General features: G+C 39.1%; 96 protein-coding genes, 5 pseudogenes and 2 CRISPR repeat arrays (1 of these 103 cut by a window edge). Of the genes and pseudogenes, 95 read left to right on the forward strand and 6 right to left on the reverse strand.

The features are described from left to right. The 6 genes from BHF69_RS03835 to BHF69_RS03860 form a co-directional block, all read left to right on the forward strand. A protein-coding gene (locus BHF69_RS03835) for a YfhO family protein (RefSeq protein ID WP_075669741.1) crosses the window boundary here: on the forward strand, positions 1-755 show its 3' end. 1,780 nt of this gene lie to the left of the window's left edge; 755 of the gene's 2,535 nt are visible here — the last part of the coding sequence; the start codon falls outside the window, past its left edge; its stop codon occupies positions 753-755. Positions 756-970: 215 nt separating this feature from the next. Further along, positions 971-2,032 (forward strand): branched-chain amino acid aminotransferase, encoded by a 1,062-nt coding sequence (locus tag BHF69_RS03840; RefSeq protein WP_278276971.1) that lies wholly within the window; start codon positions 971-973, stop codon positions 2,030-2,032. A 143-nt stretch (positions 2,033-2,175) separates the two neighbouring features. Then, positions 2,176-2,841 carry a YkgJ family cysteine cluster protein gene (locus BHF69_RS03845; protein WP_075669743.1) on the forward strand — a complete coding sequence of 222 codons (666 nt, stop codon included), beginning with the start codon at positions 2,176-2,178 and terminating at the stop codon, positions 2,839-2,841. 12 nt (positions 2,842-2,853) lie between these two features. Further along, entirely contained in the window at positions 2,854-3,357 is a 504-nt protein-coding gene (locus tag BHF69_RS03850) for an LURP-one-related/scramblase family protein (RefSeq protein WP_075669744.1), read from the forward strand. 15 nt (positions 3,358-3,372) lie between these two features. Beyond that, positions 3,373-4,773: an NAD(P)/FAD-dependent oxidoreductase gene (locus BHF69_RS03855; protein WP_075669745.1), complete on the forward strand. Its 1,401-nt coding sequence runs from the start codon at positions 3,373-3,375 to the stop codon at positions 4,771-4,773. Between the two features lie 125 nt (positions 4,774-4,898). Further along, positions 4,899-5,393: a CarD family transcriptional regulator gene (locus tag BHF69_RS03860; protein ID WP_075669746.1), complete on the forward strand. Its 495-nt coding sequence runs from the start codon at positions 4,899-4,901 to the stop codon at positions 5,391-5,393. A 146-nt stretch (positions 5,394-5,539) separates the two neighbouring features. On the opposite strand, the gene sstT is transcribed toward BHF69_RS03860, so the two are convergent. Further along, positions 5,540-6,775, reverse strand: coding sequence for a serine/threonine transporter SstT (gene sstT / locus BHF69_RS03865; protein ID WP_075669747.1), 1,236 nt, complete (start codon positions 6,773-6,775; stop codon positions 5,540-5,542). Positions 6,776-6,908: 133 nt separating this feature from the next. Beyond that, entirely contained in the window at positions 6,909-7,556 is a 648-nt protein-coding gene (locus BHF69_RS03870; protein ID WP_075669748.1) for an orotate phosphoribosyltransferase, read from the reverse strand. 311 nt (positions 7,557-7,867) lie between these two features. Here BHF69_RS03870 and spo0A (BHF69_RS03875) point away from each other — a divergent pair, with 311 nt between their 5' ends. From spo0A (BHF69_RS03875) to glgA, 3 genes are all read left to right on the forward strand, one after another. Next, positions 7,868-8,668 (forward strand): sporulation transcription factor Spo0A, encoded by an 801-nt coding sequence (spo0A, locus tag BHF69_RS03875; RefSeq protein ID WP_075669749.1) that lies wholly within the window; start codon positions 7,868-7,870, stop codon positions 8,666-8,668. A gap of 75 nt (positions 8,669-8,743) precedes the next feature. After that, complete coding sequence (spo0A, locus tag BHF69_RS03880) at positions 8,744-9,544, forward strand: sporulation transcription factor Spo0A (protein ID WP_075669750.1); 801 nt, start codon at positions 8,744-8,746, stop codon at positions 9,542-9,544. Positions 9,545-9,608: 64 nt separating this feature from the next. Then, positions 9,609-11,048 carry a glycogen synthase GlgA gene (glgA, locus tag BHF69_RS03885; RefSeq protein WP_075669751.1) on the forward strand — a complete coding sequence of 480 codons (1,440 nt, stop codon included), beginning with the start codon at positions 9,609-9,611 and terminating at the stop codon, positions 11,046-11,048. An 80-nt stretch (positions 11,049-11,128) separates the two neighbouring features. On the opposite strand, the gene BHF69_RS03890 is transcribed toward glgA, so the two are convergent. After that, the gene (locus tag BHF69_RS03890) at positions 11,129-12,871 is read right to left on the reverse strand and encodes an Rqc2 family fibronectin-binding protein (protein ID WP_075669752.1); all 1,743 of its coding nucleotides are present in this window, start codon (positions 12,869-12,871) and stop codon (positions 11,129-11,131) included. 224 nt (positions 12,872-13,095) lie between these two features. Between BHF69_RS03890 and hisZ the strand changes: the two genes are divergently transcribed. The 58 genes and pseudogenes from hisZ to BHF69_RS04170 all read left to right on the forward strand — a co-directional run bounded on the left by hisZ (position 13,096) and on the right by BHF69_RS04170 (position 67,514). After that, positions 13,096-14,358, forward strand: coding sequence for an ATP phosphoribosyltransferase regulatory subunit (gene hisZ, locus BHF69_RS03895; RefSeq protein WP_075669753.1), 1,263 nt, complete (start codon positions 13,096-13,098; stop codon positions 14,356-14,358). 19 nt (positions 14,359-14,377) lie between these two features. After that, the gene (gene hisG / locus BHF69_RS03900) at positions 14,378-15,031 is read left to right on the forward strand and encodes an ATP phosphoribosyltransferase (RefSeq protein WP_075669754.1); all 654 of its coding nucleotides are present in this window, start codon (positions 14,378-14,380) and stop codon (positions 15,029-15,031) included. Between the two features lie 3 nt (positions 15,032-15,034). Beyond that, a complete protein-coding gene (gene hisD / locus BHF69_RS03905) occupies positions 15,035-16,327 on the forward strand; it encodes a histidinol dehydrogenase (RefSeq protein WP_075669755.1) in 1,293 nt (430 codons plus the stop codon). A 22-nt stretch (positions 16,328-16,349) separates the two neighbouring features. After that, on the forward strand, positions 16,350-16,937 hold the full coding sequence (hisB, locus tag BHF69_RS03910; RefSeq protein ID WP_075669756.1) for an imidazoleglycerol-phosphate dehydratase HisB: 588 nt from the start codon (positions 16,350-16,352) through the stop codon (positions 16,935-16,937). 33 nt (positions 16,938-16,970) lie between these two features. Further along, a pseudogene (gene hisI / locus BHF69_RS03915) lies at positions 16,971-17,288 on the forward strand (phosphoribosyl-AMP cyclohydrolase); the annotation flags it as partial. A 132-nt stretch (positions 17,289-17,420) separates the two neighbouring features. After that, the gene (locus BHF69_RS14540; protein ID WP_278276966.1) at positions 17,421-17,543 is read left to right on the forward strand and encodes a hypothetical protein; all 123 of its coding nucleotides are present in this window, start codon (positions 17,421-17,423) and stop codon (positions 17,541-17,543) included. A 90-nt stretch (positions 17,544-17,633) separates the two neighbouring features. Next, positions 17,634-20,270, forward strand: coding sequence for an alanine--tRNA ligase (gene alaS / locus BHF69_RS03920; protein ID WP_075669758.1), 2,637 nt, complete (start codon positions 17,634-17,636; stop codon positions 20,268-20,270). A 165-nt stretch (positions 20,271-20,435) separates the two neighbouring features. Beyond that, entirely contained in the window at positions 20,436-20,612 is a 177-nt protein-coding gene (gene rpsU / locus BHF69_RS03925) for a 30S ribosomal protein S21 (protein WP_075669759.1), read from the forward strand. Between the two features lie 156 nt (positions 20,613-20,768). Beyond that, on the forward strand, positions 20,769-21,005 hold the full coding sequence (locus BHF69_RS03930; RefSeq protein WP_075669760.1) for a YabP/YqfC family sporulation protein: 237 nt from the start codon (positions 20,769-20,771) through the stop codon (positions 21,003-21,005). Between the two features lie 18 nt (positions 21,006-21,023). Beyond that, the gene (locus BHF69_RS03935; RefSeq protein ID WP_075669761.1) at positions 21,024-22,265 is read left to right on the forward strand and encodes a sporulation protein YqfD; all 1,242 of its coding nucleotides are present in this window, start codon (positions 21,024-21,026) and stop codon (positions 22,263-22,265) included. 87 nt (positions 22,266-22,352) lie between these two features. Continuing rightward, positions 22,353-22,898, forward strand: a complete 546-nt coding sequence (locus BHF69_RS03940) for a flavodoxin domain-containing protein (RefSeq protein WP_083651012.1) — start codon at positions 22,353-22,355, stop codon at positions 22,896-22,898. 80 nt (positions 22,899-22,978) lie between these two features. Then, the gene (locus tag BHF69_RS03945; protein WP_075669763.1) at positions 22,979-23,959 is read left to right on the forward strand and encodes a PhoH family protein; all 981 of its coding nucleotides are present in this window, start codon (positions 22,979-22,981) and stop codon (positions 23,957-23,959) included. After that, entirely contained in the window at positions 23,956-24,456 is a 501-nt protein-coding gene (ybeY, locus tag BHF69_RS03950) for an rRNA maturation RNase YbeY (protein ID WP_075669764.1), read from the forward strand. The genes BHF69_RS03945 and ybeY overlap by 4 nt, the downstream gene beginning before the upstream one ends. A 7-nt stretch (positions 24,457-24,463) precedes the next feature. Next, positions 24,464-26,113, forward strand: a complete 1,650-nt coding sequence (locus tag BHF69_RS03955; protein WP_075669765.1) for a putative polysaccharide biosynthesis protein — start codon at positions 24,464-24,466, stop codon at positions 26,111-26,113. A gap of 72 nt (positions 26,114-26,185) precedes the next feature. Continuing rightward, a complete protein-coding gene (locus BHF69_RS03960) occupies positions 26,186-26,533 on the forward strand; it encodes a hypothetical protein (RefSeq protein ID WP_075669766.1) in 348 nt (115 codons plus the stop codon). A gap of 47 nt (positions 26,534-26,580) precedes the next feature. Further along, positions 26,581-27,792 carry an NAD(P)/FAD-dependent oxidoreductase gene (locus BHF69_RS03965; protein ID WP_075669767.1) on the forward strand — a complete coding sequence of 404 codons (1,212 nt, stop codon included), beginning with the start codon at positions 26,581-26,583 and terminating at the stop codon, positions 27,790-27,792. Continuing rightward, entirely contained in the window at positions 27,789-29,372 is a 1,584-nt protein-coding gene (locus BHF69_RS03970) for an NAD(P)/FAD-dependent oxidoreductase (protein WP_075669768.1), read from the forward strand. The genes BHF69_RS03965 and BHF69_RS03970 overlap by 4 nt, the downstream gene beginning before the upstream one ends. 34 nt (positions 29,373-29,406) lie before the next feature. Continuing rightward, positions 29,407-30,267, forward strand: a complete 861-nt coding sequence (gene proB, locus BHF69_RS03975) for a glutamate 5-kinase (RefSeq protein ID WP_075669769.1) — start codon at positions 29,407-29,409, stop codon at positions 30,265-30,267. 42 nt (positions 30,268-30,309) lie between these two features. Then, positions 30,310-30,546, forward strand: a complete 237-nt coding sequence (locus BHF69_RS03980) for a DUF896 domain-containing protein (RefSeq protein WP_075669770.1) — start codon at positions 30,310-30,312, stop codon at positions 30,544-30,546. Next, positions 30,540-31,781: a glutamate-5-semialdehyde dehydrogenase gene (locus tag BHF69_RS03985; RefSeq protein ID WP_075669771.1), complete on the forward strand. Its 1,242-nt coding sequence runs from the start codon at positions 30,540-30,542 to the stop codon at positions 31,779-31,781. Before BHF69_RS03980 ends, BHF69_RS03985 begins: the two co-directional genes overlap by 7 nt. Before the next feature lie 520 nt (positions 31,782-32,301). Beyond that, positions 32,302-33,582 (forward strand): group II intron reverse transcriptase/maturase, encoded by a 1,281-nt coding sequence (gene ltrA, locus BHF69_RS03990; protein WP_158022527.1) that lies wholly within the window; start codon positions 32,302-32,304, stop codon positions 33,580-33,582. A 347-nt stretch (positions 33,583-33,929) separates the two neighbouring features. Further along, positions 33,930-35,249 (forward strand): electron transport complex subunit RsxC, encoded by a 1,320-nt coding sequence (gene rsxC / locus BHF69_RS03995; protein ID WP_075669772.1) that lies wholly within the window; start codon positions 33,930-33,932, stop codon positions 35,247-35,249. Positions 35,250-35,261: 12 nt separating this feature from the next. Further along, positions 35,262-36,194, forward strand: a complete 933-nt coding sequence (locus BHF69_RS04000) for an RnfABCDGE type electron transport complex subunit D (protein WP_075669773.1) — start codon at positions 35,262-35,264, stop codon at positions 36,192-36,194. Beyond that, positions 36,194-36,802 (forward strand): RnfABCDGE type electron transport complex subunit G, encoded by a 609-nt coding sequence (locus BHF69_RS04005; RefSeq protein WP_075669774.1) that lies wholly within the window; start codon positions 36,194-36,196, stop codon positions 36,800-36,802. Before BHF69_RS04000 ends, BHF69_RS04005 begins: the two co-directional genes overlap by 1 nt. A gap of 1 nt (position 36,803) precedes the next feature. Beyond that, positions 36,804-37,499, forward strand: a complete 696-nt coding sequence (gene rsxE / locus BHF69_RS04010; RefSeq protein ID WP_075669775.1) for an electron transport complex subunit RsxE — start codon at positions 36,804-36,806, stop codon at positions 37,497-37,499. A gap of 12 nt (positions 37,500-37,511) precedes the next feature. Then, positions 37,512-38,087 carry an electron transport complex subunit RsxA gene (gene rsxA, locus BHF69_RS04015; RefSeq protein WP_075669776.1) on the forward strand — a complete coding sequence of 192 codons (576 nt, stop codon included), beginning with the start codon at positions 37,512-37,514 and terminating at the stop codon, positions 38,085-38,087. Positions 38,088-38,105: 18 nt separating this feature from the next. Next, on the forward strand, positions 38,106-38,897 hold the full coding sequence (locus BHF69_RS04020) for an RnfABCDGE type electron transport complex subunit B (protein ID WP_075669777.1): 792 nt from the start codon (positions 38,106-38,108) through the stop codon (positions 38,895-38,897). A gap of 173 nt (positions 38,898-39,070) precedes the next feature. Then, complete coding sequence (locus tag BHF69_RS04025) at positions 39,071-39,310, forward strand: YlmC/YmxH family sporulation protein (RefSeq protein ID WP_075669778.1); 240 nt, start codon at positions 39,071-39,073, stop codon at positions 39,308-39,310. Positions 39,311-39,391: 81 nt separating this feature from the next. Beyond that, entirely contained in the window at positions 39,392-39,844 is a 453-nt protein-coding gene (gene nrdR / locus BHF69_RS04030) for a transcriptional regulator NrdR (RefSeq protein WP_075669779.1), read from the forward strand. Positions 39,845-39,910: 66 nt separating this feature from the next. Then, complete coding sequence (locus BHF69_RS04035; RefSeq protein ID WP_075669780.1) at positions 39,911-41,419, forward strand: YifB family Mg chelatase-like AAA ATPase; 1,509 nt, start codon at positions 39,911-39,913, stop codon at positions 41,417-41,419. Continuing rightward, the gene (gene dprA, locus BHF69_RS04040; protein WP_075669781.1) at positions 41,416-42,501 is read left to right on the forward strand and encodes a DNA-processing protein DprA; all 1,086 of its coding nucleotides are present in this window, start codon (positions 41,416-41,418) and stop codon (positions 42,499-42,501) included. The genes BHF69_RS04035 and dprA overlap by 4 nt, the downstream gene beginning before the upstream one ends. A 21-nt stretch (positions 42,502-42,522) precedes the next feature. Then, complete coding sequence (topA, locus tag BHF69_RS04045) at positions 42,523-44,598, forward strand: type I DNA topoisomerase (protein ID WP_075669782.1); 2,076 nt, start codon at positions 42,523-42,525, stop codon at positions 44,596-44,598. Between the two features lie 86 nt (positions 44,599-44,684). Beyond that, complete coding sequence (gene codY / locus BHF69_RS04050) at positions 44,685-45,458, forward strand: GTP-sensing pleiotropic transcriptional regulator CodY (protein WP_075669783.1); 774 nt, start codon at positions 44,685-44,687, stop codon at positions 45,456-45,458. A gap of 216 nt (positions 45,459-45,674) precedes the next feature. Continuing rightward, positions 45,675-46,406 (forward strand): 30S ribosomal protein S2, encoded by a 732-nt coding sequence (gene rpsB, locus BHF69_RS04055; protein ID WP_075669784.1) that lies wholly within the window; start codon positions 45,675-45,677, stop codon positions 46,404-46,406. A 23-nt stretch (positions 46,407-46,429) separates the two neighbouring features. Then, positions 46,430-47,365 carry a translation elongation factor Ts gene (tsf, locus tag BHF69_RS04060; RefSeq protein ID WP_075669785.1) on the forward strand — a complete coding sequence of 312 codons (936 nt, stop codon included), beginning with the start codon at positions 46,430-46,432 and terminating at the stop codon, positions 47,363-47,365. An 807-nt stretch (positions 47,366-48,172) separates the two neighbouring features. Continuing rightward, positions 48,173-49,477 (forward strand): group II intron reverse transcriptase/maturase, encoded by a 1,305-nt coding sequence (ltrA, locus tag BHF69_RS04065; protein WP_075669786.1) that lies wholly within the window; start codon positions 48,173-48,175, stop codon positions 49,475-49,477. A 524-nt stretch (positions 49,478-50,001) separates the two neighbouring features. Further along, complete coding sequence (locus BHF69_RS14545) at positions 50,002-50,124, forward strand: hypothetical protein (RefSeq protein ID WP_278276968.1); 123 nt, start codon at positions 50,002-50,004, stop codon at positions 50,122-50,124. A 146-nt stretch (positions 50,125-50,270) separates the two neighbouring features. Next, entirely contained in the window at positions 50,271-50,504 is a 234-nt protein-coding gene (locus BHF69_RS04070) for a hypothetical protein (RefSeq protein WP_075669787.1), read from the forward strand. Positions 50,505-51,032: 528 nt separating this feature from the next. After that, a complete protein-coding gene (gene ltrA, locus BHF69_RS04075) occupies positions 51,033-52,313 on the forward strand; it encodes a group II intron reverse transcriptase/maturase (RefSeq protein ID WP_158022527.1) in 1,281 nt (426 codons plus the stop codon). A 249-nt stretch (positions 52,314-52,562) separates the two neighbouring features. Next, positions 52,563-53,483: a helix-turn-helix transcriptional regulator gene (locus tag BHF69_RS04080; RefSeq protein ID WP_075669788.1), complete on the forward strand. Its 921-nt coding sequence runs from the start codon at positions 52,563-52,565 to the stop codon at positions 53,481-53,483. Beyond that, positions 53,476-53,604 carry a hypothetical protein gene (locus BHF69_RS14550; protein WP_278276969.1) on the forward strand — a complete coding sequence of 43 codons (129 nt, stop codon included), beginning with the start codon at positions 53,476-53,478 and terminating at the stop codon, positions 53,602-53,604. Before BHF69_RS04080 ends, BHF69_RS14550 begins: the two co-directional genes overlap by 8 nt. A gap of 89 nt (positions 53,605-53,693) precedes the next feature. Beyond that, positions 53,694-53,933: pseudogene (locus BHF69_RS04085) on the forward strand (GyrI-like domain-containing protein); the annotation flags it as partial. Next, positions 53,932-54,294, forward strand: a complete 363-nt coding sequence (locus BHF69_RS04090) for a ClbS/DfsB family four-helix bundle protein (RefSeq protein WP_075669790.1) — start codon at positions 53,932-53,934, stop codon at positions 54,292-54,294. The pseudogene BHF69_RS04085 and the gene BHF69_RS04090, both read left to right, overlap by 2 nt. Positions 54,295-54,873: 579 nt before the next feature. After that, positions 54,874-55,497, forward strand: coding sequence for a TetR/AcrR family transcriptional regulator (locus BHF69_RS04100; RefSeq protein ID WP_075669792.1), 624 nt, complete (start codon positions 54,874-54,876; stop codon positions 55,495-55,497). A gap of 15 nt (positions 55,498-55,512) precedes the next feature. Beyond that, a complete protein-coding gene (locus BHF69_RS04105; RefSeq protein ID WP_075669793.1) occupies positions 55,513-55,722 on the forward strand; it encodes an alpha/beta fold hydrolase in 210 nt (69 codons plus the stop codon). 380 nt (positions 55,723-56,102) lie between these two features. Next, positions 56,103-56,981 (forward strand): DUF6920 family protein, encoded by an 879-nt coding sequence (locus tag BHF69_RS04110; protein WP_202816991.1) that lies wholly within the window; start codon positions 56,103-56,105, stop codon positions 56,979-56,981. Positions 56,982-57,162: 181 nt separating this feature from the next. Then, positions 57,163-57,585: a helix-turn-helix domain-containing protein gene (locus BHF69_RS04115; RefSeq protein WP_075669795.1), complete on the forward strand. Its 423-nt coding sequence runs from the start codon at positions 57,163-57,165 to the stop codon at positions 57,583-57,585. Positions 57,586-57,782: 197 nt separating this feature from the next. Further along, positions 57,783-57,962 carry a hypothetical protein gene (locus BHF69_RS13915; protein WP_143249474.1) on the forward strand — a complete coding sequence of 60 codons (180 nt, stop codon included), beginning with the start codon at positions 57,783-57,785 and terminating at the stop codon, positions 57,960-57,962. Between the two features lie 35 nt (positions 57,963-57,997). Further along, entirely contained in the window at positions 57,998-58,576 is a 579-nt protein-coding gene (locus tag BHF69_RS04120; protein WP_075669796.1) for a TetR/AcrR family transcriptional regulator, read from the forward strand. 88 nt (positions 58,577-58,664) lie between these two features. Continuing rightward, positions 58,665-59,480: an MBL fold metallo-hydrolase gene (locus tag BHF69_RS04125; protein WP_075669797.1), complete on the forward strand. Its 816-nt coding sequence runs from the start codon at positions 58,665-58,667 to the stop codon at positions 59,478-59,480. A gap of 144 nt (positions 59,481-59,624) precedes the next feature. Then, positions 59,625-60,296 carry a helix-turn-helix domain-containing protein gene (locus BHF69_RS04130; RefSeq protein ID WP_075669798.1) on the forward strand — a complete coding sequence of 224 codons (672 nt, stop codon included), beginning with the start codon at positions 59,625-59,627 and terminating at the stop codon, positions 60,294-60,296. Positions 60,297-60,323: 27 nt separating this feature from the next. Next, a complete protein-coding gene (locus BHF69_RS04135; RefSeq protein ID WP_242946111.1) occupies positions 60,324-61,121 on the forward strand; it encodes a class I SAM-dependent methyltransferase in 798 nt (265 codons plus the stop codon). A 528-nt stretch (positions 61,122-61,649) separates the two neighbouring features. Further along, on the forward strand, positions 61,650-62,981 hold the full coding sequence (locus BHF69_RS04145) for a uracil-xanthine permease family protein (RefSeq protein ID WP_075669854.1): 1,332 nt from the start codon (positions 61,650-61,652) through the stop codon (positions 62,979-62,981). A gap of 13 nt (positions 62,982-62,994) precedes the next feature. After that, entirely contained in the window at positions 62,995-63,990 is a 996-nt protein-coding gene (locus BHF69_RS04150; protein WP_242946105.1) for a D-isomer specific 2-hydroxyacid dehydrogenase family protein, read from the forward strand. A gap of 247 nt (positions 63,991-64,237) precedes the next feature. Then, on the forward strand, positions 64,238-64,846 hold the full coding sequence (locus BHF69_RS04155; protein WP_075669801.1) for an anthranilate synthase component II: 609 nt from the start codon (positions 64,238-64,240) through the stop codon (positions 64,844-64,846). A gap of 14 nt (positions 64,847-64,860) precedes the next feature. Further along, a pseudogene (gene pabB / locus BHF69_RS14800) lies at positions 64,861-66,124 on the forward strand (aminodeoxychorismate synthase component I). Positions 66,125-66,139: 15 nt separating this feature from the next. Continuing rightward, on the forward strand, positions 66,140-66,907 hold the full coding sequence (locus BHF69_RS04165) for an aminotransferase class IV (protein ID WP_075669802.1): 768 nt from the start codon (positions 66,140-66,142) through the stop codon (positions 66,905-66,907). Continuing rightward, positions 66,900-67,514 carry a GNAT family N-acetyltransferase gene (locus BHF69_RS04170; protein WP_075669803.1) on the forward strand — a complete coding sequence of 205 codons (615 nt, stop codon included), beginning with the start codon at positions 66,900-66,902 and terminating at the stop codon, positions 67,512-67,514. The genes BHF69_RS04165 and BHF69_RS04170 overlap by 8 nt, the downstream gene beginning before the upstream one ends. Here the strand turns inward: BHF69_RS04170 and BHF69_RS04175 are convergent. Then, positions 67,495-67,863 (reverse strand): DUF4846 domain-containing protein, encoded by a 369-nt coding sequence (locus tag BHF69_RS04175; protein ID WP_075669804.1) that lies wholly within the window; start codon positions 67,861-67,863, stop codon positions 67,495-67,497. The two genes, BHF69_RS04170 and BHF69_RS04175, sit on opposite strands and share 20 nt — an antisense overlap. 556 nt (positions 67,864-68,419) lie before the next feature. On the opposite strand from BHF69_RS04175, the gene BHF69_RS04180 reads away from it, so the two are divergent. The 24 genes from BHF69_RS04180 to BHF69_RS04295 all read left to right on the forward strand — a co-directional run bounded on the left by BHF69_RS04180 (position 68,420) and on the right by BHF69_RS04295 (position 92,966). Then, positions 68,420-68,821: a hypothetical protein gene (locus BHF69_RS04180; protein WP_075669805.1), complete on the forward strand. Its 402-nt coding sequence runs from the start codon at positions 68,420-68,422 to the stop codon at positions 68,819-68,821. A 32-nt stretch (positions 68,822-68,853) separates the two neighbouring features. Next, positions 68,854-69,048 (forward strand): hypothetical protein, encoded by a 195-nt coding sequence (locus BHF69_RS04185; protein ID WP_075669806.1) that lies wholly within the window; start codon positions 68,854-68,856, stop codon positions 69,046-69,048. A 15-nt stretch (positions 69,049-69,063) separates the two neighbouring features. Further along, positions 69,064-69,645 carry an SOS response-associated peptidase gene (locus BHF69_RS04190; protein WP_075669807.1) on the forward strand — a complete coding sequence of 194 codons (582 nt, stop codon included), beginning with the start codon at positions 69,064-69,066 and terminating at the stop codon, positions 69,643-69,645. Positions 69,646-69,864: 219 nt separating this feature from the next. Continuing rightward, positions 69,865-70,332: direct repeats of the CRISPR family, unit length 36 nt; unit sequence GTTAAGAAATAAGATTCCCCGTAAGGGGACGGAAAC. Positions 70,333-70,499: 167 nt separating this feature from the next. Then, positions 70,500-71,828, forward strand: coding sequence for a type III-A CRISPR-associated CARF protein Csm6 (gene csm6, locus BHF69_RS04195; RefSeq protein WP_075669808.1), 1,329 nt, complete (start codon positions 70,500-70,502; stop codon positions 71,826-71,828). A 1-nt stretch (position 71,829) separates the two neighbouring features. Next, the gene (gene cas6, locus BHF69_RS04200) at positions 71,830-72,585 is read left to right on the forward strand and encodes a CRISPR-associated endoribonuclease Cas6 (protein WP_075669809.1); all 756 of its coding nucleotides are present in this window, start codon (positions 71,830-71,832) and stop codon (positions 72,583-72,585) included. Further along, entirely contained in the window at positions 72,575-74,932 is a 2,358-nt protein-coding gene (cas10, locus tag BHF69_RS04205) for a type III-A CRISPR-associated protein Cas10/Csm1 (RefSeq protein ID WP_075669810.1), read from the forward strand. The genes cas6 and cas10 overlap by 11 nt, the downstream gene beginning before the upstream one ends. Continuing rightward, positions 74,925-75,356 (forward strand): type III-A CRISPR-associated protein Csm2, encoded by a 432-nt coding sequence (gene csm2 / locus BHF69_RS04210; RefSeq protein WP_075669811.1) that lies wholly within the window; start codon positions 74,925-74,927, stop codon positions 75,354-75,356. The genes cas10 and csm2 overlap by 8 nt, the downstream gene beginning before the upstream one ends. Before the next feature lie 9 nt (positions 75,357-75,365). After that, positions 75,366-76,028 carry a type III-A CRISPR-associated RAMP protein Csm3 gene (gene csm3 / locus BHF69_RS04215; protein WP_075669812.1) on the forward strand — a complete coding sequence of 221 codons (663 nt, stop codon included), beginning with the start codon at positions 75,366-75,368 and terminating at the stop codon, positions 76,026-76,028. A gap of 1 nt (position 76,029) precedes the next feature. Next, a complete protein-coding gene (gene csm4, locus BHF69_RS04220) occupies positions 76,030-76,962 on the forward strand; it encodes a type III-A CRISPR-associated RAMP protein Csm4 (protein ID WP_075669813.1) in 933 nt (310 codons plus the stop codon). Continuing rightward, positions 76,955-78,067, forward strand: a complete 1,113-nt coding sequence (csm5, locus tag BHF69_RS04225) for a type III-A CRISPR-associated RAMP protein Csm5 (protein WP_075669814.1) — start codon at positions 76,955-76,957, stop codon at positions 78,065-78,067. The genes csm4 and csm5 overlap by 8 nt, the downstream gene beginning before the upstream one ends. A 129-nt stretch (positions 78,068-78,196) precedes the next feature. Further along, positions 78,197-78,957: direct repeats of the CRISPR family, unit length 37 nt; unit sequence GTTTATTAGATTAGATCCCCGAAAGGGGACGGAAACT. Positions 78,958-78,988: 31 nt separating this feature from the next. Then, a complete protein-coding gene (cas1, locus tag BHF69_RS04230; RefSeq protein WP_075669815.1) occupies positions 78,989-79,993 on the forward strand; it encodes a CRISPR-associated endonuclease Cas1 in 1,005 nt (334 codons plus the stop codon). 4 nt (positions 79,994-79,997) lie between these two features. Then, positions 79,998-80,324 carry a CRISPR-associated endonuclease Cas2 gene (gene cas2 / locus BHF69_RS04235; protein ID WP_242946106.1) on the forward strand — a complete coding sequence of 109 codons (327 nt, stop codon included), beginning with the start codon at positions 79,998-80,000 and terminating at the stop codon, positions 80,322-80,324. Between the two features lie 115 nt (positions 80,325-80,439). Next, complete coding sequence (locus BHF69_RS04240; protein WP_075669816.1) at positions 80,440-81,006, forward strand: flavodoxin family protein; 567 nt, start codon at positions 80,440-80,442, stop codon at positions 81,004-81,006. A 307-nt stretch (positions 81,007-81,313) separates the two neighbouring features. Continuing rightward, positions 81,314-83,908 (forward strand): PRD domain-containing protein, encoded by a 2,595-nt coding sequence (locus BHF69_RS04245; RefSeq protein ID WP_075669817.1) that lies wholly within the window; start codon positions 81,314-81,316, stop codon positions 83,906-83,908. A 12-nt stretch (positions 83,909-83,920) separates the two neighbouring features. Continuing rightward, a complete protein-coding gene (locus BHF69_RS04250) occupies positions 83,921-84,229 on the forward strand; it encodes a PTS lactose/cellobiose transporter subunit IIA (RefSeq protein WP_075669818.1) in 309 nt (102 codons plus the stop codon). Between the two features lie 21 nt (positions 84,230-84,250). Next, positions 84,251-85,900, forward strand: a complete 1,650-nt coding sequence (locus tag BHF69_RS04255; protein WP_075669819.1) for a PTS lactose transporter subunit IIBC — start codon at positions 84,251-84,253, stop codon at positions 85,898-85,900. After that, the gene (gene lacG / locus BHF69_RS04260; RefSeq protein WP_075669820.1) at positions 85,900-87,300 is read left to right on the forward strand and encodes a 6-phospho-beta-galactosidase; all 1,401 of its coding nucleotides are present in this window, start codon (positions 85,900-85,902) and stop codon (positions 87,298-87,300) included. Before BHF69_RS04255 ends, lacG begins: the two co-directional genes overlap by 1 nt. A 2-nt stretch (positions 87,301-87,302) precedes the next feature. Continuing rightward, positions 87,303-87,962, forward strand: coding sequence for an HAD family hydrolase (locus tag BHF69_RS04265; protein WP_075669821.1), 660 nt, complete (start codon positions 87,303-87,305; stop codon positions 87,960-87,962). Between the two features lie 126 nt (positions 87,963-88,088). After that, positions 88,089-88,898: a uridine phosphorylase gene (gene udp, locus BHF69_RS04270; RefSeq protein ID WP_075669822.1), complete on the forward strand. Its 810-nt coding sequence runs from the start codon at positions 88,089-88,091 to the stop codon at positions 88,896-88,898. Beyond that, on the forward strand, positions 88,883-89,314 hold the full coding sequence (locus BHF69_RS04275) for a cytidine deaminase (RefSeq protein ID WP_075669823.1): 432 nt from the start codon (positions 88,883-88,885) through the stop codon (positions 89,312-89,314). The genes udp and BHF69_RS04275 overlap by 16 nt, the downstream gene beginning before the upstream one ends. Before the next feature lie 5 nt (positions 89,315-89,319). Then, on the forward strand, positions 89,320-90,510 hold the full coding sequence (locus BHF69_RS04280) for a phosphopentomutase (protein ID WP_075669824.1): 1,191 nt from the start codon (positions 89,320-89,322) through the stop codon (positions 90,508-90,510). A 194-nt stretch (positions 90,511-90,704) separates the two neighbouring features. Further along, positions 90,705-91,499: an enoyl-CoA hydratase/isomerase family protein gene (locus tag BHF69_RS04285; RefSeq protein WP_075669857.1), complete on the forward strand. Its 795-nt coding sequence runs from the start codon at positions 90,705-90,707 to the stop codon at positions 91,497-91,499. An 82-nt stretch (positions 91,500-91,581) separates the two neighbouring features. Then, complete coding sequence (locus BHF69_RS04290; protein ID WP_075669825.1) at positions 91,582-92,304, forward strand: 3-oxoacid CoA-transferase subunit A; 723 nt, start codon at positions 91,582-91,584, stop codon at positions 92,302-92,304. A 2-nt stretch (positions 92,305-92,306) separates the two neighbouring features. Further along, the gene (locus BHF69_RS04295; protein WP_075669826.1) at positions 92,307-92,966 is read left to right on the forward strand and encodes a CoA transferase subunit B; all 660 of its coding nucleotides are present in this window, start codon (positions 92,307-92,309) and stop codon (positions 92,964-92,966) included. Positions 92,967-93,080: 114 nt separating this feature from the next. Here BHF69_RS04295 and trpB read toward each other — a convergent pair whose 3' ends face one another. Together trpB and BHF69_RS04305 are read right to left on the reverse strand one after the other, a co-directional pair. Next, a complete protein-coding gene (gene trpB / locus BHF69_RS04300) occupies positions 93,081-94,295 on the reverse strand; it encodes a tryptophan synthase subunit beta (RefSeq protein WP_075669827.1) in 1,215 nt (404 codons plus the stop codon). 70 nt (positions 94,296-94,365) lie between these two features. Beyond that, positions 94,366-95,559, reverse strand: coding sequence for an ATP-grasp domain-containing protein (locus tag BHF69_RS04305; protein ID WP_075669828.1), 1,194 nt, complete (start codon positions 95,557-95,559; stop codon positions 94,366-94,368). A 131-nt stretch (positions 95,560-95,690) separates the two neighbouring features. On the opposite strand from BHF69_RS04305, the pseudogene BHF69_RS14805 reads away from it, so the two are divergent. From BHF69_RS14805 to BHF69_RS14705, 4 genes and pseudogenes are all read left to right on the forward strand, one after another. Further along, a pseudogene (locus tag BHF69_RS14805) lies at positions 95,691-95,777 on the forward strand (transposase); the annotation flags it as partial. Positions 95,778-95,834: 57 nt separating this feature from the next. Continuing rightward, positions 95,835-96,239: a transposase gene (locus BHF69_RS13750; protein ID WP_442855840.1), complete on the forward strand. Its 405-nt coding sequence runs from the start codon at positions 95,835-95,837 to the stop codon at positions 96,237-96,239. 220 nt (positions 96,240-96,459) lie between these two features. After that, positions 96,460-96,866: pseudogene (locus BHF69_RS14810) on the forward strand (IS607 family transposase). Continuing rightward, the coding region (locus BHF69_RS14705; protein WP_158022551.1) for a helix-turn-helix domain-containing protein at positions 96,841-96,992 on the forward strand (152 nt) is incomplete at its 3' end. The pseudogene BHF69_RS14810 and the gene BHF69_RS14705, both read left to right, overlap by 26 nt.

Consider the following 96,992-nt stretch of genomic DNA (forward strand, 5'->3'; position numbering starts at 1 on the left):
AAAATTATGCGATGGCTTCGGATGGAAGAAGAGATGGGCATGTGGTGAGAGAAGAACTTTCCCGAAAGGTAATAGAGGTGAAGGATCAAAGCGCCTTTGAGGGAAAGCTGGAAGGAACAAAAAAGATTCAGATTCCAAAGACAGATGAAGATGCTATTCTTTTCGTCAGATTTCATGTAAAGAATCATACAAGGGGACAGGATATGTCTATTCGAATCGGGGATTCTCAAAATAAACTGTCAGCTTCTCATTACATCTATTATAACGAAAATGAAACGTTTACTTATGCAGTTCCGATAGAAGAGGGACAGAAAGAAGAGTTGGTGACATTTTCAAAAGGACATTATGAGGTTACAGATATAGAAATGTATCTGGCTCCATTACAGGCGAAGAAAAAGGAAAATCAGTATACTTTTATCCAGGATACGAAAGAGAAAAGAACCAGCCATGTGCTGGATGGTAAGATCGTTATGGGGGAAAATGGGTATCTGATTACTTCGATCCCTTATGATGAGCAGTTCCAGATTGTAGTAGATGGGAAAGAGACGAAACTGGAAAAGGAAAATCAGGGATTTGTAGGCTGCAGGCTCTCAAAGGGAAGCCATCATGTTTGGGTAATCTACAAAGCATCTGGAAAAAAGGCTGGATGTCTGTTGTCTGCATTAGGTTTGCTCATACTGCTGTGCTGCAAAATCCGATCTTGCTTTGGCAAATCTGGGAAATGCAATCCAAGGAATAGGAAAAAATCTTTCTGAGACAGCATATAGAAAAAGCAGGTGGATGAATAACTGCATAAAATGACAGTGAGTGACGTAAAAAATGAAAAATCTTCATTTATAACTTGCAAAATACTACTTGCATCTTGCACTATGCTTTATCTGGTGGTAAACTAAGTCCATGTGAAAGATATGTACATAATATAAAATGTACTGGTGGAGACAGATGAGTAGTGCTATAAAAGCCGAAAAGGATCTGTCAATATACCAAAGGAAAGGAAGAATTAAAGATGAGTAAAAACATCGATTGGTCAAATCTGGGATTTGGCTATATGGAAACTGAAAAAAGATTTGTATCAAATTTCAAAAATGGTGCCTGGGATGAAGGTACTTTAACAGGAGATTCTACCGTTACGATCAGCGAATGTGCAGGTGTATTACAGTATGCACAGACTGTCTTTGAAGGTTTGAAGGCTTATACAACAGAAGATGGAAAAGTCGTATGCTTCCGCCCTGATTTGAATGCTTCTCGTCTGGCTGATTCTTGTCGCAGATTAGAGATGCCGGTATACCCTGAAGATAAATTTATTGAAGCTGTTGTGAAAACTGTAGAAGCGAATATCGATTATGTACCACCATATGGTTCTGGTGCTACTTTATATATCCGTCCATATATGTTCGGAAGCAATCCAGTTATCGGTGTAAAACCAGCAGATGAATATCAGTTTAGAGTATTTGTTACACCAGTAGGTCCTTATTTTAAAGGTGGTGTAAAACCAATCACGATTCGTGTTTGTGATTTTGACCGTGCCGCACCTCATGGAACAGGACATATCAAAGCCGGATTAAACTATGCTATGAGCTTACATGCAATCGTAGATGCTCATAATCAGGGCTATGATGAGAATATGTACTTAGATGCAGCTACTAGAACAAAGGTAGAAGAAACTGGTGGAGCAAACTTCATCTTCATTACAAAAGATGGTAAGTTGGTAACACCAAAGTCCGACAGTATCTTGCCTTCTATTACTCGTCGTTCTTTAATGGTAGTAGCTGAAAAATATCTTGGAATGGAAGTAGAACATAGAGAAGTATACTTTGATGAAGTAAAAGATTTTGCAGAATGTGGTCTTTGTGGTACTGCAGCAGTTATCTCTCCGGTTGGAAAGATTGTAGACCATGGTAAAGAAATTTGCTTCCCTAGCGGAATGGAAGAGATGGGACCAACTATTAAGAAATTACGCGATACCTTAACAGGAATCCAGATGGGACATATCGAAGCTCCAGAAGGCTGGATTAAGGTAATCAGAGAATAATCGAATAAAAAGACAGAAATAAGATATCTATTTCATATTACTTTTATTGATATGGAATAGATATTTTTTTGTTTTCTAATATAACATTACTCTGGGATTTGTGATAAAATTTGTATGGAGAAAGAAAAGAAAGGAATGGATGTATGAAACGAAATGTAAGCCTTGAAGAGATTTCAGACGGCAGATTATATAGAAGCAATGATATGGTGAAGGCGGATTGTCATGACTGTAAGGGTTGTTCGAAGTGTTGCCGGGGAATGGGAAGCTCTATTGTTCTGGATCCATATGATATTTATCGACTAAATGGAGGACTGAAGCTGTCATTTCAGCAGCTTCTGGAGGAGTATCTAGAGCTGAATGTAGTAGATCATCTGACACTGCCAAACATTCGAATGGTAAAGGAGACAGGCCACTGTGGTTTTTTAAATCAGGAAGGAAGATGTAGTATTCATTCATGGCGGCCGGGCATTTGTCGGCTGTTCCCACTGGGACGATATTATGAAGGGAAGGATTTCCGATATTTTCTTCAGGTTCATGAATGTCCTCATGAACCAAAATCAAAGGTAAAGATCAAAAAATGGATCGACACTCCAAGATTAAAGGAATACGAAACATTTATAAGAGAATGGCATTCTTTTCTAAAAAGCATGGAAGAGTATATCCTGTCGATTTCTGATGAAGAAGAAATTCGGAATACCAGTCTATATGTACTCATGAGTTTTTATATGAAGCCATATGATACAAATGCGGATTTCTATCCTCAGTTTTATTTCAGGCTGAATCAGGCGAAGCAGTTATTGGAAGGGTAAAAGGTGAACGGTATGAGATTATATATTAAGCAAAAAGTCATTACCTGGCGAGATAAATTTTCCATTTATGATGAGAAGAAAAAGGAAGTATATAAGGTTAAGGGAGAGTGGATCTCTCTTGGCAATAAGCTTCACATTTACGATAAAAATGGTAAAGAAGTGGGATTGATCAGGGAAAAACTTTTGAAAATATTAGAAAAATATGAAATAGAACTGGAAAATGGGGAAAACTATGAGTTAAAAGAGAAAATTACGCTGATTTCTTCCAAATATAAATTAGAACCAGTAGATTGGGTCATAGATGGCGGGATTTTGGAGCATAATTATAGTATCAAGGATGGAAGAAAGACGATTGCTGATATTCATGAAAAATGGGTTTCCTGGGGTGATACGTATTGTATTGATATAAAAGAAAAAGTGGATCCAGTACTCATTGTGGCAATTGTGATAGCGGTGGATTGTATCGAAGCTGAAAGAAAAAAGAAGAAAGAAGAGGAAGGAAAAGATTCCAAATAAAAGGAGGATAACAGTATGAATTATGATGTGATCATTATAGGTGCTGGTCCGGCAGGAATTTTTACTGCATTGGAACTGATAAAAAAACAGTCTGGAAAGAAGATTTTAATGATCGAGAAGGGAAAGCCGGTAGACCGAAGACATTGTCCAAAAGCGGAAGTGGGATATTGTGTTCAGTGTAAGCCAAACTGTGCCATTACCACAGGCTTTTCCGGAGCAGGTGCATTTTCAGATGGTAAGCTCAGTTTATCTAGAGAAGTCGGCGGAGATTTTCCCTCTCTAGTAGGAGAAGATTTTGCGCAGGAACTGATTGATTATACGGATAAAATTTATCTGGAATTTGGAGCCGATACGAAAGTAGAAGGAATCTATGAAGGTGATGAGATCAAGCTGATTCGAAAGCGTGCGATCAAAGCAGGTTTAAAGCTTGTGGATTGTCCGATTCGTCATCTTGGAACGGAGAAAGCACAGCAATTGTATCTGAATATTCAGGATTATTTGCTGGATCATGGCGTAGAGATATTGTTTGAATCAGAATGTGAGAATATTCTTTTGGAAAATGGAAGATGCTGTGGCGTTTACGTCAAAGAAAGATCAACACAAAGGACGATTACAGGTGAGCATATAGTGATCGCAACTGGAAGAAGAGGCGCAGATTGGTTGGAGAAAGTATGTGCGGAGAATGGGATTGCTCATCAGCCCGGAACGGTAGATATTGGAGTCAGGGTAGAATGTCGCAATGAGATTATGGAATTGATCAATAAGGTTCTTTATGAAGGGAAGCTGATTGGATATCCAAAACCATGGAAGAATAAGGTTCGTACATTTTGCCAGAATCCGGGGGGTTTTGTGGCTCAGGAGAACTATGACAATTATCTGGCAGTGGTGAATGGACATAGCTATAAGGATTTAAAGAGCAGCAATACCAATCTGGCCATCTTAGTCAGCCATAATTTTACCGAACCGTTTAATCAGCCGATCGCTTATGCACAAAAAGTTGGGGAACTGACGAATATGCTGGGAGCGGGTCATATCTTGGTGCAGAGATATGGTGATATTCTGGATGGAAAGCGGACATGGGCGAAGGAATTATCCCAATCGAATATCCAGCCCACCTTAAAAGATGCAGTAGCCGGTGATATTACGGCAGCAATGCCGTATCGGGCCATGACAAATATCATCGAATTTATTAAAATGCTGGATGAGGTGGTTCCTGGATTTGCCAGTGATGAGACCTTATTATATAGCCCCGAATTAAAGTTTTATTCGAACAAGGTGAAAATGGACCAGAATTTAAATACCAATATCAAAGGACTTCATTGTCTGGGAGATTCTTCCGGGTGGACCAGAGGGCTTATGATGGCATCTGCCATGGGAGTTCTCATGGGGCGCAAATTACTGGAGGAAGAAAAGTAAAGGATTTTCTTGGCAGTAATTCACAAAGAAGAACCGGTGTATGATTAGTAAAAGTGCTGAAATTAAAAAAGTTTTTGTTTTCCCTCCTTTTTCAGTGATAAAATAGTAGAAAAGGAGGGAAAGCTTTGTATAAGATCAATGAATATGTCATTTATGGTATGCAGGGTGCCTGTAGGATTCAGGACATAACGGAAGTAGACTTTGGAGAAAAAGGAAAGCTTTATTACAAATTAGTGCCGGAAAATGACAAAGGAAGTGAAATTTACGTCAGTGTTGAAAATGGTGAGAAAAAGATGCGTAAGCCGCTTTCAAAGGATGAAGCTGTACAGATGATAAGTGAAATTCCAAAGGTAAAGGGAAGATGGATTTCTGACGACCGGGAGAGGGAAAGAACCTATAAAGAAGCCATTTTCAATGGAAATTATGGGGAGATGATGGAGCTGCTGGCTGGATTGTTTGAGAAGAGAAAGGCCCGGATCAAGCAGGGGAAAAGGCAGACAGAACTGGATGATCGAATCTTTCGCAATACAAAGAGAGTATTTTTAGGAGAATTAGCCATCGCATTGGATACAGATGCAGAGCAGTTGGAAAAAGAAATCGGAAGGGCAGTAGCCGGCTGATCGAGTTTTTTGATCCGAAATTTTTTATGTAATAAAAAGAAATCCAGAAGATCTGCATGGATATGGGAGAACCAATATTCATGCAGGTTTTCTGGGTTTTGTTATGCCAGCGGAGCTTTTGGATCATCTTATTCCACAGATTTCAATTAATTCTTTGGAACTAATACGATATCTTCGCCGGCTTTTCTTCTCTGATATAATTCTGCAGTCGCTGTCATAACAACGTCAGAAGATGAGTTTAATGCAGTTTCAACGGAATCTTGGATAACCCCGATGATAAAACCTACACCTACGGTCTGCATTGCAATGTCGTTAGGAATTCCAAATAAAGAACATGCCAGTGGAATCAACAATAAGGAACCGCCGGCAACACCGGAAGCACCGCAGGCAGAAACAGTTGCAAGCACACTTAGGATCACTGCTGTAGGAAAATCCACAGAAATGCCCAGTGTATGTGCAGTTGCTAATGTCATAACCGTAATGGTGATCGCAGCTCCATCCATATTGATCGTTGCGCCCAATGGAATGGATACAGAATAATTATCTTTATTCAATCCCAAACGTTCACATAAAGCCATATTCATAGGAATATTAGCAGCAGAGCTTCTGGTAAAGAATGCGGTAATTCCACTTTCTTTTAAACATTTGAATACCAGAGGGTATGGGTTCTTGCGTAAGCAGAAGAAGGATACCACAGGGTTGGTAACAAATACAGTAAATAACATACAGCCAACCAGCAATGCCAGCAGTTTTCCGTATGTAGTAAAAATAGCAAGACCATTGGTAGAGACAGTATTAAATACTAAGCCCATGATTCCGAATGGTGCACAGGAGATAATCCAATGAACGGCCTGTGTTACAGCATTAGAAACATCCTGCAGGAATTTTTTACTGTTTTCGGAGGCATGTTTCATGGCAGCTCCAAAGATAATGGCCCATGTTAGAATACCGATATAATTCGCTTCACCAAGAGAACTGATTGGATTGGATACGATATTCATTAAAAGGTTTTTTAATACTTCGCCAATTCCACTCGGTGGTGTGACTTCTGTAGCAGCCTGGGTAAGAACCAGAGTCTGTGGGAACAGAAAGCTTCCAATAACAGCAACACAAGCACCGATCAATGTGGTTGTCATATAAAGAACAACGATGGTTTTCATGTTTTTAGCGGCATTTCCTTTTGAATTTGCAAGAGAGCTCATAACTAATACAAATACCAAAATAGGTGCAACAGCACGAAGTGCACCTACGAACATATCTCCGAACAGTGCAATGGCAGTTGCTTTTGGACAGGTAATTCCCAAAATGGCACCAATCACTAATCCGATGACGATTCTAGTAATCAGCCCTAAGCTGTTCCATTTCAATAATAATTTTTTCATCTCTTTTCCTTCCTTTGTAATAAAATAGAATATCGTTTTATTATAAATCCTGAAAGGATTGTCGTCAATTAGAATCAGCAAAAAATTCATAGGTTTCTTTAAACTTTAAATGATCAGGTATGGCATCATTTTCTTAATTCGTAGGAAGCTTGGAATAGCCATATCCATTAACCAGTGCTTCCACTGGTATATTTTTCTGACAATATGGGCAGTCGTGACGAGAATATGTATGATAATCAGGAATGTCCGATTTTGTAAATATGGAATAGATCGGCAACCCCTGATAATGGTCAATGGTACTGAAGATGGATGAGATCCCCTGCAGATGTCCTCCATAAAAGCTGATACATTCCATACTCTGCTTAATGGTGATACCGGTTGTAACAGAAGACATAAGAAGAATCACGTTTTTCTCTTTCAGCATGGGTTCCAGATTCTTTCGGAAAAAGAGCTGACCGAATTGATCTACTTCTGGTGTGATAATATAGATCGTATGATGCAGGTTGCGAGTATAGAATCCACTATCTGTTAATCTTTCAGCAAGAAAAGCCCCCAGTACTTCCGTGCCATCCAAACATACAATGGTATCAATGACGATATCGTGGTTATAATCGTGAACCAGACAGGCCGCGGCTGTCTTAGCTTCACTTTGACGAACCTTGATTGTGGTAATATCCATATAATAATTTATATGGGAGTTACGAGTGGCAAAATGTCCAGGAATCACCTTGAGTGTCAAATTGCATTTTTTGGATCGGATCGGAATTTTTCTTTCCTCCATATAGATACCTCCTCTTTAATCAAGCTACCCTAAATGTTTCTATATACTATTATATAGTATGTAAAAAAATGAATCAATTTATATATTTTGTAAAAGTAAAGAAATTTAGCATTTTCAGAAAAAGGAAAAGATGAATTCAAAGTTTTTCAACAAAGTTTGAATAGAAGGTGTAGGAAGAAGAAGTATAATATCAAATTAGTGGTAATAATGGAGAAATATGGAGGAAGTTGCGAACGATACCATCTGTTTGGGGAAATAAGAAAATTGTATAATTAGCAAGTAATCAGAATAAAACAAAAGGAGGACATAGAATGAGCAAGATTCATGTAGGAATTGCTGATGATAATACAAGGATGATAGAAATCATGGACCAGCTGTTTGAAAAAGATCAGGATATTCAAATTGTAGGTCATGCGACAGATGGAGTGGCGGCTGTGGAAATGATCAAAAATCAGAAGCCGGATGTGGTTATTCTGGATATTATTATGCCGAAGCTGGATGGGCTTGGGGTCATGGAACGGATTAACAATGATAAGGATATTACAAAACCACCGGCATTTATTATTTTGACTGCCATGGGACAGGAAAATGTAACGGAAGAGGCATTTGAGCTGGGTGCTTCCTACTATATTTTAAAACCGTTTGACAGTTATTCTGTGATAAGAAAAGTAAAGCAGGCAAAAGAGAAAAAAGAAAAGGGTGGAAGAAATTATATTTCTGCGAAAGAAAAGGAGGAGGTTACCCTGCATGATCTGGAGGTGATCATAACCAATATGATTCATGAAATTGGTGTGCCTGCTCATATTAAAGGATATCAGTATCTTAGAGACTCTATTCTGATGGCAGTGGAGGATATGGATATCTTAAATTCTATTACAAAACAGCTTTATCCATCCATAGCACAAAAATATCATACTACACCAAGCCGTGTGGAGAGAGCGATTCGCCATGCCATAGAAGTTGCATGGGGAAGAGGAAAGATGGATACGATCAATGAGCTGTTTGGGTATACCGTTCATGCAGAGAAAGGAAAACCGACAAATTCAGAATTTGTTGCATTAATTGCAGACAAAATTCGATTGGAATATGGAAGCCATATAAAGAACTGTTAGAAAAGGTTGTTTGACACGAAAATATGGCTGGTGTTAACTTATTAAAATGGATAGTCTTGAAAGGGAGGACGAAAGATGAATAAGGAACTCAAGGTGATTATTGCAGATAGCAATGCGAGAGATTTAGATGGATTGGCTAATATGCTTTCAAAGGAGATGGATGTCATTGGACTTGCAGATGATGGGAAGTCTGCATATGAAATGATTATTGAGAATAAACCGGATATAGTGGTTTTAGATGTGATTCTGCCAGTCATCGATGGGTTTGGGGTAATTGAAAAAGTAATACAGAAAAGTGAACAGATGCCACAGTTTATTGTAACTTCTTCTATTGGAACACAGAGTTTGATTGAATGTGCCAATAATCTGGGTGTTGCTTATTATATGATGAAGCCGTACGATTATGGAATTGTATGTGAACGAATCAAACAGATTGTAGGGCCAAAAGACAGCAATATCTATCATAATCGGATTCGGATGGTGGATGATACACAGACATACACCAGGGAGTATAGTGAATATGATATGAAACAGGATGTAACCAATATTATTCATGAACTGGGCATTCCAGCACACATTAAGGGGTATCAATACATAAGAGAAGGGATTATCATGGCAATACAGGATGTAAATATGATGAATTATATTACCAAATTATTATATCCGACAATTGCAAAAAAATATAAAACTACTTCAAGCAGCGTAGAACGGGCAATTCGTCATGCGATTGAGGTGGCATGGAGCAGAGGGAGAATTGAAATACTGGAAGAAATGTTTGGGTATTCTGTACAGGGTGACCGCGGAAAACCAACAAATTCAGAATTTATAGCATTGATCGCAGATAAGCTGCGTTTACAGTATCGAATGCATGCATAAACAATTTGTTTTATCATGCGTACAATGATATAATAGAGATACATATGACGTAGGAGGAAAAGGTATGAAGAAAATATTATTTGTAGCATCAGAAAGTGTTCCTTTTATTAAGACAGGAGGATTGGCAGATGTAGTCGGAACATTACCGAAGAGTTTTAATAAAGCTGAATATGACGTAAGAGTCGTTCTGCCTAACTATATGTGTATTGATGCAAAGTATCGAGATGCTATGAAGGATGTAGCCAGCTTTCAGATGGATCTGTCATGGAGATATCAGTATGTTGGCGTAAAGGAATTGGAAGTGGATGGTGTTATCTTCTACTTTATTGACAATCTCTTCTATTTTACAGGAGATAAGCCATACGGTGATATGCAGATGGATATTGAAAAGTTCTGCTATTTTTCAAAAGCAGCTCTTGCAATTTTACCAGTGATCGGATTTCAACCGGATATTATCCACTGCCATGACTGGCAGGCAGGTCTGGTTCCAGTATTCTTAAAGACTTTGTTCGCTGGACAGGATTTTTATAAGGATATGAAGACGATCATGACCATTCATAATTTACGATTTCAGGGCATGACAGGAATGGACCGACTTATGGATATGACAGGACTTCATTCTGATTTGTTCACAGAGGACAAGATGGGCTCTTTAGGATGTGGTAATATGCTGAAAGGCGGAATTACTTATGCGGATAAGGTGACTACTGTAAGTGAGACATACGCACAGGAGATCCAGACAGATTATTTTGGGGAGAAGCTGGATGCGTTGCTTCGATACCGTAAGGAAGATCTGGTCGGAATTGTCAATGGTATTGACTATGATGCTTATAATCCGGCTACAGATCAACAGATTGCCTGCAGCTATGATCCTAATACATTTTTGGATGGCAAGAAGAAGAATAAAGTGGCACTTCAGCAGGAAACTGGTTTGCCAGAGAATCCGGATAAATTTGTGATCGGAATTATTTCCAGATTAACAGACCAAAAAGGCCTGGATCTGATTGATCGGGTAATGGACGAAATCTGCCACGAGGATATTCAATTTGTTATTTTAGGTACTGGGGAATATCGTTATGAAGAGATGTTCCGTTATTATCAGCAGAAGTATCCTGGCAAAGTATCTGCGAATATCTTTTATTCCGATAAATTATCTAAGATGATGTATGCCGGATGCGATGCGATTTTAATGCCGTCACTTTTTGAACCATGTGGGCTTTGCCAGCTGATGGCACTTCGATATGGAACAGTTCCGATTGTAAGAGAGACAGGAGGACTGAAGGATACGGTGGAAGCATACGATGAGGTGAGAAAACGAGGCAATGGATTTAGTTTTGCTAATTACAATGCACATGAGATGCTTTTTACCATTCAGTATGCGATCCGCACATACAATCAGCATAGAGAGGATTGGAATGGGATTGTAAAACGGGGAATGTTAAAGGATTATTCCTGGATGCATTCTGCAAAGACCTACGAAAAATTGTACGATATTATGCTATAACTTAGCGGGAAGTATCTTCCAAAAAAAGACCAGACTATGGATGCTCTTTTTACAAAGTGATTCATAGCCTGGTTTCTTTATTATTCCGCTTTTTTTATGCCCGTAATGTCTGGATCGATCATGAGAGAATAATTTGTGTGATAGATGACAAACCCAGGTTTTCCACCAGGGGTCTTCCGTAAGTGTTTTTTCTGAATATAATCAATTTCTACTTTCGGGTTGTCCTTTCCTTTCGAATAGTAAGCAGCAAGACGGCCTGCTTCCTCGAAGGTCTGATCTGGAAGTTCTTCGCCATTTGGCACCTTTACGATGACATGGGAGCCGGCCATTTGTTTTGCATGAAACCACCAGTCATTTCCGGAAGCGAATTTGAAGCTTAAATATTCATTTTGATAGTTATTCTTTCCCACATACATATCATACCCATCGCTGGATACGTAATGGAGTGGCTTAGATTTGGATTTTTTCGATTTTTGGTTTCCGCGTTTCCGCTTGATATAGCCGTATTCGGTCAATTCTTCTTTCAGTTCTACCAGATCCTCTTCTTCTAAAGCAATGTCTAAGGCATTGCTGATGGATTCTAGGTGCTCTACTTCCTGTCTGGTTTCCAGTGTGAGTTTGGAAAGAGCTTCATAAGTCCTCTTTAGCTTGTTGTACTTTGCAAAATACTTTTTAGCATTTTCCAGAGGTGTTTTTGCAGGATCAAGAGGAATGGTAATATCTTCGCTAGTATAATAGTTAAAACAGGTCAGACTTTTCGCATCTGGCTCTGCATCATACCCGTAAGTATTTAGAAGTTCACCATAAATACGATAGTTTTCTCTTTTTTCGGTGTCCTTTAGCTGCTTCATCTGTAGATCGTATTTTTTGCTGGAGCGTTCCAGGGCGGTTCCTACGATTTTACGAAGATCGGCAGATTTTTGCTTGATCCTGGTGACTTTTTCCTTCATGGAATAATAGTTCTGTAACACTTCAGAAATGGAAGAAAAATCTTTTCTCTCACAATCCGGAAAAGAGGTCAGTGCAATGGAAGAAAATTCTACAGGTGCATTTTTATGAAATACAATGTTGGGATGATAAAGTCCCTGATGAATCTGTTCATTGAATTTGACAAATTCACCGTAGAGTTTTGCGGCCTGTTCCTCTGTTAAGGATGAGGTGGAATCACCGCCATCTAACCCCGCCCGAAAGCAAAGCTCATTGGCGATCAGTGGGCTGATTCCAGTCACAGAGGTGTAGATTCCCTTGCAAATAGTAGAAGGTTTCTTGCAAATCGTATTTAAAAAATAATCCAGATTCATTTCCTGCGGTGGAATCTTACCCTGAGAAGGAGGATATTCATAATGTCTTCCAGGAAGAACCTCTCTTACGGAGCTGATCTGAGCAGAAATATGCTTGATGCTGTCGATGATCATGCCGTTCTCATTGGTAAATATAATATTGCTATGCTTCCCCATGATTTCTACAATCAGCTGCTTACGGCATAAATCTCCCAATTCATTTAGATGTTCGATCGTAAATATTAAAATACGTTCAAAGCCAGGCTGATGAATCTTGACAATTCGGCCATTGTTGATATGTTTTCTAAGAAGCATACAAAAGTTTGGAGCCTGTACAGGGTTATTCTTCGCTTCTGTAGTCAGATAGACCAGCGGAAGGCTGGCACTGGCAGACAGAAGCAGACGATAGGTAGAACGATTGTTTTTTATGATAAAAGTAAGTTCGTCATTTTCTGGCTGGTAGATTTTATAAATGCGGCCGCCAATCAGATGGTGGCAACAATCGTGGACCAGATTCGAAATGACTAATCCGTCTAATGCCATAGGGCACCTCCTTATCTACTTAAAATACAGTTGTTAGTATATCATTAACTGATTTGAAATGATAGTTTTATTTGTGTTTTACCCATTCTTATGATAAACTAATTTGATAGAGATTGACAAGAGTTTGTCTTATTGCTAAGATAGTGTTGGTTTATTATTATAATAAATTAGCACTTTAATTTGCTAAAGTGATAGATTTTATTTAAGTAGTAGAGGAGCGGAATATGAACAAAAAACTTTTACATACCCCAGAAGGTGTTCGCGATGTATATGATGGCGAATATAGTAAAAAGGTGAAAATTGAAGAGAAATTGACAGAAGTATTAAATTTATACGGATACAAAGGAATTCAGACACCGATGTTTGAATTTTTTGACATTTTTAATCAAGAAAAAGGTACAGTCTCTTCAAAGGAAATGTATAAATTTTTTGATAGAGAAGGTAATACTCTGGTGCTTCGTCCGGATATGACACCATCCATTGCACGATGTGTTGCAAAATATTACGATACCGATGAATTGCCAATTCGTCTTGGATATAAAGGTAATACTTTTATTAACAATTCCAGCTATCAGGGAAAATTAAAAGAAACGACTCAACTGGGGGCAGAATTGGTCAATGATAACAGCTCCAGTGGAGATGCGGAAATCATTGCCATGGCGATTCATTCTTTTCTGGCAGTTGGAATTACAGATTTTACTGTAGATATCGGTCAGGTAGAATTTTATCAGGGGATTGTTAATGAATTCCGTATTAAAGGAGAGGAAGAGGAGCGTCTCCGCGAACTGATCCGTAATAAGAATTACTTTGGTCTGGAAGAGTTTGTTGCTGCTGCAGATATTTCTGAGGAGGGAAAAGAAGTTATCTTAAAATTCTCCGAGTTATATGGGGGATATGAGATTTTAGAAATCGCAAAAAATCTGACCTTTAACAGTACCGCTCGTCATGCAATAGAGCATTTGGAAAGCGTATATCGAATCCTTTCTGTCTATGGATATGATAAATACGTAAGCTTTGATTTAGGAATGTTGAATAAATATAACTATTATACCGGTATTATTTTCAAGGGCTATACATATGGTACTGGAGATGCGGTTATGAAGGGCGGACGTTACGATAATCTTCTGGGACAATATGGTAAGAAGGCGCCATCTGTCGGATTTGCGATCAATGTAGATGAATTACAGCTTGCGTTGACAAGTCAGAAGATCGATATAAAAGATGGCAGAAAGAAGAAAATGATCGTATATCATGGAGCAGGCTATAAACCAGCCATTGAGCTTGCGGTTCAGCTTCGCAAGCACGGAATTATCTGTGAAGTTATGAGATTGTTCCAGGGAAAACCAATTGAAGAATATATTGAAGTTGCAAGAAAAGAAGGCATGGAACATATTTGCTATTTTGAAGATAAAGGATTGGTTTGGATGATCATAACCGAGACAGGAAAGTTTGAACGTATTGCAGGCATGGATGATTTGATAAAGTAATGAAGGGATTAAGAGGATTATGAGATATTTGACATTTGCATTAGCAAAGGGCCGACTGGCCCAAAAGGCAATGGCAATGCTGGAGGAGATTGGCATTACCTGCGAAGAGATGAAGGATGAGAAGACGAGAAAGCTGATTTTTGTAAATGAAGAATTAAAGTTAAAATTCTTCCTTTCCAAAGCCTCTGATGTTCCAACTTATGTAGAGTATGGAGCAGCAGACATTGGGATTGTCGGAAAAGATACGATTTTAGAAGAAGGAAGAAATCTGTTCGAGGTACTGGACCTTGGGTTTGGAAAATGCAGAATGTGTGTCTGTGGACCGGAATCTGCAAGAAAATATTTAGAGCATAACGAACTGATTCGTGTGGCCTCTAAGTATCCAAACATTGCAAAAGATTATTTTTATAATAAAAAGCTTCAGACGGTGGAGATCATTAAACTGAATGGATCAGTGGAATTGGCTCCAATTGTAGGTCTAAGTGAAGTGATCGTGGACATTGTTGAGACAGGAACCACATTAAAAGAGAATGGATTACAGATTTTGGAAGAAGTCTGTCCATTATCTGCCCGCATGGTTGTGAATCAGGTAAGTCTTAAGATGGAGCAGGAACGTATCCAGGCAATCATTAGCGGATTAAAAGAACTGAAAAAGCAAAAAGAAGGGAAGTAAAACATGAAAATCCAAAAGATTGATAAAGAATCCATCAATACGATTTTAACGGATTTATTAAAAAGAAGTCCGAATAACTATGGACAGTATGCAGCAATCGTTGCAGACGTTGTCAATGATGTAAAGGAACATGGGGATCAGGCAGTTCTTTCATATACGAAGAAATTTGATGGATGTGATCTCCTTCCAGAACAGATGATGGTTACGGAAGCAGAGATAAAAGAAGCTTATGAAATGGTAGATGATGATTTGGTAGAAATCATCCGTAAAGCATTGGTAAATATTCGTGAATATCATGAAAAGCAGAAGCAATACAGCTGGTTTGATTCTAAGCCAAATGGAACTATGCTGGGGCAGAAGATTACTGCCTTAGAATCCTGTGGCGTATATGTACCGGGAGGAAAAGCGGCATATCCTTCTTCTGTACTGATGAATATTGTACCAGCCAAGGTAGCAGGTGTAGAAAAGATTGTTATGGTAACACCTCCAGGTAAGGATGGTAAGGTGAATCCGAACACCTTAGTGGCAGCTCACGAAGCAGGGGCTGATGTGGTTTATAAGGTGGGTGGATCTCAGGCAATCGCAGCTTTGGCTTATGGTACAGAAACCATTCCAAAGGTAGATAAAATTGTCGGACCAGGAAATATCTATGTGGCATTGGCGAAGAAGCAGGTATATGGGAATGTCAGCATTGATTCTATTGCAGGGCCAAGTGAAATTCTTGTTTTAGCCGATGAAACTGCGAATCCACGCTTTGTAGCAGCAGATTTGCTGTCACAGGCAGAACATGATGAGTTGGCAAGTGCAATTTTGGTAACGACCAGTGAAGCATTGGCAGAAAAAGTAGCCGGGGAAATCGAAGGCTTTTTAAAAGAGCTTTCCAGAAGTGAGATCATCTCTAAATCCCTGGAAAACTTCGGTCATATCTTAGTGGCAGAGGACATGGATCAGGCAATCGAGACCGCCAATGCAGTAGCATCTGAACATTTGGAAATCGTTACTGCCAACCCATTTGATGTCATGACGAAGATTAAGAATGCAGGAGCTATCTTTATTGGAGAATATAGTTCTGAACCACTGGGAGATTATTTTGCAGGACCAAACCATGTACTTCCAACCAATGGAACAGCAAAATTCTTTTCTCCATTGAGTGTGGATGATTTTATTAAGAAATCAAGCATTATTTATTACTCCAAAGAAGCATTAGAGCCGATCCATAAGGATATTATTTCATTTGCCGAAGCGGAAAGACTGACGGCTCATGCAAACTCCATTAAAGTCAGATTTGAGGATTAATTCGAGAAAGGAAATACGACTAATGAACAGAACTGCGTCCATAACACGTGTAACCAGTGAAACAAATATTGAGATGACATTGAACATTGATGGTTCCGGTAAAGCAGAGGTTGATACTGGAATTGGATTTTTTGATCATATGTTAAACAGCTTTGCCAAGCATGGATTCTTTGATCTGACATGCAAAGTGGAAGGGGATCTTCATGTAGACTGCCATCATACCATTGAGGATACGGGTATCGTATTAGGAGAATGCATTAAACAGGCAATTGGCGATAAAAAAGGAATGGCTCGTTATGGTTCCTGCATATTGCCGATGGATGAGGCGTTGATTCTATGTTCTCTGGACCTGTCAGGAAGACCATATTTTGTAACAGATCTGGAATTTCAGGCAGAGCGCGTCGGTGGCTATGATACGGAGATGGTGAAAGAATTCTTTTATGCGATTTCCTACGGCGCAGGAATGAATCTGCATATTCGCAAGCTTTCCGGAAGTAATGCGCATCATATTATCGAAGGTGCTTATAAATCATTTGCAAAGGCATTGGATCAGGCAACCAAGATGGAACCAAGAATTAAGGATGTTTTATCTACAAAAGGGTCATTATAAAGAACAGGAGGAAGCATCATGAATATTTTAAAAAGTGAGATGAAGTTTGAGGACTTTAAGTTAAATAGCGATGGTATGATTCCGGTAGTGACCCAGGATTATGAGAACAATGAAGTGTTAATGGTTGCTTATATGAATAAGGAATCTTATGAAAAGACATTAGAAACAGGAAAGATGACCTATTGGAGCAGAAGCCGCAATGAACTTTGGACGAAGGGAGATACTTCCGGACATGTACAATATGTAAAATCATTGAGGATTGACTGCGACAATGACACGATTCTTGCAAAAGTAGAGCAGATCGGGGCGGCCTGTCATACAGGAAATCGTTCTTGTTTCTATCGTGAACTGGCAGCTCCTGCAGATAAGGAATAAGAATCCATTGATAAAATAATTGGCATACAGAAAATATTGTGCTATAATTTAACGCAAAGCAGATTGCTCAGGGAAGGAATACGGAACGGAGCAGAACGGAGGTAAGCGATGCAAGCGTATTTTTCAGAATTAGTAAGTTATTTAATTAAATATGCAGTGATGATTGCTGCAGCTTATTCAGGTGTAAAGATTGGAATTCATCTGAGAAAGAAGAAAAACGAGGAGGCATAATAGCTGCCCGGTTTAAGAAAGCAAAAGCGAAAAAAGCCATCGGCGATGGCTTTTTTCGTTATGTTATAGAATCACAAGGAGGACATACAAGTGAAAAACTATGGAGTAAATGAATTAAGAAAGATGTTCCTTGAGTTCTTTGAAAGCAAGGGACATTTGGCAATGAAAAGCTTTTCATTAGTTCCAAGAAATGATAACAGTTTATTATTGATCAACTCAGGAATGGCACCATTAAAGCCATATTTTACAGGACAGGAGATTCCACCAAGAACAAGAGTGACAACCTGTCAGAAGTGTATTCGTACTGGGGATATTGAAAATGTTGGTAAGACTGCCCGTCACGGTACTTTTTTCGAAATGTTAGGTAACTTTTCTTTCGGAGATTATTTCAAGAGAGAAGCCATTCATTGGTCATGGGAATTCTTAACAGAAGTAGTCGGATTGGACCCAGACCGTCTTTATCCATCTGTATATGAAGATGACCAGGAAGCATTTGACATTTGGGAAAAAGAAATGGGTATTGCCCCAGACCGCATTTTCCGTTTTGGAAAAGAAGATAACTTTTGGGAACATGGTGCAGGTCCATGTGGTCCATGTTCTGAAATCTATTATGACCGTGGAGAAAAGTATGGCTGTGGAGAACCTGGCTGTACGGTAGGCTGTGAATGCGACCGTTATATGGAAGTGTGGAATAACGTATTTACCCAGTTTGAGAATGACGGAAAAGGCAATTATGAAGAATTGGTACAGAAGAACATCGATACCGGTATGGGTCTGGAACGTCTGGCAGTAGTCGTTCAGGACGTGGATTCTATCTTTGATGTGGATACCATTCAGGCATTGAGAGATAAAGTATGTGAATTTGCAAACGTTACGTATAAAGAAGAGGAAGATAAGGATGTGTCTATCCGTCTGATCACAGACCACATTCGTTCTGCAACTTTTATGATTTCTGATGGAATCATGCCTTCTAACGAAGGACGCGGCTATGTACTTCGTCGTCTGATTCGTCGTGCTGCCCGTCACGGAAGATTATTGGGTGTTGAAGGAAAATTCCTTGCAAGATTAAGTGAGACTGTTATCGAAACTTCCAAGGATGGTTATCCGGAATTAGAAGAAAAGAAAGCGTTTATTACAAAGGTTTTGAGCCAGGAAGAAGATAAATTTAATAAGACCATTGACCAGGGTCTTTCTATTTTAAATGATCTGGAAAAAGATCTGGAAGCAAAAGGTGAGAAGATTTTATCAGGTGCAGATGCATTTAAGTTATACGATACCTATGGATTCCCTCTGGATTTGACAAAAGAAATCCTGGAAGAAAAAGGATTTTCCATTGACGAAGATGGTTTTACAGCATGCATGAAGGAACAGAGAGAGAAAGCGCGGAAAGCTCGTAAGACGACCAACTATATGGGAGCAGAAGCAACCGTATATGAAGAGATCGATCCTTCCATCACCTCTCATTTCTGTGGATATGAAAGACTGGAAGCAAAGGGTACCATTCTTGCACTGACAACAGAAACAGAAGTGGTAGATGCTATTGTAGCAGGCGATAAAGCAACAATTATTACCGATGTTACACCATTTTATGCAACCAGTGGTGGACAGGCAGCGGATAGTGGACGCATCACTTTGGATGATGGTGTATTCCGTGTTGAAGACACTCAGAAGCTGGTAGGTGGTAAGATCGGACACATTGGTGTTGTAGAAAGCGGTATGTTCAAAGTGGATGATATGGTTACTTTGACCATTGATGCGGGACAGAGAGCGCTGACTGCGAAAAATCACAGTGCGACTCATCTGTTACAGAAAGCGTTGCGTACAGTTCTGGGAACTCATGTAGAACAGGCTGGTTCCAGCAACAATCAGGACAGACTTCGTTTTGACTTTAGTCATTTCTCCGCAATGACAAAGGATGAGATCGAACAGGTAGAAGCGATCGTAAATCAGAAGATTGCAGAAAATCTTCCAGTTGTAACAGAAGTAATGTCTATGGAAGAGGCAAAGAAGACAGGTGCTATGGCATTATTTGGAGAAAAATATGGAGATGAAGTGCGCGTAGTTAAGATGGGCGATTTCTCTGTAGAATTATGTGGTGGTACTCATGTAGCAAATACAGGAGTGATTTCTGCATTTAAGATTTTATCTGAAACAGGAGTTGCTGCCGGAGTACGAAGAATTGAAGCGATTACTTCCGATGCGGTATTCCGTTATTATGATTCATTGGAAGAAGAACTTCAGAAAGCAGCCCAGGTTGTAAAAGCCAAACCGGGCAACCTGATTGAAAGACTGGAACATCTCATGACTGAGATGAAAGCACTTCAGAGTGAAAACGAATCCTTAAAGAGTAAGTTAGCAAAGGATGCACTTGGAGATGTTATGAATCAGGTAACAGAAGTGAAAGGTGTGAAGCTTCTGCCAGCCAGTGTAAAAGATGTGGACATGAACGGACTTCGTGATCTGGGAGATCAGTTAAAAGAAAAATTAGGTGAAGGTGTGGTTGTTTTAGCATCTGAGATGGGCGGTAAGGTAAGCTTGATCGCTATGGCAACTCCAGAAGCAATGAAGGCAGGCGCACATGCTGGTAACCTGATTAAGGGCATTGCCAAGTTGGTTGGCGGTGGCGGCGGTGGACGTCCAAATATGGCACAGGCCGGCGGAAAGAATCCAGCAGGCATTGAAGCTGCACTGGAAGAGGCTGTTAAAGTATTAGAGGGACAGCTATAAGAATTTGATTGGAAAAGGCAAGGTGAAAATTAATCAAATAGTTGCCAAAAAAGTCTTGACGAATTCAAAAATCATGGTATAATTCTAATAGTGCAAAAAAAATATACCCAAAAGTTGTATTATGCGTGCACAATACACAACTGGAGGGAGGTTAGGTGTGAGTCTATGTCAAGTATAATCGTTAAAGAAAACGAAACTTTAGATAGCGCTTTACGCAGATTCAAAAGAAACTGTGCCAAAGCAGGTATTCAGCAGGAGATTCGTAAAAGAGAACATTACGAAAAACCAAGCGTAAAACGTAAAAAGAAATCTGAAGCAGCACGTAAAAGAAAATTTAAATAATCTCATGAAGGCAGATATTCGAAAGAGTATCTGCCTTTGTTTTGGAATAGGAAATTTCTATTTCTATTCCAGAACGATACCTTTTTCATAATAAAAATGGAATATCCTGTATGTCACCGAATAAAATGTGATAAAGGGAAGAGTAGGTAAGCCGTTATGCTGCTGTTATCTGGAGATATATTATATGGGGATGTGTTGATTCGGTCTGTTGGAAATCATGAACTTTTTGTGGAAAATTTCCGTGGAATCATCAATTATGAGAATACCAAGCTGGTGCTGCAGGGAAAATGTCAGATTGTCATTATTACCGGTGAATGCCTGACCATTCTTTCTTATGTAGAACATATGATAAGACTGAAGGGAATCATCCATGTCATTGAATTTCGATCATAGAATATAGGAAGTGAGTGCTTGCAAGCTATAAAAAATATCATTGGTGGCTATGTGAAAGTAAAGATTGTTTCCAATTGTCCGGAACGTTTTATCAATCTGTGCGCCAAACAGGACATAGAGGTCTGGGATCTGACTCGGGAAAACTGTGATTATATGTGTTATATGACGAGAAAGGGCTTTCAAAGCTCAAAGCAGCTTCAGGAAAAAACAAATACAAAAATGGAAGTATTGATAAAGGCAGGGCTTCCATTTTTTTTATGTAAATATCGAAAAAGAAAGCTCTTTTTAATCGGGATTTTGCTGTGTATGCTGATGCTGTTTGGCTTGTCCCAGTTTGTATGGGAGATCAATGTATATGGCAATACTTCATATACGAAAGAGGATATTATAAAATACATAGAGAGAGAATCTATAAAGCTGGGGACATTAAAATTTACTGTCAACTGTGCAAAGCTGGAGGAGCAACTGCGGCAAAAATACGAAGAAATCGCCTGGGTATCCTGTTCTATAGAGGGCTGCCGTCTTTCCGTTCATATCAAAGAGACACTGGATAAAGATACAAAAAATACATCTTCTGTTCCCTGTGACATCGTAGCATTAAAAAGCGGGACCATTACGTCCATGATCACACAGAATGGAACCCCTCTCTGCAAAAAAGGCGATAAAGTGAAGAAAGGACAGACCTTAATTACGGGCAATATTTATATTTATAGCGACAGCAATGAAGTATTGGAGACACATCAGATCATCGCAGATGGGGAAATCTGGGCCAAAACGAAGGTGGATTACCAATGTGTATTCAACAGAAGCTATTATACAAAGGAATATCAAAAAAAGAAAAGCTATACGTATGCATTGATCTGCTGTGGAAACCATATTTCTCTGATGCCTAAAATCAAGCAGAAGGAGGGGATGGATCAGTTGACAGAGCAATATCCATTAAAGCTTGGAAAGACCTTTTATCTGCCGTTGTGCATTGAGCGTACGACCACCAGAAGATTTTCTCCTGTTCGAAAAGAATATGGAAAACGGGAAGCATACGAAAAAGCGGAGGAGAAGATCGCAAAAGAGATAAAAAAGTTAAAGAAAAAAGGGATCAAGGTGTTAGATCAAAAAATTACGATCAAAGTTACAGACAGTCAATGCAGGGCGGAAGGCTATCTGATTCTGGAAGAACCCATTGGAAAGATTCGTGCCATCCGTCCACTGACGAAAAAACAGGAGGAGAAGATAAAACCTACCGAAGCTGTATTATGGTAGAGAGGGCATTTCCTGGGAGTTTTGGTGGAGAGAATGGGGCTTTTATGATAAAATAGTTACGATAAGAGAAAGGCGATAAGGAGAAGAATGATGAAAAGAACATTGGTGATCTATAAATCAAAATATGGGGCTACACAGGCATATGCCCGGATGATTTCCGAAGCATTGGGTTGTGATCGCATCATGGTGGATCAGATGAAGCTATTCTCTCAGTTTGGGGAATATGAGAACATTGTTTTGTGTCTGCCTATTTATAATGGATTGCTTGCAGGCATAAATACTGTGAAGGCACGATATTACCGGATTTCAGAGAAGAACATCACTCTGTTTATGGTAGGGCTTACGGATCTCGCATCCGAAGCAGAAATCGACCGGACTGTGATAGCCAGTCTCACAGAAGGGATGCAGCATAAATTTCGTATCTTTTATGCAAAGGGAAGAATGACTTATCGAAGCCTGATGCCACTAGATAAAATGGCTTGGAATAAGTGGATCAAGTATTTGAGAAAGAAGCCGGAGCAGAAGCTTAATGAAACAGAGATGGAGATGTTAAATCATAGTCGGGATAAGCTGGATTATATTGATGAAGCTTCTATTCAGAGCCTGATAAAATACATTCGCTCCCTGAGTTGATTAATAAAACAAATAATGGTATACTAAATCGTTAATAGCGCAATAAATTTGTAACTTTGAAAATAAAAAGGGTGAATAGAATGAACTTGATGGAACTTGACTTGAATCTTCCTTCTTCCCATGCGGGTAATATTTTTGGACAATTCGATGTATTTATGAAAAAGATTGAAAAGACGCTTCGAATTTCCATTGTATTGCGTGGAGATGAAGTAAAATTAATTGGAAAAGAACGTGATGTCAAAAAGGCGCAGGATGTAATCTACAGTCTTTTAGAGCTGTCGAAAAGGGGCAATCCGATCACGGAGCAGAATGTTAATTATGCATTGGCACTATCCATGGAAGAAAAAGCACATGACATTGTAGCTTTGGATAAAGATGTGATCTGTCATACGATTCAGGGGAAGGCGGTAAAGCCGAAGACCTTAGGGCAGAAGAGATATGTGGATGAGATCAATCGGAAGATGATCGTATTTGGTGTAGGTCCAGCAGGAACAGGGAAGACCTATCTGGCTATGGCTGCTGCCATTACAGCATTTAAGAACAATGAGGTCAATAGAATCATTATGACTCGTCCGGCGATTGAAGCAGGAGAGAAACTGGGATTTCTTCCGGGAGATCTGCAAAGTAAAGTAGACCCATATCTTCGACCATTGTACGATGCATTATATGAGATTATGGGAGCAGATACGTTTCTTAAAAACATGGAGAAAGGGCTGATCGAAGTAGCACCTCTTGCTTATATGAGAGGACGTACACTGGATAATGCATTTATTGTTCTGGATGAGGCACAGAATACAACGCCAGCTCAGATGAAGATGTTTTTAACAAGAATTGGTTTTGGCTCTAAGGCCATCATCACTGGAGACCTGACACAGAAGGATTTGCCATTTGAAAGTAAGTCCGGGCTTGAAGAGGCGTTGAAGGTACTTGGAAAAATCGATGATATCGGTATCTGTGAGCTAACCAATAAGGATGTAGTCCGTCATCCATTAGTGCAAAAGATAGTAACTGCTTATGATGAATACGAAAGCAGACGTAAGAAAAACAGGAGAAAGCAATGAGTATCATAATTGAGAATGAATATACAGGTGAGATACTGGAAGGATACGAAGGAATCATTCACGAGATCGTAGAAGCTGCACTGGATTATGAACAGTGTCCATATGAATGTCAGGTAAATGTTACGCTGGTGGATAATGGAACGATTCATCAGGTAAATAAAGAATTTCGTCAGATTGACCGTCCGACAGATGTGTTGTCTTTTCCGGCAATCGAATACCCACGTCCGGGAGAGTTTGACTGGTTGGAGGACGAAGGAATCGAATATTTTGATCCGGAAAGCGGTGAGCTTTTGCTTGGAGATATTATGGTTTCCATGGACAAGGTTGCTGCACAGTCGGAGGAATATGGTCATAGCAGACGCCGGGAATTTGCGTTCCTGATTGCTCACAGTATGCTCCATTTGATGGGATATGATCATATGGATGATGAAGAACGTAAAGTTATGGAAAGAAAACAGGAAGAAATCTTGCAAATGAAGAACTATACGAGAGATTGAGGTAGCTATGAGTAGGAAAAAAAAGAAAAATTCAGTATTGGTACAGGGAGCTATTTTGGCAGCGGCTTCGATCCTATGCCGTGTGATCGGACTGTTATATCGTAGTCCACTGCGTGAAATTATCGGAGATGAGGGAAATGGCTATTATTCCGTTGCCTATAATATTTATACCATTATTCTTCTGATTGCATCCTTTAGCATTCCATTGGCTGTTTCCAAAGCAATTTCCGCCAGACTGGCAAAAGGAGAATACCGAAATGCACAGAGGATTTTTTATGGTGCATTGATTTATGCAGTAGTTGTTGGGCTGGCAGGTTTTGCCGTTTGCTTTTTTGGAGCTCCATACCTGGTTACTCCAGGAGCAGTACCGGCACTTAGAGTATTGGCTCCTACCATCTTCTTTTCCGGAATCTTAGGAGTGCTGAGAGGTTATTTCCAGGGACATAGTACGATGGTTCCTACCTCCATATCACAGATCATTGAACAGATTTTAAATGCGGTAGTCAGTGTATTAGCTGCATTCCTGATGGTGCGTACTTTTACCAACGTGTCTACGGAGGCTCTGAAGTTAGAGAGAGCATCTTTGGGGGCACAGGGAAGTGCGTTGGGTACCGGAGCCGGAGTGCTGATCGGGTTGCTGTTTTGTGTGGTGATCTATGTGATGTATCGACCAAGGATGAAGCGACAACTTCGCCGAGATAAGACAGAATTTATAGAATCTTATAGCAGCATCTTTAAGATTTTGATTTTTACGATTACACCGGTCATTTTCAGTACCGCTATTTATAATTGCAGCCCGAGCATTAACCAGAGTATTTTCTATTGGATCCTGGGCAATAAGGGTATGAGTGAATTAGATATTACGGTTATGTATGGCATCTTTGCCACACAGTTTAATGTATTGGTCAATGTGCCGATTTCCATGGCTTCGGCCTTATCCAGTGCCATTGTGCCGGATATTTCTGGTAATTATGCACTGGGGAATCAGGAAGCGCTGAAGGAATCCATCGAAAGTGCTACAAAGCTGAATATGATGGTGATGATTCCTTGTGCAGTAGGACTGGCTGTATTATCTGATCCGATCATTCACCTGTTGTTCCCAACAGCTACCGGACTTGGTGGAGACCTGCTCCGGGCAGGAGCTATTACCGTTGCGTTCTCTGGATTGTCTACGTTAAGTAATGGGATTCTACAGGGACTTGGGAAAATGCGTCTTCCAGTAAAACATGCGTTTATTGCTGTCGTACTGCAGGCAGTGGCATTGGTTCCGATGCTTTTCTTTACACAGTTGAATGCTTATGCTCTGGTCATATCATTGATCATATTCTCTTTGACTATGTGCGTTTTAAATGCAAAAGCAATTCAAAAATATGCAGGATACAAACAGGAATATAAGAAGACATTTGTGAAGCCGTTTGTAGCATCTGCTTTTATGGGAATTATAGCATGGGCAGTATATCAGCTTGCATTTTTGTTCACACAGCATGCAGGAGGATATTTTGGCAATGCCATTGCGGTATGTATCGCTATGGCGGCGGCAGTTGTCGTATACCTGGTTGGCATTGTAAAGACCAATGCTGTTAGTGAAGAGGAAATGCGCAGCATGCCAAAAGGACATCTTCTCATAAAACTATGTAAGAGAATGAGACTTTTATAGTAGAAAAAATCAAGAACAGTTGTATAAAAACTCCTTTTTTTGGAATACTCAATAAAAAAGGAGTTTTTGATTATGAAAAGTATTTATAAATTTTTCATGGTTTATGGTGTAGTTGTTACGGGGCTGTGTATCTATCTCGTAGTCTTAAGTTTCGGTGGACTGACGCAGACGAATATGAATGATGCGGTAGAAGCCAAGACAACCCAGGCGACAAACAGTACGGATACAGAAGAAGAGGAAATCTTTCAGCTGGGAATCCGGGATGGACATGTGGTGATTTTAAAAGGAGACGATGTTTTTGAGGTCACCAGCATTGCTGAAGATGAAATGAGCGAGGAACTGCGAACAGAGGTAGAAGGAGGGACCTTCTTTCATTCAGAGGAAGAAGTGTATTCATTTTTAGAATCCTACACTAGCTAAAATAGGAGAAAGAAATAAATTTTCAAAGAAGATAAAGGAGATATAATATGATATATGATCTGCTGATTATCGGCGGAGGTGCAGCAGGAATGATGGCGGCTATTACGGCAGCAGAAACAGGAAAGAAGGTCATAATCATCGAGAAGATGAATCGGCTGGGCAAGAAGATTCTGGCAACAGGGAATGGAAGGTGCAATTTCACCAATTCCTATTTGGATGAGGATTGTTATCGAAGCAGCAAAAAAAGCTTTCCCTTTACTGCGGTAGAGCAATTTGGAAGCCAGGATGCCATTGCATTTTTTGAGCAATTGGGTATTGCGGTAGTGGACAGAGATGGATACTATTACCCAAGATCCAATCAGGCTTCCACTGTTGCAGATGGTCTGATCTATAAGATCAAGAGCCTCCATATTCCGGTGGTACTGGAATGTAAGATCAACCGGATTGAGAAGAAAAAAGGATATTTTACGATTGCTTCTCGAAAAAAAGAATTTACAGGGAGAAATCTTCTGATCGCAGCTGGAGGAAAGGCACAGGAAAAGCTGGGAAGTGATGGATCAGGCTTTCTTTTGGCCAAAAGCTGCAGACACACGCTGATCGAACCTTTTCCGGCATTAACAGCCCTAATCATAAAAAAGCATCCACTGAAGGAAGCGTCCGGCGTAAGATGTCGGTGTAAAGTCACAGCGGTGATCAATGGACAGAGCAGTAAGGCAGAAGAGGGAGAACTTCAGATTACCAGCTATGGGGTGTCGGGAGTTCTGATCTTTCAGCTGAGCCGATTTATCATTGATGGAATTCGAAAAGGAAAAAGGTCTGCCATCTGTATTGATTTTCTTCCTGAACAGAAAGAGAAAAGTCAGTTCTTTACGACGATGAAGGAATGTGCCTCTTATAAAACAGCTCAGCAATGGCTGGAGGGGTACTTTCCAACAAAGCTGGCAGATGCTTTGTTGGCTTATGCAGGAGTGGATTCAAATAAAAATGTTGGGAATCTTTCAAAAAAAGAGAGGGAACAGATCTGGAGGCAGATAAAGGAATGCCGTATGTCCATTGATGGATGGAAAGATTTTGATTTTGCACAGGTAACCGCGGGAGGAGTGTCCGTGGCAGAAGTTTCTCCGTATACGATGGAGTCGGAATTGATTCCAGGTTTGTATTTTGCAGGGGAGATTCTGGACGTGGATGGAACCTGTGGTGGATATAATCTTCAATGGGCATGGACCTCCGGATATTTAGCAGGAAGGAGCATACAATGATTCAGATTTCACAGATTAAGCTTCCGGTCAGTCATACAAAAAAGGATTTAGATAATAAAATCAAAAAGCTGCTTGGTTTAAAGGAAGTGCCGGAGTATCGGATCAAAAAGCAATCCATTGATGCCCGGAAAAAGCCAGATATTAAATACATATATACCGTTGAGCTTTCAATGACTCAGGAACAGAAGCTGATCAAAAGATGCAGACAGGCATCAATGATACAGGAAAAGGCATATAAATTGCCTGCATGCGGAGAACAGAAGCTTTCTTCTCGGCCTCTGATCGTGGGGATGGGACCAGCAGGACTTTTTTGTGGATATCTGCTGGCGAAGGCAGGTTATCGCCCTGTGATCATAGAACGTGGAGAAGCGGTGGAGAACAGGGTAAAGACCATTGAGGAATTCTGGCAGACGGGCAAATTAGACCCTGCATCCAACGTTCAGTTTGGAGAAGGAGGTGCAGGCACATTTTCCGATGGAAAGTTAAATACTCTGGTAAAGGATAAGATGCAAAGAAATCAGTTTGTATTGGAAACTTTTGTACATTTTGGTGCCCCAGAAGAAATTTTATATACGGCAAAGCCGCACATTGGCACGGATTTGCTTCGTCAGGTAATCAAAAATATGCGAGAAGAGATTCTCTCTTTGGGCGGAGAGGTACGTTTTGAAACTATGCTGACAGATATTAAGATCAGTAAAGGAAGCATTTGCAGTGTGGAACTAAATAAATCAGGGTGGATGGAAGCCGGGCCGGTAGTGTTGGCAGTTGGTCATAGTGCCAGAGACACGTTTCAGATGCTGTATGAGAAGAAGATTCCTATGAGCAGTAAGTCTTTTGCCATAGGAGTCCGTGTGGAGCATCCAAGAGAAATGATCAATGCATCACAATATGGAGAGGGGTATCCGAAAGAGCATCTTCCTACAGCTTCCTATAAGCTGACAGCAAAGGCAGAGAATGGGAGAAACGTCTATTCTTTTTGTATGTGTCCGGGAGGATATGTGGTCAATGCTTCTTCCGAAGCAGAAAGACTGGTGGTAAACGGTATGAGCAATCATGACCGCATGGCTGACACATCCAACAGTGCTATTATTGTCAATGTTACACCGGAGGATTATGGATCCGCGCATCCGTTGGCAGGAGTGGAATTTCAGCGTAAATGGGAAGCAAAGGCCTACGAAGAAGGAAAAGGAAGAATTCCGGTCCAGCTGCTTTGTGACCTGGAGAAAAACCAGATTTCCAAAGGCTTTGGAAGCTTTTTCCCATCCATGAAAGGGAAAAATTGCTTTGGAAATTTAAATAATTGTTTACCAGACTATGTAGTTAGTGCTATAATACATGGTATGCATCAGTTTGATCATAAGATTCATGGCTTTGCAAGGCCGGATACCATCATCAGCGGGGTGGAGACACGTACTTCTTCTCCTGTTCGTATTCAGAGGAATGAGCAGTTTGAAAGTGAGATCAGAAACCTGTTTCCATGTGGTGAAGGAGCCGGATATGCAGGTGGCATTACCTCTGCAGCCATGGATGGAATGAAAGTAGCAGAAGAGATCATCAGGCGATATGAGCCTATGGATTAGCTGATGTGATTACGATAAGTATGAGGAAGCAATAGTGGAAAACTTTAGAGAAAGAATCAAGGATAAAAAGAGAATTGTAGTGAAGATCGGTTCTTCATCGATTATCCATGAAGAAACAGGTCATTTGAATTTTGAAAGAATGGAACATCTGGTCCGTATTTTGACCGATATTCATAATAGCGGCAAGGATGTGGTCTTGGTAAGCTCCGGTGCAGTAGGTGTCGGCATGAAGGCATTGGGTCTTACAAGAAAGCCAAGAAGCCTTACTATGAAGCAGGCATGTGCCGCTGTAGGACAGGGGCGTCTGATCGCTGTTTATCAGAAGCTGTTCTCTGAATACAATCAAGGCACTGCACAGATTCTTCTGACGAAGAACACCATGCTGGATGAGATTCGCCGATTAAATGCGAAGAATACTTTTGAGAATTTGTTTGACCTTAATATTATTCCCATTGTGAATGAGAATGATACGGTTTCTACAGAAGAATTGGAATTTGGCGATAATGATACCTTATCTGCAGTGATTGCAGCGATTGTAAGAGCGGATTTACTCGTATTATTATCTGATATTGATGGCCTTTATACCGATGATCCGGCGAAGCATGCGGATGCAGAGCTGATCCCGGTCATTGAGGTGATTGATGACAAGATTGAAAGTATGGGGAAAGGGTCCAACTCAGCTGTTGGAACTGGCGGTATGGTCACAAAGATTGCGGCAGCTAATATCGTAACGGACGCAGGAGCTGATATGATCATTACCAATGCCGGCGATCTGAACAACCTTTCCAGAATTATGCACGGGGAAGAAGTAGGAACCTTATTCCTGGCACATAAACGTACCAATTTCAGGTTGTTAGAATATTTGGAAGAAAAGCCATATTTTACGCGCAGATAAGATCCGTGAAGAAACTGGATTCAGAATAGAAAGGGGATCGTAATGGACGAAAAGAAAATCGCAAGAATTAATGAATTATATCATAAATCCAAAAAAGAAGGTTTGACGGAGGCAGAAAAGAAGGAGCAGCAGATGCTTCGTAAGGAATATATTATGGCTATTCGTGCATCTGTTAAGAATACCTTAGATCATGCAAGTATTGAAGAAGAGGATGGCAGCATTGTTCCTTTGAAGGAAAAGCGCCGTCGTAATCAGAAGGGATATGTAGTAGAATGTTAGTCCAATTAGGAAAGAATGCAAGAAAAGCTGCAGCACGTCTGGGAACAGCAGGGATTGAAGAGAAGAATCATGCATTGCTTGCAGTTGCTGACGCACTGGAACAGCAAAAGGAATACCTATTAGAAGAAAATCAGAAGGATATTAAGAATGCAAAAGAAAGTGGTATGACAGAAGCCTTGATTGATCGTCTGGCGTTGACAGAAGCCAGGATTGAAGGCATGTCAGAAGGAATCAGACAGGTGGCTGCGTTAGAAGATCCCATTGGTGAAGTGATGAATATGAAGAAGCGGCCCAATGGATTGTTGATCGGACAGAAGAGAGTTCCACTTGGTGTGATTGGAATTATCTATGAATCCCGTCCTAATGTAACAGCAGATGCATTTTCGTTATGTTTTAAAACAGGAAATGCAGTGATCTTACGAGGGGGCAGTGATGCTATTTATTCCAATACAGCGATTACTTCCGTAATTCGTTCTACATTGGAGGACTGTGGTATGACAGCAGATGCTATTCAGCTTGTCACAGATACCAGCAGAGAGACGGCCACAAAGCTCATGCAGCTGAACGATTATATTGATGTCCTGATTCCAAGAGGTGGTGCTGGATTGATTCAGGCAGTTGTAAAGAATGCAACTGTCCCAGTGATTGAGACAGGAACAGGTAATTGTCATGTATATGTAGATGAATTTGCAGATTTGGATATGGCAGTATCTATCATCGTGAATGCTAAAACCCAAAGATTGGGTACCTGTAATACGTGTGAATCACTGGTCATTCACAGTAAGATTGCCGACCAGGCTGTGCCACGTATTGCATCTGCATTAAAGGAAAAGGATATTGAGATTCGTGGAGATGAAAGAAGCCGTGCTTTGGATGGAGATATTGTGGAAGCAACAGAAGAAGACTGGGGAACCGAGTATCTGGACCGTATCATTTCCATGAGGATTGTGGATAGTATCGAAGAAGCAATTCTTCATATTAATACATATAACACAAAGCATTCAGAGGCGATCGTAACTGCAGATTATGCCAATGCACAAAAGTTTTTGAATGAGATTGATGCAGCAGCAGTGTATGTCAATGCATCTACCAGATTTACCGATGGATTTGAGTTTGGTTTTGGTGCTGAGATTGGCATCAGTACACAAAAGATTCATGCAAGAGGGCCAATGGGACTACTTGCACTGACGACAACAAAGTACATTATCTATGGTAATGGACAGATCAGAGGTTAGCGATGGGGCTAAAGGAACAGGATTCCTTTAGCCCTTTTGTTTGCGCGCCATGGGCGCGCTCTAACGGGTGAAAGTCCCGAACACGCCTAGGCAACGAGGAAGTGTATAGCCGAACAGCAAGGGTGTCCATCGTGAGGTGGAATCTGAAGGAAGCTGTAAGCAAACTCTTGGTCCGACGGACAGAAATCACATATAAGGCTCGGAAATACGGATAAGTCTGCAAAAGGAGATGAAGTCCAAAAGTTGCTGGAAGTACGAGTAAATGTGGCGGATAGATGAGAGGAAAGAGCGTGCACCTTAAGCGTGGAGGTCTCACAGAGGTATCATCAGCCTAGTAACAACGAACTGTGAGAAATCAGCCGAGCCCATAGTAGTGAAGAAGTCTCTGTAATGGGGATGGAGTGAAGGGGCGAACAATCAATCAGTTTGAGTATGTCTCGTATTGCAGAAATGACAACATCTGCCGTAACCAATCGGGTAAAAGATGGTCAAATCAAGCGAGACGGAAAGGAAAGAACGCATGGACACAAGTAATCTAATGGAGCAGATATTATCTAGTGATAATCTCAACAGAGCATATCTGCAAGTCGTACGAAACAAAGGTGCAGAGGGAGTGGACGGAATGAAGTACACAGAACTCAAGGAACATCTTGCAAAGAACGGCGAAATCATCAAGGAACAGTTGAGGACAAGAAAATACAAACCTCAACCAGTACGAAGAGTGGAGATACCAAAGCCTGATGGTGGTGTCAGAAACCTAGGAGTACCAACGGTAACAGACAGATTTGTACAACAAGCCATTGCACAGGTACTAACACCAATCTATGAGGAACAATTCCATGACCACAGTTATGGATTCAGACCGAATAGGTGTGCACAACAAGCAATCCTAACAGCACTTGATATGATGAATGATGGTAATGATTGGATTGTAGACATTGACTTGGAAAAGTTCTTTGACACAGTAAATCATGACAAGCTGATGACCTTAATTGGAAGAACAATCAAGGATGGAGATGTCATCTCCATTGTGAGAAAGTATCTTGTCAGTGGAATTATGATTGATGATGAGTATGAAGACTCTGTAATAGGAACACCGCAAGGAGGAAATCTTTCTCCGCTATTAGCGAATATCATGCTCAATGAACTTGACAAAGAAATGGAAAAGCGAGGGCTCAATTTCGCGAGATATGCGGATGACTGTATCATTATGGTTGGGAGTGAAATGTCTGCAAATCGAGTAATGAGAAATATCTCTCGATTCATTGAGGAGAAACTAGGGCTTAAGGTCAACATGACAAAGAGTAAAGTGGATAAACCGCAAGGACTCAAATACCTTGGATTTGGATTCTATTTTGATTCAAGAGCACACCAATACAAGGCGAAGCCACATGCAAAATCAGTTGAGAAATTCAAGAAGAGGATGAAGGAACTCACCTGTCGTAGCTGGGGTGTAAGCAACAGCTACAAAGTGGAGAAACTCAATCAACTTATCAGAGGATGGGTTAACTACTTCAAGATAGGGAGTATGAAACATCTGTGCAGAGAAATGGATAAACATATCCGATTCAGACTTCGTATGTGTATATGGAAACAATGGAAAACACCACAAAACAGGGCAAAGAATTTAATGAAACTAGGCGTGCCCCAATGGGCAGCAAAGCGAACATCCTACGCTAAAGGGTTCGCAAGAGTATGTCGAGGTTCAGATGTATGCCAAGCTATAAGCAATAAGAGACTAACCTCATTCGGATTAGTCTCAATGTTAGATTACTACACCGAAAGGTGTGTTACTTGTTAAGTTGATTGAACCGCCGTGTACCGAACGGTACGCACGGTGGTGTGAGAGGTCGGAATTTCTCAATCAAGAGAAATTCCTCCTACTCGATTATAGGAATGATTCACTGTATAAGTGTGGGTCGTTTCATCGCAGGAAATTTTATGTATGGATATAAATACATAAAATTCGATTATTTTCAAAGAGATATTTCAATTACTGATAAAAAATCAAGGTATATTAGATGAAAAAATGGTAGATATGCACAAAATATTATCTAATCTTGATTTTGTATGCAAAAGTAATTAAAATATAAATATTGGTGTGAGAAATCAAAATGTATGATAATTCAGAAAGGAAGGTTATTACCAATGGCATTGTTTACATTCAAAGGTGGTATTCATCCATATGATGGGAAAGAATTATCCAAAGATAAGCCTATCAAAGAATACTTACCGAAAGGCGATTGCGTATATCCTGTGAGCCAGCATATCGGTGCTCCAGCAACGCCAATTGTAAAAAAAGGTGACCGTGTATTAGTAGGTCAGAAAATCGCAGAAGCAGGCGGATTTGTTTCTGCAAATATTTTCAGTTCTATTTCCGGAACTGTAAAAACAATTGAGCCTCGCTTAACTCCAGCAGGAGCAAAAGTAAACTCAATCGTAGTTGAAAATGACGGATTATTTGAATCAGTGGAGTTTAAAGCAGAAAAACCTTACGAAGAAATGTCCAGAGAGGAAGTAATCGGTGCAATCAAAGAGGCTGGTGTGATTGGTCTGGGTGGAGCGGGTTTCCCTACTCACGTAAAATTATCACCAAAAAATGCAGATGATATCGAATACATTATCATTAATGCAGCAGAATGTGAACCATATATTACTGCTGACTATAGATGTATGATGGAAATCCCTGAAAAGATGATTTCCGGATTGAAGGTAATTCTTGCATTATTCCCAAAAGCAAAAGGAATTATCGGAGTAGAAGATAATAAACCGGATGCGATCAAAAAGCTAGAAGGACTGACAGCTACTGAAGAACAGATTCAGGTTGCTCCATTAAAGACAAAGTACCCACAGGGTGCAGAACGTTCTTTGATCTTTGCAACAACTGGAAGAGAGATCAACTCCAGCATGCTGCCAGCAGATGCAGGCTGTATCGTGGACAACGTTGCAACTGCAATTGCAATCCATGAAGCTGTATATGAAGGAAAACCATTATTTGAAAGAGTCGTAACAGTTTCTGGAGATGCCATCAGTGAACCAGGCAACTTCTTAGTACGTTCTGGTACCAATGTTCAGGAATTAGTAGAAGCAGCTGGTGGATTTAAAACTCAGCCTGAAAAAGTAATTTCTGGTGGTCCTATGATGGGTATGGCGATGTACAGTTTAGATGTTCCAGCTGTAAAAGCGTTTTCTTCTTTACTGACATTTACAAAAGATGAAGTTTCCAAGAACGAACCAAGCAATTGTATTCGCTGTGGTCGTTGCGTCAGCGTGTGTCCGGCAAAATTAATGCCAACTATGTTAGCAGATTATGCAGATCATCACGCAATCGACCTGTTTGAAAAATATGATGGAGCAGAATGTGTGGAATGTGGTTCATGTTCCTTCATCTGTCCTGCAAAACGTCCTTTAACCCAATCAATGAAAGCCGGAAGAAGACAGGTTCTGGCTAACAGAAGAAAGAAATAGTGAGGTGTCAAAATGAACGAACAGTTATACAAAGTGTCAGCTAACCCTCATGTAAGGGATAAAGCGACGACACACAGTATTATGCTTGATGTGATCATTGCATTACTTCCAGCAACACTTTTCGGTTTTTATAACTTCGGATTACCCGCAGTTATTACAACTGTAATTTCAATTGCAACATGTGTAATTGCAGAATATTTGTGGCAGCGTTTCATGGGCAAGAAAATCACCGTTCGTGATATGAGTGCTGCTTTAACAGGATTATTATTAGCATTAAACCTGCCACCAGAAGTACCATTCTGGCTTCCGATCCTGGGTGGTTTATTTGCGATCATCGTAGTAAAACAGGTATTTGGTGGTCTGGGTCAGAATTTTATGAACCCTGCACTGGGTGCACGTTGTTTCTTATTACTGTCCTTCACAGGAAGAATGACAGCATTTACATATGATGCAGTAACAACTGCAACACCACTTGCTAATTTAAAAGCAGGTCAGGCAGTAAACATCATGGATATGTTCATCGGTAAAACAGCCGGAACCATCGGTGAAACATCTGCCATTGCATTATTGATCGGTGGAGCTTATCTTGTATTTAAGAAAGTGATCAGCCCAAGAATCCCTGTTGTATATGTAGCAACACTTGCAATCTTTGTTCTCTTATTCGGTGGACATGGATTTGATGTAAACTTCCTTGCTGCACATATCTTTGGTGGCGGATTATTACTTGGTGCGATCTTCATGGCTACTGACTATGTTACATCTCCAATTACTCCAAATGGCCAGATTATCTTTGGTATCATTCTTGGTGTTTTAACAGGAGTATTCCGTATCTTCGGACCTTCTGCAGAAGGTGTATCCTACGCAATTATTATCAGTAACCTTCTGGTACCATTAATCGAAAAGGCTACCCTTCCAAAGGCATTTGGTAAAGGAGGTAAGAAATAATGAATAAGAGTTTAGTAAGCGATTGTATTAAATTATTTATTATCACAATTGTTGCAGGTCTGGCTTTGGGATTTGTATACAATGTAACAAAAGAACCAATTGCAAAGCAGGAAGAGCTTGCAAAGCAGGAAGCTTATCAGGCAGTTTTTGCAGATGCAGCATCCTTTGCAGACGTAGATTATGAAGATTCTGATATTCAGGCTGTTTGCGATAAAAATGGTCTGACTGGTATTACCATGAATGAGATCATGGCAGCAAAAGACGCTTCTGGAAATCAGATTGGCTATGTATTTAACGTAACAACCTCTGAGGGTTATGGCGGAGATATCCAATTGGCAGTCGGCGTACAGACAGATGGAACATTAAATGGCTATGATACTTTATCCATTGGTGAAACAGCTGGTTTAGGTATGAATGCCACAACCGATGCTTTTAAAAACCAGTATAAAGGAATCAAGGCGAAGCAGTTAACAGTCGTAAAAGACGGAACTGGTTCCCAGAGCGATGAAAAAATCGATGCGATCAGTGGTGCTACCATTACAAGTAGAGCAGTGACAAGTGCTGTGAATGCTTGTTTAGCATACACAGCAGAAGAAGGAGGTAAATAGGATGAAAACAAATCCAGTTGAAAGACTTGTCAATGGTATTATTAAAGAAAATCCTACCTTCGTACTGATGCTTGGTATGTGTCCAACACTTGCCGTTACAACATCAGCAATCAACGGGGCAGGTATGGGTCTTACAACAACCGCAGTATTAATGTTCTCTAATATGATTATTTCATTACTTAGAAACTTTATTCCTGACCGTGTAAGAATTCCAGGATATATTGTAGTTATCGCTTCTTTGGTAACTGTCGTACAGTTCGTATTAGAAGCATATTTGCCAGCATTAAATGATAGCCTTGGATTATACATTCCATTAATCGTAGTAAACTGTATCATCTTAGGTAGGGCAGAATCCTTCGCATCAAAGAACGGTCCAGTAAACTCTTTCTTTGATGGTGTTGGTATGGGTCTTGGATTTACCATCGCTTTAACAATCTTAGGTGGTTTCCGTGAATTACTTGGCGCAGGTACTATTTTTGGTGCTACAGTTATGCCAAGCTCTTATGAACCAATTACAATCTTTATTTTAGCACCAGGAGCATTCTTCGTATTAGCATGCTTAGTTGCAATTCAAAATAAAGTAAAATCCCGTAAGCCGGAAAGTAAAGTTGCAGGTTCCTGTGAAGGTGACTGTGCTGCTTGTGGAAACGGGGCATGTGGCGGTAAATTCTTTGATACGACCGTTGACGATAAATAGGAGGGATAAGAAATGCAAAATTTACTTTTGATCGTTATTGGCTCTGCCTTAGTAAATAACGTAGTATTAAGCCAGTTCTTAGGTTTATGTCCTTTCCTTGGTGTATCTAAGAAGGTAGAAACTGCTGGCGGTATGGGTGCTGCCGTAATCTTTGTTATTACCATCGCATCCTTTGTAACAAGTTTGATTTATAAATTTATTTTAGTACCATTAGATTTATCTTATTTACAGACAATCGTATTCATTTTAGTAATTGCTGCATTGGTTCAGTTTGTAGAAATGTTCTTAAAGAAATCAATGCCTGCATTATACGAATCTCTGGGTGTTTATCTTCCTCTGATCACAACAAACTGTGCTGTATTAGGGGTAGCATTGAATAACGTTCAGTATGAATACGGAATCTTAGAAAGTGTGATCAACGGATTCGGTGTTGCTGTTGGATTTACGATCTCTATTGTAATCTTAGCAGGCATCCGTGAAAAAATGGAATACAATGATATTGCACCTTCATTCAAAGGTATGCCAATTGTTTTAGTTACTGCAGGTTTAATGGCAATTGCATTCTTTGGATTCTCAGGCGTGATTTAATTAGGAGGGAGCATAGAAATGAATATTACAGCAATTATTTTAGCCGGTGTCGTTGTCGGCGCAACTGGTATTGTTATTGCAGTTCTTCTTGGAATCGCTTCTGAAAAATTCAAAGTGCCAGTGGATGAAAAAGCAGTAGCAATCAGAGAAGCCCTTCCTGGTAACAACTGTGGTGGTTGTGGATATGCAGGATGTGACGGACTTGCAGCAGCAATTGCAGCTGGAGAGGCTCCAGTGAATGGATGTCCAGTTGGTGGTGCAGCAGCTGCAGATAAAATCAGTGAGATCATGGGCGTTGATGCCGGTGATTCTGTAAAAATGGTCGCTTTTGTCAAATGTTCTGGAACATGTGAAAAAGCGAAGGACAAATACGTTTATACTGGAATTGAGGATTGTGTAGAAGCAGTATCTGTTCCAGGTGGCGGAGCAAAAGCATGTACTTATGGATGTACTGGTTTTGGAAGCTGTGTAAAACAGTGTGATTTTGATGCAATCCATGTTGTCAACGGAATTGCAGTGGTAGATAAGGAGAAATGCGTTGCCTGTGGTAAGTGTGCAGCAATCTGTCCAAAGGGACTGATCGAAATGGTTCCATACAGTGCACAGCATTTGGTTCAGTGTAATTCTCATGACAAAGGGAAAGATGTAAAGGCTGTTTGTCAGTCTGGTTGTATCGGATGTCAGCTTTGTAAAAAGCAGTGTGAATTTGAAGCAGTTACAGTAGATAATTTCTTAGCACATATCGATGGTACAAAATGTACAAACTGCGGTAAATGTGCAGAAAAATGTCCAGTAAAAGTAATTTCATAATTTATGGATGATGAACTGTCAGTGGCGTAAGCTACTGGCAGTTTTTACGTTAAATAACAAAATAACACTTAATTATTTCCGTTGGTAATCGGATCACAGAGCTTAAAATCTCTCCGGTGGGAGTCACATGTGGTCATTTTTACATAGAATAATAAAAAAAGCAGAGGTTTCCTATGAAGTATACAGAATTTCGGGAAAAGGAAGTTATTGACTGTAAGGATGGAAAGAGACTGGGCTATGTGGTAGATCTGGAGTTTGATCCATGTGATGGAAGAATTCTGGAGATTTTCGTTCCAGCATATCGTAAATGCTTTGACTGCTTTAAAAAGCCCAGAATGCATCGCATTCCATTCAAGGATATTGTAAAGATCGGACCAGATATTATTTTAGTAAAAATTTGTGAGAAAAAGTAGAAGAATGCATAGAATGTGAGATTTACATATGGTATAATAGGGACACTTGATGAAATTGTGATCATAAACGGAGGTTTATTTATGAAGTGTCCATATTGCGGTGAAGAAAATTTGAAAGTCATTGATTCCAGACCGGTGGAGGATACCAATTCTATTCGAAGACGTAGACAGTGTGCATCCTGTGGAAAACGATTTACAACATATGAAAAAGTGGAAGCAGAGGCAATTACAGTAATTAAGAAGGATAAGACCCGCCAATTGTATGACCGCTCCAAGATTGAATCCGGTATTATTCAGTCCTGTCATAAGCTTCCGGTCTCTATGTCACAGATTGAGCGTGCTGTAGATGAGATCGAAGGCAAGATCTATTCACTTGGCATGAGGGAGATTGACAGCTCTACTATTGGTGAGATCGTTATGGATAAATTAAAAGAGCTGGATGAAGTAGCATATGTGCGCTTTGCGTGCATTTATCGCGAATTCAAGGATGTGAATACATTTATGAATGAACTTCAGAAATTATTGAAAAAATAATTGTAAATAAATTCCATTTATTATATACTGATAATAGGATGCTGTTTTGGAGAGGAAAGGAGCATTATGTATTATCAGGTTACAAGTGGCACTGTTCTTGGCGTAGAAGGAATTCTTGTGCGCGTAGAAGCGGATGCCAGCAATGGCATGCCTTATTTTACGATGGTGGGCTATTTATCCTCCGAAGTAAAAGAAGCGAAAGAACGGGTGATATCCGCTTTACGAGCGGTATCCTTCACCCTTCCGCCAAAGCGGATTACGATCAATCTATCACCTGCTGATCTGCGAAAGGCAGGTTCTTCTTTTGATTTTCCCATTGCGTTGGCAATTTTAGGAAGCTTTCAGGTCTTTCATGGAGATGAGTTAAAGAATGCTTTCCTGGCTGGAGAATTGAGCCTGGAGGGGCGTATTCGACCGGTCAAAGGTCTGCTTCCTATGATATTGGAGGCTAAAAGAAGAGGCATGAAGCGATGCTATGTGCCAAGGGAGAATGAAAAAGAGCTGGTTGGTGTTCAGGGAATTGATATTTATTTAGTTTCTACATTGGCAGAGATGCTGAATTATCTAAGTGGCAGGTGTTCCCTGCCAAAAGTCGTTACAAAAACATTCTATGAGGACAGACGTCCCAATTATCCAGATTTTTCAGAAGTAAAAGGACAATATCAGATAAAAAGAGCGTTGGAGATTGCCGCCGCAGGCAGGCATAATGTTCTGATGATCGGACCGGCCGGCTGTGGAAAATCCATGCTTGCCAGGTGTCTGCTTGGGGTGATTCCACCGCTGGATCAGGATGAACTACAGGAAGTTTATGCTATATACAGTGCCAGAGGAATAGCCTATGATAATGGAAATTATCCACCGGTGAGAAATCCGCATCATACCGTATCACCGTCTGCCTTTTTGGGAGGAGGTGTTCATTTGCATGCTGGGGAAATTACATTGGCACATCGGGGAATTCTTCTATTGGACGAATTGGCCGAATTCAAAAGAAGCTGTCTGGAGGGCCTGCGGGAGCCGATGGAAAACCAGAACATTGCCATTAGCCGATCCGGTCGGCAGTTTTTATTTCCTTCGGATATTATGGTGGTAGCAACAGCAAATCCCTGTCCATGCGGCCATTATCCAGATCGTAGCAGATGTACCTGTACTCCGTTAGAACGAAAAAGATATTTGCGAAAGCTCAGTCGTCCATTGATGGAACGATTTGATATGATTTTATGGGCATCTAACGTAGATTTTTCGGATTTTGAGAGAAAATCTGAGCATTCAGATGTGATTGCCAGTCGTATTTTATATGGAAGAAAAAGACAGAAAGAGCGTTATTGCCAGGAAAAATTCCATTATAACAGTCGGATTCCAACAGAACGAATGGAAGAAATCTGTCAAATGGATGAAGAGACAAAACAGTTTGTCAGCCGGATTTTTCATGAGAAAGAATTATCCATGAGAGAATTCCATCATATGCTGAAAGTAGCACTGACCATTGCAGATTTAGAAGGAACGGATGAAATCGGAATTGGTCATATCGCAGAAGCAGCAAACTATTATGTTCGGCGGGAGGAGGAAGAAGGATGACGGAAGAAGAACGGTTATATATGCACTGGTTTTGCTTTCTGGCAAAAATGCCTTATCGAAAGAAACGGGAGTTGCTCTGGATGCATTTTTCTCCTAAAAGAATGTTTCACATGGAGAAAAAAGAATGCTTAAAATATTTTCGTGAAAGTGAACTGGAGCCTTTTTGGAACAGTCGAAATCTGGACAGAGCCAAATGGGAGATGGAATGGCTGAAGAAACATCATGGATGGACGGTATTTTGGAATGAGGAACACTATCCATCTAAGCTTAAGGAGATTCCTGACTATCCCCTGGGCCTGTATGGCAAGGGCAGGCTTCCCAGGGAGGAGACACTAAGCATTGCTATGGTGGGAGCCAGAGATGCCACTCCGTATGGCATTCAGGCGGCAGAATACTTTGCACGGGAACTGGCATCCATAGATATTCAGATTATCAGCGGATTGGCCAGAGGCATTGACGGGCACAGCCATAAAGCGGCATTAACTACAGGGTATACGCTAGGGGTTTTGGGCTGTGGTCTGGATACTCAGTATCCAAGAAGCAATGGATACCTTTATGATCAGATGGAGGAAAAGGGCGGAATACTGACCGAATATCCGATTGGGACCAAGCCTTTATCGATTCATTTTCCTTCCAGAAATCGTATTATCAGTGGATTATCGGATGGAATTTTTGTGATCGAAGCGCGAAAAAGAAGTGGGTCTCTGATTACCGTGGATCTGGCACTGGATCAAGGGAGGGAGATTTTTGCACTTTCAGGACGTTATTATGACACTTTAAGTAGTGGGTGCATGGATTTGATTCAAAAGGGAGCAAAGCTGGTCTACACACCGGAGGATATACTGGAGGAATTTGGTATTTTACGTAAAAATCTTGTGAAAAATATATCAAATAAAAAAATTTCTCTTGCGAAGAAAGAAAAATTAGTGTATGATTGTCTACGTTTAGAACCTAGACATATTGATGAAATTGTGAACGAATGTCAGATGCCGGTGTCTGAAGTACTTTCTATTCTTACCGTATTGGAAATGAAGCACTGCATCAGACAGACGGACAAGAATTGCTATAGAATGAATGATTAAGTAAGGGAGTGTAGTCTGAACATGCCAAAATACCTAGTGATTGTGGAATCTCCTGCGAAGGCGAAGACGATTCAGAAGTTTTTAGGCAAGAATTATAATGTGATTGCTTCAAATGGCCACGTAAGAGATTTACCGAAGAGTACGCTTGGAATCGATATAGAAAATGATTTTGAGCCTAAATATATAACCATCCGAGGAAAGGGAGAGATTCTGGCAGCTTTGAGAAAAGAAGTAAAGAAAGCGGATAAAGTCTATCTCGCAACTGACCCGGACCGGGAAGGAGAAGCGATTTCGTGGCATTTATACCATGCACTTAAGCTGGAAAATAAAAAATGCAGCCGTATCACATTTAACGAAATTACAAAAAATGCAGTAAAAGCTTCTATTAAACAGGCTCGCGATATCGATATGAATCTGGTAGATGCTCAACAGGCAAGAAGGGTATTGGATCGTTTGGTGGGCTATGAGATCAGTCCTCTTCTGTGGGCTAAGATTAAGAGGGGCTTAAGTGCCGGACGTGTACAGTCTGTGGCACTAAGACTGATTTGTGACAGAGAAGAGGAGATCAACGCATTTATTCCACAGGAATATTGGACGTTGAGTGCGAATTTAAAGGTGGAAGGCAGCAAAAAGCCTTTGATTGCGAAGTTTTCCGGAGACAAAGATGGGAAGATTGAGATTTCATCCAAGGAACAGTTAGATGAGATTACGAAAAAGATCGATGGCGCTTCTTTTGTCATTACAGATATTAAAAAGGGCGAACGGACCAAAAAGCCTCCACTTCCATTTACCACCAGTACCATGCAACAGGATGCAGGACGTAAGTTAAATTTTGCGACTCAAAAGACGATGCGGATTGCTCAGCAGCTATACGAAGGTGTGGAGATTAAAGGAAGAGGCTCTATTGGTCTGATTACTTACCTGCGTACGGATTCTGTTCGTATCTCAGAAGAGGCAGATCAGGCAGCGAGAACTTACATTGGAGAAACTTATGGCGAAGAATACGTAAGTGCAGCGCCAAAGGAAAAAGAAGATAAAAAGCGTATCCAGGATGCCCATGAGGCCATCCGACCAACGGATATGTCATTGACGCCGGTCAAAGTAAAGGAACAGCTCTCAAGAGATCAGTTCCGACTGTATCAGCTGATCTGGAATCGCTTTTTAGCCAGCAGAATGAATCCTGCCAAATATGAGACAACATCGGTAAAGATCGATGTGAATGGATATCGTTTTCATGTATCTGCTTCTAAGCAGAGCTTTGATGGATTTTTAGCGGTTTATAATATCGACAATGAAAAGAGCGAGAATAATACACTGTTAAAGTCTATTGATCAGGATACAAAGCTGGAACTTTTGGATTTTGCCAAAGATCAGCATTTTACACAGCCACCAGCACATTATACCGAGGCACTGTTAGTAAAAACTCTGGAGGAACTGGGAATTGGGCGTCCAAGTACCTACGCACCGACCATTGCCACGATCATTTCTAGACGTTATGTGACAAAAGAGAAGAAGAATTTGTATGTGACAGAGTTGGGAGAAGCGGTAAATAATATGATGAAGCAGGCCTTTCCTGCTATTGTGGATGTGAACTTTACGGCTAATCTGGAGATGCTTCTGGATAAGGTAGAAGATGGTGGTATTGCATGGAAGACAGTTGTCCGCAATTTCTATCCGGATTTTGAAGAGGCACTAAAGGCGGCTCAGGAAGAACTGGAGAAAGTGGAGATCGCAGATGAGGTTACCGATGTGGTATGCGAAGAATGTGGGAGAAATATGGTCATCAAGTATGGACCATATGGAAAGTTCTTAGCATGTCCAGGATTTCCAGATTGCAGAAATACAAAGCCTCATTATGAAAAAATCGGCGTTCCATGTCCACTTTGTGGCAAGGAGGTTGTTCTTAAGAAAACGAAAAAAGGCCGTAAGTTTTATGGTTGTGAGGACAATCCGGATTGTGAATTTATGTCATGGGCAAAGCCATCCAAGGAAGTATGTCCAAAATGTGGAAAATACATGGTGGAAAAAGGCAAGAAGCTGATGTGCTCTGATAGTGCCTGTGGTTATGTATGCGATAAGCCAAAAGAAGAAAATTAATTGAATTTTCTGAAAAATTGTGTTAGTATAGGGAAAGAGATGTTAAGTTAATTGAATTTTCTAAATTTCCGCAGGGGGTCTCGAAAGTGAGCGTACAACTATTAGACAAGACAAGAAAAATAAATAAGTTGCTCCATAACAACAATTCACAAAAGGTAGTGTTCAATGATATATGTGAAGTGCTTGGAGATATATTAGATTCCAACGTGTTGGTCATCAGTAAGAAGGGAAAGGTTCTTGGGGTATATAACCGCAAGGGAGTTCCGGTCATTGGAGAACTGATCTACAATGAGGTAGGAAAGTATATCGATTCTATGCTGAATGAACGTCTGCTAGGCGTGTTATCTACAAAGGAAAATGTCAATCTGGCAACACTTGGGTTTGAAGAGGATGACATTAATGGATGTAAGGCATTGATTACACCAATTGATATTGCCGGAGAGCGACTGGGAAGTCTGTTCATGTATCGCCACGACTGTGAGTATGATATTGATGACATTATTCTTGGTGAATATGGAACTACCGTGGTTGGGCTGGAGATGATGCGTTCCGTAAATGAAGAGAACGCCGAAGAATCCCGCAAGGTGGCAATTGTAAAATCCGCCATCAGTACGTTATCCTTTTCAGAGCTTGAAGCCATTACGCATATCTTCGATGAGTTGAATGGCACGGAAGGAATTCTAGTGGCGAGCAAGATTGCAGATCGTGTGGGAATTACCCGTTCGGTCATTGTCAATGCTCTTCGAAAGTTTGAAAGTGCCGGGGTCATTGAATCCAGATCCTCTGGTATGAAAGGAACCTATATTAAAGTATTAAATGATGTAGTATTTTCAGAAATTAAAAAATTAAAAGATAAATAATAAGAAATCTCCAGTCTGATCATAGCACTCAGGTTGGAGTTTTTTCTTACATAAAAATAGATTCAGAATATTTGCAAAAAGCCCCTTGCATAGTGCAGGGTGGATATGATATACTATCCGAGGTAAAAAATAAACACGCTATCTGTAATCTGACCGGTGCCAAAAGGTGGTCAGAGGTTTCGGATAGGGGAAGATTAACAAAATGGAGGAAAAACAATGAGCGTTATTTCAATGAAACAGTTATTAGAAGCAGGTGTACACTTTGGTCACCAGACAAGAAGATGGAACCCTAAAATGGCTCCTTACATCTACACAGAACGTAATGGTATCTACATCATCGACTTACAGAAATCTGTAGGAATGGTTGACGATGCTTACAATGCAGTAAAAGATTGTGTAGCGAACGGAGGAAAGATTCTTTTCGTTGGTACAAAGAAACAGGCACAGGATTCTATTAAAGCAGAAGCAGAACGCTGTGGTATGTTCTACGTAAACCAGAGATGGTTAGGTGGAATGTTAACAAACTTCAAAACAATCCAGAGCAGAATCGCACAGTTAAAGAGAATCGAAGCTATGCAGGAAGATGGAACTTTTGATGTTTTACCTAAGAAAGAAGTCATTGAATTAAAGAAACAGATGGAAAAACTGGAAAAGAACTTAGGCGGAATTAAAGATATGAAAGAAATTCCTGATATGATCTTCGTAGTTGATCCAAGAAAAGAAAGAATCTGTATTCAGGAAGCACATGCATTAGGAATCCCACTTGTTGGTATTGCTGATACAAACTGTGATCCAGAAGAATTAGATTACGTAATCCCAGGTAACGATGATGCCATCAGAGCTGTAAAATTAATCGTTTCTAAAATGGCAGATGCTGTAATCGAAGCAAACCAGGGTGCAGATGCAGAAGCTGAAGCGGAAGAAGTAGTAGCAGAAGACGCTGAATAATTATTGATACGGAGGATAACATCATGGCTATCACAGCAAAAATGGTAAAAGAATTAAGAGATATGACTGGTGCAGGAATGATGGACTGCAAGAAAGCTCTTACAAATACAGATGGTGATATGGATGCAGCTGTTGAATACTTAAGAGAAAATGGCTTAGCAAAAGCAGCAAAAAAAGCTGGACGTATCGCAGCTGAAGGTATTGTAAAAACTGTTGTTTCTGAAGATGAAACAAAAGCAGCGCTTGTTGAAGTTAACTCTGAAACAGACTTCGTTGCTAAAAATGCTGATTTCCAGGCATATGTAGCAGAAGTTGCTGATCAGGCTTTAACAACAACAGCAGCTGATATCGATGCATTCTTAGCAGAATCTTCTCAGGCTGAAGAAGGAAAAACTGTAAAAGAAGCTTTAGACGGAAAAATCGCTATCATCGGAGAAAACCTTAAAATCAGAAGATTTGAACAGGTTGAAAACAAAGAAGGTTTCGTAGCTTCTTACACTCATATGGGTGGAAAAATCGGTGTATTAGTTAGCGTAACAACAGATGTTGTAAACGATGCTGTTAAAGAAATGGCTAAGAACATCGCTATGCAGGTTGCAGCTTTAAATCCTAAATACACAGACCGCAGCGAAGTAAGTGCAGAATACATCGCACATGAAGAAGAAGTTCTTTTAGCTCAGATTGAAAACGATCCTAAAGAATCTCAGAAACCTGAAAAAGTAAAACAGGGTATGGTAAAAGGACGTATCAACAAAGAATTAAAAGAAATCTGCTTAATGGATCAGGTTTACGTAAAAGCAGAAGACGGAAAACAGATCGTTTCTAAATACGTAGCAGAAGTTGCAAAAGCAAACAGTGCTAAGATTGCTGTAAAAGGATTTGTTCGTTTCGAAACTGGTGAAGGTATCGAAAAGAAACAGGAAGATTTTGCAGCAGAAGTTGCAGCTCAGATGAAATAAATCAGTAATTGTTCTGATTTATAAAAAGACTAATAAATCATTGATAAATGGCTTAAAATAAGGATTTTTACATTGTTTGCAGTATAACATATTATACTCAAGCATAAATTGAATTATCTTCTGATAAGTTTACGCAATTTAGCAGTCATTAATCAAATTTATAGTGTTCAAAACTTATGTATATTAAAAATTAAAATTAATACTCATTGAAATAAAAGGTAGGTAATAGTGTTATCTGCCTTTTATTTTTTTGTGTGCGCCCGGCGAGCGCACGTTCTAACGAGTGAAAGTCGTGTGTTCTGCAAGCTGTTATCAGCTTGCCAGTGAAAGTCTGGTCAAGGTAATCGCCAGTGAGCCTTGTAGCGAACCTCCAATGCTTTTGGGTGACCGATTGTGTTGAAGCGAGGTATGCCTGTGAGAAACAGGTGCAAAATAGCAGTCCGTAACATAAAGTGAATCCTGTAGCATCGTTACGTTAGCCCTGTAAGGGGACAAGAGGGAGTCGAGTCACTGACTTTCTGACGAAGACCATGGAAGATGTGAAGATACTGGAGTACAGCATTGAAGAACCCTTCGGTGTAGAGGGGCGGAATGTTATGAAAGTTGATAACGGAACAGAAGAGATTTCATATCATCATATAACCACAAGTATGTAACTGAGGATATAAGCACGCATGCGAAATTTCTTGGGAAGTGGTATGAGAAGTCGGAAGAGCCCATAGTATCTATGAACTATTGGTAAGAAAAACAATAGGAGAAAAGGGGCTCTGCTTTAATCATGATTAACGGGAAGGTAAGGGATAGTGCATGCCAAATATTGGACAACAACACTCAATTGAAAAACCACGACAACTTCAACGTAATCTATACCTGGCAGCCAAAAAGGATAAGCAACGCAGATTTCATGCGTTGTATGACCGTATCTTTCGCCTGGATATTTTGTGGCGGGCATGGAAAGAAGTGCGAGAAAACAAGGGGAGTGCTGGGATCGACGGCATTACCTTCGAAATGATTGAGGAATACGGAGTAGAAGAATACTTGTTGGATATTCAAGAGGATTTGCAGAATAAGAAATACAGACCTAAGCCGGTAAAGAGAGTATACATTCCAAAACCGGATGGGAAGCAAAGACCATTGGGAATACCGACTATTAGAGACAGGATTGTGCAACAAGCCTGTAAGATAGTGATAGAACCTGTCTTTGAAGCAAACTTTCTAGATAGTTCTTATGGATTTCGCCCTAAAAGAGATGCAAAACAGGCTACAGAAAAAGTGAAAAAAGAATTGTATAAAAACTGGTATGTAGTAGATGCAGACATACAGGGATACTTTGACAACATCAATCATGAAATACTACTGGGATTATTAAATCGTCGAATCAGTGATAGAAGGGTCATTAAGTTATGCAGACAGTGGTTACAAGCAGGAGTCATTGAAAATGGAAAATATTATCCAACGGAAAAAGGTTCACCGCAAGGAGGAGTTATTAGTCCGCTACTAGCGAATATTTATCTCCATGTATTAGATTCTTACTGGGAAAACCACAAGGAATTGGGTGCTATAGTCGGATATGCAGATGATGCAGTGATTGTATGCAGAACAAGAAAGGATGCAGAGATAGCATTTGAACATCTGAAAAGAATAATGGAAAGACTGAAACTGACATTGAATCCGCAGAAAACAAAGATTGTAGATATGAATAAGGAGAGCTTTGACTTTCTTGGATTCCGTTATCAGAAGTTTGGTAAAACTAAATGTGGACGGAAGTTACCTTACATGATGCCAAGTAAAAAGGCGATGAAAAAAGTAAAGGATGCAATCAGAGTTATCACTTGCAGAAAATCAGCCTATGAGGGTCTGGAGCAAAAAGTGGAGAAATTAAATCCGCTCATAAGAGGATGGAGAAACTACTTTCAGCATGGAAACTCAACAAAACGGTTTAAACAGCTTGATGAATACGTGTGGATGAAGCTATGGAGACGGGTGTATTACAGGCGAAAACAGAAGAAATACAGAGGGCATGTGCTGTATGGATTTCGGAAGTGGTATGCTAACAGTGGAATAGAGTACTTTTATTATCCAAATAAGAAAAGATATGAGACAGTCTTTTGAATGCTGTAGGAAGAAGATTATCGGAAAGCCGTGTGAGGGAGAACCTCATGCACGGTTTGAGGTGGCAGGCGATGGAAACGGAAATTACCGCGCCATCGCTTGACCCTACCCGAATCCGCCCGGCAGTGGGAAGGATATAGCCGAACAGCAAGGACGTCACCGTGAGGTGGGGTCTGAAGGAGGCTGCAGGCAAACCGCTGACCCGACGAACAGAAATCTCATTAGGCTATGAAACGCGGATGAGGTCGCTCAACAGACAAAAGTCCAATAACTGCACGGAGCGTGAATAGTAGATGAGGCGTGGTATAAGCGGGAAAGAACGTGTGAGTACCCGGGGAGGTTTTACGGACAGGAGCAATACGATATAACATTCGAGTTCCTGGTCGAAAAAGGTTTATCGTGAGAAGTCTATGTTAACCGTGTTCCGGAACATAAAGCAAATTGGTATTTACCAATGGCGTTGAGATTGAATCTGGTAGCAATTTGTCTGAATAGAGTTGAGCGTAGGAGAAAGAAGGGAAAACATGGGTAAATATGATTCTTTGTGGAAATATATCGCAGAGCAGGATAATGATAGGATAAAACTCTCATTTAGTGAAATCGAGCAGATTTCAGGTGTGGAGCTTAACCATTCCTTTTTGAACTGAGAGCCTTAATCTCAATCGTGTTCTTTGATATGTAGAAAAGGAACAACAGGTTGTTACTCTTACAGCTGCTATAATGCATATTGTCTACGATATGGTTGCCCAGAATGTAAAGACTCCATTTATCAGTATTCCTGAGAGAGACGCAGATGATGCTTGAACCTTTGGATGAGACTACCAGAGATACATTACAGACAGCATTTAATGCCTTGATTCAGACGCCATCCTGGCATTTCGTGTTAAGCCCTGTGGATTTAGATGGAGTTGCGGTGTTGACAGCTAAAAATGGATTTTCTTTAATTGATGTTGAGGTATTTGTTGGGATAATAGCAATTTGCATTATACTAATAGCAAGGAACGTTTGGAAAAAGGAAACAAAATAAAAATTTTAGGATCAGACCAGAACTTGCAATAGGTTCTGGTCTTATTGTTTGCGCGCCATGGGCGCGCTCTAACGGGTGAAAGTCCCGAACACGCCTAGGCAACGAGGAAGTGTATAGCCGAACAGCAAGGGTGTCCATCGTGAGGTGGAATCTGAAGGAAGCTGTAAGCAAACTCTTGGTCCGACGGACAGAAATCACATATAAGGCTCGGAAATACGGATAAGTCTGCAAAAGGAGATGAAGTCCAAAAGTTGCTGGAAGTACGAGTAAATGTGGCGGATAGATGAGAGGAAAGAGCGTGCACCTTAAGCGTGGAGGTCTCACAGAGGTATCATCAGCCTAGTAACAACGAACTGTGAGAAATCAGCCGAGCCCATAGTAGTGAAGAAGTCTCTGTAATGGGGATGGAGTGAAGGGGCGAACAATCAATCAGTTTGAGTATGTCTCGTATTGCAGAAATGACAACATCTGCCGTAACCAATCGGGTAAAAGATGGTCAAATCAAGCGAGACGGAAAGGAAAGAACGCATGGACACAAGTAATCTAATGGAGCAGATATTATCTAGTGATAATCTCAACAGAGCATATCTGCAAGTCGTACGAAACAAAGGTGCAGAGGGAGTGGACGGAATGAAGTACACAGAACTCAAGGAACATCTTGCAAAGAACGGCGAAATCATCAAGGAACAGTTGAGGACAAGAAAATACAAACCTCAACCAGTACGAAGAGTGGAGATACCAAAGCCTGATGGTGGTGTCAGAAACCTAGGAGTACCAACGGTAACAGACAGATTTGTACAACAAGCCATTGCACAGGTACTAACACCAATCTATGAGGAACAATTCCATGACCACAGTTATGGATTCAGACCGAATAGGTGTGCACAACAAGCAATCCTAACAGCACTTGATATGATGAATGATGGTAATGATTGGATTGTAGACATTGACTTGGAAAAGTTCTTTGACACAGTAAATCATGACAAGCTGATGACCTTAATTGGAAGAACAATCAAGGATGGAGATGTCATCTCCATTGTGAGAAAGTATCTTGTCAGTGGAATTATGATTGATGATGAGTATGAAGACTCTGTAATAGGAACACCGCAAGGAGGAAATCTTTCTCCGCTATTAGCGAATATCATGCTCAATGAACTTGACAAAGAAATGGAAAAGCGAGGGCTCAATTTCGCGAGATATGCGGATGACTGTATCATTATGGTTGGGAGTGAAATGTCTGCAAATCGAGTAATGAGAAATATCTCTCGATTCATTGAGGAGAAACTAGGGCTTAAGGTCAACATGACAAAGAGTAAAGTGGATAAACCGCAAGGACTCAAATACCTTGGATTTGGATTCTATTTTGATTCAAGAGCACACCAATACAAGGCGAAGCCACATGCAAAATCAGTTGAGAAATTCAAGAAGAGGATGAAGGAACTCACCTGTCGTAGCTGGGGTGTAAGCAACAGCTACAAAGTGGAGAAACTCAATCAACTTATCAGAGGATGGGTTAACTACTTCAAGATAGGGAGTATGAAACATCTGTGCAGAGAAATGGATAAACATATCCGATTCAGACTTCGTATGTGTATATGGAAACAATGGAAAACACCACAAAACAGGGCAAAGAATTTAATGAAACTAGGCGTGCCCCAATGGGCAGCAAAGCGAACATCCTACGCTAAAGGGTTCGCAAGAGTATGTCGAGGTTCAGATGTATGCCAAGCTATAAGCAATAAGAGACTAACCTCATTCGGATTAGTCTCAATGTTAGATTACTACACCGAAAGGTGTGTTACTTGTTAAGTTGATTGAACCGCCGTGTACCGAACGGTACGCACGGTGGTGTGAGAGGTCGGAATTTCTCAATCAAGAGAAATTCCTCCTACTCGATTGAAGTTGTATAATAAACATGACATATAGTTGTCGTATTTACTTTGCTATCATAATCATAGCAGTGGCGGTGCCCGAAATCAAAGATTTCGACCGCTGTTGCATGGGATTTGTGACCCAAATCAAAGATTTGGACAAATCTCCAAAGGAGTTTGACAGACCATGAAAATAGACAGATTGATCGGAATCCTTTCCGTACTGCTTCAAAAGGAGAAAACTACTGCACCGGAACTGGCAGAAAGATTTGAGGTTTCCAGAAGAACGATCAACAGAGATATTGAAAATCTTTGCAAGGCAGGGATTCCAATTCAGACATCTCAGGGGGCAGGGGGAGGTATCTCTATCATGGAGGGTTTCTCTATGGATCGCACCCTTTTGACATCGAAAGACATGAAGATGATTCTGGCGGGACTGCGCAGTCTTGACAGTGTGAGCGGGAGCCATTATTACGGACAGCTCATGGAAAAAATAAAGCCGGGTTCATCGGATATTGTTACGGGAAGCGATGCCATTCTTATCGACCTTTCTTCCTGGAATAAGGATGCAATCGCTCCAAAGGTTTCTTTCATTCAGGATGCAATAGAGGCGAGAACAATTCTTGACTTTGATTATTATGCACCGTCCGGAGATACCCACAGGGAAATAGAACCGTATTACCTGATTTTCAAATGGTCAAGCTGGTATGTGTATGGATTTTGTCTGATGAGGCAGGATTTTCGCATGTTTAAGCTGAATCGTATGAGTGAAATCAGATGCATGGAACGGCATTTTGAAATGCGTAATGTACCGGCACCAGACCTGTCAATTGACAGGCTTTATCCTCCTGAGATAAAGGTAAAGGCTATTGTGGAACCCAAGATGAAGTGGCGTTTGATTGAAGAATTTGGGCCGGAGTGTTTTACGGTAAGGGATGATGGTCGACTGTTGTTTTCCGGCTTCTATTCAGATGAAGACAGTTTGCTTGTCTGGCTTCTCACTTTTGGAGATCAAATGAAGCTGCTGGAGCCGGATTTGCTCAAAGAAAAACTCCTGAATATTGCAAATAATATTAAGAAGATTTATGGAGATGATTTGCATGAGTAAGAAAAAAGTATTGTATGTTTTACTGGATGTATCACCTGATTTGGATGTGAAAGAGGCACAGGAACTGGATTTTGATACGCGGCAATGCATGGAAACGGACAAAGTCAGAAGCACTGGATGATTTTGTGAGGAAATCTCACATTGGTTGGCGGGGTGGAACCATTCGTCAAAGACTATGTTTGCCCGGACGGATGTGTGTGCTTTCGTATGAAGGCAATAGGCGTGCTGTATGCAATAGCATATACGCTGAAGATGAGCTATAAGACAGATTACAAAATCCAGGAATTCATTACAAAAGAAAATTTTACATGGGCAGTTCAGACCGCAGAAAAGAAGAAGGGACTGAATTGCTCCGGTGCGGAGTTCATGACCATCGAAGAAGGACTCTGTGTTCAGATTATGCATATCGGACCATTCGATGATGAACCTGAAACCGTAAAAAAGATGGATGCATCTGAATGAATGGCATCTGCTTCTTCTTGAATGGATCAAAAATCGCGAAAACGAGGACAACAAACCATTTCTTATGGAAGGATATAACTGGAAAACCTATGGAGATATGAATATGGTTTTCTGGAAACGCTGTCAGAATGTTTCCGAAGAGGAAGCACTGGAACGTTTCAAAGCTTCCCATGCAAGGGTCATGGAAGCACTGGATACTTTTACACAGGAAGAACTGTTTACCAACACCTATTATCCCTGGGTGGGAGGAAGCTGTATCGGAAGTTATTTCATCAGTACCACCAGCTCGCATTATGACTGGGCCTTGAAGAAGATGAGAGCCCATAAAAAGATTGTAGTTGGAAAGTAAGAAAGACAAACTTGTGCAAGAATTGTCGAGAAGACGGATTGCTGAACGGACAGTTGAAACCAGCTTATAATGTCCAGATCGCTGTGGAGAATTATTTCATCATCCATAGTTATGTGAGCAATGACCGTACCGATTACAATACACTGATCCCTGTTATGGAAAAGACAAAACAGCAGAACAGGCAAAGTATATGGCTCAGTATTCAAAGCTGATTACACCACAGGTATACAGATCTTTGTTTGTCAATACTTTGGATTTATCAAAATTACCTTCTTATGTGTCGGTCAGTGTCCCCATGTACGCTATTTGTGGGAGCAAAGAAGTGAAGGATATGAAACTCTCTTTGAAGTTACTGTCTGAAAATCCACATTGCAAATCGGTGATACTTCAAAAGGCAAATCACGATTTTCCGATGAGGAACGCTGAAGAACTAAACAAAATATTGGCTGAAATATGCATAAAAACTGTTTAACTGTTTGCTGGATTATTAGCTCAAAGATAAGCTGTTTGGATATTGACTACTATTATGGGAATAGATATACTGGTATTAGTGACCATATGGTCACCAATGGAGGAAATATGCCTACAAGATTGTTTTTTGAATTAAGCACTGATAAAAAAGCACAGATTGTTGATGCGGGAATATCTGAGTTTTCTGAGTATGGGTATGAAAACAGTTCTACTAATCGAATTGTAAAAAAATCTGGAATTAGTAAAGGTAGTCTATTCAAATACTTTCCAACCAAAGAAGATTTATACTTTTTCTTACTTGATACAGTTACAACTGAACTTACTGAATCCTTAGAAAAAGATGCTGCAGCTCTTTCAACAAAATTGTTTCAAAGAGTTATTGAGTATTCTATCTTAGAATTTTCGTGGTATATCAAGAATCCTGAAAAATCAAGATTGGTAATAGGAGCTTTTGCAAAAAGAGATACTGAGATTTATCGAAAGACCATAGAAAGGTACGGCATAATGGAGTCAGATATATATTACAAATTGCTTGAAGAGGTTGATTTGAGCAACTTCCGCTGTGATAGACAGAAAGCGGTTGACATATTGAAATGGTTCCTAAAAGGTTTTAATGAGGATTTCTTGCAACACATTCAAAATAGTAATAGCTCATTTGAATCTTTGCAACGTGAATATGTGCAAAGTTTAACAGAACATATGGAAATATTGGAGAACGGGCTTTGGAAGTAGGAGGCAACTGAAATTATGCTTTGGAATGCAAAAAATGGCAGTGTCCGCATTGGTGATACGGATATGTACTATGTATCTTTTGGAAAGGGAACAGATAATCTAATTATGCTTCCTGGGTTGGGGGACGGATTGACAACAGTTAAGGGAATGATTGCACAATATCTAGCGATTGATTATCCTGACTTAGTTGAGAAACTTGTGTTGGCAGTAACTTTGTCGAAATAAAATGAACTGATACAGAATGTTGTTGGCAATTGGATTTTAATGGCAGAGCATAACGATTATAAAAACCTGATGACTTTAGCAGATTTATCATACAGGCAAAGTCTTGTATATATCATAATGCTTATCCAAGTAAGATATCCATTGATCTATTAATTTCAAGGTGATATTTCCTTTTGTTGGAATTTTGGTATATACATTTCTCCGTGATATGGCAGTAACAAGTTACTATACATAGAAGTATTTTTGTTTTGCAATTATGGGCTGTTCAAGACAGAATATCAAAAGGTTGGCGTTAGCTCTTGGAAAGAAAGGATTTGTCCGTTTGTTGTTAGGAGTGAATAATTCAGTCCTTATAGAATTAACTGACAAAGTCGATCAATATGATAAAGAAAGCGAGAAAAAGAAAAATGTTTATTGTAATAGGTACTTTGCTTGTTATAGTTGGTGCATTAATGATATGGTTGAACATTTCTTATTCACCTGTTAAAAAACAATTTCAAAATGATATAACTGCTCTTTTGAGCGAAAATCGATTATCAGTCGATAATGATATGTTTACAGATAAGGACTTTTCTCATTTACCGACAGTCGTTCAAAAATATATAGAGAATTGCGGTTATATTGGAACACCGAAAATGTCTTATCTGAAAATGGAATATCACAATGTTGATTTTTCGCAGGGTAAAAATGGTCCTACTTTGACAATTGATTATATACAGTACAACTTTATAAGTAAGCCTTGCAGAATGGCACTCATTGACAGCAGTATGTTTGGTATTCCATTCGAGGGCTACGACTACTATCAAAACGGTACGGGCGGCATGAAAGGCGTGATTGCAAAAGTTATTACATTGTTTGACCAAACAGGAGCAGATATGGATAAGGCTTGTTTGGCCACTTTTCTTGCAGAAAGCTTATTCGCTCCCACCATTCTATTGCAGGATTATATTTCATTTGAAGAAATAAGTGATTTTGAAGTGAGAGCAACAATAACTTATGGAGGACAAACGACAAGTGGTATCTTTACCTTCAATGAACAGTATGAAATGATTTCTTTTACCACAAACGACAGAGCTGCTACAGGAACGGACGGGAGTATGGAATATATACCGTGGTCTGCAATTTGCAGTGATTATCAGCTTTATGAAAATGGTATTAAGCACCCTACAAAGTTTAAAGCTGTTTGGAATTATCCCGATGCGGATTTTGTTTACTTTGACGGTATTATCAGTGATGTGGCTTATGGGTATGCTGAATAGAATACAGACCTATAAGGAAATAGTTGCTTTTTGATTGGATTGTTGCTGCACATTTTCTTTCATTGCGCATCATTTCGTATTTGCTACGCTAAGTAGCATAAATGTAATCGGCTGTTTCTTGTGAAATTCCTGCAAAATTGCTATGATAAGCCTGAAAATAAAAAACAAGGGGGACTCAAAAATGAGTTTAGGAGAAAAAATCAGAGAAGAACGAAAGAAAGCAGGTCTTTCGCAGGAGCAGCTTGCTGAAAAGTTAAATGTGTCCAGACAGGCAATTACCAAATGGGAAACTGACAGAGGCATTCCAGATGTTGCCAATCTGATTGCAATCAGTGATGAATTTGGGTTGAGCTTGGACGAGCTGATTAAGGGGGATATTGCTGTAAAAAAGAAAATTATTGCCGATAGCTCTGCTAAGAAGTGGCACATATTGGTTATCGTATACTTAGTGGCTATCGTGGCATATGTTACATATTTCGCAATTTGCCATAAAATTTTAATGATTGGTTTTTTGATTGCAACACTGTTTATGCTGTTCTTTGAACTGAGAATTTTTATTAAAGAGAAAATATATCGTCAGGGCAAAGAAACAGCGACAATATAAGCAAAATTGGAAACTAGAAATTTACCGAATGTGCATATGAAGTGAAATAATAAATAGTACAAAAACAGTATTTAAATATGAAACCATTAGGCATACTGGAAGAAATAAAGGACAGTATAGAAAATGTGTTTGGAAAAGCTTATGAATTTTCTGATATTGTAACGGATGAAGATTTTTAGTTCGTGTTTTTAAGGAGTTTGGGTCGATATAGGCGTTGTATCTCTGATTTTACGCAGGAAAACATATGTCAGACGTATTATGAAGGAGTGAGAAAAAAGCATTTATCATTTATGGTACCAATTATGGAACAACAGAAAAATATGCGAAAGAACTGGAAAGAAGAACAGGGATGCCGGCAGTTTCCTATGAGCATGTAACAATACCTGCAATTTGTAAATCGGAGTAAAAGTATATGTATGATGAAACTCAATTAAAAATTATAGATGCTACAATGACACTTATTATTGAGAAGGGCTATTCCGGAGCAACCACAAAAAATATTGCAAAATTAGCGGGGGTCAACGAAAGCACCATCTTCAGGCGGTTTGACGGAAAAAAAGAAATAGTGATAGCTGCTATGGAGTTACCAAAGTGGAATCCTGGATTATCAGAGAGTGATTTTACCTATCATGGAGATTTAGAAGAGGATTTAACTTCCTTTTCCCGGATTTATATGAGCAAGGTGACACCACAGATGGTAAAGATATCCATTGGTCTCAGGTCAGCGGAGCTTGAAGGGGCAGCACTACCTGGAATTATGAAAGTACCGATGGTTTTCAAAAAAGTATTGATGAATTACTTTACGCAAATGATTGCTAATGGAAACATGCGTGATTGTAATGTTGAGAGCATTTCTTTACAGTTTATCGCCATGAATTTTGGGTATATCTTTCTGGATGCTTCCTTTGGTGACAAATTGGTTGGTGTTTCAAAAGAGGAATATATCAGAAACAGTATCAGGGTTTTTGTATCAGGTATCCGTGAAAAATAGAGTTTGATTTTAACGTGCTGAAGGAAAGTAAGCACGTTTAAAAATAGTTTAAATGCAAGTGAATACTTGCGTAAAGGAGGAGCAGAAGATGAGGGTAAAGCAGATAAAAATTGACTTTCATGTTACACCAGAAATCAAACGATTCGTGTATGTCTATCTTATTGAAACCAAGGAAGGGTGTGTATTGATCGACTCCGGCGTTGCAGAAAGTGAGGAAATCATCGAAACAGCAGTGATAGAAAATGGTCATCAGCCTTCTGAAATCAAAGCTGTCTTTTTGACACATGCTCATCCAGATCATATAGGTACTGCAAATTATTTTCGAGAAAAATATGGAGCAAAGATATATGCAAGCATTGGGGAACGGGCATGGATTGAGAACATTGATCTACAGTTTGCAATGCGTCCGATACCGAATTTTTATAACCTTGCAGGACAATCCACGATTGTAGATCAGGTTGTGAAAGATGGGGATAAAATATATCTGTCAGATGACACATATATAGAGGTAATCGGAACCCCGGGACATTCTGCCGACGAGGTGTCTTATCGCATAGGAGATGTGGTTTTTATAGGGGATACTGTACCGGTCAGGGGAGATATTCCTATTTTTATTGACTTGGATGCAACTAGATATTCCTTAGCAGTTCTGGAAAAGCTGTCCGGCATTGAAAAATTCTATCCGGCATGGGATCAAACATATTCCCTGGAAATGATGAAAGAAAAATTAGCGAATGCGACAGAGATTGTGAATGAGCTGGAAAAAATCGTTTGTGATGTAGATTGTGGAATGAATCTGGCAGTAGTAGTTGATCAAGTTTGCGAAAGATTGCATATGCCTGTATGGAAGACCAATCCATTGTTTTCCAGAACCATAGCATGTTGCAGGAGAAAGGAAGAATAGATATGTGTTGTTATTTATACCATCTAATTATGCTTTAAGCGTCAGTATCTAGGGGTGGCGCTAATTTGTATATAGCCAACTCTACTTTCCGTAGGTACAAAATGAATGAACTTAAGGTTATTATTATCTTGGAGGTGGAGAAAAATGAACCAATATGTTACAGGTGCAGTTATTAAAGAGCTGCGCGAAAAAAATGAAATGACTCAATTACAATTAGCAGATAAGCTTGGAGTGAGTGACAAGACCATTTCAAAGTGGGAGACTGCCAAAGGATATCCGGATATCACATTGCTTGAGCCTATAGCAGAAGCTTTTTCCATATCAGTTACAGAATTGATTTCCGGAAATACGGTCTATAATTCAAATGTATCTGCAAATGTACTAAAATCCAAATTCTATATTTGTCCAATCTGCGGAAACGTGATTCACAGTATGGGAGAAGCTGTCATTCATTGTCACGGTGTTCTTATGACAGTAGCGGAGCCGGAAGAAACCGACGAGAATCATAAGATATTTATTGAGCGAACAGAGGATGAGTATTATGTTCGCATAGAGCATAATATGACAAAAAATCATTATATATCTTTTATGGCTGCTGAATCTTCTGACAGAATACAGATGGTAAAGCTTTATCCGGAGGGAAATGCAGAGACAAGATTTAAGATAAGTGGAGTAAAAAGAATTTTATTCTACTGTAACCGGGACGGGTTGTTTTATATAGATCCTGTGAAAGGAATCGATGATAAAGAAAGTGGCTATGATGATGCCCGGGAGAGAAGAGAATTAGAGATAACTGCCAAAATTCTATTTGGATAGTCATGGAGGAAATCAGCTATGGATAATATGACTGCTAAGGTAAGCTGCTTTGCCAGAGCTTATCATTATAACAATAGCCAAGTGCACATTTTTAAAGATAGTTTTGCAGAGCTTCTTTTGGGAGACGAATATGAACAAATCGCACAAAATATGATAAATGGAATTCGTTTTTTCCTTCCCGGTTTTGCTGGAACCAAGGAAGAAGGATTAAGACTGATCGTAGATAAACAACTTTCACCTTCCGTACTTGGAAGAAGTGCTTTTTGTGAAAAAATGTTGGAAAAGGAGAAAGGTCTTGGATGTAAACAATATATAATATTTGCATCCGGTTATGACACATATTCATTGAGAAATCAGGATAAAGCCTTTTCTGTTTTTGTTCCTTGTAATTTGGAAGAGATAACCTGGAAAGAAAAATTGCTTCAAGCAGGCTATATATCAACACAGAAATCATTCGGGAGCCTTTTAGGAATAAGCTATTATCTCAGTAAGGAAGAATTTAAATCACTTCTTCAAACGGTAAGTGAATTAATGGTGGATGGTTCTGTAATCTGCTTTGATTATCCATCTGAGGATGAAAGCAGGGAAACAAAGACAAATAAGATGCTGGCTATGGGAGCCGGCGAACAGATGAAAGCAATGTACTCTGATTTAGAATTAGAAGAGTTATTGTCGAGTTGCGGATTTGAAATAGCTATACATTTGAATCATGATGAAATGACGAGACAATATTTTTCCGATTACAATAATTACAATAGTGAATATTCAATGAAAGCACCAATTGGTATTGGTTATGTTTTAGCAGAAAGGAAAACAGATAGGTAAACATGGATTATTACAAAATGATTTTCAAACGCGAGAAACGATTTCGAATGAAGAATTAAGCGAGTTAAAAGCCTTTACAGATAGTGTAGTTCCATTGGATGACGAAATCCGGTTTAAAATTAAAATAGTTCCGGAGACAGAGACAACATGTAATCGTGGAGCTGAGTACTGTATTGAATTCTATAGTGAAGAAAAGGGAAATTACCTTAGAAATTTATGCCGGTTGACAAGATTCGGTACTATAATAAAATTGATATTGGTATTTTTTTGTTTCTGTTAGAAACCTGTCTTGAACACAAAGGGGATTCATATAAGGGGATTCAGTTCTATGAAGATGCATCTGATGAAGTGGAAAGAGTTGTTGTCGCAAAGTATGAGATTTCGCAACAACTGAATGGTAATAGAAGGAATTCGGTAAATTTGTCTCTATTTATTTCTAATTGTCTTTTTCTTGACATAAAATCTTCTTTTTTATACTATATAAAAGAGACGTAATTGCATGAAGATAAAAAGGAAAGGTTTAAATGTATGAATGAAAAAAACAGTAGTGTAAACAATATTTATCGATTAGAGGGACGAGTGCCAATTGTCAAGGCAATTCCATTCGGACTGCAGCATATTTTGGCCATGTTTGTAGCCAATCTGACGCCAATTACCATTATTGCAGCAGCAGGAGGGCTTTCTCAGGGCGAGATTGCAGTGCTGCTGCAAAATGCTATGTTCATGGCAGGAATCGCCACATTGATCCAGCTATATCCAGCGTGGAAGGTTGGTTCAGGTCTTCCTATTGTCATGGGAGTCAGTTTTACCTTTGTAACCGTATTAAGTGCTGTGGCAGCTAATTATGGCTACCCAACGGTTATCGGTGCAGTGTTGGCAGGAGGAATTTTTGAAGGAACCTTAGGGCTTCTTGCAAAATATTGGAGAAGAATCATTGCTCCTATTGTAGCGGCTTCTGTCGTAACAGCCATTGGGCTTTCTTTGTTCTCCGTAGGGGCCAGATCCTTTGGTGGAGGTTATGCAGAAGATTTTGGCTCCGCACAAAATTTACTTTTAGGAGCCATTACATTGGTTGTCTGTCTGGCATGGAATTGTTTTGCAAAAGGATATTTAAAGCAACTTTCTGTATTGGTCGGGCTGATCGTAGGCTATATTGCAGCCATCTTTATGGGAAAAGTAGATTTATCCGTTATTTTTGCAAATGGATTTGTTTCCCTGCCAAAGATTTTACCATATGCACCAGAATTTAATCTGAATGCGATTATTTCTGTTTGTATCATTTATCTTGTATCATCAGCGGAAACCATTGGAGATACAACTGCAATGGTATCTACAGGATTAAATAGGGATATTACCGATAAGGAAATATCTGGATCTCTTGGATGTGATGGATATGCATCTGCCATCTCTTCTTTATTAGGATGCCCTCCAGTAACCTCTTTCTCACAGAATGTTGGTCTGATCGCCATGACAAAAGTTGTCAATCGATTTACCATTATGACAGGTGCGGTATGTATGATCATTGCAGGATTATTGCCACCAGTTGGTAACTTTTTCGCCTCCTTGCCGGAAGCTGTATTAGGAGGATGTACGATCATGATGTTCGGTACTATCTTTACCTCTGGAATACAGATGTTATCCAAAGCCGGATTTACACAGAGAAATATTACTATTGCAGCACTTTCTTTGTCTATTGGAGTTGGATTTACGCAGGCAAGTGAGATTGATCTTTGGAAAATTTTCCCTGAGATGGTGCAGTCCGTATTCGCAGCAAATGTAGTAGCTGTGGTATTTGTGGCAGCGATTATCCTGAATCTGGTTTTACCGAAGAACATGGAAGTGGAGAAAATCCAGAAGTAAAAGAGAATAACAAATGGAGATGACAAAATTGAGAATTGCAGTATTTAATATGAGACCCGATGAAGAGGAATTTTTCTCCATCTATGGGGAACAATATCATACGGAGCTTTCTGTTACGAATGAGCCACCTACGCTTTGCAATCTTTCAGTCACAGAGGGCTGCCAGGCAGTCAGTGTTATCACAACACCCATTGGACGGGAGCTCCTGGATGCCTGGAAGGCACAGGGGATTCAGACCATTTCTACAAGAACCGTTGGATATGATCACATTGATTTAGCATATGCAAAGGAGATTGGAATAACCGTTTCCAACGTTAGCTACACGCCTCATACAGTTGCAGAATATACGGTTATGGCAATGCTGATGACCATTCGCAAAATGAAGACCATTCTATTAAGATACCAGGTACAAGATTATTCTCTTTCTCAGGTCCGCGGAAGAGAGCTTGGGAATATGACAGTTGGTGTGGTAGGAACCGGGAAGATCGGAGAGATGGTTATTCGAAATTTAAGTGGGTTTGGATGTAGGATTTTCGCATTTGATCCCTATGAGAAGGAATCTGTGAAGGCATTTGCCCAATATACGAATCTGGATACTATTTGGAAAGAATGTGATATGATCACATTTCATACCCCGGCGTTGGAAAGCACATATCACATGGTAAGAGAAGAAACGCTCAATCAGATGAAGCAGGGAGTGATTTTGATCAATATGGCAAGAGGTGCGATCATGGATACGGATGCACTGATCAAAGCATTAGAAAGCGGGAAAGTAGCAGCGGCGGCATTGGATGTCATTGAAAATGAGGGCAAGATTTACTATAAGGACTATAAATACGCAGTGACGGGGAATCATGATATGGCATTGCTAAGCACTATGCCGAATGTCTTGATGACGCCTCATACAGCATTTTTTACAGATGAAGCAGTTAGCGATATGATTCAGTATTCCATTGAAAGCTGTGTTGCCGAATTAAAAAATGAGGAAAATCCACGGAGGATTTTGTAATAGATTTCCATTGTTCCAGATTTAAAGATGGTATTGACGCATTCTGACTTTCGTGATAGGATAAGAAAAATTAGAAATAGATGATCGAGAACACAGATTACGGACCAAGAAGGGATAACGACTGTGCATGTTTGATGCACTTTCGTTATCCCTTTTTATCATATCGGAAACACAGTCTCCTATATGATAAAAACCCTCAGGGGGATGCACACTTGTCCGCTTTGTTCTAGGGGTAGGAGGACATGCTATGTATGTTATGATTGATAATTTTGATTCTTTTGTATATAACCTAAAAGCTTATGTTAAGGAACTTGGAAGGGAAATACTGGTAAAAAGGTGTGATGAAATTACCATTGAGGAGATAAAGAAGCTTCAGCCACAAGGAATTATCCTTTCACCGGGGCCCAAAAGACCATGGGATGCCAGCCTGTGCATGGAGGTAGTACAACAGTTCCAGGGGAAGATTCCGATCTTAGGAGTCTGTCTTGGGCACCAGGTTCTGGGACATTGCTGCGGAGCAGTGGTAGAGAAGGGAGTTCGACCTATGCACGGAAAAGTGACAGAAATCTGGAATAATGGAAAAAGTCTGTTTCAGGGACTTCCCGATCACTTTAAGGTAACGAGATATCATTCTCTGGTGATAAAGGAGGAGACCATTCCCGCTGAATATGAGATTGATGCAAGAGCAGAGGATGGAGCTGTTATGGGGATATCTCACAGAACACTGCCGATATACGGAGTGCAATTTCATCCAGAGGCAGTGCAGACAGAATATGGTCATGAAATTCTTGAGAACTTTTGCAGGATTGCGGAGCATAAGGCAAGAAAGAATAGGATAAGAACTATGATAGGATGAAAGGAAGCTTAAACATGTATCAGAAACAACGTATCATCAAAGAATTAAAACCATATATTCCTGCAGCAGAGATCTTTCCCATCTATATGGAAGAAGCAGATGCTATCTTTCTGGATTCCTCTCTTGTGAATGACCTTGGCAGATATTCTATCATTGGCAGATGTCCCTATCTTAAGCTTGTAAAGGATGGGAAGTCGTTCACTATTAATGGCATAGAGGAAAAAGAAAAATCCTTTGAAGATTATGTGAGGGAGTATTTGACAATGCATGTGGATAAAAATGATAGTCATCTTCCCATTGTATCCGGAGCGATGGGCTATTTTTCCTATGATTATGGAAGAGAAATGCAGGGTGTAGCGACGGAAGAAGAAACATCAATTAGCAGAACTGGGATATGGAGAGGAAAGGAATGACCAGAAAGATAAGAAGAGAACAAAAGGGGGAGGAGATATCCGCAAAGAAATCCGTATTCACTCTAATTTTAAAAAGGAAGAGTATAAGCAGGCTGTCGATGATATGATTCGTTATATTGTGGAGGGAGACATTTATATTGCCAATATGACCCAGCAGCTCATGATTGAAAGTGAGAAGGAGCCACGTAAGGTTTTTTATGATCTTCGGAAACAGAACTCCTCTCCCTTTGGTGCTTATGTGGATTATGGCGATTATCAGATTATCTGTGCCTCCCCGGAACGTTTTCTGAAGATGAAGCATCATCATGTAAATACCCGTCCTATCAAGGGAACCAGAAAGCGAGGAGAAACTTTGGAGGAAGACCAGTATATGCGGGAGGAACTAATAAATTCAGAGAAGGATAAAAGTGAACTTCTGATGATCGTAGATTTGGAACGAAATGATCTAAATAAGGTATGTGAGCCCGGAAGTGTAAAGGTGACAGAGCTTTTTACGGTGGAGGAGTATGCGACGGTCTTTCACCTTGTTTCAGATATTGAAGGGACTCTTACGAAGGGGAAAAATGTGATGGATCTTCTTAAAGCAGCATTTCCTGGAGGTTCCATTACAGGAGCACCGAAATATAGAGCCATGGAGATCATTGATGAACTGGAGCATGGAAAAAGAAATATTTATACAGGATCTATGGGATATCTGACGTTGGATGGGGACTGTGATTTTAATATTATGATCCGGACATTGCTTCATCAAAATGGCAAATATTATCTTGGAGTGGGAGGAGGGATTACTGCAGAATCAGATCTGGAACTTGAATATGAAGAGACCTTACAAAAGGCCAGAGCGATGATAGAGGCATTGCGATAGAAGAAGGAGATAGGTATGGAAATAAAATTAGATGAGTGTTTTCAGTTTGGCCTGGGAGCATTTGAAACCATTGCAGTGGAAAAGGGGCAGCCGGTTTTTTTAGAAAAGCACCTGGAAAGGCTAGAACGGACACTACGATTTCTAGGACTTCGATCAGGTTCAGAACGGGAAAATAATAGAGAAATGGTTATGGAATATCTAAAAGAACAAAGGGAAAGATATTCCGATGGACTTTCCCACTGTGCTCTTAAAATGATGATTTCTGGAGAAAATATTCTTTTTAAGATGAGACCAAATCCATATAAGGCAGGTTTATGCCAGCAGGCATTTACGATGGATTTTAGTAAAGTAAGGAGAAATGAAACTTCGCCGCTGGTCTACCATAAGACCATGAATTATGGTGACTGCATACTGGAAAAAAGAAAGGCAGCTGCAAATGGAATGGATGAACGTATCTTTCTTAATACAAAGGGACAGATTGCAGAGGGAACGGTCAGTAATATTTTCTTTATCCGGCAGGGACAAATTATAACACCGGCACAGTCCTGTGGACTTTTACCAGGAATTTTGCGAGAATATATCTGCGAGACAGAGCGGGTTACGGAAGCAATCATTTATCCGGAGGAATTAGATCAATATGAAGAATGCTTTGTGACCAATTCTCTGATGGGGATTATGCCGGTGAGAAGATTGGGAGAATATATTTTTCCCGAACAAAGGATGACGAAACAGTTAAGAAAAAAATATTTTGATAAATTGGCAGAAGGAGAAAGTAATGAATGAACATGATTGCAGCACTCGCCTGGAAAAGGCAGAAGCTGATAACATAAGAATCGCTACAGAGAAAGATGCAAAAGCACTTATTGAAATTTATGCTCCCTATGTGGAAAAAACAGCGATTACCTTTGAATATGAAGTGCCGACCATTCAGGAATTTGAAGAAAGAATGGGTCATGTGCTGAAAAAATATCCGTATCTGGTTGCAGAAAGAGATGGACAGCTGGTAGGATACGCTTATGCAGGTCCGTTTAAAGAACGCGCGGCTTACGATTGGGCTGTTGAAACTACCGTGTATGTTCGGAAAGATCAGAAAAAAACAGGCATTGGGAGAAAACTATATAAGGAATTGGAGAGAGCATTATCGATGCAGAATATTTTGAACTTAAATGTTTGCATTGCTTATCCAAGGAAAAAGGATCCTTATCTAACCAAGGATAGTGTGTTTTTTCATCAGCACATGGGATATCGGCTGGTAGGGGAATTTTATCAGTGCGGATATAAGTTTGGACATTGGTACAATATGGTATGGATGGAGAAGCATTTGGATAGTCATTTAGAGAAACCATTGCCGGTGCTGACATTTCCTGAAATTAGAGATCAGTTATATTAATACACCAATGATAAAAAGCAAAGAAGCTATGAAATTCCTGGGCCGGCATAAATCTCTGTGCCAGTAAAAAGGCTTTTTTGCTTCCATTATAAAGAAACACTGGACTTCCATCCTTTTTTAAGGAATAGTTTCGTAAAAATGCGGTCAGCGTGTTTTTTCTTACTTTTGTTCGGGTATAACCATCGGGTGTCTGAATTCTGGTCTTAAGTGTTGTGCCTGCTGGATGAATCAGTGACTTGGATACTTCCTTTTCTTCCGCTGTGCGATCAGATGGTTTCTCTGAGTCACATCCACAACAGACGACAATACAAAGTACAAGCAATAACATAAAGAATCGATAGCTTTTCATGGGGAATCTCCTTTCTGATAGTTGTATTATATCAGAAAGGAACGCGAAGAATATGGAGTTTTCCTTAAGATTGTTGACTATATTCCTGAAATAAGTGAAAAATGTAAAACGAAAAAGATGTATAATTGGAAATGTCTGAAAAAATAAAAAATATTTTAAAATACTATTGACAATTAAGCGTAACTCGTCTATAATTAAGACATAAACAAAGAGGAAATCAAAAATTCAAAATAGGAGGTACGGACCACCAGCTTAATTAATTGTTTTTCAAACCAAATAATTTACGGAGGTACAGTCCAATGAAAGGATGATTTCTCCAATATCTTTTCAAAAGATATTTGGACAAGACAAATTAATAGAAAGGCGGTAATACAGTGAAACTTCAGATTGACAGATAAAAGCCATTCAAGTAAAGATGAAAACTTGAATGGCTTTTTTATTGTATAGAAATGTTCTATGCAATAAAAAAGCATTTTGTGTAAAATTCTTTTTCTGTGACAAATAATACTAGAGAAGGTATAATAGTATCAGTAAGAGGAAAGGAATCAGAGAAGATATGGAATATCGAAAGACTTATCAAGGGTTTCTTTTATGGATGGTGGGGTTTATCATTGCTTCAGTGGGAGCTGCTTTTCTGCCGTTCGAAGAGGACTTGCTGATTCGAATTACATTGAATATTTGTACCATTGGCGTAGCAATATTGGCCTATATCATCTATAAAACAGAATATATTTATTGGTATAATGGAACCAGTTACGAAGAAGCAGAAAATGCCGGATCGGAACGGAGAAAACAATTTGCCTGGAGGCATCTGAAACGATTTGGCTTGTTTGCCATTGCCTTCTTTCTTTTTTCAGTTTTTGCGCAGGTGTGCCGACTTAGCTTCTGGATTGATTTTTGGATTTTATGCTGCGGAATTCTTGCGACAGCGATTAGCACAATTCGTTTTCGATTATAGTTATTAGGATAAGAGGTCAGGAGGAGAAATCAATGATACCACAGATAGAAACATCAACAAAAGAGGAACGGAAGAACTATATAGCAAAGCGATTTGCATGTAAGGGAAATTGTGAGATATGTGGAATCTGCAAGATGTATCGAGGAAAGGATCCTATGGTCATATATCAGGAATATATTGATGGAACAAGGTGCTTTCAGGAGATTACAGAGGAATATCGGAGATGAGGAAGGAGGGGTTATATGTGCAGCAGATTTTTTGTCGATGGTGAAATTCAAAAGGATCTTGAGCAAATGTTTATTCATCTGGATGCTTCTCATTTGGATACAAAGGCAGAAGACATTCATCCATCGGAAGAAGCCTGGGTGATTATGGGAAATAATAACAGAATGCAGCTTAAGAAGATGAAATGGGGGTTTCTTTCCAGTAAGAGTAATCAGCTCATGATTAATGCCAGAGCAGAAACGGCGATAGAGAAAAGATTCTTTTGCGAAAGTGTATTAAAAAGGCGATGTGTGATTCCTGCAAGGCATTTTTATGAATGGGATAGAAGTAAAACAAAGGTAACTTTTTCTTATCCGCAAAGTCCAGTCATTTATCTGGCAGGCTTTTATCGCAGGTTTGAGGAGGAAGAGCGGTTTATAATTCTAACAACCGATGCCAATGCTTCTATGAAGCCAGTGCATGACAGGATGCCGTTGATCTTTCAGAGGGAACAGATCAAAGACTGGATCTGCAATGATAAGATGGTGAGAAATTATCTGAAGATGGCATCGCCAATGTTAGAACGGCAGCAGGAGTATGAGCAGTTGACATTGTTTTAGGAAGGTTCGGTATGAAAAAATAACTATAGTAATGTAGGAAAGAATATGCTAGAATAGGAGAAGAAAAAGATCAATAAAAATAATTCTAAATCAGATTTATTAAGTATGTTTGAAGTCAAAATAGGATTTGCGTCTAATAATCAATTTTTTCTTAAAAATTGATTATTAGACGCAAACCAGTCTGAAAGTTCCCATAAATAAAGGATTTGTAAAGAAAGGATTAAGAAATAAGATTCCCCGTAAGGGGACGGAAACTTAGTTGCAAATTGCTTTTCGCCATGTTTTGGTTTTATTAAGAAATAAGATTCCCCGTAAGGGGACGGAAACGTTCCCACTCAGCTCCGCAGTAAGGGCATGCCATATCATTAAGAAATAAGATTCCCCGTAAGGGGACGGAAACTCACAACAGGATGTTCTTTCGCCCATTCTTCCAACGCGTTAAGAAATAAGATTCCCCGTAAGGGGACGGAAACACCTCATAACTTTTCGCACCTTTTACGGCATCCCATTGTTAAGAAATAAGATTCCCCGTAAGGGGACGGAAACTTTTTGATAATTCTTCTCTAGTATACATTTTTATGGTTAAGAAATAAGATTCCCCGTAAGGGGACGGAAACGCAAGTGTATCCTAGTTTTGTATTCCTCTTAACCGTTAAGAAATAAGATTCCCCGTAAAGGGACGGATTTGAGTAAAAGGATAGTAATGTATTAGTATATCACTATCCTTTTTTGTCAATTTATGGTATAATTATAAGGACAATTCTTGCAATATATGGGAAAATATTGAAAAAATATATTGACAATTACAAAAGAATAAGATATTCTATAATATTCTAAAATTGGAGGGGAGAAATATGAAGAGAGTTTTATTTTCACCGATAGGAGGAACCGACCCTATCTCAAACGACCGTGATGGAGCAATGCTACATATCTGTAGAAAATATAAACCAGATTATGTGTATTTGTATTTATCGAAAGAAATGATTGAATTTCACCAGAGAGATAATCGATATTTATATTGTCTTGAACAGCTGGGAAAAAAGTTGGATCATCATTTTGAAGTAGAATTAATTGAACGGAATGATATGAAAGAAGTTCAGATTTTCGATTCTTTCATCAATGAGTATCGTGATATTTTGAATTATATTGTGAAGAAGCATCCAGAATGTGAATATTATTTAAATGTATCCTCTGGAACTCCTGCGATGAAAAGTTCATTACAGATGTTGTCTTTGTTAATGGATCATAAAATGATACCAATTCAGGTTAGCACTCCAGTAAAGAAGATCAATCCACATTTGGAAGACCATGAAGAATATGAAGTAGAATTGTATTGGGAATTCAATGAGGATAATGATTCTTCTTTATATGAGGATCGATGTATTGAATCAAAAGGGAATAACCTGCTCGACCAAATCAAAAAACAAATTATCATAAATCATATCTATTCTTATGACTATGTTGCGGCTATGACAGTAGCTGAGACATTAGTTAATCCATTGTCAGAAAATGTATTATCATATTTAAGAGCAGCTAATTGGAGATTGCAATTGAATATTTATGGTATCCAGACAGAACTGAAAGAGAGAAAATCAGATATTCTTCCAGTAAGAAATGAAAAATATCGTAATATCTTTGAGCATATTTTAAATCTTCAGATTAAGTTGAGGAAAGAAGAATATGTGGATTTTGTGCGGGGATTGACACCAGTTATTATGGATATTTTTCAAATTGCAGTGGAACAATGTGAGCACCTAAATTATAAAGACTATATAAGTAAAAATCGCTATGGAGTTGACTGCTGGGATCGAGATAAAGTTTATAAAAATCCGCGATTAAGACAGGCATTAGAAAGATTCTTTAAAGATCATGCAAAATATAAAGAGATGTATTCTTCTAATCTAGCACCTGTATTGGAAGAGTTTTCTGATAATCAGGAAATTGCAGTATTAAGTAAAGAGATTCGAAGCATTGAAAGTAAAGTTCGAAATCTTCCTGCACATGAGATTATATCTGTGACAAAGGATTGGATTACAAGACATGCTGATGGCAATACGCCAGAACAAATCTTGGAAAAGTTAAAACGATATACCATGCTTCTTAATATTGGAATTAAAAAAGAGTATTGGAATTCATATGATGATATGAATGCACTCGTGGTTGATATGATTAAGAGGGAGTAGGATGCTGGCAAAATTAGAATTACAAATAGAATATGATTATAAAGAAAAGCTTTCATATCAGATATCTTCAGTTATGCATGGAATACTTATGGAATATGTATCATCTGACTATGGAGATAAACTACATTTGAATGGAACGAAGCCGTTTCATCAGTATGTATCTCAGATATCGGAGAATGGATTTCTATGGACAATTTGTACATTAAATCAAGAGGCAAAAGAGAATATTATTGATTCTTTAATCATTCAGAATCATTTTCTGATGAAACATAAGAATTTAGAGCTTACGGTAAAAAATCGAGAATTGACAGTGATCAGTTATGACAAGTTGATAGAAAAGTATTATTTTCAACAACAGCATCGAGACATTACCATTCAATTTGTAACACCTACAGCATTTAAGAGTCAGGGAAAGTATGTATTTATACCCAATATTAAGCTTTTATTGCAGAGCTTGATGATAAAATATGATGCTTTTTCAGATGAGACCAATGTAGGTGGTCAGGAAGTATTAGAACACTTTGAACAATATGCATTTATTAAAAAATATCACTTACGAAGTGTCAGATATTCTTTGGAAGGTGTTTGGATTTCCGGATTTTTAGGTGAAATAACCATTCGTATTAATGGACCGGAGCCATTGGTAAATCTTGCTCATATGCTGATAAGATTTGGTGAATATTCAGGAATCGGCATTAAGTGTTCTCTTGGAATGGGAACGATGATAGTAAAGGAGGGGAAGGGAAATGACAGATGATCAATTAAGAGTTATAGCTGGCGGATTGCTGCATGATATTGGGAAGGTGATTTATCGTGCAGCAGATCATAAGAATCACAGTGAGAGTGGCTATCAATTCTTAAAGGAAGATATAGGTATTAAAGAGAAAGAAATATTGAATCAGGTACGCTATCATCACTATAAAAGTCTGAGTCAGGCTAAACTGGATAAGCAATCTCTTGCATATATCATTTATATTGCAGATAATATTGCAGCAGCAATGGATCGAAGACAAAAAGATGATGGGGAAAAAGGGTTTCTTAGAGACATGCCTTTAGAAAGTGTTTTTAATATTATAAATGATAATGATGAGCAGAAACATTATATGCCAACAATGTTAGATGTCGAAGATACAATCAACTATCCTACAGAAAAACCAATTACTTATACAGAAGGTTTTTATGCAGGAATTCGCGAAAAGATTAAAAATTGTCTGATAGATTTTAAGATGGATGATGAACATATAAATTCTTTACTGGCGATATTAGAGTCTTCTATGACATTTTTGCCATCATCAACATCAAGGGAAGAACGAGCAGATATTTCTTTATATGATCATGTTAAGATGACAGCTGCCATTGGAAGCTGCATTTATGAATATGCACAAGAACAGGGTTATGAAGATTATAAAGTCGCCTTTGTAAAAAAAGCAGAACAGTTCTACGATCAAAAAAGTTTTTTGTTATATAGTATGGATATTTCAGGAATACAAGATTTTATTTATACGATTAACAGTAAAGGTGCTTTGAAGGGATTAAGATCTAGATCATTTTATTTAGAGATTATGATGGAACACTTAATTGATGAATTGTTGTTTCATCTTGATTTATCTAGGGCAAATTTGATTTATTCTGGCGGAGGACATGCATATTTGTTATTGTCGAATACAAAAAAAACAAAGGATATCATTCAACATTATGAAAAGGAAATAAATCAATGGTTTTTGGAATATTTTCAAACAGCTTTGTATATCGCAGGAGGAAAAGCAACTTGTAGTGCAAATGACCTCTGTAATAAGGTTGATGGTAGTTATAAAGCAATTTTTCGGGAAATATCTACAGAAATTTCTAAGAATAAAATGCACCGGTATACGGCAGACCAGATTCTTACTTTAAATAAAGAGGGTATTCCGGATGGAGAGCGGGAATGCAAGATTTGCCGAAGAAGTAGTAAATTAAAGACGGATGATGTGTGTGAAATTTGCTGGTCATTAGAAAAAATGTCGAGTGCCATATTGAATCGTGATGGTTCAGTTTCTTCTTTTTATACTGTATTAAACCGTAAGGAAGAGGGAGCTTTGCCTTTACCAGGAGATAAATGGCTGAGTTATGATAGTGAAAAGTCATTACGTAAACGGATGAAGGAAGATGATGATTATGTAAGAGCTTATAGCAAAAATCACATGTATTCAGGATTCTCCCTTGCGACAAAGCTATGGGTAGGCGACTATGTAAATGGGAATACCTTTGAAGAATTGGCAGAAAATGAGGAAGGAATCGAAAGGTTAGCGGTTATGCGTGCAGATGTGGATAATCTGGGACAGGCATTTGTGCAGGGGTTTGAACATAAAAAATATGGTGACAGGTATGTAACATTGTCTAGAACAGCAACGTTTTCTAGAAAATTGTCAATGTTTTTCAAATACCATATAAATGGTTTATTGGAACACGGTGAGTATATGCTTTCTGATCAAAGAAAACCAGGAAAGAGGAAAGCCGTTATCGTATATTCGGGCGGCGACGATGTATTCATTGTTGGACGATGGGATGACATCATTGGATTTGCTATTGATTTATATGACAGTCTGAAAAAATATACACAATCAAAATTAACTTTATCAGCAGGTATTGGCATTTATCCAGCAAAATTTCCAATTTCAGTTATGGCAAAAGAAACAGGTGTGCTAGAGGATGTGGCAAAACAACTCCCAGGTAAAAATGCGGTAGCGTTATTCCATAAAGATTTTATATTTCATTGGGATGAATTGATTGAAAAGGTTATAGAGGAGAAACTGAAATTATTGCAAGAATACTTTGAAGAATTCGATGAAAAAGGAAAGGCATTCTTATATCAGATTTTAGAACTTTTGAGAAATAGAAAAGATGATAAGATTAATATTGCTCGATATGCTTATCTATTAGGAAGGATTGTACCGGAATCAAAAGATAAGAATGAATCAAAAGAAGAAAAACGCAAAGAGTTATATGACAGGTTTTCAAGACAAATGTATCAATGGATGAGAGATGATACAGATGCAAAGGAACTGGAAATGGCGATTTACCTGTATGTGTATATGAATAGAACGAAGGAGGAGAAAGATGGGTAGAAGGGGATATTATGAAAAAAAGAAAATTAGTACAATTCTTTCAGAAGAAAACTATGTGGATATAGCAGAAGATATTATAAAAAAAAGAATAGTTAGAGATAACAATTATAAAATTAAGTTAACAACTTCTAAGATTAGAACTATCCTAGATTTATTTAATGAGATTCGTAATGATGTAATATATGATTCTCAAAAAGAATTGAGCAAGGATATAATTGGGCGTATTCAATATTTAAGATTAAGAATAATTTATGAATGTGGGAGAGAGGAAAACAAAGGAGTTGTTAAAGATTTCATTGAGTGTTCTGATATATTAAGTATAATAAAAACAATTGGTCATGATAAAAACAAATTTTTACTTTTAAGTAAATATATAGAAGGACTGGTGGCGTATCATAAATTCTATGGAGGAAAGGATAATTAGGGGTGAAATATGTTTAGTAAAATTATTATTTCAGGAAAGATAGAGGTAGTAACGGGAATGCACATTGGTGGTTCAACACAGTTTTCAGCAATTGGAGCGGTAGATTCACCTGTTATTAGAGATAGATATACTAATCTTCCAATAATTCCAGGAAGTAGTTTAAAAGGGAAATTAAGAACCTTGATTGCAAAAGCATATTCAGAAAAAGCAATGTTGGGAGGACATAATAGCGACCCAGAAGTTGTATTAAGACTTTTTGGCAGTTCTGAGAAGGGGAATATAAAGTCAAGTCGATTGATTTTTTCTGATATGATTTTATCTAATAGCGAAGAATTAAAAGAAATCGGAATTCATTCAGCAACAGAAATTAAATTTGAAAATGCGATTGACCGTCTTACTGCACTTGCGAATCCAAGACAGATTGAAAGAACGATCAGAGGTAGTCAGTTTGATCTTGAATTAATCTACAATGTGGAAGAAAAGGCTGATATTAACGAAGATTTTCAGGCAATAGCAGATGGATTGAAGCTATTACACTATGATTATTTGGGAGGACATGGATCTCGTGGTTATGGAAAGGTAAGAATTAAGGACATATATGCTGAGGTAGTTGTAGGAGATATTGATGCAGGAATAATGGAAAGCTGTAATAAGATTTTAGGGGAAGTATAAGATGAAATACAAAGTATTGAAACTGCAGTTTAAGACAGGATTACATATTGGAAATGGTCTTCTTTCTGGCAGTGAGTCTGTTATATATGCAGATACGCTTTTTTCTGCTCTTTGTCATGAAGCTCTGAATTTCCCTAATGGTATTAGGCATTTATATGAAAAATGTAAGACGAATAGGCTTAAATTTTCAGATGCACTTCCATTTATTGGGAATGCGTACTATGTACCAAAACCACTCCTTAGTATATCATCTGAGGATGAAGGAAATTCAGTAAAGAAGAAGGCATTCAAAAAATTAAAGTATATCCCAATTAATTTATTGCAAACGTATTTGAATGGGAATTTGGATGCAGAAGCAGAGAGCAAGAAATTTCAAGATTTTGGAAGTTATGAAATGAGAACCAGTGCAAAAGTTAATCGAGATGATGATGCTGAGCCTTTTCATGTAGGGTGCTATCACTTCAATAAAGGTAATGGTCTGTACATATGTGTAGGCTATGAAGAGGAAGAGGATTTTGATTATTTTTCAGAGCTAATGGAATGTGTATCATATGCGGGGATAGGTGGAAAACGAACCAGTGGATATGGTAAATTTAATCTTAAGGTAGTTCCAGTTCCAAAAGAATTAGAAAGACGTTTATCAGGAAACGTATATGCAGATTATATTTCTATATCCTTATCAATGCCACAAGAAAATGAATTGAAGAGGATATGTGGTAGTAGTAATTATCTGCTTATAAAAAGAAGTGGTTTTATTTCATCCCCATATTATGAAAATGAATTTCGAAAAAAACAGACTTTTTATGGTTTCGCATCTGGATCAATTTTCAATGTTCAGTTTGAGGGAGATATTTATGATGTATCTTGTGGAGGAAAGCATCCAGTGTATCAATATGCAATTCCATTTTTTATGGGGGTGAGCTCAAATGGTTAAGGATTATTTAAAACATTACCGTATTACATTGAAGACTCATGGTCCATTATTTATTGGTTCAGGGGAAGTACTTGGCAAAAAAGAATATATATACGATAGAGCAAATAAAAAAGCATATATTCTGGATACAAAGAAGATGTTTTCAGGTATGCTTAAAAACAGGATGGTATATGAATATGAAAAATATCTACTTAATGAATATCGTGATTTAGGTATATGGCTGCGTGAACACGGTATTCGTAAGCAAGAATATCAACAATGGAGCAATTATGTATTAGATTGTTCTGCTACTGAGATTGAAAGCAGAGAGAATCGTAATAAAGAAATACATCTTTTTATGAAAGATCAATATGGTAAACCATATATCCCGGGAAGCAGTTTAAAAGGTGCTATTAGAACGATTTTGCTTGGAAATGCGGTGATTGGTAATGCAGCATATAGCGATAACGCAGAATCAATTGTGAGAAATAGCCAAAGGAGAGTGAAGCAAAATAAATATCTACAACGAGAGATTAAGAATCTTGAAGTTGATGTATTCCATACAATTAAGCGTAAAGAAAAGTATGTGAAATCGAATGCTGTTAATGATGAATTGTCTGGATTAAGAATCAGTGATAGCAAACCATTGGAGACGGATTGTCTTGTTTTATGTCAGAAGATTGATCGTCATATAGAGGGAAAAGATAGAAATATGCCTCTTCTGCGTGAATGTATAAAACCTGGTGTTGAGATTACATTTGAACTTACAATAGATACATCTGTATGTAACTATTCTGAACAGGATATTCTTAATGCAATTAGTCGGGTATATGAAAGAAATTCTGCATTTTATAAAAAATTTGGTAACATTAATGATTCTGGAAATCATATGTTATATCTTGGAGGAGGTTGTGGATTTGTTACAAAAACAATTCAGTATTGCTTATATCCTGAAAAACGAGCAGTACAGATTAATGCAAATATTATGACGAAATTAACTCCTAGAAATCATGGACATGGAAAGGATATAAAATACCGTGTTTCTCCGCATGTGAAGAAATTGACCAGGTATTCTGGCAGAGAATATGAATTTGGGTTATGTGAGATGAATATTTCTAAAATGTAATCTATAAAAAGCATATGCTATAAGTTATGCGGCTGACTCATGAAAAAGGAATGCAAAACATGGGAAAACATCTTGTTGCACGCAACCCCTTTTATTATAGCTCATAAATTAAGGGGTTGCGGATCAGGGGTTTATTAGATTAGATCCCCGAAAGGGGACGGAAACCATCATTGCTTTAAGTTCTTTTGCGTTTATTGTAGTTTATTAGATTAGATCCCCGAAAGGGGACGGAAACTAAAGTCGCATACCAAACCCTTTGTTTACGGCAAACCTCTTGTTTATTAGATTAGATCCCCGAAAGGGGACGGAAACTCTAACCTTATTTTTTTGTTAATTGGTAAAAGCTAGTTTATTAGATTAGATCCCCGAAAGGGGACGGAAACGCCATTCTAGGATGGCTGTCCTCACACATTCTTTGCAGTTTATTAGATTAGATCCCCGAAAGGGGACGGAAACTATTTTTTGTCAGCCTTATTACGTCTGTACTTTTGGTTTATTAGATTAGATCCCCGAAAGGGGACGGAAACTGATATGTCCAAACGCTGGACATCTTAATCGCGTAGTTTATTAGATTAGATCCCCGAAAGGGGACGGAAACTCTTTCAATGTCATAGCATTTGCCGTTGTCATCATTGGTTTATTAGATTAGATCCCCGAAAGGGGACGGAAACTGTGTTGAGCATAACAAAAAGGTTGGTGAAGAGAAGGTTTATTAGATTAGATCCCCGAAAGGGGACGGAAACACGAAAACATTCGTTCCATAACGCATTGAACGCACGTGGTTTATTAGATTAGATCCCCGAAAGGGGACGGAAACGCTTTTGTCTCCTCGTTTCTACTGTATACCCTTCCTGTTTATTAGATTAGATCCCCGAAAGGGGGCGTTTTATAGGATAGCATGTTGACGATGGGAGGGATTCAATGAGTTATTTGTATGTAATGGAGCATGGGGCAACGATTCAAATTTTGGGAGGGTATTTTGTTGTCAAGTATAAGAATGGGATGGAGAAGAGGATTCCGAAAGAAACTCTGGAGGCCATTTCACTGTTTGGGAATATTTCCTTGTCTATCAATGTGATTGAAGAATGCTTAAGAAGAGGAATACCAGTTAATTATTATTCAAAAAGAGGAGCTTACTATGGAAGGCTGGAATCAACCAGACATGTTAATATTTTTCGCCAGAAAAAACAATTAGTTTTGTCTGATGATGACAAATTTTCTTTGGAGTTATCAAAAAGAATGATTCAGGCAAAGATACATAATCAAAAGGTAATTTTAAGAAGATATACAAAAAATACCAGTTCTAATACCAGTGATTGTATCAAAAGCCTCAATATTGCTGAATCCAAGGTAAAAGATGCAAAAAGTACTGATAAATTGATGGGATATGAAGGATATGCATCAAAAAGCTATTTTAAGGGATTGGAACAGATAGTTGGGGAAGAATTTCATTTTCACGGACGAAACCGTATGCCTCCCAAAGATCCGGTTAACAGCATGCTCAGTCTAGGATATACTATTTTAATGTATGAGATATATGGTCAGATTGAAAGTAGAGGTCTACATCCTTATGCAGGATTTTTGCATAAAGACAGGGAGAGACACCCCACTTTAGCCAGTGATTTGATGGAAGAATGGAGAGCAGTTATCATTGATGCTACTGTTTTAAATTTGATACGAAGTGAAGAAATAAAAGCAGATATGTTTGAAACCCTGGAGGAAACAGGAGGTGTTATTCTTAATAAGCAGGCAATGAAAGTATTTATTATGAGCTTGGAAAAGAAGTTGATGACAGAGATGAATTATTTAAAGTACATAGATTATCGATGTAGCTTTCGGAGAGCCTTTTGGCTTCAGATTGGTCAGCTGATCAAAGCAATTGAGGCAGAGAATCCAGAAATCTATGAACCAATCAGAATAAGGTGATAATGTGAGTTATGTAATTGAAAATTATTTTATGGATGATGAGGTTGTTGTAAAAAAGAAAAAGTATTTAATTCTCATTATTTATGACATTGTGAGTAATAAGAAGAGGGTTCAATTTGCAAAGTATTTAGAGAAATTTGGATTTCGTGTACAAAAATCAGCTTTTGAAGCTAGATTAACTCGAGAGAAATATGAAAAATTGATTCAAGGTATTGATGATTATGCCTCAGGTGAGGATAGCATACGTGTGTATAAACTGAATGGGTATGGTGAAGTAAGAATTTGGGGAACACATAAGGAAATCGATGACGAAGAGGTAATTATTATATGAGTCTTTGAGTATTTTCTACTAGTTTAATCCATGTTATAATTGATTTGGTAGATGGATGAAAGAGTAAAGACGAAAGAAATCATCTTTAAAAAATAAAAGGAAAGGATTTATAACTATGAAAGTATTATTATTAAATGGAAGTCCAAGAAAGGAAGGATGTACCTTTACTGCATTAACAGAGGTTGCATCAGCACTGCAGGCGAATGGAGTTGATACAGAGATTTTTCAGGCAGGAGATCCTACCGTGGAGAATGTCAAGGCAGCAGCTGAGAAATTAAAAGAAGCAGATGCACTGGTAGTAGGCTCTCCGGTATATTGGGCGTCCCCAAGTGGACAGATTATTACATTTATGGACAAATTATGTTCCATGGCAGGTCAGGATATGCTGCATAAACCGGCAGCTGCGGTTACATCTGCAAGAAGAGCTGGAACAACAGCAACGTTGGATGTGTTGAACAAATATTTCGCATTTTATCAGATGCCGATTATCTCTTCAAATTACTGGAATATGGTACATGGCAATGCACCAGAAGAAGTACGCCAGGATGAGGAAGGGCTTCAGATTATGCGTACCCTTGGGAATAACATGGCATGGATGTTAAAATGCATTGAGGCTGGTAAGAAGGCTGGAGTGACAATGCCAGAAATAGAAGAAAAGGTAAAGACAAATTTTATTCGTTAGTCATAAATAAGCAGGAAAAGTCCCCTTATCTGTATGAAAATCTACAGATAAGGGGCTTTTTTTAAAAATTGAAAAGTGTATAATTTCAAAAATATCATACAGAAATTATTATACACTAAGGAATAATTGGCTATTTCTCTTTAATAGTGTATAATTTAAGTAAGAGACAAAGAAAAAGAATCATACACTGTGGTTTCTGGACGGATTTACTGTATAAAAAATGATGGATTTACAGATTTGAGACAAAGGACTGTTTTTTGTATAGTAAGGACAGCTGGTAAGCACAGCGATGGAATAGGAGTTGCTTATGAAACTGAACAAAAAAGAAAAAGTATACGAATTTATCGCAGCATATTCATCTGAATACAAACATGATGAATATCCCAAATTTACTACGAATTTCTTATCTCAGAAGCTTGGCATGCAGAGAACAAATTTGAGTAGTATCTTAAACCAGCTTGTAAAAGAAGGAAAATTGATGAAAGAAAATGGACGTCCGGTATTATATCAATTTATCGATCTAGCAGCTGATGGAGAGTATCTTTTACAAGAATTGATTGGTTATGATCAGTCACTCAAAGAAGCCGTAGCCATTGCCAAGGCGGCAATCTTATATCCAGAGGGAAAACCGATGATCCTTATAAAAGCAGAAAAGGGATCCGGAGTGAAGTATTTTGCACAAAAGGTTTTTCAATTCGCTGTAAAATCCGGTGTAGTAAAAAACAGTACAATGCTATTATTATTTGACTGTCATGCTTATAAGGAAAATGAAGCATATGGCAAGAAGGTTCTCTTTGGAGATCAGGAGAAGGAAGGCTTACTGGATCAATCTCAGAATGGCATGTTGTTGATACAGAATATCGACTTGTTACCAGGATATGAGCAGGAAATGATTTTTTCCTGGAAGCATCGAGGAATTATATTATTCCATACAGATACCGATGAAAAAAAACAGAATCGGGTGAAATCATTGGAGCATATGGATTATACCATTTACATTCCGTCTTTAAAGGAGCGGACGATGGAAGAAAGATTTCAACTGGTTCAGAAATTCTTTCAGGAAGAGGCAAGAAACTTAAAGCGAAATATTGAGGTAGACAGTAGTATTTTAAATGCATTGCTCTTATATGATGTCAGGGAAAACATCAGAGGGCTGAAAACCGATATTCATACTGGCTGTGCCAACTGTTATGTAAGAACAAGGAAAAGCCGGAACCGTTTTATTGAAATCCAATTGGCAGATTTTCCAATTGATGTGAGAAAAGGGGTGCTCTATTATCGGGTCCGAAAGGAAGAAGTAGATACCTTCATATCTAAAGACTATAAATACGCTTTTACAGATGCAACGATGCTGAAAAAGCAAAAGAGGCAGGAAGAGCAGGAGGCAAAGAGTATTTATCAGTCCCTGGACCATCGTAAGAAGGAATTAAAGAAGCAGCACATTACCGAAGAGGAGGTCGATGCAGTCGTATCGACAGAGCTGTATTCCAACTTTGCCAAGTACTGTCAGGAATTAAGTAAGAAGGTTCAAAGCCGCAAGGATCTGGAGAAATTTGTCTCTGATAAATTGATTTATCATGTGGAAGAATTTTTAAAGCTGGCGGAGCAGACATTAGAGCAGACGTTTGATGAGAAGATGCTTTTTGTAATCTGCCTGCATATGAATTCCTGTTTTGTACGTGTGACTACAAAGCAGCGAATATCCAATGAAGAGATACAGCAGCTGGTAGTTACGTATCCTTATGAATACCAGCTTTCGAAGGACTTTATAAAAAGTATGGAGCAGGAGTTTGGAATTCATCTGAATGTAGATGAGATTATGTTTCTCATGCTGTTCTTGATTCAAAACAAAAGAGAAGTGATACAGAGAGTCGTTACCCTGGTGGCTATGCACGGCAGTACGGCAGCAACTTCGATTGCAGAGACTGCCAATGCGATGGCTAATGAAAGCACTACGTATGCCTATGATCTTGCATTGGACAAGGACATCAAGGCAGCCTATGATGAGCTAAAACAGATGGTCATAAGCATTCATCAGGGAAAGGGAATTTTACTCATATATGATATGGGCTCCATTAGGACAATGGCAGAATCCATTGCTATTGAGACGGGGATACCGATTGAATTTTTGGAGGTCCCGATTACCCTGCTATGTATTGCAGGCAGTAATCAGGCCTCCGAAGATAAGGATTTAAATGATATCTCCCAATATCTTCAGATGAATTTTGAGCATATACAGCATGTCAGAGATAATAGAAATAAAAATATTTTGGTTCTCCTATCTTCTGCCGCAGGAAACATAACTCTTGCAAGGCACCATATAGACCGAAATATGGAGTGGAAAGATATGGAGGTTGTTTCCATTATCAGCGAGGATATGAATGATATCTATAATCAAATCGGCAGAATCTCAAGAAAGGGAAAAATAACCGGGATTATCGGAGATAGTGATCCAGGTCTTGCACAATATCCATTTACTACCATAAGTCATCTTCTGGAAATGGAAAAGATAAAAGTGGAAGAATTATGGGCAGAACCAGAAGAAGCGTTGAATACTGGGGTATCAGAAGCATTTGAGTATCTGAAAGATCAGTTTACACAGATTGATATGGATAAGATGGAGATTTATCTAATGAATTTTATTCATCAGTTGGAGTATGTATTAGATATGACCCTCAATGAAGATCAGCAGATTGGATTGATCATCCATATTGTTTGTCTTATTGACCGGATCAATCACGATTATACGCCATCCATTAACTTTATTGCCTCTGATATCATGAAGGAACATAAGGAACTGGTGATGCAGGTGAAGAAACTGCTGGAGCCAATGGAACATGAATTTCACGTATATATTAACGATGCTGAAATAGCAACGATTATATCAATCATTCGGAAATAGAAAGAGGTATATATGAATAAAGAAGAATTAACAATGATTAGCTTTGAAATCGTTTCTTATGCTGGAGATGCAAGATCTAAATTATTGCTTGCACTGGAAAAGGCAAAACAGGGATTATTTGAAGAATGTGATGCTTTAATAGCAGCAGCTAATGAATGCCTGGTAAGTGCTCATAATGCACAGATGGATGTGATGCAGGCAGAAGCCAATGGTCAGGACGTGGAGATGGGATTTATTATGGTCCATGCACAGGATCATTTGATGACTTCACTTTTGTTTAAAGATATTATTGGTTCATTGATTGATGTATATAGAAAGTAGTCATATAAGGGGGATATTTGTATGAAAAAGTTAATTAAGGCAATTGAAAAATTAAGACCTTATTTTGATGTGATTGCTAGAAATCGATATTTAAAGGCAATTAAAGATGGATTTATTTCCGCAATGCCAATTGTATTATTTTCCAGTATTTTTATGCTTTTGGCATATGTTCCAAATATTTTTGGGTTTTACTGGAGCAAGGCAACAGAAGCGATTCTCTTAAAGCCTTATAATTATTCCATGGGTATTTTAGGCCTGGTGGTTGCAGGGACAACAGCAAAGCATCTGGCAGATTCTTTTAATAGAGATATGCCGGTAGATAATCAGATTAATAATATTTCTGCATTAATGGCTGGTATGGTTTCCTTCCTGGTGCTTGGCGTGGATTCCATCGAGGGAGGATTTAGCTCCGGTTATATGGGATCTAAAGGGTTGTTAACAGCATTTGTAGTTGCTTTTATGGTAGGAAATGTATACAAATTCTGTATCAAACGAAATATTACCATTCGTATGCCAGATGCAGTACCTCCAAATATTTCTCAGACATTTAAGGATGTCATTCCATTCGCAGTATGTGTGATCATCGCAACCGTTGCAGATGTATTATTTAGAAAGTATATTGGTGTATGCTTTGCACAGTTCGTTATCGAAGCGTTTCAGCCATTATTTGCTGCTGCAGACGGTTATGTTGGTCTTGCGATCATCTATGGAGCAATGGCTATGTTCTGGTTTGTTGGTATTCAGGGTCCGGCTATCGTAGAGCCTGCAGTTGCAGCTATCTATTATGTAAACATTGCAAATAACCTGGAATTATATCAGGCAGGCGAGCATGCATATAATATTTTAACTCCTGGTGTACAACAGTTTGTTGCCACTTTGGGAGGAACCGGTGCTACTTTGGTGATTACTTTTATGTTTGCATTTATGGCAAAATCAAAGGAATTAAAAGCAATTGGACGAGCTTCATCCGTACCAGTTCTCTTTGGTGTTAATGAGCCGATCTTATTTGGAGCACCATTGATTTTAAATCCGGTTTTCTTTGTTCCTTTTATCTTTGCACCGATCATCAATGTATGGATCTTTAAGTTCTTTGTTGATTTTATCGGAATGAACAGTTTCTTATATGTATTGCCATGGACAACACCGGGTCCGATTGGTCTGATCTTAGGATGTGGAATTGGCTTAAAGGTTATTTTACTTGCAATTCTTCTGCTGGTCGTTGACTTCGTAATCTATTATCCGTTCTTCAAGGTATATGACCATGAAAAGATGGAAGAGGAAAAAGAGAAGAATCAGGATGCAGTGGAAGAAGAAGAAAAACAGATAGAAATCGATAGCAATACATTAAAATCAAAACGAATCCTTGTTCTTTGTGCAGGAGGTGGAACAAGTGGGTTATTGGCAAATGCCTTAAAGAAAGCAGCACAGGAAAAAGATATTCCATTGATCAGCGCAGCTGGTGCTTATGGGGCTCATATGGATATTATGAAAGACTATGATCTGGTCGTATTGGCACCTCAGGTAGCATCCTTCTATGGAGATCTGAAAAAGGATGCGGACCGTATGGGAATTAAATGTGTTGCCTGTGAAGGAAAACAATATATTAGCTTAACACGAAACCCAGAAGAAGCACTTAACTTTGTATTTAAAGTGTTGGAGGAGAAAGAATAATGAAATTTTCAAATGATTTTATTTTTGGTGGAGCAACAGCCGCTTATCAGTGTGAAGGCTGTACACAGTCTCATGGAAAAGGGAAAGTAGCATGGGATAATTATTTAGAAAAGCAGGGAAGATTTCTTGCAGAGCCTGCCAGTGACTTTTATCATAAGTATCCAGTTGACCTTACATTATGCCATCAGTTTGGAATCAATGGCATCCGTATCTCTATTGCCTGGTCCAGAATCTTTCCAGATGGAGAGGGAAAGGTAAATCAGGAAGGTGTAGACTTCTACCATGCAGTATTTCAAAAATGCCATGAAGAAGGAGTAGAGCCATTTGTAACCCTGCACCATTTTGATACACCGGATGCTTTACATAGCAAAGGAGATTTCTTAAACAGACATACCATTGATTGTTTCGTGGAATATTGTAAATTCTGTTTTGAGGAGTATAAGGATGAGGTTAGTTATTGGTTTACCTTTAATGAAGTATGGCCGATTTCCGTAAATCAGTACATCTGTGGAACCTTCCCTCCTGGAATTCGTTATGATATCGATCAATGTGTCAGATCCATGCACAATATGATGGTTGCACATGCAAATGTAGTGATAGCTTTTCATGAAGGAAACTATCCAGGAAAAATAGGGGTTATCCATTCATTGGAATACAAATATCCTTATGATGAGACAAAAGAGGGAGATCGCTTAGCAGCTAAGAAGGAAGATGTTCTTGCGAATCAGTTCTTGCTGGATGCTACTTTTTTGGGAGAGTATAGTGATGATACATTAGAAATCATTGATCAGCTGATGGAGATGAATGGAGCAGCCTTCCATCCAGAACCAGAAGATATGAAGATTTTAAAAAAGGCGGCCCAATATAATGATTACCTTGGAATCAACTATTATCAGAGCCAGTTCATTAGGGAATACCATGGAGAAAACGAAATCTTTCACAATGGTACGGGAGATAAGGGAACCTCTGTATTCCGCTTAAAAGGCATTGGAGAACGAATGTTCAAGGAAGGAATCGACCGTACCGATTGGGATTGGCTGATCTATCCAGAAGGACTTTATGATATGATCATGCGGATCAAACGTCAGTATCCAAATTATAAAGCGTTATATATTACCGAAAATGGAATGGGTTATAAGGATGATTTTGAAGATGGAACCATTGATGATCAACCTAGAATCGATTATATCAAACGACATTTAGAAGCAGTGGGTCAAGCCATTGAAGAGGGTGCAAACGTCAAAGGATATTTTGTATGGTCCTTGATGGATGTATTCTCCTGGTCTAATGGCTATAACAAACGCTATGGATTATTCTATGTGGATTATGAAACTCAGGAGAGATATGCAAAAAAATCTGCTTATTGGTTCAAAGAAGTTGCAGAGAAAAAAGAGGTATAGCGATGATCACGTATAGAGGAGTAATCTTTGATTTTAATGGGACTCTGTTCTTTGACAATGATAAGCATGTGCTTGCCTGGAATGAAATATCCCGTATCTTGCGAAATTGTGATATTACAGAACAGGAATTGCATGAAAAATTTAATGGGACGCCCAATGATCAGATCATTCGTTATATGACAAATGATACTGCCAGTGATGAGGAAATAAAAAAATATTCTCTATTAAAAGAGGAATACTATCGTAAATATTGTGAAAACGATAAGGAAACCTTTCATTTGGTACCAGGAGTGGAAGAATACTTCCACTCCCTGACGAACAGAGGAATTCGATTTACCATTGCCAGCGCTTCCATTAAGGAAAACATCGACTTTTTCAGAAAATCCTTTGGGCTGGATCAGTGGATTCGCCCAGAGCATCTGGTTTATGATGATGGGACCTATAAGAATAAAGTTCAAATGTTTCTCAATGCAGCAAAGATAATCGGAGTTCCAATGGAAGAGATTTTGGTGTACGAGGATTCTTTTTCCGGCATTCAAAATGCATATACGGCCGGATGCCGAAAGATCATTGTAATCTGTGAGAAAGAAAAAGAGGAGGAATACCGCAATCTTCCTGGAGTTGTAAAGACCATTCAGACATTTTTAGAAATTAGTTTGTAAAAAGTAGTAGAGAAGGACCGACATCCATATCCGTAACAGGGGGATGTCGGTTTTTTTATCCTTTTGCCATAATTTTCTATCTTTGTGTTACAATAGATATAGGAATAGGAGAAGGAGAGTGATGGGATGAAGTATTCTGAAGATGCCACAAAGCAATATCATATTCAGGTTGGAAAAGGAGAAATCGGACGCTATGTTATTTTACCAGGAGATCCAAAGCGATGTAAAAAAATAGCACAATACTTTGATGATGCCAGATTGATAGCGGATAGTCGCGAATATGTGACCTATACAGGGTATCTGGATGGTGTTAAGGTGAGTGTAACATCTACAGGAATTGGTGGTCCATCTGCAGCCATTGCCATGGAAGAACTGGTTATGGCTGGGGCGGATACTTTTGTTCGAATTGGTACAAGCGGGGGAATGCAGCTGGATGTAAAAAGCGGAGATGTGGTGATCGCCAGTGGAGCTATACGGATGGAAGGCACCAGCAAAGAGTATGCACCGATTGAATTTCCAGCGGTTGCCAATATTGAGGTTGTCAATGCGTTGGTAGAATCTGCTCGTCAGATGAATGCTATATATCATGTTGGTGTAGTACAATGCAAGGATTCTTTTTACGGACAGCATTCGCCTGAGACAAAGCCAGTGAGTTATGCACTGATGAATAAATGGGAAGCATGGAAACAGCTGGGATGTCTTGCCTCTGAGATGGAATCGGCGGCTCTTTTTGTGGTTGCAAGCAGCTTAGGAGTAAGAGCGGGATCCTGTCTTCTTGTAATGGCGAATCAGGAAAGGGAGAAAGAGGGACTGGATAATCCGGTAGTGCGAGATACCGATATAGCAATCTGCTTGGCAGTAGAAGGAATTCGTAAGCTGATAGAAACGGATAAAGCAAATGGAAGATTGGAGGAATCAGAATGGAAGGAAGGATAGCCAGGGAATTGATTTCCGTTGCCTTTAAGCAATTGGAGTATTCCTATGCCCCATATTCACATTATAAGGTTGGTGCGGCACTTTTAACTGCAGAAAATCAGATTTATACAGGCTGTAATATTGAGAATGCGGCTTATACGCCATCCAATTGTGCGGAAAGAACAGCCATATTTAAAGCAGTCAGCGAAGGAATAACGCATTTTAAAGCAATTTGTATTGTAGGTGGTACGGAGGGAAGGGTGACAGATTATGCACCGCCATGTGGAGTTTGCAGGCAGGTAATGATGGAATTTTGTAATCCAGAGACATTTGAGGTGATACTTGCGATAAATCAGGAAAAATATCAGACATTCCGGTTAAAAGAGTTGTATCCAATGGGATTTCAGCTCTCTCATCTACAGAACGAGAGGAGATAATAGTGATGAAAAAATATCAGAGAATCTTTGTCATTGTGATGGATTCATTAGGAATCGGAGCAATGCCGGATGCTGAGGATTTTGGCGATATCGGGGCCAATACCCTTGGTCATATCTCAGAGTCGGTAAAAGAATTCTATATCCCGAATTTGAGGAAGCTTGGCATGTCGAATCTGACACCTCTTAAGCAGGTTGCGAAAGAAGAGAATCCTCTTGGGTATTATGGGGTTTTGCGCGAAAAGAGTAAAGGGAAAGATACTATGACTGGGCATTGGGAGATGATGGGATTGGAGATTACTAGTCCGTTTCAGACCTTTACGGAAAACGGCTTTCCTGAGGAACTGATCAAAGAGTTGGAGTTACGTACCGGTCATAAAGTTATTGGAAATAAAAGTGCCAGCGGTACGGAGATTTTGGATGAGCTTGGGGAAGAAGAAATTCGTACCGGACATATGATCGTATATACATCTGCTGATTCAGTATTACAGATTTGTGGCAATGAGGAGACGTTCGGCTTAGAGGAACTATATCGTTGCTGTAAAATTGCCCGGGAACTTACCATGAAGGGTGAGTGGAAGGTTGGAAGAGTCATTGCAAGACCATATGTGGGAAAGAAGAAGGGCGAATTTGTAAGGACCAGTAATCGCCATGATTATGCCTTAAAACCTTTGGGAAAGACAGTGTTAAATAGTTTGAAGGAACAAGGGTATGATGTCATCTCTGTTGGTAAGATCAATGACATTTTTGATGGAGAGGGTATTACACAGACGAATAAATCGAAATCTTCTATTCATGGCATGGAACAGACGATAGAAATCTGCAAGAGAGATTTTACAGGGTTGTGTTTTGTCAATTTGGTGGATTTTGATGCCAAATGGGGACATCGAAGAAATCCTCAGGGTTACGCCGATGAGATTCAAAAGTTTGATGTGAAGTTAGGAGAACTTCTGACCAATCTGCGTGAAGATGATTTGTTGATTATTACGGCAGATCATGGAAATGATCCAACGTATGCGGGAACAGATCATACGAGAGAGAAGGTTCCATTCTTGGCATATGCGAAGTCAATGAGGGAAAACGGGGAACTGGAAGAACAGGAGACTTTTGCAGTCATTGGAGCCACGATTGCAGATAATTTTCAAATATCCATGCCGAAAAATACCATTGGCATCTCTTTATTAGAGAAGCTGATATAGGAAGCTATACAATAAAGAAAAATACCGTTTATTTCATTAAAATTGTCAAATATTACAGCAATTTTGAGAATTTAGTTGCTAAAAAACCTAATTTATCCTATAATAATTATAGGTGAAATTGAATGAAAAAATGTTATAAATATTTAATTTATTATGTATTTTTAACAAATAATATATATGAAGGAGGAAGGCATATGGAACTTAAGAAACTCATTTATACAGTGGATGATGGAATTGCTGTGATTACAATGAACTATATGAAGAATTTGAATGCCATTGATGAACAGATGGCAGACGAGCTTATGTATGTTGTTGATCAGGCAGAAAAAGATCCAGATGTAAAAGTTGTAGTACTAAAGGGCACTGATCGAGCATTCTCAGCAGGCGGCGATATCGGCTATTTCTATCAGCTGATTCAGGCAGGCGGAGAAGTAAATATGGACGGATTGATTGCAAAAGTTGGTGTTGTTGCAGACGGCTTAAAGAGAATGAGCAAAATGGTCATTACATCTGTATGTGGTGCGGCTGCTGGTGCTGGTGTCAGTCTGGCCTTGGGTGGAGATTTTATGATCTGCGCGGACAATGCTAAGTTTATTCTGGCATTTGTAAACTTAGGATTGGTTCCAGATACTGGCGCTACCTATCTCTTATCCAAAAGTATTGGTGTAACCAGAGCATTAGAACTTGCTGCTACAGGTCGTCCGGTTGGAGCAGAAGAGGCAAAGGCTTTGGGACTGGCTTATAAGGTTACGACGAAGGAAGAACTTGACGAAGTAACGATGAAGTTTGCGAGAAAGCTTGCGGCGGGTCCACTTCTTTCCTATAAAAATATTAAGAAACAGATTTATGATGCAAATTATGCGGATTATAAGAAGTGGCTGGATGAGACAGAGATTCCAACTCAGCGTGAATGTGCAGCATCCATGGATTTTCAGGAAGGATGTAAAGCATTTATGGAAAAGAGAAAAGCTCAATTCGAAGGAAAATAGAAAAGCTCAATTCGAAGGAAAATAGTTTCATATGGAGCTTGTTAGTTTTCGATGTTTTTATTAAAGAAAGGTGGTATCTAAATTGCGTTCAAAGGTAGTGACTAGAGACGAAGCTCTCACAAAGATTAAAGATGGTCAGACAATTATGTTTGGTGACTGGCATGGAGAACTCTCTGCAGAAGAGATCATCACTGGTATGCTTGAGAAGGGTGTAAAGGATATTGATGCCATTGCTGTATCTGCGGGTATGCCTGATCAGGGACTTGGCAGACTGATCGTAGAACATCGCGTTAAGACTCTGGCTACTACGCATATTGGGTTGAACCCAGTGGCTCGTGATCAGATGTTAGCAGGAGAACTTGAAATTGAATTTGTTCCTCAGGGAACATTTGCAGAACGTATTCGCTGTGGAGGAGCTGGACTTGGTGCCTGCATTACTCCAACTGGTGTTGGTACAGATGTTGAAATTGGTAAGCAGAAGATTACGATTGATGGTAAGGAATATCTTGTTGAATTGCCAATGCATGCAGATGTGGCAGTGATCAAAGCATGGAAGGCAGATACCATAGGAAATGTTGCTTTTCGATTGACTGGAAGAGCGACCAACAGCTATATGGCATTTGCAGCCGATACGGTTATTGTAGAAGTAGAAGAATTGGTTGAGGTTGGGGAACTGGGACCAGATGATATTGATGTTCCAGCTCCAGTGATTGATATGGTATATGTTCGGACTGGCGAGAAGAAACCATTCTGTCCAATGTGGCAGCGTGCCAGAGCAAAAGCAGAAGCGGAAGGAGGTAAATAGGAATGGCAGGATTGACAGGACGTAAGCTTATTGCAGCTCGCTGTGCTAAGTTTTTTAAAGATGGAGATTTTGTAAATCTTGGAATTGGTCTTCCCCTGATGTGCGTGAATTATTTACCGGAAGGTGTGGAACTCTGGCTGGAGGCTGAGATCGGTATCGTTGGATGTGGTGCAACTCCAAAATGGGAAGATGCAGATCCTGATATCATCGACGCCGGTGGTCAGCCAACATCTATTATCAAAGGCGGATGTGTATGTGATCATGCCACTTCATTCGCATTGATTCGTGGTGGACATATTGATGCTGCAGTACTTGGAACACTTCAGGTTGATCAAGAAGGAAATATAGCCAACTGGACCATCCCTGGCAAACTGGTTCCTGGTATGGGAGGAGCAATGGATCTTTGTGCTGGAGTAAAGAAGATTGTCGTAGCAACAGACCACTGTGAAAAGAGTGGAAAATCAAAGATCCTAAAGAAATGTACCCTTCCATTGACCGGTGCAAGATGTGTAACGGATATTGTAACGGAGAGATGTTATTTTGAGGTAACAGAAGAAGGACTGGTTCTTCGAGAACTGGCTCCGGGATATACGGTAGAGGATATCCGTGCATGCACGGAAGCAGATTTTATTGTGCCAGAGGAAATTGGTGTGATGGAATAACAATCTGAAATACAAGAAATTCTGTTGGTGCTGCAAAAGGCACCACATATCTAAAGAGGAAGTCCCTGCAGGAATTGAGAACCTGCAGGGACTTTGCTCTTTCCAAGTAATATCTTATAAATATTTTTCCCCATATCCGTAGTTTTCTACCACATAATCGATATCTTTATCTCCACGGCCGCTTAAGCACACGAGGATAGAGCCTCGCTTCATTTCCTGGGCTTTTCGGACTGCATATGCGACAGCATGGGCACTCTCGATGGCAGGGATAATACCTTCATAACGGGATAATTCGAAGAAGGCTTTCATGGCTTCATCGTCATCTACGGTTTCGTAGGTAACTCTGCCAAGATCGTGTAAAAAGGCATGTTCTGGACCAACGGATGGATAATCCAGTCCACTGGCAATGGAGTAGACAGGAGCAGGTTCTCCGGCATCATCTTTTAACATGATACTTTCGAATCCATGCATCACACCTTTTTCTCCATAGGTCATAGAAGCGGCATGGTCACCTAGCTTTTTCCCTCGCCCTAATGGCTCAACCCCAATAATATCAACAGGTTCGTCTATAAATGGAATGAACATACCGATGGAATTACTTCCACCTCCGACACAAGCGCAGACCACGTCTGGAAGAAAGCCAGTCATCTCTTTAAATTGATCCTTTGCCTCATAACCAACAACAGACTGAAAGTCACGGACCATTAGAGGAAATGGGTGTGGGCCGAGAGCCGAACCAATACAGTAGATAGAATCCTTATAGTTTTTCGCATAAGAAGCAAAAGCAGAGTCAACGGCTTCTTTTAATGTCTTCAAGCCGTGACTGACTGGAACTACATTGGCACCTAAAATTTTCATTCGGGTAACATTTGGTGCCTGCTTGGCAATATCTACTTCACCCATATGGATTTCGCATTCTAGTCCAAAGAAAGCAGCAGCTGTTGCAAGAGCAACACCATGTTGTCCGGCACCGGTTTCGGCGATCAGCCGTTTCTTACCCATAAACTTTGCCAGAAGTCCTTCACCCATACAGTGATTTAGCTTATGTGCACCGGTATGGTTCAAATCTTCCCGCTTCAGATAAATCTGGCAGTTGCCATAAAGCTTTGACAATCGTTCACAGTGATAAACGGGGGTAGGTCTTCCCTGAAATTCCTTACGAATTCTGCGAAGCTCATGAATGAATTGTGAAGAATGGCAGATGGTCTGATATGCTTCGGAAATCTCTTCAAATGCCGGTTTTAATTCATCTGAAAGATAAGCACCTCCATATGGACCAAAACGTCCATTCTGATCAGGGTAGTTTCTTAAATATGTTCTATAATCCATAAAATATACCTCCTATAAAGTTTTTCTTTATAATGTGATAAAGGGGGTTTTAAAAAATTTTATATGTATATTATTGATATACTTCGTGAATGAAATGAATAAATTCATCCTTTTCTGCTTCCGTATCTAATCTGGCTGTCCACATATGATTTCCCATGGCTCCGGAAATAGCTTCTGGAATTTCCTCATCTAAGACGATCTTTCCAGCAAAACGCTGACGAATCTCATCTGCAGAATGAACATATGGTTTGCCGTATCGCTGACTTGCATATACTGCAAAATATTTTTCTTTATTTAAGTCCACATAGGTTTTATCATATACGACCATATCAGCCCAGATGCTATAGACATCTACACTGTTGGCATAATTGTACATATCCGGAGTCCATCCACCAGCAGGGCGCATATTTACCTCCAGTGCTACGATATCCCCTACGTTTCCAAGTCCTTCTTTGGCTTCTGTCAGACGGAAAAATTCCAGATGGAAGAAACGACTTTTTACTCCAAAGGATTTTACCGTAGCACGTCCTTTTTCACACAAGTCAGATGGAAGTGCGTTGGCTGTATAGTAAGACAGATGGTCTTTCTTATTTACGATATCTGCGATGCTTTTTGGCCAGGATACTACAGATTCGAAGATGATGTCTCCATGGCTGTCAGAAATACCGTCATAGGACCAAATATCACCGGAGATGAATTCTTCCATGATATATTCCACATCCTGTTTGGTAGAGTAAAACCATCGCATATCGTCTTCGTTGCTTAGCTTATAGCTATCCTCTGCACCCATTCCGCCATCTGGTTTTACAAATACCGGATACCCAACGGTGTTGGCAAAGGCAAGACCTTCTTCCAGATTCGTTACCATATGGTATCTGGCAACTGGAACACCAGCCTGTTCGTAGAATTTTTTCATGGTTGATTTGCGGCGTACATTGGCAACCTGAGCGGTGTGCATGCCAGTTGTGATATTGAAGTCTTCACGGAGCTTGGCATCCTGTTCCAGCCAGTACTCATTATTGCTTTCCAACCAGTCGATTTTACCATATTTATGGGTAAAGTATCCCATCGCACGGACCATCTGGTCGTAGTCTTCCATATTCTCAACGCGATAATATTCGGTTAAACAGGATTTTAGCTGGTCAGAGAGGCCTTCATATGGAGCATCTCCAATTCCAAGTACATTGACACCTCGTTGATGTAATCTGTCACAGAAATTCCAATAGGAATTTGGAAAATGGGGAGAAATAAATACAAAATTCATAATATTTTTCATTCCTTTCTTTTCACTTCTATGGATACTTCTATGGATAAAGAATCCATTTGTTTACACTAATTATAAAATATTCTAACATAAAATGAGTATTTTCACCATTCCTATTTAAGCTTTGGTGCATTCCTTTTTGGACGGACGGATATTTTGCGTGTAGTGTTGGTAATGTTTCAGAAGAAATGTTGCGGCAATATATAGAAAACCAGGGCTGGCATGAGTGGTTAAGGGAAGTGGATAAATTTGCCCTTACAAATGCCATATACAACATGGATTCCGTTTATCAGAAGTTTTTCAAAGAACATGCAGGATATCCTAAATTCAAAAGCAAACATGATGGCCACAAGTCTTATACGACAAATTTTACGAATGGAAATATCAGTGTAGATTTTGAGTCCGAGAAGATAAAACTTCCAAAACTGAAACAGCTCAGGGCAAAACTGCAAAGGAAATTAGCGCATAAAGAGAAGCGAGGCAACAATTATAAAAAGACAAAGAAACAGATCGCATTATGTCATGAGAAAATAGCAAATACCAGAAAGGATTATCTGCATAAGCTGTCCCATGAGATTATCAGCGAAAACCAAGTGATAATCTCTGAGAATCTGCACATAAAAAACATGGTAAAAAATTCATCATCTGGCGAAATCCATATCGGATGTATCGTGGTATGAGCTGACCAGGCAGCTGGAGTATAAAGCGGAATGGAACGGTAGTTCACATGGGCTGGTAGTTTGGCTGTTCTGATTGCTATAGGGAAATAGCTGTTGTATAATAGAGAAAATAAGAGGCGAAAGGAGCGATTGTTAAGCAATCAAAAATATAGATAAATATGTTTATATGTGATGCAATGTGTTTATAAAGAAAGGAGAATTATTTATGAACACATCAAATATCACAAATTATAAACCAAAAGATTTTGCTGAATTACTTGGAGTGTCAGTAAAAACTCTTCAACGTTGGGACAGAGATGGAATTCTCAAAGCAAATCTTACTCCAACTAACAGAAGATATTATACTTATGATCAATATTTACAGTTCAAATGATATAAGGGACACAGTAATATATGCAAGAGTTTCTACAAGAAATCAAAAAGATGATCTACAAAATCAAGTAGAGTTTTTAAAACAATTCTGTAATGCAAAAGGTATTATTGTAAATCAATGAAACTCTTTCACCGAATGAAGAATTAGTTCAAGATATTATATCAATCTTACATGTGTTCAGTTGTAGATTGTATGGATTTCGCAAGTATAAAAATCAGATAAAGGAGGATGAAGAAATTGCTAAAGAGTTATAAAACGGAAATAAATCCAACACAAGAGCAGATACGAAAGATAAATAAAACAATCGGTACTTGTAGATTTATTTATAATTTTTATCTTGCCCATAATAAAGAACTTTATAACAAAGGTGAAAAATTTAT

Source organism: Anaerostipes sp. 992a (assembly GCF_001940245.1).
Taxonomy (GTDB): Bacteria; Bacillota; Clostridia; order Lachnospirales; family Lachnospiraceae; genus Fimousia.

What these genes read in the sequence shown, in the direction of transcription:
- BHF69_RS03845 (WP_075669743.1), top strand. Translation starts at nt 2,176, where the DNA reads ATGAAACGAAATGTAAGCCTTGAAGAGATTTCAGACGGCAGATTATAT.
- BHF69_RS03850 (WP_075669744.1), top strand. Translation starts at nt 2,854, where the DNA reads ATGAGATTATATATTAAGCAAAAAGTCATTACCTGGCGAGATAAATTT.
- BHF69_RS03855 (WP_075669745.1), top strand. Translation starts at nt 3,373, where the DNA reads ATGAATTATGATGTGATCATTATAGGTGCTGGTCCGGCAGGAATTTTT.
- sstT (WP_075669747.1), bottom strand. Translation starts at nt 6,775, where the DNA reads ATGAAAAAATTATTATTGAAATGGAACAGCTTAGGGCTGATTACTAGA.
- BHF69_RS03870 (WP_075669748.1), bottom strand. Translation starts at nt 7,556, where the DNA reads ATGGAGGAAAGAAAAATTCCGATCCGATCCAAAAAATGCAATTTGACA.
- spo0A (WP_075669749.1), top strand. Translation starts at nt 7,868, where the DNA reads ATGAGCAAGATTCATGTAGGAATTGCTGATGATAATACAAGGATGATA.
- spo0A (WP_075669750.1), top strand. Translation starts at nt 8,744, where the DNA reads ATGAATAAGGAACTCAAGGTGATTATTGCAGATAGCAATGCGAGAGAT.
- glgA (WP_075669751.1), top strand. Translation starts at nt 9,609, where the DNA reads ATGAAGAAAATATTATTTGTAGCATCAGAAAGTGTTCCTTTTATTAAG.
- BHF69_RS03890 (WP_075669752.1), bottom strand. Translation starts at nt 12,871, where the DNA reads ATGGCATTAGACGGATTAGTCATTTCGAATCTGGTCCACGATTGTTGC.
- hisZ (WP_075669753.1), top strand. Translation starts at nt 13,096, where the DNA reads ATGAACAAAAAACTTTTACATACCCCAGAAGGTGTTCGCGATGTATAT.
- hisG (WP_075669754.1), top strand. Translation starts at nt 14,378, where the DNA reads ATGAGATATTTGACATTTGCATTAGCAAAGGGCCGACTGGCCCAAAAG.
- hisD (WP_075669755.1), top strand. Translation starts at nt 15,035, where the DNA reads ATGAAAATCCAAAAGATTGATAAAGAATCCATCAATACGATTTTAACG.
- hisB (WP_075669756.1), top strand. Translation starts at nt 16,350, where the DNA reads ATGAACAGAACTGCGTCCATAACACGTGTAACCAGTGAAACAAATATT.
- BHF69_RS14540 (WP_278276966.1), top strand. Translation starts at nt 17,421, where the DNA reads ATGCAAGCGTATTTTTCAGAATTAGTAAGTTATTTAATTAAATATGCA.
- rpsU (WP_075669759.1), top strand. Translation starts at nt 20,436, where the DNA reads ATGTCAAGTATAATCGTTAAAGAAAACGAAACTTTAGATAGCGCTTTA.
- BHF69_RS03930 (WP_075669760.1), top strand. Translation starts at nt 20,769, where the DNA reads ATGCTGCTGTTATCTGGAGATATATTATATGGGGATGTGTTGATTCGG.
- BHF69_RS03940 (WP_083651012.1), top strand. Translation starts at nt 22,353, where the DNA reads ATGATGAAAAGAACATTGGTGATCTATAAATCAAAATATGGGGCTACA.
- BHF69_RS03945 (WP_075669763.1), top strand. Translation starts at nt 22,979, where the DNA reads ATGAACTTGATGGAACTTGACTTGAATCTTCCTTCTTCCCATGCGGGT.
- ybeY (WP_075669764.1), top strand. Translation starts at nt 23,956, where the DNA reads ATGAGTATCATAATTGAGAATGAATATACAGGTGAGATACTGGAAGGA.
- BHF69_RS03955 (WP_075669765.1), top strand. Translation starts at nt 24,464, where the DNA reads ATGAGTAGGAAAAAAAAGAAAAATTCAGTATTGGTACAGGGAGCTATT.
- BHF69_RS03960 (WP_075669766.1), top strand. Translation starts at nt 26,186, where the DNA reads ATGAAAAGTATTTATAAATTTTTCATGGTTTATGGTGTAGTTGTTACG.
- BHF69_RS03965 (WP_075669767.1), top strand. Translation starts at nt 26,581, where the DNA reads ATGATATATGATCTGCTGATTATCGGCGGAGGTGCAGCAGGAATGATG.
- BHF69_RS03970 (WP_075669768.1), top strand. Translation starts at nt 27,789, where the DNA reads ATGATTCAGATTTCACAGATTAAGCTTCCGGTCAGTCATACAAAAAAG.
- BHF69_RS03980 (WP_075669770.1), top strand. Translation starts at nt 30,310, where the DNA reads ATGGACGAAAAGAAAATCGCAAGAATTAATGAATTATATCATAAATCC.
- BHF69_RS03985 (WP_075669771.1), top strand. Translation starts at nt 30,540, where the DNA reads ATGTTAGTCCAATTAGGAAAGAATGCAAGAAAAGCTGCAGCACGTCTG.
- ltrA (WP_158022527.1), top strand. Translation starts at nt 32,302, where the DNA reads ATGGACACAAGTAATCTAATGGAGCAGATATTATCTAGTGATAATCTC.
- rsxC (WP_075669772.1), top strand. Translation starts at nt 33,930, where the DNA reads ATGGCATTGTTTACATTCAAAGGTGGTATTCATCCATATGATGGGAAA.
- BHF69_RS04000 (WP_075669773.1), top strand. Translation starts at nt 35,262, where the DNA reads ATGAACGAACAGTTATACAAAGTGTCAGCTAACCCTCATGTAAGGGAT.
- BHF69_RS04005 (WP_075669774.1), top strand. Translation starts at nt 36,194, where the DNA reads ATGAATAAGAGTTTAGTAAGCGATTGTATTAAATTATTTATTATCACA.
- rsxE (WP_075669775.1), top strand. Translation starts at nt 36,804, where the DNA reads ATGAAAACAAATCCAGTTGAAAGACTTGTCAATGGTATTATTAAAGAA.
- rsxA (WP_075669776.1), top strand. Translation starts at nt 37,512, where the DNA reads ATGCAAAATTTACTTTTGATCGTTATTGGCTCTGCCTTAGTAAATAAC.
- BHF69_RS04020 (WP_075669777.1), top strand. Translation starts at nt 38,106, where the DNA reads ATGAATATTACAGCAATTATTTTAGCCGGTGTCGTTGTCGGCGCAACT.
- BHF69_RS04025 (WP_075669778.1), top strand. Translation starts at nt 39,071, where the DNA reads ATGAAGTATACAGAATTTCGGGAAAAGGAAGTTATTGACTGTAAGGAT.
- nrdR (WP_075669779.1), top strand. Translation starts at nt 39,392, where the DNA reads ATGAAGTGTCCATATTGCGGTGAAGAAAATTTGAAAGTCATTGATTCC.
- BHF69_RS04035 (WP_075669780.1), top strand. Translation starts at nt 39,911, where the DNA reads ATGTATTATCAGGTTACAAGTGGCACTGTTCTTGGCGTAGAAGGAATT.
- dprA (WP_075669781.1), top strand. Translation starts at nt 41,416, where the DNA reads ATGACGGAAGAAGAACGGTTATATATGCACTGGTTTTGCTTTCTGGCA.
- topA (WP_075669782.1), top strand. Translation starts at nt 42,523, where the DNA reads ATGCCAAAATACCTAGTGATTGTGGAATCTCCTGCGAAGGCGAAGACG.
- rpsB (WP_075669784.1), top strand. Translation starts at nt 45,675, where the DNA reads ATGAGCGTTATTTCAATGAAACAGTTATTAGAAGCAGGTGTACACTTT.
- tsf (WP_075669785.1), top strand. Translation starts at nt 46,430, where the DNA reads ATGGCTATCACAGCAAAAATGGTAAAAGAATTAAGAGATATGACTGGT.
- ltrA (WP_075669786.1), top strand. Translation starts at nt 48,173, where the DNA reads ATGCCAAATATTGGACAACAACACTCAATTGAAAAACCACGACAACTT.
- BHF69_RS14545 (WP_278276968.1), top strand. Translation starts at nt 50,002, where the DNA reads ATGGGTAAATATGATTCTTTGTGGAAATATATCGCAGAGCAGGATAAT.
- BHF69_RS04070 (WP_075669787.1), top strand. Translation starts at nt 50,271, where the DNA reads ATGATGCTTGAACCTTTGGATGAGACTACCAGAGATACATTACAGACA.
- ltrA (WP_158022527.1), top strand. Translation starts at nt 51,033, where the DNA reads ATGGACACAAGTAATCTAATGGAGCAGATATTATCTAGTGATAATCTC.
- BHF69_RS04080 (WP_075669788.1), top strand. Translation starts at nt 52,563, where the DNA reads ATGAAAATAGACAGATTGATCGGAATCCTTTCCGTACTGCTTCAAAAG.
- BHF69_RS14550 (WP_278276969.1), top strand. Translation starts at nt 53,476, where the DNA reads ATGAGTAAGAAAAAAGTATTGTATGTTTTACTGGATGTATCACCTGAT.
- BHF69_RS04090 (WP_075669790.1), top strand. Translation starts at nt 53,932, where the DNA reads ATGCATCTGAATGAATGGCATCTGCTTCTTCTTGAATGGATCAAAAAT.
- BHF69_RS04100 (WP_075669792.1), top strand. Translation starts at nt 54,874, where the DNA reads ATGCCTACAAGATTGTTTTTTGAATTAAGCACTGATAAAAAAGCACAG.
- BHF69_RS04105 (WP_075669793.1), top strand. Translation starts at nt 55,513, where the DNA reads ATGCTTTGGAATGCAAAAAATGGCAGTGTCCGCATTGGTGATACGGAT.
- BHF69_RS04110 (WP_202816991.1), top strand. Translation starts at nt 56,103, where the DNA reads ATGATAAAGAAAGCGAGAAAAAGAAAAATGTTTATTGTAATAGGTACT.
- BHF69_RS04115 (WP_075669795.1), top strand. Translation starts at nt 57,163, where the DNA reads ATGAGTTTAGGAGAAAAAATCAGAGAAGAACGAAAGAAAGCAGGTCTT.
- BHF69_RS04120 (WP_075669796.1), top strand. Translation starts at nt 57,998, where the DNA reads ATGTATGATGAAACTCAATTAAAAATTATAGATGCTACAATGACACTT.
- BHF69_RS04125 (WP_075669797.1), top strand. Translation starts at nt 58,665, where the DNA reads ATGAGGGTAAAGCAGATAAAAATTGACTTTCATGTTACACCAGAAATC.
- BHF69_RS04130 (WP_075669798.1), top strand. Translation starts at nt 59,625, where the DNA reads ATGAACCAATATGTTACAGGTGCAGTTATTAAAGAGCTGCGCGAAAAA.
- BHF69_RS04135 (WP_242946111.1), top strand. Translation starts at nt 60,324, where the DNA reads ATGACTGCTAAGGTAAGCTGCTTTGCCAGAGCTTATCATTATAACAAT.
- BHF69_RS04145 (WP_075669854.1), top strand. Translation starts at nt 61,650, where the DNA reads ATGAATGAAAAAAACAGTAGTGTAAACAATATTTATCGATTAGAGGGA.
- BHF69_RS04150 (WP_242946105.1), top strand. Translation starts at nt 62,995, where the DNA reads ATGGAGATGACAAAATTGAGAATTGCAGTATTTAATATGAGACCCGAT.
- BHF69_RS04155 (WP_075669801.1), top strand. Translation starts at nt 64,238, where the DNA reads ATGTATGTTATGATTGATAATTTTGATTCTTTTGTATATAACCTAAAA.
- BHF69_RS04165 (WP_075669802.1), top strand. Translation starts at nt 66,140, where the DNA reads ATGGAAATAAAATTAGATGAGTGTTTTCAGTTTGGCCTGGGAGCATTT.
- BHF69_RS04170 (WP_075669803.1), top strand. Translation starts at nt 66,900, where the DNA reads ATGAATGAACATGATTGCAGCACTCGCCTGGAAAAGGCAGAAGCTGAT.
- BHF69_RS04175 (WP_075669804.1), bottom strand. Translation starts at nt 67,863, where the DNA reads ATGAAAAGCTATCGATTCTTTATGTTATTGCTTGTACTTTGTATTGTC.
- BHF69_RS04180 (WP_075669805.1), top strand. Translation starts at nt 68,420, where the DNA reads ATGGAATATCGAAAGACTTATCAAGGGTTTCTTTTATGGATGGTGGGG.
- BHF69_RS04185 (WP_075669806.1), top strand. Translation starts at nt 68,854, where the DNA reads ATGATACCACAGATAGAAACATCAACAAAAGAGGAACGGAAGAACTAT.
- BHF69_RS04190 (WP_075669807.1), top strand. Translation starts at nt 69,064, where the DNA reads ATGTGCAGCAGATTTTTTGTCGATGGTGAAATTCAAAAGGATCTTGAG.
- csm6 (WP_075669808.1), top strand. Translation starts at nt 70,500, where the DNA reads ATGAAGAGAGTTTTATTTTCACCGATAGGAGGAACCGACCCTATCTCA.
- cas6 (WP_075669809.1), top strand. Translation starts at nt 71,830, where the DNA reads ATGCTGGCAAAATTAGAATTACAAATAGAATATGATTATAAAGAAAAG.
- cas10 (WP_075669810.1), top strand. Translation starts at nt 72,575, where the DNA reads ATGACAGATGATCAATTAAGAGTTATAGCTGGCGGATTGCTGCATGAT.
- csm2 (WP_075669811.1), top strand. Translation starts at nt 74,925, where the DNA reads ATGGGTAGAAGGGGATATTATGAAAAAAAGAAAATTAGTACAATTCTT.
- csm3 (WP_075669812.1), top strand. Translation starts at nt 75,366, where the DNA reads ATGTTTAGTAAAATTATTATTTCAGGAAAGATAGAGGTAGTAACGGGA.
- csm4 (WP_075669813.1), top strand. Translation starts at nt 76,030, where the DNA reads ATGAAATACAAAGTATTGAAACTGCAGTTTAAGACAGGATTACATATT.
- csm5 (WP_075669814.1), top strand. Translation starts at nt 76,955, where the DNA reads ATGGTTAAGGATTATTTAAAACATTACCGTATTACATTGAAGACTCAT.
- cas1 (WP_075669815.1), top strand. Translation starts at nt 78,989, where the DNA reads ATGAGTTATTTGTATGTAATGGAGCATGGGGCAACGATTCAAATTTTG.
- BHF69_RS04240 (WP_075669816.1), top strand. Translation starts at nt 80,440, where the DNA reads ATGAAAGTATTATTATTAAATGGAAGTCCAAGAAAGGAAGGATGTACC.
- BHF69_RS04245 (WP_075669817.1), top strand. Translation starts at nt 81,314, where the DNA reads ATGAAACTGAACAAAAAAGAAAAAGTATACGAATTTATCGCAGCATAT.
- BHF69_RS04250 (WP_075669818.1), top strand. Translation starts at nt 83,921, where the DNA reads ATGAATAAAGAAGAATTAACAATGATTAGCTTTGAAATCGTTTCTTAT.
- BHF69_RS04255 (WP_075669819.1), top strand. Translation starts at nt 84,251, where the DNA reads ATGAAAAAGTTAATTAAGGCAATTGAAAAATTAAGACCTTATTTTGAT.
- lacG (WP_075669820.1), top strand. Translation starts at nt 85,900, where the DNA reads ATGAAATTTTCAAATGATTTTATTTTTGGTGGAGCAACAGCCGCTTAT.
- BHF69_RS04265 (WP_075669821.1), top strand. Translation starts at nt 87,303, where the DNA reads ATGATCACGTATAGAGGAGTAATCTTTGATTTTAATGGGACTCTGTTC.
- udp (WP_075669822.1), top strand. Translation starts at nt 88,089, where the DNA reads ATGAAGTATTCTGAAGATGCCACAAAGCAATATCATATTCAGGTTGGA.
- BHF69_RS04275 (WP_075669823.1), top strand. Translation starts at nt 88,883, where the DNA reads ATGGAAGGAAGGATAGCCAGGGAATTGATTTCCGTTGCCTTTAAGCAA.
- BHF69_RS04280 (WP_075669824.1), top strand. Translation starts at nt 89,320, where the DNA reads ATGAAAAAATATCAGAGAATCTTTGTCATTGTGATGGATTCATTAGGA.
- BHF69_RS04285 (WP_075669857.1), top strand. Translation starts at nt 90,705, where the DNA reads ATGGAACTTAAGAAACTCATTTATACAGTGGATGATGGAATTGCTGTG.
- BHF69_RS04295 (WP_075669826.1), top strand. Translation starts at nt 92,307, where the DNA reads ATGGCAGGATTGACAGGACGTAAGCTTATTGCAGCTCGCTGTGCTAAG.
- trpB (WP_075669827.1), bottom strand. Translation starts at nt 94,295, where the DNA reads ATGGATTATAGAACATATTTAAGAAACTACCCTGATCAGAATGGACGT.
- BHF69_RS04305 (WP_075669828.1), bottom strand. Translation starts at nt 95,559, where the DNA reads ATGAATTTTGTATTTATTTCTCCCCATTTTCCAAATTCCTATTGGAAT.
- BHF69_RS13750 (WP_442855840.1), top strand. Translation starts at nt 95,835, where the DNA reads ATGGATTCCGTTTATCAGAAGTTTTTCAAAGAACATGCAGGATATCCT.